Genomic DNA, 115343 nt, shown 5'->3' on the forward strand with positions numbered 1-115343 from the left:
TGGTGCCCACGGAGGGACTCGAACCCCCACACCTCGCGGCACATGGACCTGAACCATGCGCGTCTACCAATTCCGCCACGTGGGCACTGATTACTGCTAACTCTACGCTTACTTCCGCGTGGACGGAAATCCGTCCACCCTACAACCAGAAAACGTTGGTGCCCACGGAGGGACTCGAACCCCCACACCTCGCGGCACATGGACCTGAACCATGCGCGTCTACCAATTCCGCCACGTGGGCGTTTTCTGTACTACAAACAACCTGTCAATCTGTTGGTGCCCACGGAGGGACTCGAACCCCCACACCTCGCGGCACATGGACCTGAACCATGCGCGTCTACCAATTCCGCCACGTGGGCACTGCAAACCAACTCTGCTACAATAGCAGGCTTTGTCATTTTCCGCTAGATCAACATTTCTAGATCATCACGCAAAACACACCGCTTACCACTGCTGCTTTCTTCGCTTCGTCGTTGCCGCCGTTGCTGAAGAGAGCGAGATTATAGCGGATGATTTTCAATAGTCAAAGACCCACGATGAAGTTCTGATCGGGGCAATGAATATATTCCAGGAACATCCCGCAGCACGCCACGTTAGGCGAATCGGATGGACCTCCGTTACACTACGCCTGTCAAGGTGTCAATCAAGCTGGCTGCCGCCTATTTATTCATGAGCGGCGCTATTACTGGCCAAGAGAAAAAAGAACCGATTTGAAGCAACCTACTCATACCATTCCAAGCCGCGAGGAAATCCTCGCAGTCTTCCGTGACGCCACCGACCCGCTCGATGCGGCCGGCCTGGCACGTGTCCTCAAGGTCAAGCCCGCCGCCCAGGAAGTCCTGGGCCGCCGCCTGAACGCCATGGAGCGTGACGGCCAGATCCGCTCCGACCGCAGTGGCACTTATATGCTGGCCGACCATTCCGCCTTCGTGGCCGGCAAGGTCGCCGCGCATCGGGACGGATTTGGATTCGTGATCCCGGACGAGCCAGGCCCCGACCTGTTCCTGTCCGACCGCGAGATGCAGAAAGTGCTGCACGGCGACCGCGTGATGGCGCGCGTGACCGGCACCGATCGCCGCGGCCGTCCCGAAGGCTCGATCGTTGAAGTCGTCGAACGCGCCAACACCCACATCATCGGGCGCCTGCTCAATGAAGGCGGCGTGTGGATCGTCTCGCCCGAAGACCAGCGCATCGCCCAGGACGTCCTGGTATCCGGTTCGCCGGGCAAGGCGCGCGCCGGGCAGGTGGTCAGCGTCGAGCTGCTCGAGCAGCCTGGGCGCTTCCAGAAGCCGACCGGCCGCATCGTCGAAGTGCTCGGCGAACTGGACGATCCGGGCATGGAAATCGAAATCGCCGTGCGCAAGTTCGGCGTGCCCCACGTGTTCTCGCCGCCTGCACTGAAGCAGGCCGCGCGCCTGCCGAACGAAGTGATCAGTGCCGACCTCGCCGACCGCGTCGACCTGCGCGACGTGCCGCTGGTGACCATCGACGGCGAAGACGCGCGCGACTTCGACGACGCGGTCTACTGCGAGCCGGTCAAGATCGGCCGTACCAAGGGCTATCGCCTGCTGGTCGCGATCGCCGACGTCAGCCATTACGTGAAGCCGAACGACGCGCTGGATGCCGACGCGATCGAGCGCAGCACCTCGGTGTACTTCCCGCGTCGCGTGATTCCGATGCTGCCCGAGAAGCTGTCCAACGGACTCTGTTCGCTGAACCCGCATGTGGACCGCTGCACCCTGGTGTGCGATATGGTCGTCACCGAGGACGGCGAAGTCACCGCTTACCAGTTCTACCCGGCCGTGATGCACTCGGCGGCGCGCCTGACCTATAACCAGGTGGCCGACATCCTCGCCAATACCGACGGCGAGGAAGCGCAACAGCGTCCAGGCATCGTGCCGCACCTGCTGAACCTGAACGGCGCCTTCCGCGCGCTGCTCAAGGCGCGCCAGGAGCGCGGCGCGATCGATTTCGAAACCACCGAAACCTATATCGTTTGCAATCCGCTGGGCAAGATCGAGAAGATCATCCCGCGTACCCGCAACGATGCGCACCGTCTGATCGAAGAGTGCATGCTGGCCGCCAACGTGTGCGCCGCCGACTTCCTGCTGCGCCACAAGCACCCGGGCACCTTCCGCGTGCACGCCGTGCCGACCGAAGAGAAGCTGAACCAGCTGCGCACCTTCCTCAAGCAGGTGGGCCTGAACCTCGGCGGCGGCAACAAGCCGACCGCGCGCGACTACGCCGCGGTGATGCAGCAAATCCGCGAGCGCCCCGACGCGACGCTGCTGCAGACCATGCTGCTGCGCTCGATGCAGCAGGCGGTCTACAGCCCGGACAACGTCGGCCACTTCGGCCTGGCGTACGAGGCCTACGCCCACTTCACCAGCCCGATCCGCCGCTATCCCGACCTGCTGACCCACCGCGCGATCAAGGCGATCCTGCTGGGCAAGCGCTACGAGCCGAAGGGTATCGAGCTGGGCAAGCTGAATTCGACCCAGTCGAATTCGGCGCGCAAGCAGGCGGCCAAGGACAAGGCCGACGGCAAGCCGCAGAAGAGCGAAAGAGACCTGACGATCTGGGACGCCCTCGGCGTGCACTGCTCGGCCAACGAGCGCCGCGCCGATGAAGCGTCGCGCGACGTCGAAAACTGGCTCAAGTGCTTCTTCATGCAGGACAAGATCGGTGAAGAGTTCACCGGCACGGTCGCCGGCGTCACCACCTTCGGCATCTTCGTGCAGCTCGACGAGCTGTTCGTCGAAGGCCTGGTGCACATCACCGAGCTGGGCGCCGATTACTTCCAGTACGACGAAGCGCGCCATGAACTGCGCGGCGAACGCACCGGCCAGCGCTACCAGCTGACCGACCGCGTCACCGTGCGCGTGGCGCGGGTCGACCTCGAATCGCGCAAGATCGACCTGACGCTGGCGTCGGCGCCGGTCGCGCTTGAGGCGGGCGAGGGGTCTGGTCGCAACAAGCCAGGCCGCAACGAGGGCCGCAATGAGGGCCGTGGCAACGGCGGCGGCAAGAAATCGCGCGGCGGCCGTTCGCGTGGACCAAAGCGCGACGTGCCTGCCGTGGTGGAGACGCCGACCCCGCTCGAGCGTGCCCGCCAGGTAGCGCAGGACGCCATGGTAGTGCCGTCGAAGCCACCAAAATCGCGCAAGGCCCGGGCCAAGGCGAAGGCGGAAGAGCGCGCGAATGCGGCTGCACCCGCTCCAGCACCGACGCCAGCACCAACGCCGGCACCAACGCCGGCACCGACGCCAGCACCGACGCCGGCGCCCGTGATCGAGCAACAGAGCGCACCGGCTGCACGCAAACCGCGTGCGACCAAGGCCAGCGCCAAGGCTGTCGTCGAGGCTGCACCAGCGCCAGCACCAGCGCCGGTTGTCGCCCCTGCAGCAAAGCCGAAGGCACGGAAGGCGCCGGCCAAGGCCGCAAGCAAGGCCGAGCCGGTCGCGGAGCCAGTCGTCGCGGCGCCAGTCAAGGCTGTCGCGGCCAAGAAGCCGGCAGCCAAGAAACCGGCAGCCAAAAAAGCTGTCGCCACTCCGCGCAAGGCGGCTGCTACCAAAGCCGTCGCGCCTGCGCCGAAGGCACCAAAGGCCGCAGCCAAGACCGCGACCAAGACCGCATCCAAAACCAGCAAGAAAAAAGCACCTGAAAGCGATTGAGAAGTAGCAAATGAAAAATAAAATGATTTTCGGCTTCCACGCCGTGACCTCGCGCCTGCGTCATGAGGCGCAGTCGGTGGAAGAGATCTTTGTCGATGCCGAGCGCAATGACGGCCGCATGAAGGACCTGATCGCCAATGCCAAGGCGGCTGGCGTACGCGTGATGCCGGTCGATGCCGCGCGCCTCGACAAGATCACCGGCACCCGCCGCCACCAGGGCGTGATCGCCTTCGCCAGCCAGCTGGCGCTGGCGCGCAACCTGGACGAGCTGCTTGACGCGATCGAGGGTCCGCCGCTGCTGCTGATCCTGGACGGCATCACCGACCCGCACAACCTGGGCGCCTGCCTGCGCGTGGCCGACGGCGTCGGCGCACACGCGGTGATCGTGCCGAAGGACCGCGCGGTCGGCCTGAACGCCACCGCCGCCAAGGTCGCCAGCGGCGCGGCCGAGACGGTCCCTTACATCACCGTCACCAACCTGGCGCGCACCATGCGCGAGCTGAAGGAACGCGACATCCTGCTCATCGGCACCTCGGACGACGCCGACCGCGGCCTGTACCAGGCCGACTTCACCGGCCCGGCCGCCCTGGTCATGGGTTCGGAAGGCGAGGGCATGCGCCGCCTGACGCGCGAGACCTGCGACGTGCTGGTCAACATCCCGATGTTCGGCTCGGTCGAGAGCCTGAACGTGTCGGTCGCCTCGGGCGTCTGCCTGTACGAGGCCCGTCGCCAGCGCATCGCGCGCGAAGGCTGACCTCAGCACTAGCGCAACAACGGCCTGGCAGCGCGTCCAGGCCGGCTCCCGCCGCATTATCATCTCCACAAGCATTTCATCCCCGGATCGGCTACCATGAAAGCCGTTCCCTCCGAAGCACCACCATGTTTTTCTCACGACTGCGCGAAGACATTCGCAACATCATCGAGCGCGATCCCGCGGCCCGCAACGGCTGGGAAGTGCTGACCTGCTATCCGGGCCTGCACGCCATCGTCGCCCACCGCTGGGCCCACGCCTGCTGGCGCACGGGCCTGAAATGGCTCGGCCGCTTCATCGCCCACCTGGCCCGCATCGTCACCGGCATCGAGATCCACCCCGGCGCCGCGATCGGCCGCCGGGTCTTCATCGATCACGGCTTCGGCGTGGTGATCGGCGAGACCGCCGTGATCGGCGACGACTGCACCATTTACCAGGGCGTCACGCTGGGCGGCACCACGCTGGTGGCCGGCACCAAGCGCCATCCGACGCTCGAACGCGGCGTGATCGTCGGCGCCGGCGCCCAGGTGCTGGGGGCCTTCACGGTCGGCGAGTACGCCAAGATCGGTTCCAACGCGGTGGTGGTCAAGCCGGTACCGGCCGGCGCCACGGCGGTCGGCAATCCGGCCCACATCATCCAGAAAGAAGACCAGTCGCGCAGCGCGCGCATGTTCGCCGCCTATGGCGTCACGCCCAATGGCGACGACCCGCTGTCGAAAGCCCTGCGCGGCCTGATCGACCACGCCGCGCGCCAGGATGAGCAGATCGAACGCCTCACCGATACCCTGCGCGCCGCCGGGCTGTGCTGCCCGCGGGTGGAGGAGGGTGATAAACTCGACTCGGAACAACTGAACCGACTGGTAGATTAAGGAATCGCATGACAAACGAAGCGACTGGCGGCATCGACGCCGCAGCCGTGCTGGACCCGGTAGAGCTGCGCGTGCTGGCCGTGCTGGCCGAGAAGGAAGCGCTGACCCCCGATAACTATCCGATGTCGCTCAACGCGATCGTCAACGGATGCAACCAATTGTCGAGCCGCGATCCGGTGATGCAGCTGTCCGACGACATCGTCCTCGACACCCTGCAGCGCCTCACCGAGCGCAAGCTCGTCAACGCGATCTCGCAGGCCGGCGCCCGCGTCGTGAAGTACGAGCACCGCATGCGCATCAAGTGGACCCTGGAGCAGGACAAGCTGGCCGTGCTCACCATCCTGATGCTGCGCGGCCTGCAGACCGCCGGCGAGATCCGCACCCGCAGCGGCCGCCTGCACGAGTTCAAGAGCGTGCAGGACGTCGAGACGGCGCTGCAGTTCCTGATCGATAAATACCCGCCGCTGGTGGTCAAGCTCGAACGCGCGCCAGGCACCAAGGAATCGCGCTACGGCCAGCTGCTGGGCGGCGAGATCACCATCGTGGCCGGCAGCGAGCAGACCTCGTCGGCATCCAGCGGCCAGACCCAGGGTGGCCGCATCGCCCAGCTCGAAGAAGAAGTCGCGTCGCTGCGCGCCGTGATGGAAGAGCTCAAGGCTCAGTTCGAGGCGTTTCGCCAGCAGTTCCAGTAATCTCCGCCGCGGGTTCGAGCTCGAGCTCGACCAGGGTATCGTCGCTCCAGCTGGTGTCGCCAAGTGGAACGCGAAACCCGTTGCCCTCGGTCTCGAGCAGGGCGCTGCGGTTGCCATCGACCAGCACTGCGGCGCGCAGCGCGTGCGTGTGCCGGAAGGTGAAGCCGGATTTGCCCTCGAACGTGAAGCCGCACCAGTCGCGGGTGCGCAATAGCGTGTTCGCGGCCAGCACCACCCAGAGCGGAATCTCTTCCTTGATGATCGCGACCTGCACCCGGCACTCCAGGCGCAGGTCGCCAAGGCGCCGCACCTGATCGGGTAAGCCGGGCGAGCGCACCACCGGAGTCACCCGGTAGCGACGACGTTTCTGGTTCAGCACCAGTTCGCTGTTCGCATCGAGTGCGGGCTGGCTGCGTGGTACGGTGAACATCCCGTCCGCGTCGACCGCCAGCGCCAGGCTGAAGCCATCGTCGCCGCCAAGGCGCGCCGCCGGCAGCACGGGCTTGTCGGCGCCGCCGCGTGGCTCGATACGGAACCGCAGCACCGATACCGCCGGGGCCATCCGATGGTAGTCGTCGAAGGCATCCAGGCCGGCCACGATCGCCTCATACTTGCGCACCTCCGGATCGCGCATCGCATTGACCTTGATTTCCTCTGGACTGTCGGGCTTGCTGGTCTGGGCGGCGGCGGCGCCAGCGCCCAGCAGCATCGCGCACGTGATGGGAAGCAGGGCGCGCACGGGACTCAACCCTCGTCGCGCCAGCGGCGCAGGCGAATCGCGCCGTAGATCATCGCGCAGCCGGCGGCGGCGGCGATCCATACCGCGGGCGAGGCCAGCGTGCCGTAGGACAGGCCAATCAGCATCGGCCCATCGAGGCCGGCATTCTGTTCGGCCAGCGCCCGGCCATTGACTTCGCCGAACCAGATGCCGGGCATCAGGCCGCCCAGGAGGCGCGCCACCACTTCTTCGCCGAACCATTTGACGTTCAGGCTCAGTCCAGAAAAGCGGCCGACCAGGAAATCGAACCAGGCCAAGAGGGCCAGCGCGATGACCGGCACGCCCACCGCCCACAGGAAGACCTTGGAGCGGGCCCAGCTCGACACCAGCAGCAGCCAGCCAACGGTCGGCAGCGCCCACACGATGTACAGCGGCAGGAAGCTCAGCAGGTAGAGCGGCGACAGGTAGAAGTTGGCATTGGCCAGCACCGGCGCGATCAGGTTGACGCCCTTGACCGCGCTGGCCAAGAGGCCAAGCACCAGCAGCATGAGCGACGTGGCGATGCCGATCGCCACCGTCAGCAGCGGCGCCACCACCAGTGCGACCGCCGCCTTCGACAGCACGGTCTCCCGGTCCGACATCGGCAGCGATTTCCAGAACAGGATGCTGCGGTCGCGCCGTTCATCGTGCAGGGCCGCCAGGCAGTAGAAAAAGACCACTACCGGCAGCACCAGGAACAGCGGCGCCGTGATCGCCAGGTAGCTCGAGGCCGCGATCGCCGCCGCCTTGGCGTACATTTCCGGCGGCACGCCCTCGATCGTGATCATCTGATGTCCATTGTGCTGGATATGGAAGGCAGATGACGTCAATGCGTACAGGAAGCCGCCGCCGAGCAGCAGCACCAGCGCCGCCGCCACCGCCAGCGGCGCGTAGACGAAGGCGCCCTTGTGTTCCCACAGTTCGCGCCGGATCAGCCATTTCATCGTGCTCATGTGCGTATTCATGCGTAGCTTCCTTTCATGGTGGCGACGAACAGGTCGGCCACGCTTGGGTGGCGCACTTCGCCGAGGGCTTCGAGCTGGCTGCGCGACAGGCCGCCCGCGCGCTGGGTATCGAACAGCATCACCGACTTGCCGAACATGGCGCGCTGGTCGAGCGGCTGCAGGGCCCGGGCCGCGGCGGCCTTTTCGTTCGGCACCATCACCTCGACGTAGCGCTGGCCGATCTCTTCCATCGACGCCGCGAGCGCGATCTTGCCGTCGCGGATGAACAGCAGGTCGGTGAGGATGTGCTCGACCTCTTCCACCTGATGGGTGGTGATGACGATGGTTTTTTGTTCGTCAAAGTAGTCTTCCAGCAGGTGCTGGTAAAACTGCTTGCGGTAGAGGATGTCGAGCCCGAGCGTCGGCTCGTCGAGCACCAGCAGGCGGGCGTCGATCGCCATCACCAGCGCCAGGTGCAGCTGCACGACCATGCCCTTCGACATTTCCTTGACCTTCATGCCCGGCTTGAGCTTGGTGTTGGCGATGTAGCGCTCGGCCTTGCTGCGGTCGAAGCGCGGATGCACGCCCTCGACGAAGTCGACCGCATCCTTCACCCGCAACCAGCGCGGCAGGATGGCGACGTCGGCGATGAAGCACACGTCCTTCATCAAGGCGTCGCGCTGGGTGCGCGGATCGAGGCCCAGCACCGACAGCTCGCCCTCGAACGGGATCAGGCCCAGGGCCGCCTTGAGGGTGGTGGTCTTGCCCGAGCCATTGGGGCCGATCAGGCCGACGATGCGGCCGGCCGGGATCTCGAAGTCGATGCCGTCGACTGCCACCTGCTTGCCATAGCGCTTGGTCAGGCCGCGCGCGGACAGGACTGCGCTCGAAGCCGATTGTGGGCCTGGTTTCTGGACCGCGTCTTGAACGGTGTTCATGCCGCACCTCCCACCGCATTGCCGCTGTCGCGCAGCAGCTGTTCGACATCCAGCCCCAGGCGGCGGATGCGCTCGACCATGGCCGGCCACTCTTCGCGGATGAAGCGTTCGCGTTCGCTTGCCAGCAGTTTTTCGCTTGCTCCTTCGGTGACGTACATGCCAATTCCCCTTCGCTTTTCCACCAGGCTCTCGTCGACGAGTTCCTGGTATGCCTTCGATACCGTGATCGGGTTGAGTTGATACTCGGCGGCGATCGAGCGCACCGAGGGCAGGGCGTCGCCGGCTTTCAATACGCCGTCGAGCATCATGCCGACCACCCGCTCCTTGAGCTGGCGGTAGATCGGGGTGCTATCGTTCCAGTCGGCGCTCATCGTCGGTCTCCCTTGCGGTGCCTTGCAGTATGTTGCCCATATAGCCTCCATGGTGAGGTATTGCGGTGGTGATGTAGTTCACTATAACACCTTCCGCGCAAATGTAAACATGCATACCCGTGCGCCAAGTTGCTTACAGGACTGCGATCGTGTCGCGCTTCTCCACCAGGAAGTCGAGCAGGGCGCGTAGCGCGGGCGGCATGTGCTCGCGCGCCGGCGTGTACAGGTGAAAGCCAGCCTGGGTGTGGTTCCAGTCGGTGAGCACCCGGACCAGGCGGCCGTCGAGCAGATGCTGCCGGATCGAGAGGTCGCCGATCTGGATCAGTCCGAGTCCCTGGAGGGCCATATTCGTCATGCTCGCGCAGTCGTTGGTGGTGAGATTGCCGCTGACGCACTGGGTGAAGTGGCGGCCTTCGGCGGGGTCCTGGAAATCCCAGTCGTGCACGGCGCCGCTGCTCGGATAGCGGTAATTGATACAGTTATGCCCAGCCAGTTCGGCGGGCGTCGACGGCACGCCGTGGCGTTCAAAATAGCCCGGCGCGCCGGCTACCGCCATCGACAGGACGGGGCTGACCGGCACCGCCACCATGTGTTCCGCCAGGCTGCGTCCCAGGCGGATGCCGGCGTCGCAGCCGTCGGCGATGATGTTCGACATGCCGTCGGCCATGACCAGCTCGAGCCTGACGCCGGGATGGCGCGCCTGGAACTCGTGCAGGTGCGGCTCGATCAGCGCCCGGGCCGCCAGGCGCGAGGTATTGATCCGCACCAGGCCGCTCGCCGCGCCGCCGCCAGCGTCCAGGCCGTGGAGCGCATGCGCGATCTGGCGCAAGGCCGGCTGCAGGCTGTCCAGCAGTTGCTGGCCAGCCTCGGTCAGCGACATATCGCGCGTGGTGCGGTACAAAAGGCGCGTGCCGAGCTCCTTTTCCAGGGCCTTGAGATTCTGCGACAGGGCGGCGCGCGACACGCCCATCTCGTCGGCCGCGCGCGTAAAACTGCGGTGGTGGGCGATGCGGGCGAACCAGGCGAGCGAAGGGAGCAGGGAGGGATTCATTCCATCAGTGTAAATCACAACTTGACAGTCATGTGTTGATTGTAGTCTTCCGTGTTTGCAATCGGACTCTTACCATGGCCGCTCCCATCATAGACTGGAGCGACAATATGACGAACAAACCTCTGCGGGTCGGCATCATCGGGGCCGACACAAAGGCGAGCTGGGCCGGCGCCTCCCACATTCCCGCCATCGCCTCGCAGCCTGGCCTGGTGCTGGCGGCGGTGGCCACGCGGCATGAGGACAGCGCGCGCGCCGCGGCAGAAACCTTCGGCGCCGGGCGCTGGTACGCCGATCCCTACCGGCTCATCGCGGACGACACGATCGACATTGTGACCGTCGCCGTCAAGGTGCCGGCGCACCGCGAACTGGTGCTGGCCGCCCTGCGCGCCGGCAAGGCGGTCTATTGCGAGGCGCCGCTCGGCGCCAGCCTGGCCGAGACCGAAGAGATGGCGGCGGCGGCCGGCGAGCTGCATACGGCGATCGGCCTGCAGGGGCGCCTGAACCCGTCGGTGCGCCGTGCGGCCGAACTGGTTGTATCGGGCAAGCTCGGGCGCTTGCTGTCGGCGAACGTGCGGGCGACAACCTTCGGCTTCGGTCCGCAATCGATAGCCGCCTACGATTACTTCAACAAATCGGCCTCCGGTGCGAGTTTCCTGACGATTACGACGGCCCACGTGCTGGACGTGGTCGAGGCGGTGCTGGGCGATATCGTCGAGGTCGATGCGCGCACCGCCTTGCTGTGGCCGGAGATCGAGCTGGTGGACGCCGGCACGGTCTCGGTGCGCGAGATCCAGGATCACGTCGACCTGATCGCCCGCACCGCGCGCGGCGCCTCGGTGTCGGTACAAGTCCTGGCGGGCGTGGCGCCGCCGGATGCAGGGTTCATCCTCGAGCTGCGGGGCACGCAAGGCACGCTCACCTTGTCGGGCAACCACCTGGCCGGCGTCCAGGTCGGCGACCTGGCGCTGTCGGCCAGTGTGGAGTTCGCGGCGCCGGATGCGCCGGTCGCGTCCGGCATCGGCCCGACCGCCGCCGACTTCTGGGTCGGCGCGGCGATCAATGTCGGCGAAGTCTATGCCAGCCTGGCGCGCGATATTGCCGGCGGCAGCTACGCCACCCCGGGCTTCGCGCATGCGCTGCATAACAGCCGGCTGGTCGCGGCGGTCGAGCGCGCGGCGCGCAGCGGCGAACGGCAGCGGGCACTCGCCTGAGCCGGTGGCTTGCTACAATCGGCAATTCTATCATCCATGCGACAGCGCCGATCCATGCGAACCCTCCCCATACGCCTGCATCCACTGGAAGACTTGCGTGAAGCACTTGCCGCGGTGTTGAAGGAATACGGCGTCGAGGCCGCCTTTGTGCTGTCGGGCATCGGCAGCCTGAGCGAGGCGGGCATGTAGCGCCTGGCTGCACGATCCGCACCACGGCCGAGATCCTGCTGGCGCTGCTGCCCGATGTTCGCTTCAGCCGCGAACCGGACCCGCAATCCGGCTGGGACGAACTGGTGGTGCGCGGGCTCACGCCCGCTTAGGAAAGCGTGAGTTCCGTCAAGTCGTGACGCACGATGCTGCCGTCGGCATGCAGCGCGAACCAGCCGCCGCGCACCGGCTCGGCGTCGAGCTCCCAATCGGGCAGCACGTAGCGCAAATGGTCGCCGTGTTCGTGCACGGCGGGGCGATGGGTATGGCCATGGATGATGACGTCGGCGCCGGTATCAAGGAAGACGGCGTCGATCGCCTCGGGCGTGACGTCCACGGTCTCGTACGACTTCTCGGTATGCGCGTCGCGCGAACCCTGGCGCAGACCGGCGATGATGGCCTTGCGCTGGGCCAGCGGCATGCCGAGGAAGTTGGCCTGCCAGGCAGGTTGGCGCACCTGGGCGCGAAACGCCATGTAGGCGGTGTCGAGCGTGCACTGGGCGTCGCCGTGCAGCAGGGCCACGGTGCGTGGGCCGGCCTCGATCACATGCGGGTCTTGCAGCAGTTGCAGGTCGGCGGCCTGGGCGAAGCCGTCGCCCACCAGGAAGTCGCGGTTGCCGGCCATCCAGTAGACGGCGGTGCCGGCGTCACTGACTGCGCGGATCGCGGCAACGACCTGCGCATTGAACGGGTCGGCGAGGTCGTCGTCGCCGGCCCAGTATTCGAAGATGTCGCCGAGCAGGTAAAGCCGCTCGGCATGCACCGCGCGCTCTTTCATGAAGACCAGGAAGGCCTCCAGCGTGCGCGGGTGCGAGACCTGCAGGTGCAGGTCGGAGATGAACAGCGCGAACGGGCGCGCAGGCAGCGTCATCGGGTTGACCCGTGCTGGTGCGCGCCGCGCATTACAGCACTTCGATCTTTTCGATGATGACCGCGTCGACCGGCACGTCCGAGTGCATGCCGCTGCGGCTGGTCTTGACGCCGTTGATCGCGTCGACCACTTCCTTGCCTTCGGTCACGGTGCCGAACACGGCGTAGCCCCAGCCGTCCTGGCCCGGGTAGTCGAGGAAGGCGTTGTTCTTGGTGTTGATGAAGAACTGGGCCGATGCCGAGTGCGGCGCCGAGGTGCGGGCCATGGCCAGCGTGTACTTGTCATTCTTGAGGCCGTTCTTGGCTTCGTTCTCGACAGTCGCGTCGGCCGGCTTCTGCTTCATGCCTGGTTCGAAACCGCCACCCTGGATCATGAAGTCCTTGATCACGCGGTGGAAGATGGTGTTGGCGAAGTGGCCTTTACCCACGTAGTCGAGGAAGTTGGCAACGGTCTTCGGTGCTTTTTCGGCGTCCAGCTCGGCGGTGATATTGCCCTGGTTGGTGGTGATGAGGATAGTCGTCATGGTTTGTCCTGTTCTATGGGTTGTTGTTTGCTCAGTATTGCAGCTGCGGCAAAACCGTTATTTTACTAGCTTGTCGCCCTTGAGCAGGGTGACGTTGGTAATCTTGATCGGCACGACCGGCACGTTCTGCATGCCGCGCACGTCGTCGACGACCACGCCCTTGATCTTGTCGACCACCTCCTGGCCCTTCACGACCTTGCCGAACACGGTATAGCCCGAGCCCTTGACGAAGGGATGGTCGATGCCGGAATTGTCGGCGACGTTGATGAACCACTGCGAGGTCGCGCTGTCGGGATTGTCCTCGCGCGCCATCGAGATGGTGTAGGGCTGGTTTGACAGGCCGTTATCCGACTCGTTCTTCACCGGCTTGAGGGTCTTGCGGCCCTCGAACTTCTCGTTCATGCCGCCGCCCTGGATCATGAAGCCGTCGATCACGCGGTGGAAGATCGTGCCTTTATAAAAGCCCGACTTGGCGTAGGCGGCGAAGTTGGCGACGGTTTTTGGGGCTTTTTCCTGGTCCAGCTGGACGACGATTTCGCCCATGGTGGTCTTGATCGCATATTGCGGGCCGACCATGGCTGGCGCCGCGGCGGCCTCTGGCGTTGTCGCCTGTTCGGCGGCTTCCTGGGCCAGCACGGGAGCCGAGAACAGCAGGCCGCAGGCCAGCGCGGCGGTAGCGCCCGTCATGCGGGCGAGCAGGGAACGGCGGGTGATCGATGACGACATCTGGCTTCCTCTGATGGACCTCGCGCAAGGCGCTGTCAAGGGTTTTCCCCAAAAATAAAGCTGGACCGTAGGCGGCCAGCCGGGATTTTATCAATGCTATACTTTACGAAAAGGCGTTCGCAGAGCAACGTCCCATTCTATCAAATAAGAACAACACCGAGGAGCCAGGCGAACCCGACGCCGCACCCGTCCAGGGCGCACCAGCATTGCTGTTGCTGCGCCGGAGGTTGCGGCCTGTACCGCGCCCGGCGCTCCTCTTCCGTTACGGAATTCAATGAGCCAACTCAAGATTTACAACACGCTAGCGCGTGACAAGCAGGTATTCGTTCCCAAGGTCACCGGCAAGGTCGGCATGTATGTGTGCGGCATGACCATCTACGATTACTGCCACGTCGGCCACGCGCGGATGATGATGGCTTTCGACGTCGTGTACCGCTGGCTGATGGTGTCCGGCTACGACGTCAACTACGTGCGCAACATCACCGATATCGACGACAAGATCATCAAGCGCGCGGTCGAGAATGGCGAGACCATCGGTGCGCTGACCTCGCGCTTCGAAAAATACATGGACGAAGACACGGCCGCGCTTGGCATCCTGCCGCCGACCGTCGTGCCGCGCGCGACCGAATACGTGCCGCACATGCTGTCGATCATCGAGAAGCTCGAACAAAAAGGGCTGGCGTATAAAACCGAAGAGGGCGACGTCAACTACGCCGTGCGCGGCTTCGAAGGCTATGGCAAGCTGTCCGGCAAGTCGCTGGACGACCTGCGCGCCGGCGAGCGTGTCGACGTCAATACCGGCAAGCGCGATCCGCTCGACTTTGTGCTGTGGAAGGCGGCCAAGGAATCCGAACCGGCCGAGGCCAAATGGGATTCACAGTGGGGCCAAGGCCGTCCGGGCTGGCACATCGAGTGCTCGGCCATGTCGTGCGCCACGCTCAGCGAACACTTCGACATCCACGGCGGCGGCGCCGACCTGCAGTTCCCGCACCACGAGAACGAGATCGCGCAATCCGAAGGCGCCTTCGGCGGCCCGATGGTCAACTACTGGATCCATAACGGCTTCGTGCGCGTCGATAACGAGAAGATGTCCAAATCGCTGGGCAACTTCTTCACCATCCGTGAAGTCCTCGCCAAGTACGACGCCGAAGTGGTGCGCTTCTTCATCCTGCGCGCCCACTATCGCAGTCCGTTGAATTACTCGGATGTGCACATCGACGACGCCAAGGGCGCGCTGACGCGCCTGTACACGGCGCTGAACGATATCGACCTGGGCGATGGCGAACTCGCCGTCAACTGGGACGAAGCGCACGCCAAGCGCTTCCGCGACGCGATGGACGACGATTTCAACACCCCGCTGGCGGTGGCCGAACTGTTCGACCTGGCGAGCGAAGTCAACCGCAGCAAGTCGGTGGAGACTGCACGCCAGCTGAAGGCGCTGGCCGCCGTGCTGGGTCTGCTCGAACGTGCGCCGCAAGCTTTCCTGCAGGCCGGCACGCCGGGCGAAGGCGGGCTCGACGAAGCGGCAATCCTTGACGCGATCGCGCGCCGCGCGGCCGCCAAGGCCGCCCGCGACTTCGCCCAGGCCGACGCGATCCGCAAGGAACTCACGGCAGCCGGCATCGTCCTGGAAGACAAGGCCGACGGAACGACCTGGCGCCGCGCATAATGGCAGCCAACAAGGACAAGGCCGGCGGCGCCGCCGCAGGCGCCAGCGTGGAGTCGTCGGCATTGCCGGCGCAGGATGCGCTGGCGGTGCCGATCTACTGGGCCGAGGCCAAGCGCGAACTGATGCAGCGCGACCGCATCATGAACAAGCTGATCCCCCAGTTCGGCGACCTGCACCTGCGCGGCCAGCCCGACCCGTTCATCACGTTGGCCCGTTCGATCGTCGGCCAGCAGGTGACCCCAAAGGCGGCCGACCTGGCCTGGGGCAAATTGCTCGCCGTCTGCCCAAAACTGGCGCCGAGCCAGGTGATCAAGCTGGGCGCGGTGGAACTGTCGGGCTGCGGCCTGTCCAAGCGCAAGACCGAATACATCCTCGACCTGGCTGACCATTTCAAGGCCAAGCGGGTGCATGCCGACCTGTGGTCGGAAATGGATGACGAAGCCGTCATCGCCGAGCTGGTCCAGATCCGCGGCATCACGCGCTGGACAGCCGAGATGTTTTTGATATTTAATCTGCTGCGGCCGAACGTCCTGCCACTGGACGACCCCGGCCTGATCCAGGGCATTAGCCAAAACTATTTCTCGGGCGAACCGGTCTCGCGCAGCGATGCGCGCGAGGTCTCCGCCAACTGGGAACCCTGGCGCACGGTTGCTACTTGGTATTTGTGGCGCAGCCTGGACCCGGTTTTGCCCGCCAACTGAGCAATTCGGGCGTTCGATACGCTGTCGGCTTACGGTAGAATAGCGCCCTGATCGGCCGCGCATAACGGAGCGCGGCCAAGACATTACCCCGGAGGTACAATGACTAAAACAACTTTCCTCAATTTTGAGCAGCCGATTGCCGAGCTCGATTCCAAGATTGAAGAGCTGCGTTTCGTACAAGACGATTCCGCTGTCGACATCTCCGAAGAGATCGATCGCCTGGACAAGAAGAGCCAGCAGCTCACCAAGGACATCTATGCCAAGCTGACTCCGTGGCAAGTGTCGCAGATCGCGCGTCACCCGCAGCGTCCTTACACGATGGACTACGTGAACGCGATCTTCACCGATTTCCATGAGCTGCACGGCGACCGCACCTTCGCCGACGACCAGTCGATCATCGGCGGCCTGGCCCGTTTCAATGGCCAGCCATGCATGGTGATCGGTCACCAGAAGGGTCGCGACACCAAAGAGCGCGCGATGCGCAACTTCGGCATGCCGAAACCCGAAGGCTACCGCAAGGCGATGCGCCTGATGAAGCTGGCCGAGAAGTTCGGCCTGCCGATCTTCACCTTCGTCGACACCCCGGGTGCTTTCCCCGGCATTGACGCCGAAGAGCGCGGCCAGTCGGAAGCCATCGGCCACAACCTGTATGTCATGGCCGAACTAAAGGTGCCGCTGATCGCCACCATCATCGGCGAAGGCGGTTCGGGCGGCGCGCTGGCGATCGCCGTCGGCGACGCCGTGCTGATGCTGCAGTACTCCACCTATTCCGTGATCTCGCCGGAAGGCTGCGCCTCGATCCTGTGGAAGACTTCGGAACGCGCGTCCGACGCCGCCGAAGCCCTGGGCCTGACCGCGCACCGCCTGAAGGCGATGGGCCTGGTCGACAAGATCGTCAGCGAACCGCTGGGCGGCGCCCATCGCGATCCGGCCCAGATGGCGCAGCTGCTCAAGCGCGCACTGGCCGATTCGCTGCGCCAGTTCCAGGGCATGAAGACCAAGGACTTGCAGGAAGCCCGTCACGCGAAGCTGATGAGCTATGGCAAGTTCAAGGAAACGCTGCCGCGCGAGGAGTGATCCTCTGAGCCGTTCCAAACGCGGGGCCAACCCGGCCGGGCTGGTCCCGGCAACGTTTGCGCAGGCCATGCTCGGCCTGCGCGACAAATACTCTCCCCAATCCATAGCAGTTGCCTGTAGCGGCGGCCTCGATTCGATGGTCTTGCTGCGGCTGGCGCACGACTGGTGCGCACAGCAGGGCGTGCGGCTGCATGCCTTCCACGTGCATCATGGACTGAGCCAGCATGCCGACGATTGGGTGGCGCATTGCGAGCGCAGTGCGGCGGCGCTGGGCATCGGCTTCGACCATCGCCGCGTGACGATCCCGCACGACGGTTCCGGCGTCGAGGCCGCGGCGCGCAAACTGCGCTACGCCGCGCTGGGCGAGATGTGCCGCGCGCACGACGTCAAACTGCTGCTCACCGCCCATCACCTGGACGACCAGGCCGAGACCGTGCTGCTGCAATTGCTGCGCGGTTCGGGCGCCGCCGGGCTGTCGGGCATGGATACGGACAATCTCGCGCCGGGCCTCTTGGGCGTGCCCGACCTGGCGCTGGCGCGTCCGCTGTTGTCGCAGCCGCGCGCGGCGCTGGAGGCGTTCGCGGGCGAGCACGCGCTGGCCTGGGTCGAGGATGAATCGAATCAGGATCCACGCTATACCCGCAATGCGCTGCGCCACCAGGTGATGCCGGCGCTGGCGACGAACTTCCCCGGCTTTCAGGCGCGGTTGGCGCGCGGCGCAGCCCACGTGGCCTCGGCCCAGCGCCTGCTCGACGAGCTGGCGGCCCAGGACCTGGCGGCTTGCCAGGATGGCGACGCCATCGACCTGGCCTATCTTGGCGGACTGAGCGCGGACCGCATCGACAACTTCATGCGGCATCTGTTCTCGGTGCGCGGATTGGCGATGCCGTCGACGGCATGGCTGAACGAGATGGTGTCGCAGCTGTTCTCGGCGCGCGAGGATGCGCAATTGAAGGTCACGCATCCGGACTGCCATATTCGCCGCCATCGCGGCAAGCTCTACTTGACTCCGCACCTGCCGGACCTGGCGGGTATGCGCGATCCGGACGATATCGGCGTGCTCTACAGGGAAGGGCAAACCTTCCGCTGGCAGGGCGAGGCGTCGATCGCCTTCCCGGACTACGGTGGGGTGCTGCACTTCGAGCGGGCGGAGCAGGGCTTCGATCCTGCCTGGCTGCGCGCGCAGACGCTGACGCTCGATTTTCGCAAGGGCGGGGAAAAGCTCAAGCTCGCGGGCAACCGGCCATCGCGCGGCCTGAAGGCGCATTACCAGGCGCTGGGCGTGCCGGCGTGGGAGCGCGAGCGCTTGCCGACCGTCAGCCGCAACCTCGACCTGCTGTTCGCGGCAGGCATCGGCATGGACTGCCGGCACTGGTCGGCAAGCGGCCAGGAGCTGATCGGACTGCGTTGGGAAGTGAGCTGACGCGGGATTGTATAGGCAAGTGTATTCCGAAAACGCATTAAGTTATTTTCTTTCCATATAGCTTTTTCGTTCTCCAAGCCTTGTGATGCCGCGTTGCAGCATGCTACATTTAGGGTCCTCTTTTCTCTTTACACAAGCTGGAACCCTTCCTGATATGGCTTTAATTGTCCACAAATATGGCGGGACGTCGATGGGCTCGACGGACCGTATCAAGAATGTCGCGGCCCGGGTGGCCAAGTGGCATGACGCAGGTCACCAAATCGTCGTTGTGCCGTCCGCAATGTCGGGCGAGACCAACCGACTGATTGGTCTGGCCAAGGAAATCATGCCGCAACCGGACCCGCGCGAACTGGACATGATCGCCTCGACCGGCGAGCAGGTGTCGGTTGGCCTCCTGGCCATGGCGCTGCTGGCCATCGGCAAGGATGCGGTGTCCTACACCGGCTGGCAGGCGGGCATCCGCACCGACTCCTCGTTCACCAAGGCGCGCATCCAGTCGATCGACGACAGCCGCGTGCTGCGCGATGTCGCGGCTGGCAAGATCGTCATCATCACCGGCTTCCAGGGCGTGGATGAAGAAGGCAATATCTCGACGCTGGGCCGCGGCGGCTCGGATACTTCTGCAGTGGCGATTGCGGCCGCGCTGAAGGCCGAGGAATGCCTGATCTACACTGACGTCGACGGCGTCTACACGACCGACCCGCGCGTGGTGGACGAGGCGCGCCGCCTGTCGAAGATCACGTTCGAGGAAATGCTCGAACTGGCCTCGCTGGGCTCGAAGGTGCTGCAGACTCGCTCGGTCGAGTTCGCCGGTAACTACCAGGTGCCGACGCGCGTGCTGTCGTCGCTGACCGATCCCCTGATGCCGCTGGAAGAAGAAGCCCAGTCCGGCACCCTGATTTCGTTTGAGGAAGAAAGCAATATGGAACAAGCCGTCATCTCCGGCATCGCGTTCAATCGCGACGAAGCAAAGATCACCGTCCTGGGCGTGCCGGACAAGCCGGGCGTGGCGTATCACATCCTGGGACCGATCGCCGATGCCAATATCGAAGTCGACATGATCATCCAGAACCAGTCGGTGGACGGCAAGACCGACTTCACCTTCACCGTGCCGCGCGGCGACTACGTGCGCGCGATGGGCGTGCTGGAGAACCAGCAGCAGGCGCTTGGCGCGACCAAAGTCCTGGGCGACGCCAAGGTGTCGAAGGTGTCGGCGGTGGGCGTGGGCATGCGCAGCCACGTCGGCGTGGCGTCGCAGATGTTCCGTACCTTGTCGGAAGAGGGCATCAATATCCAGATGATCTCGACCTCGGAGATCAAGATCTCGGTGCTGATCGACGAGAAATACATGGAACTGGCCGTCCGTGCGCTGCACAAGGCTTTTAACCTCGAGCAAGGTTAACAAATTTCAAAATTTTTGGGCGTGCGTTCTTGACGCGATGAGGTCCAGCCCTTAAGATGCTTGCACTCAGCGCTGACCGAAACCGGTTGGTTCTGATTGGAGACGTGGCCGAGTGGCCGAAGGCACATCCCTGCTAAGGATGCATATGGCTTATACCCGTATCGTGGGTTCGAATCCCACCGTCTCCGCCAAGACAATAGTTTTAGGGAAACCTTCAACTTTCAGAGAACCCGCAAGCACGATGAGGCTTGCGGGTTTTTTGTTTCCTGAGCCATGGATGCCAATTTGAAACCGAGCGATACGTCGGTTTCTTCCCAAAAAATCGTGCAAGCACGCTCAGTGCTAATCCAGCCGGAAAACCACGGCGGCCCGTTTGGAGCAACGGCACGCGTCGCGCTCCGCGATCTGGGGCATTCTTGATCCTGTTCCCAGCGGCAATACTGTGGCATGCTGTCAGGCTCTCCAACTGCGTCCGGTAATACCCCATTTCCCGATGAAAGAAGCCCTCAGTGCGCTGATCCGCGATCAGCTCAAGACCTATCGCGAAACACGTGCACGGATGATCAGCGACTACTATCGCGAGCGCCAGCTGATGGGCGAATACAACGGACGTCAGATCCTGGAAATGCTGCAGAATGCGGACGACGAGGAGTCGGAGACCGTCCTGATCCGGCTGGACGAGCATCAATCGCGTTTGACGATCGCCAATCACGGCGTTCCGTTCTCACTTGCGGGCATTCAGTCCTTGATGCTCGCGAATATGAGCTCGAAGACCAAGGTCAAGTACATCGGCAACAAGGGGCTGGGGTTTCGCTCACTGGTCAATTGGGCGCATCGGGTCACCATCGACAGCGGCCCCGTGAGCGTCACGTTTTCTGAAGCGATCGCGCGTCGCACCTTCGAGCAGCTGTTCGACGAGGAGACGCGCCGGCAGATCCGCCAGGAGCGCAACTTCGGTGCCGAGGCAGTGCCATTGGCGTTCCTCGCCGTGCCCGAATTCGCCGACCGGGCCGCCAGTGAGTGGACCACGGAAATCGCCATTGACTACCGCCCCGCGTTTCTCGACGGGATCAAGGCCCAGCTCGCGAGCCTGCAGCCCGAATGCCTGCTATTCTTGAATCACATCCATACCGTCATCATCGAGCACGACGGCGAGAGCAGGACCTTGCACAGAAAACTGGACGGCGCCACCGTCGTTCTCGGCGCCGACCGGTGGCAGCTGCACGAGGACGAAGCGCCTCTGCCCGACGACTACCAGAACGCCGACAAGGCCGAGGAAGAGTGGTACAGCCTGAAGCTGGCCACGACGGACGGGCTCAGCAAGGGTGCTCGGGTGCTCTACACCTTCTTCCCCACCCAGGTCAGCCTGGACCTGCCGATGGTCGTACATGGCACCTTCGATCTCGACAGTTCGCGCAACCAGCTGATCCAGTCGCCACGCAATGAGTTCCTGCTGACCCGACTCGTCAATCTGATCGTCAGCACGGCCCGCGCGCTAAAGGATGGCGCGACCGACCCGTGGATCCAGGTGCGGCTGCTGCACTATCGAAACGCGAACGAGGTGCTCGGCGCCCTCGGTTTCTATCGCCAGCTCGACCAGGCCCTGAGCGATCTGGCTGTGTTCCCCTGCGTCGACGGCCAATACCGCAAGGCCTGCGACGTGTACTACCTGGGCGACGCCTTTTCCGAGCTAGTGCTCATGGCCGGCTGCGGCGCGCTGTTCCCGGCACTGGCCTACCCCGGGGTGGAGAATGCGGACTACACGGCCAGGTATCAGACCTTTTCCACTTCTCCCACCTTCGTGGATGCGGTCAATGAGCTGAGCGCACGCCTGCTAGGGCACGAGCTCGCGCACCGCGTGGACTTGATCAGCATCCTCTGCGCCGAGCCCGCGCTGGCAGGCAAATATGCGCTGCTGGTCAATGAACAGGGAATGCTAATCGACGCCGACACCGACGCCTATACCCCGCGTACGGGCGGCGACACTGAAGTCTCGCTGCCGCCCTTCGTCAACATCGATTTCATGAGCCAGCCACTGTTTGCGGGCTTGGCGGCGCGCCTGGGTGTCCTGTCCAGTGACAAGGCACGCGAAGTCCAGCGCGCCCTGAAGTCGGTCACGACGGTGCACAGTTATGAACCGGCGCAGATCATCCGCTCGATCATACGGGCGGCGACGGTTGAATTACGCCAACCGCGCGTGGAGGCGCCCGAGATCATCGGGGTCATGGTCGCGGCCATGCTGGAGAACTTCACCAGCGGTGACCCGGCGTCCCTCCCGCCGGATACCAGCGTTCCGCTGCTCAATACCGATCTCGACGTGGTCGATGCACGCGAGCTGTTCCTGTCCGGCGTCTACCCCACCGGCGCGCATACCGAGCGCCTCTTCGCCAAAGTCCACCGCCCCGACCGCTTTCTGGCGCCACCGTCGGAGTTCGGCGGCAAGGTCGCCGCTGCCGACCCGGTGCTGCTCGAACGCGTATTCGCATGGCTTGGCGTGAATCGCTTCGTCCGTTACATGCCGGTGCGCGACGCCGCCGGCTTGCAGCGCTACGGTCGCCATGTTCTGGACCTCATGGGGCGTCCGCCTTCGTATCGCGAGCACAAAGTAGAGTGCATGAGCATCCCGGATGCCGACTTGGTGAAGATGCTGGCCATGATGCCGCGCGAGGACCTGGTCGAGTGGCTGATCCGGGACGGCGTCGCGCGGGCGCGCCTGAGCCTCGACAATCCCGACAGGTTCGATTACGCGCAGGTGAACGAGCGCGGCGGCACATACCAGCACGCGCTGTCGCGCAAGCCGTCGTATCTGTACTTCCAACTGAAGGCCGCAGGCCTGTTCGACCACTTTGTCCTCAACCGCGACCTGCCTGCCGCCGAACTGATCAATCCTTTCGTGTTCGATTTCGCAGCGCCCGGCCTGGCCGAGGCGGACATCACACGGCGCGACATCGAAGCGGTACTGGCAAGCCTCGGCGCGAAGGAGCAATTCGAGGACCTGCCGCCCGAGGCCGTGGCCGCCGTGTTGCGCAAGCTGCCGGACGCCGATCCGAAGGGTAGGCGGACCCAGCGTATTTACCGACTGGTCCGACAGCATTATGCCGTGCACAAGCTTGCGCTGCCAGCGGACGTACCACTGTTCGCCTACCGCGGCGAGCATGGCGCGTACTTCCCGCAGGATCAGGTCTACTATTCAGACAACATCCGGCTGCCGCGCAAGGTCGTCAGCAGCTACGCGATGCTCGACTACCCGCGCCGCGGCGGCGCCGCCGTGATCCCTGCATGCTTCGGCGTCAACAGCCTGAACGACTTGGCGTTGGAGGTCGACAGCTACGCCGCCCTGACGGCGCTTACGCAGGCGCTGACGGCGACACTGCGCGAAAAACTGCCCTTCATCCTGGCCTACAGGATCCAGCCGCTCAAGAACGGCCAGGCCAATGAGGCGGCCCGCCTGAATAGGCTGAAGTTGATCCTGTGTGCGGAACTACACTGCCGGGTCGACGGCGCCTCGCTGTCCCTGGGTTTGAACGATTACGTGCGTGATGGCACAACTTACCTGATCAAGGTCGATCCGACGGCCTCTCTCGCCGACCTCGAACGCGATCCCCACTTTTGCGACACCTTCGCTGATATCGTCGCCGCCGTTTTCACCGTGGGCGAGCACTGGGCCGAGTTCCGCGGCGTGTTCAAGGATCCACTTTCCGAGGTCCAGCACCTAGCGCGCAATGCGCTGGGCGATGACACGCTGCACGACGCCCGCCAGCTCCTCGGCATGGCCAGCCCGACGGACGTATTCTGGTCCGCCGTGTGGGCAGCGCGCAGCGGTGGCGCCGTCGGCAGCTTTACACGCGAAGCCTGCGCGGCCCTGTGGTGCGAACTCGGCGAGTACGGTATCGAGGCGGCGGACCTGGATGTCGAGCGTCTCGTGGCCGCACCCGACACCGCGCTCCTGAAGCGGATCTTCGACGCCCTGCAGGTGCAGCCGTCCGCATTCAACCAGGTCGCGCTGGATAAGGTGGACTTCGCCGACTACCACCGCCGCGGTCTGACCGATATGCTGCATGGCGCGTTCGGGACCTTCGCCTACAGTGCGTGGCGGCGGCTGGACGGCCGGGATTGGCCGGAGCGCGCCCGGTTCCTGGACACGCTCGCCGCGTTCGAGGACACCCGCTGGATCGCTGTAGCGGCGGGGCGCCACCGGGAGGATCTGGCGCCCGACTACGAGGCGCTGCTGGCCGACCACGTCAAGTCTTTCGGGCTGGACGCACTGGCGCTCGTCCCGGCACAGGATTATGAGCAGCACTACCGCGCGCAGCGCGGCGCGTACACGGCCGACGAGCTGGCATCGTTGCCGGCGACGGCCAGAAGCATGCTGTTCTTTGAAGGTGGCCTGGCGCATCTGCGCGCGCAGGGCGCCGAGCGCGCCGCCGGTCCTGAGCGGACATCCCCAACGCCTGCGGTAACTGAGAAACCATTGCCGGCCACAAACGCGATCCCGATGGCCCCGTCCGGTTCCCGCGGCGGCGGCACGCGGCCACCGGATTCGTCTCGCTTCAATCCCGACCATGATGCGCGCAACCGCGCCACCGGCGCGCATGCGGAACGAATCGTCTTCGCGAGCCTAGTGAAGAAGTACGGCAAGCGGTTTGTCGAGCACGTCGCCGAGCTGCGCGACGGTGACGGCTATGACATCCGCTATTCACCCGACCAGGGAAGAAGCTGGCGCTATGCGGAAGTGAAGCGTTACACGCACAACCGGATCCATCTGAGCAGTAACGAGTACGCTTTCGCGCGCGCGAACCGTGGCACCTATGAGCTGTTCCTGGTCAACGCGAGCGACGAGATCTCGACGCTCGCGGACATCGACTTCAGCGATGCGACCAAGTTCGACATCGTGGCCAGCGAGTTCGTGGTCTCGTTTTCCTTGCACGGCGCCGCCGCCGAGGCGTCGTCCACGCCCGACGAGACCGACGAGGTGCTGGTAGCGTAAATGCCGCGCTCCCGTGCTGCGGTCCGATCGGCCGCGCTGGAGTACATAGAACCCTGGCGTGGTGCGCATCGCACCGGGGTATCGTGGCAGGCGCGGGCCGTCCGCGCGAGCGCGGTGGAACTGGTCCTGCTGGCGCCCACGGTAGTAGTGCGCGTAATGCAGCGCTCTCTAGTCCGGAGTAGACCTCATCCGACTGGGGATCGCCGGGCTCGGCGAACACCAGCACCAGTTCGACGTCAGTCAATGCTCCATGGCGCCAGGAAATCTGCATGGAATGTGTTGCTTGGGAGGATCCCAGCGCATGTCACATGATGACTATCGACGCCTGCGCGATAGTTACTTTCTACGTGATGGGACCGGGCAACGGAGGCAAGGTCCTTAAGCTGATGCCTGATCGCCATTAACGTATTGTACATGTCCGGTACCTTTGCGGCCCACACTTTCATCCGCCTGATCGTGACCGAGGTAGCCGGAGAGTCCCACGTTGTAGTTCCACTGGCACTTGCGATGGTACGGCTCGACATATGAATCGCCACAGCTCTGCTAGACACTCGAGAGCCGCTTTAAATACTGCTTTCTGTACTCGACCGGCGACAAGTCATTGCTGAAGCTGTGCCGGCGCTTCGGATTGTAGAACATCTCGATATAGTCAAATATGTCCTGCTTGGCCTCGTCTCGGGAAACGTAGATTCGACGACGAACACGCTCCCGTTTCAGTAGCTGGAAGAAGCTCTCCGACCTCAGTGGCCGGATGACCGCGCTCCGTCACCTGCTTGACTGCTTCGATCTTGAATTCTTCGGTGTACCGCTTGCCGCTCATAACTTCTCCTTGAACCTACAATTATAGGCTCAGGAGTATCTAGTGGACCCGTGGCGATTCAGCAGGCGGGATTGGGAGGTCTGCATGAGGCCGATCATATTTCCCCTAAAGATTTGTTGCGACAGCAATTGTCGCTGTGCATCTTACGATGTCCACCCCATAGTTGCGGGAATCGGCCTCTCCGGACAGCCGACGTCAAGCTTCGAATTTCAGTTTCACAACAGTTCCCCAAAAAAATAGTTAGTTCGTCAGTCTCCCTGTTTTAATGAACAGCAAATGGTAGATAATGCTTCCTCATAATCGGTTTTTCCTTCAGTTAAGTTTGGTGTTGTAGCCCGCATGGCCAAAGTACTATCTTGCCTCAATTGCATCTTCCGGTTCTGCTCAGACGGACGGCGGCCATGCTAGCTGGAGCGACTACTGAGAAGAAGCTCGGCGCTCTTTTCCGGCTCGCGATCCGGTCCGGCGCCACGGACTCCATCCCTTTGCACATCCAGCGCGGCGAGCCGGTCAACGGCCGGGACGGTGCAGGACTGACGCCCCTGATGCTGGCAGCAATGCATGACCAGCTCGAGGTCTGCGTCAAACTTCTTGACGCCGGTGCGGATCCCGAACTCAACGCTCCGAATGGTCTGACGGCCCGGCAGATCGCCGCAAGTCAAGGGCATTCGGCGGTTGCAGACTTCCTCTCACGCTTCGTAAATGCGAACGGTGAGGTTGTCGAGGTTTCGAAAGCAACTGCACCGGCAGCCAACGATTCGGGCGGCCAGTCTGGCTGCTTTACTGGGGACGAGCCCGCCGCCACCGCGGAAAACTCGCCGCGGGCAGCATCTATGGCGACAGGAGTGGGGTCTGACATTCCATGCGGCGAGGCGCACGCTCCCTTGCACGACGAGACCGTGGAGGACACCGATAACGGGCACTCGGCCGGCATGGGCGCCGTGTCTTGTCTTGCGGACGTGGATGTCGACGCCGCAATTGCACAGGAAGCGGCAGTTGCGCCGGCAACCGACGAGACGGCAAGTCAGTTGACTTCTGCCGCGGAAATCGAAGCCGCCTTCGTCGCCATCACCGATGTCCCGGAACCTGCACCGGGAAAGGCAGACGTGGTACCTGTCCTTTCTCCGGATGACACGAGCTCTCCGGTACGGGACGGCAGCGCGGATGACACCGACGGATGGGTGCCTGACGAGGCCGTCATACCTCCCAGGCACGACGCCGAGTGCGCATCCGCAGCCAGTCGAGCACAGCAACTGCTTGCGGCACACCGCCGTGTAAGCACGGAGACGGACTGGTCGGACGTCGAGTTCGATCTGCCCGAAGTCGAACTTCAGCGGCCGGCCGTCGTGCGTGGCGACATGCCCGCGATCGAGCACTTGATCGCAAACGGGCTGAGTACCGGCTTGGTGAGCGGAGAGGACTTCTGGCAGGCGCTTGAGGCAGACTGCGGACCGCAGCAGATCGAGCGTGCCCGCGACGTGCTGCAATCCGTTCTGGACGATCTGGGAGTTCTGGTGGATCAGGGCAGTCCCGCATTCGGCTCCGGGCTAGCGCCGGATTCCGACGACGTGCTCGACGCGGTCGACGCCTTTCAGGAACGCCTCCCGGAGCCTGCTGACGCAAGCATCTTCCACGTCGCGGGAGCGCGGAAGTCGGAACTCATCAAGCGCGAGGACGAGGAACGGCTCGGACGCCGCATGGATTCGGCGCTCGGGTCGCTCGTCAGGGCCCTCATGTCGCTCCCCGAAGACCAATGGACGCTGGCCTTTCCCTCTGGCGAACCGCCCGCTCAGGAAGCCCCGGTTGACGACGACGACGGCGAATTTTCCACGGCCGCCGGCGACGAAGCTGGCGAAGTGGAGGAAGGCGACGACGGCGAAGGGCAGATCGATTTTCGTACCTATGCCGCACGCGTCCGGGGCGGCATGGAGGAGTACGGTCGCGAAGCGGCAGTGCCAAGGCCTCGACCGAAGGAATTGACCAGGCTGCTGGCGGTTGCCCGAGGAATGGCATCGGACGTGGCGGACACCATTGCCGATGCGGCTACTTCCTACGAAAGAGCTCGTGACCAGCTGGTCTGCGCCAACCTGCGCTTGGCCGTGCATGTCGCCAACCAATATCGGGGCCGTGGACTGCCGCTGGAGGATCTCATCCAGGACGGCAATCTCGGTCTCATGCGCGCTGCGGAAAAATTCGATTTCCGGCGCGGTTTCAAGTTCTCGACCTATGCAACGAACTGGGTACGCCAGAGCATCACGCGCGGCATCGCAGACACGGCCCGCATGATTCGTGTGCCGGTGCACATGCTCGAGAAGGTCAATCTGTTCAACCGGACCCGCCGTGAGCTGAGCAGGGGACGCGACGGCGACGCTTCCGTGGACGAAGTCGCGGAGCAACTTGAACTGACGCCTGAAGCGGCTCGACGGATCATGCGTTCGGATGCTCGAGTATTTCCCCTGGAAGAATGCGGCACGGCAGACGCTCCCAGCACGCCGCACCAGTTGTCGATCGTCGATCCTGCAATTGACCTCGAGCAGAAGGCAGTCGACCAGAGCCTGTCGATTGCAATCGAAAGGATGCTCGCCGACTTCGAGCCTCGTGCCCGAAAGGTGATGAACCTGCGATTCGGTCTTGGCGGAGCCGACGGCATGACACTCGAAGAAGTAGGCCAGGCATTCAATGTCACCCGCGAGCGCATTCGCCAGATCGAGGCAAAGACACTCGGCAAGCTGAGACATTCGTCGCGCACGGAAATTCTGGCAGTTTACGCCGACGTCAAACCATCACGCAACAAGGGAGAGCAGGGGCAATGATGAACAAATCAGGTTTTCGCCACGCTCCTCCGCGCGCAGTGGCAATGATCGAAGCCCTCCGCGGACTCGGCTACAGCACCGCGACGGCACTGGCCGACATCATCGACAACAGCATCGCGGCCAACGCCACCAGCGTCGACCTGACCTTCGTCTGGAACGGCCGGCAGAGCAGCGTGCGCATCCAGGACGACGGTCACGGCATGACCGCCGCCGAACTCGACTCGGCAATGCGGCTGGGCGAGAAGAATCCGCTCGACCGGCGCGCCGAAAGCGACTTGGGCCGCTTCGGTCTTGGCCTGAAGACTGCCTCGTTCTCGCAGTGCCGGCGCCTGACCGTGGCGACTGTCGGAGCGGATGGCCTGCAATGCCTGCGCTGGGATCTCGACGTGCTTGCTGCAAGCCGGGATGACGGCTGGCGTCTGCTGGAAGGACCGGACGACAGCGCGGCAGCGCTGGTGTCGGACTTCGGCACGCACGGGAAGGGCACGCTGGTCCTCTGGGAAGTTCTGGACCGCATTGTGACCGACGGGTTCAAGGAGCAGGATTTTCTGAACCTGATCGACCAAGTTGAACGGCATCTTGCCATGGTGTTCCACCGCTATCTGGAAGGTCCTCGCCCGCTGCTGCGACTGCGCATCGGCGGCAAGGCGATTGCTCCGTGGGATCCTTTTCTGAACGGACATCCGGCCAAGCCGTGGCATTCGCCGCCGGCGTCGCCGCCCGGCATGCGGGGCGTCGAAGTCGAGTGCCATGTGCTGCCGCACAAGGACCGGCTGAGCGCGAAGGAATACGAATCGGCCCAGGGACCGGATGGCTGGACCGCGCAGCAGGGCTTCTACGTCTATCGCAACCGGCGCCTGCTGGTTGCTGGCAGCTGGCTCGGGCTTGGCCAGGGCCGGGGCTGGACGAAGGACGAGGCGCACCGCCTTGCCCGCATCCGGCTGGACATCCCGAATTCCGCCGACGAGGCCTGGAAGATCGACATCCGCAAGTCGACCGCGAGGCCGCCAGTCGAAATCCGCGCTTGGCTGGCGAAGCTGGCCGACGACACCCGTGCGCGGGCACGTCGCGCGTTCGCCATGCGCGGCCAGACCCCCCGTACCCGAAATGGCGAGGAAGTCAGCCAGGTATGGCATTCGCAGCAGTTTTCCGGTGGGATGCGCTACCGGATTGACCAGACCCACCCGGCGGTGCGCGCCGTGCTCGATGACGCGAAGGGGCTTGCGCCGCAGGTGCTGGCCATGCTGAGAGTGATCGAGGAAACCGTGCCGGTGCAGCGCATCTGGATCGACACCGCCGAGCAGCGCGAGACGCCGCGAACCGGATTCGCCGGCGAGCCTCCCGCAGCCGTCATGGATGTGCTGAAGGTCATGTACCGGAACATGGTGCGGTTCAAGGGAATGTCCCCGGCCGTGGCGCGCAGCAAGCTTCTGCTGGCCGAACCGTTTCAGAACTATCCCGAGCTGGTGGCGACGCTGCCGGACGACTTTACCGAACAGGAAGCGAAGCAATGACATCACAGGCAGAAGCCAACAAGACCAGCGTCATCAAGATCGTGCAGGAACTGCTCGCCAGCGAAGCCGACAAGAGTGCGATCACGCCGGCCCTGATCGGCCAGAAGATCGACCTGGCGCTGATGATCAATTCCGGCTGGGGGGAGGGGCTCGACCGCAATGCCGTGGCGGACGAACTGATTCGCCGATTCAGCGTGTGGTGCGGCCAGGACACGTGGCTGAAAAGCGACGAGGGGCACGTTCCGTGGCTGACGCCCGAGCGGAAGAAGGACTGGCGCTACTGGCAGCGCTACCGCGAAATGCAGGAGGCAAAGCTTCCATGGAAGGCCGTGGACGCACTCGACAAGTCGACCGATCGAATACTCGGGATGCTGGAAGATCCGCTGCGAGAAGGCCCATGGGATCGCCGCGGTCTCGTGGTGGGGCACGTTCAGTCTGGCAAGACCAGCAGTTACACGGGGCTGATTTGCAAGGCAGCGGATGCCAAGTACAGGATCATCATCGTTCTCGCGGGACTGCACAACAATTTGCGCACGCAGACCCAGATCCGCCTGGATGAAGGCTTTCTCGGCTTCGAGACCAACCCGAACGCGGAATCAATGCGTCTGGTGGGTGTTGGCAAGATCGACCAAGACCCATCCATCCGGCCAAACTACGCGACCAATCGCACTGAAAAGGGCGACTTCATTGCGAGCAATATTCGCAACCTCGGCGTGTCGCCCGAAAAACTGCCGTGGCTGTTCGTGGTGAAGAAAAACAAGACCGTGCTCAACCGCCTGCTGAAGTGGATCCGGACCCACGTTGCCGATGCGACGGATCCGGAAACCGGGCGCAAGATCGTGACGCACCTGCCGCTCCTGATCATCGACGACGAGGCCGACCATGCTTCCGTCGACACGGGCGAACAGTTCCACGACGAGAACGGAAAGCCCGAAGAGGATTACGAGCCGAAGGCCATCAACGGGCTGATCCGCAGGATTCTGCATTCGTTCCACCGGAAGGCGTACGTGGGCTACACGGCCACGCCGTTCGCAAACATTTTCATCCACGAGCGCAACGACACGAAGGAAGAGGGGCCGGATCTATTCCCGGCAGCGTTCATCCACAGCCTGGGTGCGCCATCGAACTACATTGGGCCTGCCAGGGTCTTCGGACTCAACAACGGCGAGCAGCGCGAAGGTGCGCTGCCATTGGTGTGCGAGGTGAAGGACCACTGCAGCGACGACGGCACGGGCGGGTGGATGCCGCTTGGTCACAAGAAAACACATGTGCCGCCCCATCCGGATGAGACGGGTCTGCCGGCATCCCTGCAGGAAGCGGTCGATGCCTTTATCCTCGCCTGCGCGGCACGTCAGATGCGGGGCCAGAAGGGCGAGCACAGTTCGATGCTTGTGCACGTCACGCGTTTCAACGACGTCCAGCGCGAAGTGCACGCCCGCGTTGAAGCCCTGGTTCGCGGCATGGACCAGCGCCTGTCGCGCAAGATCGGTCATGAGCCCGTGCTGACGAGGCTGAAGGCCCTGTGGGACCGGGACTTCGTGTCGACGACGGCGGAGATGGCAGAGTGTCTGCCGGAGGCGGGACCGTATCCGGCTGCTTCCTGGGAAGCCATCGCCGAAGTTCTTCCGCAAGTCGTCAGCGAGATCAGCGTCCGGGTGATCAACGGTACGGCAGGCGACGTGCTGGACTATGCTGACGCTGCAGTCGGGCTGAAGGTTATCGCCGTCGGCGGCGACAAGTTGGCCCGGGGTCTGACGCTGGAAGGACTGTGCACCAGCTACTTCCTGCGTGCCTCGCAGATGTACGACACGCTGATGCAGATGGGCCGATGGTTCGGCTATCGTCCGGGCTACCTGGATCTCTGCCGGTTGTACACCACGTCAGAGCTGGTCGAATGGTTCGAACACATCGCGGACGCGTCGGAAGAGCTGCGGGAGGAATTCGACATGATGGTCGAGAGCGGGGGGACGCCGCGCGACTATGGCCTCAAGGTGAGGTCGCATCCCGTGCTGATGGTGACTTCGCGATTGAAGATGAGGGCGGCGAAGAGCCTGTTCCTGTCCTTCAGCGGACACGTGATCGAAACCGTGTCAATGCATCGGCAGCAGAAGCGGATCGACAGCAATTACGGGGCATTCCTGGACCTGGTTTCTGCGATGGGACGGGGAAAGCCGATCCCCGAACAGGAGCGGCCCAATGGCAGGGACCGCTGGAACGGCATCGTCTGGACGGACGTCCCGCACGAGCACGTCACTGACTTCCTCGGGGCCTACAGTACGCATCCTGGCGCTCCAAAGGCCAATGGACAGCTGCTGCGTGAATTCATCGTCTCCATGGTCGGCGACAAGGAGCTGACGAAGTGGACAGTCGCGCTGGTTGGCGGCAGCGTCGAGGAAAACCCGTTCATTCTCGATGGCGTCAAGGTCCAGCGCGCCGAGCGTGCGGTCAAGTCTTCCAGTTCCGACCGTTACTCGATCGGCCGTCTGCTCTCGCCGAAGGACGAGGGAGTCGACATGGATCTCGCGGCGTGGGAAGCAGCTCTGGCGGAGACCAGGAAGGTCTGGAAGGAGGAGCCCGGACGGCTGAAGAACAGGACGGAACCGGCAGTGCCGAACGGCCCCGCGCTGCGCAAGATGCGAGGCTATGGTGCGCCTGGTGTCCCCGCACATCCCGAGCGAGGCGTGCTGCTGATCTACCTGCTTGAGCCGCCAGAATTCGATGCCGGTGACAAGCCGCTCGAATCGACCCCGTTCGTCGCCTTCGGCATCAGCTTCCCCGGCAGCAAATCGGGCAAGAAAGTCGAGTACAAGGTCAACAACGTCCTCTGGGAGCAGGAATATGCTGACGCTGCTTGACGAGGAACTCGTCACTGCTTGGCGCGCGCTCGCCGGTGGTTCGGACAGGGATGGCGGCTGGAGGAGCATCGCGGTCACGGGGCTGGAAGGCGTGCGGCTGCAGGCTGCCCGCAGATTTCCCGAAAACCGCGAGGCACTTCTGATCGGCTTCGACTCGGTCGCGCTGCCGCCCGCTTCGACGCTGCCCGCAGCCACCGGGTTCCGGGTCGAACGCATCTCGTCCGGCCTTCCCGGCGACTGGCTGGCGCTGGTGCGTCAGGAAGAGGGCGGCATCGAGCTTTTCTCGCGGATGGCGACGGACGTGGTGGCCACGATCGCCGCAAGCCGCAATGCTGCCCCTCAGCGGCAGCTGCAGCTCTTCCTTGGACGCGTGCGCGCATGGCAGCAGTTCATGAGCCGGAGCAGGGGCGCCCTGAATCCGGAGGCCGAGCTTGGGCTGACGGGGGAGCTGGTCTGCCTCGACATGCTGCTTGATGCCGGAATGGATGCCCACGCTGTGGTCGAGGGCTGGCAGGGGCCGCTCGACGGCCTGCAGGACTTCGAGATCGGCAGTGGCGCCGTCGAGGTCAAGAGCACGCTGTCCCATGACGGCTTCCCTGCCACTATCCTGTCGCTGGAGCAGCTGGACGACGCGACGCGCCAGCCGCTATTCATTTTCGGCTGCCGGTTCGCCGTCGCGGACGAAGGCGTCACGCTGGGCGAAAGAGTGCTTGCTCTGCGCTTCGCGCTGGAGAGCGACCCCTCAGCGGCGTCGCGCTTCGAGAACGCGCTGCTGCATGCCGGCTATGTCGACGCGCACGCCGAACACTACACGCGACGCTTGGTCGTGTCCGAGTCCCGCTTCATCCGCGTCGACGAAACGTTCCCGCGTCTTGTCGCCGCCAACGTGCCCGCCGCGATACGGCGCGTGCGCTACGAACTTGATCTCGACGCAACCGGCGCGCGCGCATTCTCGCTGGGGAATGTACTGGAACTTACTGGAGCAGTCTGAATGGAATTGATCGAATTTTTGCAGCAAACCCAGCAGGAAGTGCGGGACGAGCTGGCAGCGCGTACCGCTGAAGCGGGAGAGGAGACGCCGTTCCCGGAACTGGTGTTTACCGAAGTGGTGACGCGGCACATGGCCGACGCCGGCATGACGTTCGAACCCGAGATTTGCCGCTACATGGCCCGGGTCGGAAACAGCACCTTGCGGCTCAGCGGCTTTGCCGTCTCGGAAGAGCTTGATCAACTCGACCTGTATGTCAGCCTTTACGAAGGCTGCAACGAGGTGATGTCCATTCCAGACGCGGAAACGACCCGCGCGGCCGGACAGTGTGCGAAGTTCCTCGAGGAGTGCGTATCGGGTGCGCTGCTGCGGAAGATGGACCAGTCGCACGACGCCTACCGCTTGGTGCAGACCATCGAAACGGCCTACCCGGGTCTGGAACAGATCCGGGTCTACGTGCTGACCGATCGGAAGGCGAAGACCGGCTTTTTCAAGGCCCGCGAAATCCAGGGGAAGACGATCAAGCTCGAGGTGATGGACATTCAGCGCCTGTTCAACCACCTTCAGAGTGGCAAGCCGCGCGACGAACTGGTCGTGAACTTCGCCGACGACTGCGGCGGGCCGCTCCCATGCGTCTGGGTGCCGAACGAAGGCGCGGAATATGCCTATGCGCTGACGGCAATCCCGGGCGAAGCGCTGCGCTTCCTGTACGAGAAGTACGGGTCGAGGATTCTCGAAGCGAACGTGAGGTCGTTCCTCAGCCAGACGAACAAGGTCAACAAGGGTATCCGGGACACGCTGCGCGATCAGCCGGAGCGCTTCATGGCCTACAACAACGGCGTGGTCATCGTTGCGGACGAAGCCAGCCTGGCGCGGGCGGCGGACGGCAGCCCCGGCATCGCATGGCTGAAGGGCATGCAGGTCGTGAACGGCGGCCAGACCATGGCGTCGATCTTCTTCACGCGCAAGAAGCTTGCCGTCGACTTGAGCAAGGTGCGCGTTCCCGCCAAGATCATCGTGCTTCGCCAGACCGACGAGGTCACCGAGGATGCCCTGATCGCCGACATTTCCCGCTTCGCCAATTCGCAGAGTGCCGTGAAGGCGTCCGATCTGTTCGCGAACAAGCCGTTTCAGGTAGAGATGGAAAAGCTGGCGATGACGACCTACTGTCCGGATGGCACCAGCCGCTGGTACTACGAACGTGCGGCCGGCAGCTACAAGGTCATGCTTGACCGCGAAGCGAAGACCCCGACCGACCGCCGTCGCCTCCAGGATTCGATGCCGCCGGCCCGCAAGCTGACCAAGACCGATTTCGCCAAGTATCTATGCGCGTGGATGCAGAGGCCCGACTTGGTCAGCCTCGGCGGACAGAAGGCCTTCCCGGCCTTCATGAAGACTATGACGCCGGATGGTGCGGAAGCCGCCACGCTTCCGGACGTGACGCAGTACAAGCGCATGATCGCGCAGGTCATCATCTTCAAGTCTGCGGATCGGCTCATCAAACCGCGCTTCCCGGCCTTCAAGGCAAACGTCACCGCCTATACGGTGGCGCTGGTTTCCCGCCTGCTCGGCGACAGGATCAGCCTGGACGCCATCTGGGAGAAGCAGGGCATTTCGCCGCAGCTTGAAAACCAGATCCGGGTGTGGTCCGACGAGGTCAACGCGTTGCTGCAGGAGAGCGCCAGGGGCCGGATGATTTCCGAATGGGCCAAGAAAAACGAGTGCTGGGACATCATGCTCGATCACGTCTGGTCCGTACCCGACATGAAGATTCCCGAGTTGATGACCCTGCGGAAGGCAGCCTGATGAACAACGCCGAAACCAGCCTGCTGCTGAAGGATTTCCTCGCCGTCGTGCACGCGGAAGTGCGCGAGCGGCTCGACCTCCAAAATATTGCAAGCGCAGGGGCGACGCAGTTCGACGAACTTGCGTTTGTCGAAATCTTCGCGGGCTACATGGCGGAGCGCGGCATCACGTTTGCGCCGCAGCCCTGCCGCTTCGTGGCCACGGTGGACGGGCAGCCCGTGCGGCTGAGCGGATTTGCGCTTTCCGACGAGCTCGATCGCCTGGACCTCCTCGTCACCGTCTACGCAGGCGAGACTGAGCCGCGAACGATGCCTGAAGAGATGGCGCACGAAGCCGCCGAGCATTGCGGACGCTTCCTTGCGCTGTCCGCCAGCGGCACGCTCGGCGAACGGGTCGACCGGAGTCACGATGCCTTCCCGCTGATTTCGACGATCGCGGCGGCATGGAGCGAGATGCAGCACGTCCGCATCCACGTGCTGACCGACCTCTGCGCCGGAGCGCTGCACGTGCCCGAACTCGCGGTCCTCGGCCGGTCGGTACCGGTCGAAGTCTTCGACATCGAACGCGTTTTCGATCAGCGACAGGATGCCGAGCTCCAGCACCAGTTCCGTGCGCTGAATTTCTTCAGGGATGACTGGATTGCCTCGATTAGCGAGGCTGCGACCGACGAGGGCGAGATCGAAGCCACGGCCTTTGTCGACGACACCGGCCGGCGCCTCGTCGATGCAGAAGAGTTTTCCGACTTTCAACGCTGCGGCTTCGCGCGGTCGGTGCCGGGATACGGCGCGATGCAAGTCGACGGGTATGCCTTCGACGATGCCGATGGTTCGCTTGCCCTCCTGATCGCGGATTTCTGCGGCGCTCCGGACATGCCACCCATCGCAGCCGAGAAGGCGAGGCGGCTGTTCGACCTGGCGGAACGCTACGCCGCGGCAGCGCTCGCGGGCGAGCTGTCCCGGGACGGCAACCCGTCGGGCGATCCCGGCATCGGTCTTGCTGCCGACATCGTCCGTCAGCAGACAGGCATATCGAGGTTGCGCCTCTATCTCGTTACCGATCGTCTGGCGGACTTCGCCGGCTATGCAATCGACAGCCGTGTGCTGGCCGGCATACCGGTCGAGCGGCATGTCTGGGATGTCGCCCGCTTTCACCGTGCATGGGTTTCGGACAGCGGCAGGGACGACCTGGAGGTCGACTTCAAGAACGGCAGCGGCAACGGCATCGCGGCGCTGCATGCAGGTTCCTCCGACGAGTACGAGGGCTACCTGTGCACCGTCTCCGGCGCCATGCTGGCGTCGATCTACGAGCGCCATGGAAGCCGCCTGCTGGAGGGCAACGTGCGGTCCTTCCTCAGCACCAAGGGCAAGATCAACTCGGGCATCCAGCAGACCATTGCGGAACGACCCGCGATGTTCTTCGCCTATAACAACGGCGTTGCCGCGACTGCAGAGTCTGTGGAGTTCGACGAAGACTCGTCAAGAATCATCAGGGTGGTCAATCTGCAGATCGTCAACGGCGGCCAGACGACGGCATCGCTTGCTGCAGCATCCCGCCAGGGCCACGACCTGTCGAAGGTATGGGTACAGATGAAGCTGTCGGTGCTGCCGTCTGCGCGTACCGCGGAGCTGATTCCGCTGATCGCGCGATTTGCCAACAGCCAGAACAAGGTCAACGAGTCCGACTTCTTCGCAAACCATCCGTATCACCTGCGACTGGAGCAGCTGTCGAAGCAGGTCTTGGCACCGGCTTTCGCCGGTGGCGTGCCGACCCGGTGGTACTACGAACGCTCTCGCGGGCAGTACGTCAACGACCAGAAGAACCTTAGCAGGGAAGCGGGCAAGGAATTCCTGCTCAGGAATCCGAAATCGCAGCTGCTCACGAAGCTCGATGTCGCCAAGCTCGAGAATACATGGAAGGGGCTGCCACACCAGGTCAGCAAGGGAGCACAGAAGAACTTCGTCATCTTTGCAGGCTGGCTCGCGAAGCGCTGGACGGAGAACGACAGCGCCTTCGACGAGCAGTACTTCAGGGATCTGGTAGCGATGGCGATCATGTTCAGGCAGACCGAACTGATCGTCAAGGCTCAGCCCTGGTTCGAAGGTGCGTACCGTGCGAACATCGTCACGTACACGCTGGCCGTGCTTCAGTTTTCGGTCCTGAAGAACGGCAAGGGGAGACAGCTGGATCTTGGCGAGATATGGGAGCACCAGCGCATATCACAGCCCCTTTGTGACCAGATAGCGAAGTGTGCACGTGCCGTGTTCGGCGTGCTAACCGATCCTCATCGTCCGAGGGCCAACGTGACCGAGTGGGCGAAGCAGGAGGCCTGTTGGGAACGAGTCCGCGACGCGGCCGCGCCGCTGAGCCAGGAGGTCGTCGACGGCCTCTTCGATCCGGTGTCGAGGAAGTACGCGAGCGGGGCAGGCGTGCAGCAGGTCGGGTATGGCGTGTTCGCAAGGACTGCGGTGCTGGGGATACGGCCGGGGCAGTGGCAGGCGATGCTCGACTGGGGCACTGCGCAGGGGCTGCTGGATGCGCGCGAGGTAAGATTACTCAGGACAGCATGCAGGATTCCGAAGTTTGTTCCCTCCGTGAAGGAATGCGAGCAGATCTGGTCGATACGGTCGAGGCTTGTTAGAGAAGGTTTTGCAGAGATCCAACTTGGCTGACGGGATTCCGGCATGTTGCATGAGAATACCGCTCTGCAACATCTGGACAATTGTCTAAATTCATTCGATTTGAAGCAGGACGATAACGGTTCAACGATATTCGACACTAGACTCGGATTGTGCACAAATATGGCCAAGACAGAGTGTTTGTAACGGTCAATATGAAAAGTTTGATCGATTAAGTGCGTCCCCGCCTGCACTTGGGATACCGCATCCTCGCTTTGAGAAAATATTGCTTTAATTCATGAGATAAGGCGGATATATTATATTCTTCGTACTTCAGTCGATGCTGTCCAGTAAAAATTATAAGGTTGCTTATGGTGGATACGTTAAGATTTTCGATGGGGCAAGAGGTAAGTAATGAGCAACTATTGCGCGAATTTGGTGGTAGTCCTTTTCGGGCGCTGCGAGTGTCAGAGGAAAAAAGGACTATCGTCCTTCTAGTAAACTATAACAATGAATATTATGTAAAGAAATGGCGGGGAAATCTATTTTATTTTTCTGCGTTTACTCATCAGGGACGCGGGCAGCACGGCCTGCACTATTACCCTAACAGTAGGCTGTACAATGCCAAATCCGAAGGCTTTAGGGTTCTGTTGTTTGAACGTTACCCGTTTAGGAGAAATTACATATTTAGTGGTGAAGTCGAAGTGCGCGGTTTGGTGGATCACTCACTCATGCCTAATTTGCTAGGTGAGCAATGCCGGGAATTTTTCTTCTTGCTCAGTCCGATCAGGCATAGAATCCAGGAAGAGAATCCAAAGATCATCGATCTCAAAGTGGAAATTCGGAACGATGAAAAATACTGGCAGCAATTTCTTCTCGCCCAATCGTTGCCCTTGAATCTAGACCGAACCAATGTCGGAAAATATCAAATTGTTGTCGATTCGTTATGGCGGTTATATGCTTCGCTGATGGTTGAGGCATTCCTCTTGAAAGTCGAGTCGGATGCGCCAAATCTTCGCATTCCAGAGTATGACTTGGAGCGAAACTCAATAAAGAGCTTGCTTCCGATACTTGCAGCCGTCGCTGGGATCGCTGGAGGGACAATGAGCGCAACAGCTAATTACCCTAAAGCGAAGGAGGCTTTGCCGGTTATCCGTGCAGACGCGGAAAGAGCCATTAAGAAAGCGATTGAGGCCTTGGAAAATCGGTTTCCCGGTTTAATGGTTTATCTTGTATCCAAAGAGCCCAAGGCGCCACATCGTAAAGTGGACGAGTCGGGATTTGGGCCACCGTTGACGCGACGCAAAGAGGAAGTTGATTTGAAGGTTATCTCGTCGAAGGATCAATAATGTAATCGCGCCAATGACTTGGTGGTTGGGTATCTAAGGTGTCGCGAAATTATTTCCGCGCGACTTTTTGATGCAATCCGTTTATGGCATGCGGCCGGGGTGGCATCGTATATAGCATTATTGATTTTAAGGTAAGCAAGAGATTTGGGTGCTCTAAATTGGTCTGTTTCAAGACAGCCAATGTGGCGATTCAGATTGCGGGCCATATAGCAATTGACCTTAACAGTACGTCTGAATCTGATATTCGCTAATTTGTAGTGAGTTGCCGCCATTTCGACTTACTATCTCGCATACGAGACGGCCAAGTCTTTCTTCGGGATCACGCTTCAGCTCGCACTCCCAGACCACGATGATCCGCCAACCCGCTGCAGTCAACATGCTCGCGTTTCGCGCATCACGCGCCGTGTTCGAGTCGAACTTCAGCTTCCAGCGGTCGGCATTGCTGGCCGGAGTTGTCGCGTAGCGGCAACCCTCATGCCGGTGCCAGAAGCATCCATGAACGAAGACCGCAACCTTGTACTTCGGCAGCACCAGGTCGGGCGAGCCGGGTAGAGCTCGGACGTGCAGTCGATAGCGAAAGCCCCGGGCATGCAGGTACCTTCTGACGATCATTTCCGGCTTTGTATTCGCCGACCGGATGCCTGACATCATCCGCGAACGGGTTGCTGCATCGACTACGTCCATATTTCTTGCTATCCTACGGCAACAGCCATTTTTGATGTAAAGCAAAGTTGTCGAGCAAATCACAGTCCGCCAGTTCCGGACATATCCAGGTAGTTGATCTTTTCGCAGGCCCTGGTGGGCTCGGTGAAGGCTTTTCTTCCGTTGAGGGAGATCCATTCAGGATCATTGTATCGGCCGAAATGAATGAGGCCGCGCACCGGACGCTTCGACTGCGGGCGTTCTATCGTCTTCTCAAGCGACGTGGCGGCAACGCACTCGATTCTTACTATCGGTTCTGTAACCGGCATGCGCCTCATCCCTATGACGAGTCCAACATGGATGTGTGGGCCGAAGCATGCGAAGAAGCTCGTCAGATCGAACTTGGAACGCCGGAAGGCAACGAGGAGCTAGATCGGAGGATCAGCGCGCACGGCATCGGACCTGATGTTCAGTGGGTACTGATCGGCGGCCCTCCGTGTCAGGCGTATTCGATCGTGGGGCGCTCGCGCAATCGCGGAAACGTCGAGTACAAGGCGGAAGACGATCATCGTCATTTCCTCTACAAGGAATACCTCAGGATCATCCGGAAGTACCGTCCCTCGGTCTTCGTGATGGAAAACGTTAAGGGAATACTTACGGCCTCCGTTGGAGGCAACAAGATTTTCGAGACGATCCTGCAGGACTTGTCCGATCCCGACAAGGATGCCGGTGGATCGAACCGGATGCACAGATACCGAATCTATTCGATGAGCAGCCCGACCCGTTTTCGCCCAAGTGACGATGCGCATCAGATTGACGTGCACGATTTCGTCATCAAGGCTGAAAATCACGGGATTCCACAAGCACGGCACAGGGTGATTCTTGTAGGCGTGAGGGAAGATGTTGTCGAACTCCGTGGTGCACCCGGGCAGCTTGCGACGGCTGGTAAAGTGAACGCCCGCCAAGTTTTAAGCGGACTTCCCGCCATACGCAGCGTACTCAGCAAAGAACCTGACTCGGACAGCTCATGGGCGGAAATCGTTCGCGGCCATTTCTTGAGCATGGCCCGCGAGGTCGCACATGACAGTGCGCGTTGCGAACTTCATGATGTATTGCTGCAGACGGCAAACGAAGTTCTGGACGGTCTGGGGCCGGGAGATAACCAGCTGAAGATTCAAGATTACAATGCTGACTCGCCAAATCTGCTTGGCGGTTGGTATCACGATCCACGGCTTGAAGTCTGGTTGAATCACAGTGCCCGCGCCCACATGCGGAGTGACTTGCAGCGTTACGCGTTCGCGTCTGCATATGCGAAGGCATACGACCGGTCGCCGAAGGGTCACGCCGATTTCAATCTGGAAGGACTGCGGCCCAACCATGAAAACTGGGAATCCGGAAAATTTAAGGACCGGTTCCGAGTCCAAGTGGGAAAAGATCCGTCGAACACGGTGACTAGCCACATTTCCAAGGACGGACACTACTTCATCCATTACGAACCATCCCAGTGCCGAAGCTTGACGGTGCGTGAAGCTGCCCGACTGCAGACCTTCCCCGACAATTACTTCTTCCAGGGCAACCGAACCGAACAGTTTCATCAGGTAGGCAATGCAGTGCCGCCGCTGCTGGCGAAACAGATTGCAGACCTCGTGTACAACCTGCTTTCTCGTCGCGAGCCTGCGTCTGCAACCCCGCAGTCCGCCAACGAAATGCGCCAAGTGCAAACGCGGCTCAATCTGCCTGAAGCGCCTCCCGAAGCGGAAGTGCTCTGAATGCCGTCATGCCTGCATCCCAAAGCGGGCAGGCATGACGGGACAGTGGTACAGTGATCTGCCGTTCTCGTGCCGCCATGTCGGCTATTTCAAACAGGGTAATGGCATGACCGCAAAATGGAGAAGTGAATCGCCACGAGTCTTCTAGACACTCGAAAGGCATCGACGCCGCTGCTCTCCAATAACGCCCAGTAGCTGCATGGGGTAAGTTGGCGGTAAAATCAAATATAGGAAGTCGGCCAGTGATGAGCCCAGGATTGTCCAACATTGTCCTGCTTCGACCAGATCGCTTAGGGGTATGAGAAAGGGTTGGCGGTATTTTGTATCGGCGGGAAGCCAGTATCCATGCGGGTTTCAAAACGCAATAGGAATCCCACCGTCTCCGCCAAGTTTGACGAGAAAAGCCACCGCAAGGTGGCTTTTTTCATTGTTGGCTGGCGTATTGAATTTCGCTTCAGGGGCGCCGCACCCACTCGTAAACGCCGCCGTCCGCCATCAACGACAGGAATAGCCTGTCACCGACAATCCGGTAGCCGCGTACGAACTCGATGTCGGCGGGCAGGCGGGCGCTCATCGCTTGCTGAGGGCACATCGCGCGCGTCGTGGCGACCGCGCCGAAGCGCAGGCTGCCGCTTCCTTCGGCTGTATCGACGGCCTCAAAGCTACCGGTTCCGCGGTTGCAGTCGAACTGGAAGGCCGCCTTGCCGTCAGTGCCGAACGCCACCTGGAACTGCTCCACCGCCTGCGGCTTGATCACGCCCACCTCGTCGCTCGATGAGGTAAAAGAGATCAGGTTCCAGGCACTCCCCGCGAGCACGGCTTTCTGCCCACTTGCGGTATTAGCCGGGCTGCTCATGCAGGCCGAGAGCAGGGCGCCGGCGAGCCCCATGCCGGCGACGCGCGACACCGGCGCCAGTGCGCCAAGCAGGCGGTCGTTGATGCGATTCGAGCTTGTCATCCGTACTTCCTTTCAAGTGTGAATCAGGTGGCCCATACACCGACCAGTTGCACCAGCAGGATTTTGAGCACTGTCATTGATGGAAAAATCATCGCATAGCCGATGTCGGGCCGGTCGGTCGGCGCGGTTCGGTTGGCGAAGGCGAGGATCGCCGGGTTGCCGGTTGCGCCGGCGACGATGCCTGCCACGCTGTCGAACGGCAGGCGGAACACCAGCAGGGCGATCGCCATCGTGACCGCGACCAGTACGGCGACGATGGCGCTGCCGAGCAGCAGATACAGCAGGCCATTGGCGGCAATCGTCGCCGCGAAGGTCGCACCGGACGACAGCCCGACCACGGCCAGGAACAGGGTCAGGCCAAAATTGCGCAGCACCAGATTGGCCGAGATCGGCATCGCCCATTGGAACGGGCCGCTGCTGCGGCGCCAGCCGAGCAGTAGCGCCACCAGCAACAGTCCGGCAAAGCCCAGCGACACCTGCCCCAGCAGCGGCAGCGGCCAGTGGATCGCGCCGAATCCGAGCCCGAGCGTCACGCCGACACCGATGCCGATATAGCTGACGTCGCCGGTGCTGCGGACCGAGTCACCGAACAGCTGGCGCAGGGCGGGGAAGCTCGCACGCGGCGCCAGCACGCCGATGCGGTCGCCGGCTTCCAGGATGCGCTCGGCCGTGAGCGGCAGGTCGGCGTCGCTGCGCCGCAGATGCAGGATGCGTGCATTGAGCGCTGCCGGAATCGCCAGCGCGGACAGGCGCTGGCCGATCATGGCAGGGCTGGAGATGAAGAAGCGTTCGTAGTCGAGGTCGCTGCGGTCGCGCAGCATCCGGCCCGGATGCGCTCGCCCGAAGCGGGTCGCCACATCGTGCAGCAAGGCCTGGTCGATGCCGGTTACCAGCAGCACGTCGCCGGTTTCGATCCGGGTGGCTTCTTCCGCCACCAGGTTGCGATGGCCGCGGCGGATGGCCGCGATCGTGATCCCGTCTGGCAGCCGGCGCGCGGCTTCGCCCAGCGTCATACCCAGGACGCTGAATTCATCGACATCGATCTCTTCGACGTGCATGGTCGAGGCGGCGCGCGCCGCGATGGCGGGCTTGCGTAGCGCATTGTAGAGGCCCAGCATCAGGATTGGCACCGCGACCCCGAGCGGATAGGCGACCGAATAGCCGGTGGCGGGCCCGGTACCGAAGGCGGCAAGGGCCGCCTGCAGCGCGGCGGTACTGGTGCCGGCGCCGGCAAACGCCCCAAGCGCTTCGCCGAGGCCGAGCGTTGGCATCCAGTGCACCATCGCCAGCGTCAGAGCCAGTGCGCACAAGACCGCCGTGGTGGCGGCGATATTCGCCCTGGCGCCGTCGGCGCTGCTCAGGCCGCGCCAGAACTGGGCGCCGTAGGCGATCCCGACACCGTACAGGAACAGCAGCAGCCCAAGGTTGCCCAGCAAGGGCGGCAGCGACAGCGTGGGCACGGCGGCGCCAAGGCCCAGGCCGACGAACAGCACGGCGCCAGACCCAAGGGCGAAACCCTTGATATTCACAGCGCCAAGCAGGTAGCCGGCGGCGATCGTCAGAAACAGGGCAAGCAGGGGCTGGACGGTGAGAAAGTGGCCGACGTACGCTGGCATTGGCGAGGCTTTCAGTTTGGCTGCATTGCAATTATTGTAATGGGTGTAACTAATTATAGGCAAACCGACTTACCGATCGACCAGGGCAGTGATGAAAACTGCGGTATTGTCCGCTGACCCTCGCGGCAATCGAAGCTCGGGCCGCTTGCCTATGGGCCGCTGGGTGGCTGCGCCTCGACACCAGCTTGCCGTATGTGCAGAGTGAAGGCCGCGCGCTTGCCGCGCCGGGCGTCGTTGCGCATCAGGTAGACACGGACGCGGTACCTGCCGCCTTCGCGCAAGGTTGCCTGGAACCGGCTACCTTCGAGGCTGCCATTGAAGACCAGGGCTTCGGACGGCGCGATCACATTATGGTAGAGCGAAGCCCGGCCAGGGTAGTCGAGCAGCACTGTCACTTCTCTCCCAACCGAACCGTCGAACTCGTAATCCAGGGTCTGGTAGCCTGTCACGCTGCCGCTGATGTTCAGCTCCGCCTGGCCGGGCGCGAATCGCAACAGTGTCGGCGGCGAGGGCGTCGCTTGCGGCTGGGCGTGCACGTGCGAGGTGAGAAGACAGGCGCCCAACAACAGTACCGGCAAGGAGCAGATAAGTGGTGTTCGCATTGTTTGATCCCCTTGAATGTTGCTACACTTGGTTGCAGGATATATCCTAACTACAAGGTAGTCCATGCCCTGGTCAGGACAGTTGGTGATTGCAGGATACGGTGTTCACATCGGAGAGATATGCAATGAAATACATGCCCATTATCTTGATTCTTGTAGCGATGACGGCCGGCGCCCAGCAGTATGAGCGCGAGGACCGCGACCGCAGGGATAGCCGGCACGATGACGGCGACGATTTGCAGCTCGTCTGTTTTGGCGAGGGCGAAAAGACCACGCTCGAGAATCACTCCGGTTATGTGTGGAACGCCACCACCCATAAATATGAAACCAAGTCGGAGGTCGTCACGGGCCGCCAGGACTTCGACACATCCGTGAATGTATCGATCCATGGCGATCAGGGACGCATACGCATGCCGAAGGGCTTGATTCCGCCGATGAATTCGGGCGGCCACGATGGATGGTGGACGCTCGACGACCTGATCGTCGGTCACGACGAGGTCCGCGCCAGATTCCGGCTCAACGCGCTCAATCGGCCGAATGTGGTCATCAATCGACGCAGCGGAACGATCTCGGTCGACGGGATGATCAAGTTCAACGGGCGTTGTGAACTGGACAGTGGGCACCGTCGCTTCTGAAGGTGAATCGAGAAGGAGTGTTGCCACGTATGTCTCGCCGTCTTCAATCGATCTCGATGTGGTTTCCTGCTGCTTGCCTGGCCCTGGCGGCATGTTGGCCGGCGGGTGTCGCGACTGCGCAGGGGGCGAGCGCGTCTTCTGCGGTCGAACTGGCCAGGCAGGCCGACCGGCTCAAGCCGGGCCAATGGGTATGGGCGCCTCAGATCGCGCCGCGTGGTCCCTTGCTGGTGTTTGTCGACCTGTCCAGGCAGACGGCGACTGTCTACCGCAACGGCGTACGGATCGGTGTCAGCACCGTGTCGAGCGGGAAGGCAGGCCACGCCACCCCGACCGGCGTGTTTACGATCCTGCAGAAGGACGCGAAACATCACTCCAGCACTTACCATAACGCGCCCATGCCTTATCAGCAGCGCCTGACCTGGGACGGCGTCGCGCTGCATGCCGGCGGCCTGCCAGGTTACCCGGAGAGCCACGGCTGTGTACACCTGCCATACGCCTTCGCGCGCGAGCTGTTCGCTGTCACCCAGTACGGCACCACGGTGATCGTCGCTGGCGATGCCCAGCATCCGGTGACGTCGGCGTCGGGCGAGGTTTTGTCGCCCACGTTGTCGGCAAGTCCGCACCCGGGTGACTTCTGGGCCCCTGAGCGCTCGCCGGACGGCCCCGTGACGATCGTGATGTCGCGCAGCGACCAGAGCATGGTCGTATTGCGCAATGGCGTGGAGATTGGTCGCTCGCGCGCAGTGCTGCCAAACGACAATGACAGCACCCATGTGCTGACCCTTGCCGTCGATGCCGCCGGCGCACCGGTGTGGCTGTATGCGGCGGTGAGTGGCCATGCCGACGAGGCTGGGCAGGGGGTGGATGAAACTGTGCGCAACCGCGTCGACATCCCGCCTGAGTTTTACAAGAAGGCGGTCAGCATTTTGTCCCCTGGGGCCACCTTGCTCGTCACCCAGGCACCCCTGTCGAGCGGCGCAACCGGCACCCCGCTCACTGTCCTGCGCGACGACAAAACTTCGAACGATGACTGATTCTGGACTGGCCACTATCCGGGCCGGCGCTTACCGCACCGTTCCCGGCGCCGGCTGCAGGTGCTCGACGATCCGGCGCACCAGCAGCAGGTAGTCGCCGTCGAAGTGGTGTCCGCCGGGCGCCGCGACTGCCGCGACGCGCCGGCCCCTCAGGCGCGGGCAGGGGGAATCGGCTTCCTCGACCCCGTGGATGCAGAGGATGCTGGCGTCGCCCATGCGCGCCACTTCCGGCATGACCGGCATGGTGCGCGCGGCAGACGCGCCAAGCCAGTTCGCGACGTGGAATTCGAAGCTGGCAGTATTGCCCAGGCCGATCAAGGTGATGCTGCGCACGGTGGCGCGCACGTCGGCCGGCAGGCGCGCGTACAGAAAGGGCAGCACGTCGGCGCCGAGCGAGTAGCCTATCAGGAGCACGCGCGAGCGGCGCCATGCGGCGCCATAGCCGCGCACGACGCGCGCCAGATCGCGGGCGGCTGTTTCCGGCGTGCGGGCGCGCCAGAAATAGCGGAGCGAGTCGAAACCGACCACCGGGATGCCGCGCGCCGCCAGCGCCGCCGCCACGTCCTGGTCGAGTCCGGCCCAGCCGCCATCGCCGCTGAGCAGGATGGCGAACAGCTCGTGCGTCGCGGGCGTGGCGCCGGCGGTGGCAGGCACCGCCGTCAGCGGCAAGTCGTCGAGCGCCGGACCCGCGGCGGCCGGCGGCTTGCCCGGTGCGGTCAGCCTGGCATAGGCGGCACGGAACTGCGGCAGCCAGTTGCGCTCGACCGAGAAGCCGTGGCCGACGTTCGGCAGCCAGACGAGGCCCGCATTGCCGGTGCTGGCGACGAATTGCCGGGTCTTGCCGGCATCGCAGACCTGGTCGATATCGCCCTGGAAGGCGATCCAGGGTGTCGCATTGCGCCGCGCCGCGGCGAGCACGATGTTCGAGACGGGCTTCTGTGCCTGTCCGATAGTGTATTCCAGGGCGCCGATGCGGCACGGAGGCCGAGCGAGCTCCAGGTCCGGGCAGAAGCCCAGGCTCAGGGCGCCGCGGAACGTGCCCTTCGGCGCCTGCGTGGCGGTGGCGTAGGCGAGCGTCGCTCCCGATGAATAGCCTACCAGGACCGGCGCGAGGTAGTCGTCGAGCGCCAGGTGGCGCTGCACCGCGTGCGCCAGGCCCTCGAAATCGGCGGCGAAGTTGCGGCACTGGTCTTGCCCGGCGCTGGCGCCGTGCAGATAGCGGCGGATGTCGATGCCCACCACGATGGCGCGCATATCGGTGAGGTGGCGCGCCATCTCGACCACGCCGAGGTTCCAGCCGCCGTCGCCTGAAATGAATAGCGCGGTGCTGGTGGCCTTGCCGGCCGTTGGATATATCGCCACCTCGCCGAACGGGCCGTAGCGCAGCGTGACCGTGGCCGGCTGCGCCGTGGCAGTCGACCATGCCAACGCCAGCAGCAGCGTGGCGCAGAATGCGCGGACGCTGCCCCACCTGCGCCTGTGCTTGCGATAACTGTTCACAGGAAGATCCTCGCATAGCCGCGTGCCGAGAGCGCGGCGATATCGGCAAGCAGGACCGGAAGCAGCTTGCCGCCGGCGTAGGCGATATAGCGCGGCTCCCAGACCGGATGGAATTTTTCCTTGTAGGCGCGCAGGCCCTGGAATTTGTAGATGGACTCTCCATGCCGGTACACAAAGCCGGCCAGCCGGTTCCACAAGGGCGATCCCGCCGAATCCGGCACGCCGGACAGCGGCGCCATGCCGAGATTGAACCAGCGGTAGCCGTGCTCCTGGCCCCACAGGAAGACATGGGTGAGCAAGCCATCCATCAGCCCGCGCGGCGCCGCGTGCATGAAGCGCATCAGGTCGATCGACAGCTCCTCGCCGGTGGGCCCGCACAGCAGGTTGGCGAAGGCCACGATGCGGCCTTCGCGCTCGAGCACCGCCACCGGTTGCCGCGTCAAATAATCATCTGCAAAGAAGCCTAGCGAGAATCCCTTCTCGCCGCCGGCCTTGCCGGCCAGCCAGTCGTCCGACACGGAGCGCAGTTGCGGCAAGATCGCCGGCACCGATTCCGGCGCCACGATCCGGAAATCCACGTGCTCCCGCTTGAGGCGCTGCATCGCCGCCCGCAACTCCTTGAAGCGGCCTCCCGCCAGCGACAATCCCTCCAGGCGGATACGTGCTTCCTCACCGAACTTGGCGAAGGCCAGCCCCAGGTCAGCGTAGCAGTGCAGCTGCTCCGGATGCACCTGGTAGAACACCGGGGTGGCGCCATAGTCATCCGCGCGCTCGACGAAGTCCCGTATCAGCAGCGCGGCGGCGGCCGGCGGGCCGACCGGATCGCCCAGCGCCACCCAGGTCCGGCCACGCACGCCATACATGATGAAGGCCGTGCGCTCGGGGTTGAACAACAATTCCTTGTCGCGCAGCCAGGCCAGGTAGGGCAAGGTCTCGCCCTGCGTGCGGACGATGCGCTCGGCGTCGGCCAGCGCCGCGCCGGACGGCGGTTCGGTGAAGTATGCCAGGGGCCTGAGCAGGCGCGAGATGCCGAAGACGAACAGGACCATGGCGGCGCCCACGCTCGCCCGTAAAAAGCGCGGCGCATCGTCGTGCAGCGCCACCTGCCACCACAGCTCGTTCGAGTAGTCGACGTGGCGGTAGGCGAAGACGCCGATCCACAGCGAGGCGCCGAAGGCGGCGATAATGGCGACAATCCAGCCGGGCGAGAAGCGGGTATCGAACAGGGCCGCGCGCCGCTCGAACAGGCGGCGGCTCGGCACGAATACCAGCAGCAGCAAGGCCAGCAAGGTCGCTTCTTCCCAGTCGCCGGCCTTCAGCAGAGAAGCTGCGATGCCAGCGGCCAGCGCGCCGGCGGCGAGATACCAGGCCAGCCGGATGCGGCGTGCGATCGCCTGCGCCAGCAGCAGCAGGGCCACGCCCACGATGCTGCCGACAAAGTGCGAGGTTTCGAACAGGCCGGGCGGGAACAGGCTTGACAGCCAATGCAGCCGTCCGTGCGCGGACGGCGTGGCGCCCGAGACCAGCAGCAGCAGGCCGGCCATGAAGGTGAACAGCGACAGGATCCTGGGCGCGAGCCGCACCGAGTGCTGGCCCAGCGACTGGCCGAGTTGCCGCAGGCGTGCGCCACGGTGTCGCGTCTCGTCGCCGACCAGCAGCAGCAAGGCCAGGCTCAGCGGAATCAGGTAGTAGACAATGCGATACAGCAGCAGCGCCGCCACGATCTGGTCGGCGCGCAGCCAGGGCGCCAGCAGCAGCGCCACGATGCCGTCGAAGACGCCGAGCCCGCCCGGCACGTGGCTAAGCAGCGCCACCATCTGGGCCGCGAGGAAGGCGCCCAGCACGACGGGGTAGGGCGGCCCATCCGCTGGCAGCAGGGCGTACAGGACGCTGGCCGCCAGCATCCAGTCGGTCATCGACACCAGCAACTGGGCCAGGGTGAGCGGCAGCGGCGGGATCCGCATGTCGAAGCCGCGCACCCGCAGCGGCGACTTGCGTACCAGCGGCAGCAGCAGATAAGCGCCCACCAGCGCCAGGCAGGCCAGGCCGAGCCACTGCGCGCCGCGCTGGGCCAGTGCGCCCTGCAACCAGGCATGCTGGTGCTCAATGAGGGTCCAGCCGCCAAGCGCCAGCAGGCCGAGCCAGTAGGTGATGCCGTTCAGCGCCACGATCCGCGACAGGTCGGCGCCACCCACGCCCCAGCGCGAATAGAAGCGGTGGCGCACGGCCGTCCCCGACAGCAGCGCAAAGCCGACGCTGTTGCTGATCGCGTAGCCGATGAAGGCGGTCAGGGCGATGCGCGCGCGTGCGATGCGCTTGCCGATATAGACGAAAGCGAGCTGGTCGTAACAGCTCAGGACCAGGTAGTTGGCCGCGCAGCACAGCAGGGCCAGCAGCAGGTGCTCCGGGCCGAGACGGGCCAGCGCGGCCTGGAGGTCGCGATAGCGGATCGCTTGCAGTTCGTTATGCAAGACCCAGAATGCCGCGCACAGCAGCACGGCCGCGATTGTCGGCGCCAGCCAGCTTCGCAGCCTGGCCTGCTTGCTGGACATCGGGGCGGAACTCACTTGTGCGGTCCTCTCGGTGCGGCGGATGGCCGCTGCATGCCGGGCTGGCATGCAGTCGCCTTCGTTCGAGCAGCGATGGGGCGCGGTGGTTCCGTGAAGCCGGCTACAAAGCGGCGAGCGCGCCGCAGTAAAGCATCAGGCCTGGCGGTCGGCGCCGGCCCTCGCGCGATGGCGCTCCTGGAGCCAGGCCACGATGCCCGGCACCAGGGACAGCACGATGATGCCCATGATGACCGCCGTCAGGTTGTCGTTGACCCAGGTGATATTACCGAAAGCGAAGCCGGCCAACGTCAGCGACACGACCCACAAGGTACCGCCGGCCACGTTATACGACAGGAAGGTCCGGTAGCGCATGCTGCCCAGCGCGGCGACGAACGGCGCCAGGGTGCGCACGATCGGCACGTAGCGCGCCAGGACGATGGTCTTGGGACCATGGCGCTCGAAGAAGCGCTCGGTGTGGGCGATGTGTTCGGGCTTGATGAAGCGCAGCCGGTAGCCGTGTTTCACCCGGTCGCGGAACAGCGTGCCGATCGCGAAGTTGACGATGTCGCCGACCACCGCCGCGACGATCAGCAGAGGGATCAGGACGGGCAGCGACAGCATGCCTTTCGCCGCCAGCGCGCCGGTCACGAACAGCAGCGAGTCGCCGGGCAGGAAGGGCATCACGACCACGCCGGTCTCGACGAAGATCACGGCGAACAGCAGGACGTAGACGAGGATCTGGTACTCGGCCGCGAGGACGGCCAGGTGGCGGTCGAGGTGGAGGAACCAATCGAGGAGGGTAGTGAGCATAGGGGTTTTCTGGTCTGGTGGTTACGCACGCCCGTCGTTGCCGCGAAGGACGGGGACGACAGTGTAACGCAGGCGCGGCCTGCGAACGCATCCGGCGGCTGCCGGCATTGACACGGCTGAGTCGCTTAAGTAATCTTCATTGCCTTCAATCACTGTGTGGCGCGACGCTGTCGACCTTCGCGGTGCGCGCACGGTCTTTCTTCGATCCGTCATGACAACCACCCATAACTTCGCTCCAGTCACGGTCGGGGAGCTGCTCGGACAGCAGTTCTTCGTGCCGCGTTATCAACGCGGCTACCGCTGGACGCCGCGCCAGGTCCATGAACTGCTGGACGATGTCCTTGCGTTCATCGACAGGCCGAATGGCAGCTTCTATTGCCTGCAACCCGTCGTCGTCCTCAGGAACGGTGAGCGCTGGGACGTCGTCGATGGCCAGCAGAGACTGACGACCCTGTCGCTGATCATGACTTACTTCAACAGCCGGATGCCGGAAGACGAAGCCTGGGATGTATTCGAACTCGACTATGAGACGCGGCCCGAAAGCAGGGCCTACCTGAAACGTCCGCTTGCCGGGGACGAGGGCAAGTATGTCGATTTCGCTTATATTCACGGCGCCTACCAGGCTGTCCGGGACTGGTTTGCCGCTCACCCTACCCGCCGCGGCGAGATCGAATCGGCCCTGCTGAACAAGGTCAAGGTCATCTGGTACCAGCTGGAGAAGAACGAAGATCCGGTCGCCATGTTCATGCGCCTCAACGTGGGCAAGATTCCCCTTACGGGGGCGGAGCTGGTGAAAGGCCTGTTCCTGCGTTCGGGGAACTTCGAGGGCGAGGACGAGCGTATCCGGCATCTGAAACAGACCCGCATCGCGCGCGAGTGGGACGACATCGAACGGCGTCTGCAGGAAGATTCGTTCTGGTACTTCCTGACCAATGAGACACGCACCTCCAACCGGATCGACTTCCTGTTGCGCCTCCATGCGCAGGAGATCGGCGTCGAGGCCATGCCCGACGATCCCTCCTGGCTGTTTCTCGCGTTTAGCAAGCGGCTCAACGATGAAAAGGCCGACGTGATGGCGGAGTGGGCGAACATTCGCCAGCTGTTCCTGCGCCTGGACGAGTGGTACCGGGATCGCGACTTCTATCATCTGGTCGGCTATCTTGCCGCGACCGGACGGCCGCTTTCCAGTCTGCTGGAGCTGGCGGACTGCAATAAGGGCGAGCTGCGCAGGCGGCTCAAGGCGGAGATGCTTCCCCCTGTCGCGAAGGGAGATGTGACGGCGGAAAATATCGCGCCGGCGCTGCAAACCTGGCTGGAAGACCTGGACTACGAGAAGCGCGGGGACCACCGCGCGATCCGACAAGCCCTGCTGCTGTTCAACATCGCCACCTTGCTCGAGAGCGACCGGGTGACCACCAGGTTCCCGTTCGACCTGTTCAAGACCGAGTCATGGGACCTCGAGCATATCCGCTCGGTGCAATCGGCACTGCCGGAATCGCCGGACCGGGCCGCGAAATGGCTGGATAGTTTCCTGGGATATGTCACCGGAACAGAGGATCCTGCGGGCTGGCGCGCTGCCGTGCACGACGCCCCGGTCGGCCAGATCGACGCGCTTTCCATCGACGCGCTGGACATGCGCAATGCGACGCCGTTCCCGATGAAGGAATTTCCTGCCCTGGCACAGAGGATCATCGAGAAATACGATGCCGAACCCGATCGCGAAGCCGACAACACCATCGGCAACCTGACCCTGCTCGATGCCGCCACCAACCGCAGCTACAAGAATGCCGTGTTTCCGATCAAGCGCAAGACCTTGATCGACCTCGACCGTTCCGGCACCTTCGTGCCGGTCTGTACCAAGAATGTTTTCCTTAAATATTACAGCCCGATGATTGACGACATGCTCGTATGGACGGCGGCCGATGCGGCGGCGCACCAGGCTGCCCTGCACACCGCACTGGTGCGCTTCTTCGCTCCCGCGCAGGTGCAGGCATGAGCCGCCAGAATGTGCACACCCTGGCGTCGCTGTTCGGCGAAGTAGGGCGGGTGGAGATCCCCATCGTCCAGCGCGATTACGCGCAGGGACGACCGGAAGAACGGTATGTGCGCGAAGCCTTCCTGGCGGCGCTGGGCGATGCGTTGCGGCGCCCGGACGGCGATCCGGCCGGTCACCTGAACCTCGACTTCGTGTATGGCAGCTACGACGAAAAGTCGGCCACCTTCGCGGTGCTCGACGGCCAGCAGCGCCTGACCACCCTGTTCCTGCTGCATTGGTATTGCTCGCTCAGGGACGACCGGGTTGCCGATTTTCGCGCGCGGTTCTCCAACGGCGGGCAGGCGCGTTTCACATACGCGACGCGCGAGAGCGCGGCGATGTTCTTCGACGCACTGGTGCGCCATGCGTGCGCGCTCCCTGCCGCCGGCCGTAGCCTCGCCACGACGATCCGCGACAGCCAGTGGTTCTTCCTGAACTGGGAATTCGATCCCACCGTGCAGGCTTGCCTCGGCATGCTCGACGCCATCCACGCCGGTTTCCATGGCGATGTCGGATTGTACGCGCGCCTCACGGATGAGCGGCGGATTACCTTCGAGTTCCTGAACCTGCCCGACTTCGGCTTGTCGGATGACCTGTACATCAAGATGAATGCGCGTGGCAAACCCCTGACGCCATTCGAGAATTTCAAGGCGTGGCTGGTTGGCAGGCATGCCGCCGACGCCGCCGCGGCCGCCGAGTTCGACCGCCGGATGGACCAGGAGTGGCTCGAGGTGTTCTGGCAAATGGGGCGCGTCGAATCCGGCGGACCGGCTGCCGACGAGCTGTTCATGCGCTTCTTCTACCTGATGGCGCTGTACGGCGCCTGCCAGGAACGCGGCACGGGAGACAGCGACTGGCTGACCCGCCTGAACCGGCGACAAACGGTCAGCCACGCCGAGTTCGCCCGCCACGACAGCTTCGGTGAGGCTACCCTGGCGCGTGTCTCGACGATGCTCGACTATCTGGCGGGCACGCCGGATCCCGGCGACATGGCGCTGTGCCGCCAGGCGCTGCTGAGAAACGACCTGATGGACGTGGCACGATTCGGCAGCGTGGTCGAAGCCGTGTGCGCCGCGGCCCTGGCCGGGGCGCCTGCGGCGACGGGCGAGGCGCGCCGGCGCTGGAACCGCGTGACCGCAAACCTGATCGGTAATGCGCGCATCGACGACGTATCGACGCTCCAGATGGCGGTACGCGGTACCGCGGCGCTGGCCGCGCATTTCGCCACGCTGTATGAAGATCTCGCCGAGCAGGACCTGCGCCCGGTCGGTTTCGACGGCGCGCAGCTGCAGGAAGAGAAGACCAAGGTGCAGCTGATCCTGCAAGATGGCGGCTGGGAGCCGGCGCTCGAGGCGGCTGAAGCGCATGAGTATTTCCAGGGGCGGGTCGGCTTCCTGCTGGAGATGAGCCGCGACGAGGCGCAGCAGGCCGATATGGCGGCGTTCAAGGTGTACGCCGCACGCGCCGGAACGCTGTTCGCCCGGCAGCTGCGCGAATCGGAGGGCTTGCTGCTGGAGCGTGCGCTGCTCTCGCAGTACGACTACCTGCCCGGCTGGTCGTTCTCGCGCTATTCGTTCTGCCTTCCGGGAGCCAGGTCGTTCCGCGATCGCGGCGACCATTGGCTGCGCGTGGTGGGCGACGCCAGGTTCAAGGATTTCCTCGACGCGCTGGGAAGCGGCGACGCAGAATCCGCGCTCGAGGACATGATCGCCACATCCGCCTGTACCGACTGGCGCCGGCTCATCATTGCCGAGCCGCGCCTGATCGCCTACTGCGGCCAGCGCTTCATCAAGCGGCGCGACGGTCGCATCTACCTGATTTCGAAGGTCAAGTCATCGTCGCGGCATGTCGAACTCTGCACGTACGCGCTGTACCTGGCGCTTGACAAGGCCCAGCAAGCCTGGCCGTTCCCGGCAGGCGCGGTGGACCTCGATTACACGGCGGTCACGGATGGCGAGCCGTCGCTGTCGCTCACGCTCGAGGATGATCTCCAGCTGCGCGTCGTCCACGACCGCGGCGCCTTGCGTTGCTTCGACGGCGAGCGCGAGGTGGCGCCGCCAGCGGCGCTGGCCGACTGGATCGTGCGCTTCGGTCCCGCGGCGGCCTGACCTTTCCTGCGCGCCCAGGCGCAGCACGGGCAGCAGCTTGTCCACCATCCGGCGCATGATTGACCCGGCCCCGATGCTATCATCGGGGCAATGAAAATCCTGCAACATCGCGACGTCGGCCAGGGGCCGGTCCAGGATGGACTGCGCATGCTGGCCGCTCTGGCGCTGCTGCCGGCGATCGCGCTGTCGATCCTGCTGACGCTTGCATCGTCGCCGCCCGTTGCGGCGGCGACCGCGCACGAACATGCCCCCGACCGCCTCGAACACCGGCGCTGGCTGTCTTCCGACGGCGGGCCAAGCCAGGTCGGCGCGATCGCCAACGCCGCCGATGGCTATCTCTGGCTGGGCACCAACGATTCACTGGTACGCTTCGACGGCCTGCGCTTTCGGCGCCACCCGCCCGGCGCGCGCGGGGCGCCGGCCATCGTGTCGTCCTTGCTGGCGCAGGGCGACGCACTGTGGGTCGGCCTGCGCAGCGGCGGCGTGGCCCTGTCCCGTCCCGGGGCAGTCCTCGCGCGCGAGCGCGGACCCGACGCGCCGGCCGGCGTGGTGTACGGCCTGGCGCAAGACCGTAGCCAGGCCATCTGGGTCGCCGCCGAAGACGGCCTGGCGCGGCGGGCGAACGGCGCATGGCGGCGCATCGGCCGCGACCAGGGTTTCGACGAGGCCGGCGCCCGCGCCGTGTTCGTCGACCGCGGCGGCGTGCTGTGGGCCGCCGGCGAACACACGCTGTATTACCTGCGCGACGGCGACCGGCGTTTCACCGACACCGGCCTGCGGGTCGACGGCGTGAGCCAGATCGCGCAGGCGCCCGATGGCGCGCTCTGGCTGGCCGAGCGCCGGGGCAGCCGGGTCCACCGGGTGGTGCTGGAGGGGGGCGCGCTGTCGTCCGGCACGGCGCGGCTCGATGCGCCGGCAACGAGCCTGGCATTCGACGGCGCCGGCGGCCTGTGGCTCGGCACGACCGGCCGCGGCCTGCTCCACGTGGCGCGTCCCGACGGCCTCGCGGCGCTGGCCGGCGCCAGCCGTTTCACGGCCAGGCAGGGCCTGAGCTCGGACTTCGTGTGGCGGCTGCACCTGGACGCCGCCGGCAACCTGTGGGTCGGCACCAATGCAGGCCTGGACCGCTTTCGGCCGCGTATCCTGGCGCCGTCGGCGTTTCCGCCCGATGCGCTGAACGTGGCGCTGGCCGCCGGCCCCGATGGCAGTATGTGGGGCGGACCGGGCAGCGGCTCGGCGCTGCGGCTGCAGGAGGGCCGCATGCAGGCGCTGCCCATGCCGGCGCCGGTGAACAGCGCCATCCGCGACGCCGAAGGCGGCATCTGGATGGCCGGCCCGGCAGGCATCTGGCGCGCGCCCCATCGTGCGCAGCGGCAGCTGGAATTCGTGGCCGACCTGCCTCCCGGCGCCGCCGGCCAGGCGCCGGTGCGGGCAATGGCGCGCGATGGGCAGGGCGTGCTATGGGTCTCGATCAACAAGGTCGGCCTGTTCCGGCTCGAGGCCGGGGGCTGGGCGAAGGTAGCCGGCACGCCGCCTGGCGCCAGCCAGCGCATGCCGGTCAGCGCGCTGGCCGCGCCCGACGGCTGGCTCTGGTTCGGCTATCGCGATGGCTTGCTGGAGGCGCGCCGTGACGGGCGCACGCTGCGCTGGACGCAAGCCGATGGCCTCGGCCACGTCACCGCGCTGGCCCACCATGCGGGACGCAGCTGGGTCGGCGGGCAGCACGGGCTGGCCTGGGTCGAGGCCGGGCGCCTGCGTCGCCTGGCGCTGCCTGGCGACGGCATGTTCGACAATATCTACGCCATCGTCCCCGTCCCCACGGGGGATGGCCGGCAGGCCGACCTGTGGCTGCATGCCAGGGCGGGCATCTTCCAGCTCCCTGCCGCCGAGCTGGCGCACGCGATGGCCAGGCCCGGCCACCGCATCCGCTACCGCTCCTTCGACGCCCTGGGCGGCCTGGCGAACGATCCGCACCAGGTGCTGCCCTTGCCGACCGCCGTGCGCGCCAGCGACGGGCGGCTGTGGTTCTCGACCGGCGGCGGCGTGGTGTCGCTGGATCCGGCGCGCCTGCCGCCGGCCGAACCGGGACCGCCGGTCGAGATCGAGGCGGTCAGCGTCGACGGCGCCAGGCTCGCGCCCGGTGCGCCGCTCAGCCTCGGGTCGGGAGTCCAACGCATCGCCATCGACTACACGGCGCCGAGCCTGGCCGCGCCGGAGCGCCTGAGCTTTCGCTACCGGCTGGACGGCTTCGATACCGACTGGGTGGACGCCGGCCGCGCGCGCCAGGCCATCTATACCGGCCTGGCGCCGGGCGCCTACGCGTTTCGCGTCGTTGCCCTGAACAAGGATGGCGTGCCGAGCCCGCGCGAGGCGGTGCTGCAGTTGCGTGTCGCGCGCGCCTTCTACCGCCATCCGCTGTTCCTGGCGGGAGCGGGCCTGCTGCTGCTGGCGGCCTTGCGGATGGTCTACCGGACCACCGCGCGGCGCGCCGCCGAGCGCGTGCGCGACCGCCTGCAGGAGCGCCACCGCGAACGCGAGCGCATCGCGCGCGAGCTGCACGACACCTTGCTGCAAGGCGTGCATGGGCTGGTGCTGCGTTTCCAGGCGGCGGCCGACATGCTGCCATCCGGGGCCCCCGCCCGGGCGCAGCTGGAACAGGCGCTGGTGCGCGCCGACCAGGTGCTGGTCGAGGGCCGCGACCGCGTGCGCGCGCTGCGCGGCGGTCCGCTCGATACGCGCGAACTGCACGAAGCGCTGGCGGCGGCGGGCGAGGAGCTGGCCGCGCAGTGGGACTGCGGCTTCGCGTTCGCGCTCGACGGGACGGTGCGGCGCCTGCAGCCGGGCATCCTGGACGAGGTCTACCGGATCGGACACGAGGCGCTGCGCAACGCCTTCGCCCATGCCCGGGCGGCGCAGGTGACGGTGGACGTGGCCTACCGGCGCGCCGCCTTCGTGCTGACGGTGGCGGACGATGGCTGCGGCATCGATCCCTCCTGGCTCGCGGGGCACGGCCGGCCCGATCACTGGGGCCTGCGCGGCATGCGCGAACGCGCAGAGCGCATCGGGGCCAGGCTGGAGATCCACGGCGGCGCGGGCCACGGCGGGCGCGGCACGCGGGTCGTTCTCACATTGTCGGCGCGGATTGCTTACCGGGGGCGTCCGTTCTGGCGTCGGGGCTGGCTACGCGGCGCCTGAGCCGTCGAAGCCCGCTCCGCCGGGAGGGTTAACAGGCAAGCCAGGCGAGGATGAGCGAGCACAGCTCGTCTGCGGCGATCCGTTCGGTCATGCGTTCGCGCACCATGGCGTCCGACAGCGCCTCGGCCGCGCCGATGATGGCGATGCAGCGGCGCCGTACAACGTCGCCGGGCAGGCTCGAGACCGGCGCCAGGGCGGCGTGGAAGAAGTCGGCATAGCCGTCGAGCATCTGCTGCTGGCAAGCCAGCATCTGGGCATCGCCGCGCATTGCGGCGCCGATCGCATGCCATTCCGGCCCGAGCGCCACGTGGCAGGCCATGTAGGCGTCCGACACGACGCGGGCGACGTCGGGCAGGGTGGACGACGTTGCTGCGAGCACCGCCGCGACCGCGGCCAGGCGGCGCTCGTTGATCTCACGATACAGGGCGATCAGCAGGCCCGAACGGGTCTCGAAATGGCTGTAGGCGATCGGCTTGCTCACGCCGGCATGGCGGGCCAGCTCGCCCAGGGTCAGCGCATCGGTGCCGCATTCGCGCACGATGGCGTGCGCATGATCGAGCAGCTGGGCCCTGCGGTTGGCCCTCGGTAACTTGTTCGTCAACTATTGTCCTTCGCTTGACGGCATAAGCAGCGCGCGTATAGTTGCTGCCAACGGTTACTACCGATGGTAACTTACCATTGGTAGCTAACACGCCGGCATGGCGCGCGTTGTTCTCGCGGGTATTGTGACAGAAAGTGCGCGCCCCGCCGACCCTATGAACGGAGGCCAGCCATGTCGTCGATGTCACGCAAACTTGATTCTTCAGCGCCGCAGTCCGGTGCGCCGCCTTCCCGCACCAGAAGATCGGTGCTGCTGGCGTCCTCCGTGGCGGGCCTGGGCCTGGCCGCTCCAGCCCTGGCGGCGCTCCAGCGTCCCGCTGCGCAGCCTCTGCGCCGGCACAGGCTGAGCATCAACGGCGGATCGTTCAACGTACTCGAGCAGGGCGAGGGGCCGGCGGTGCTGTTCTGCCACGGCTTTCCCGATACCGCCGAGACGTGGCGCAGCCAGATGCGCGCCGTGGCCGGGGCGGGCTACCGCGCGCTGGCGCTCGACATGCGTGGCTTCGGCGAGAGCTTTGCGCCGCCGGATGCCAGCCAGTACACCTCGCTGCACATCGTCGGCGACCTGGTCGGCGTGCTGGACGCCCTGAAGATCGACCGCGCGGTCATCGTCGGCCACGACTGGGGCGCCGACCATGCCCAGCGCGCGGCCCTGCTGCGGCCCGACCGTTTCCACGCCCTGGTCAGCATCAGCATCCCGTACGCGCCGCGCGGCGACGTCGATACCTGGAGCGACTTGCGCAACAAGGGGCTGGGCGAACGCTACTATGCGCTGGACTGGATCAAGCCCGGGCGCGAGACCCTGTTCGCGCCCGCATCGCAATCGATCCCCGCGATTCTGTACTGGCCATCGGCCAGCCCGCCGCCCGGACAGCGCTGGGATCCGGTCGATCCGGCGCGCGGCATGCTGCGCCCGGCGCCGGTGGCCGCGCCGCCGTGGGCCGATCCGGCCTATGTGCGGCACACGGTGCGCGCCTTCGAGAAGAGCGGCTTTCGCGGCGGCTTGAATTACTACCGTGCCTTGCCCCTCAGTTTCGACCTGATGCCGGCCTTCAAGCAGGCCGTCATCCGCCAGCCCTCGCTGTATGTCTGGGGCGCGGCCGACGGCCTGTGCCGGTTTTTCCACCCGACGACGCCGTCGCTGGAGGAGCTGAGGCGCTTCCAGCCGCGGTTGGTAAAGCAGGTGCGGCTGGAAGACGTCGGCCACTGGGTCCAGCACGAGGCGGCGCAGCGCCTGAACGAGGAACTCATCGGCTTTCTCAAAGGGCTGGACGCGGGCTGATACCCACGCTGTGCACGGCCGCCGCGGGCGATGAAGAAGCGGTGCCCGGCCATTGGAAGGAGGGCGCCGCCGGTCCCGATCTGCTATCGTCGCCGGCATCGAAGGAAAGGAATCCGGATGCATTCCAGCGCGACGCGCACCTACTCGCCCCTGTTCCTGGTCCTGCCCCTGCTTGGGCTGGCCCTGGCATGGCCCGCCGCGGCGCATGCTGCCCCGGCCGACGCGCAGCCGCTGCACATGATCGTGCCGCTCGCCCCCGGGACCACAGCCGACCTCGCGGCGCGCCTCTTCGGCCGCCATTTTTCACGGGCGCTGGGGCGACCGGTGGTGGTCGAGAACCAGCCCGCCGCCTCCGGTGTGCCGGCCACTGCGCAGATCGTGCGCGGGGCCAGGGATGGATCGGTGCTGGGCATGGTCGCCTCGAACCACGTCATCAACCGCGCGATGGGCAAGGCGCTGCCGTTCGATCCGCTCACCGGCGTGGCGCCGATCACCGTGATCGGCAGCTTTCCGCTGGTGCTGGTGGCGGTTCCCTCCTTGCCGGTGGCAGGCGCGCAGGACCTGATCGCGCTGGCCAGGGCGCGGCCGGGCGTGCTCAACTACGGTTCCGGCGGCACCGGCAGCCTGCTGCACCTGGCCGTCGAACTGCTGCGCGCCGAGGCGGGCGGCTTCGACGTCCAGCACGTGCCCTATAACGGCACAGCGCAGATGACGGCCGACCTGCTGCGCCAGCAGGTGCAGTTCGGCTTCCTGTCGGTGACGGTGGCGACGCCCCTGATCCGCAGCGGCAAGCTGCGCGCGCTGGGCGTGTCGACCCGGGAGCGCTCGGCCCTTCTACCGGGCGTGCCGACGCTGGCCGAGCAGGGCTTGCCGGGCTACAGCTTCGATGCCTGGCTGGCGCTGGTGGCGCCGGCCGGCCTCCCGCCACAGCTGGTGGCGCGCTACCATGCGCTGGCCCAGGAGGCACTGGCGTCGACCGAGGTCCGGGATGCCCTGGCGCGGCAGGGGATGACGTTCATCGGCAACAGCCCGGCGCAGGCGGCCGCCTTCCTGGCGTCCGAACTGGACAAGCACATGGCGCTGGTCAGGCAGTCCGGCGCGGCGCTGGAGTAGCGGGACTATCGTGCATCCGGTCGGGACGGCGCAGCGTAACTATCCGGGAACGCTGCACCCCTCCCACTTCCATGGAAAGCACGATGAACAAGCCATCCCGACACGTCGCTCACGCCAATGAGGCCGCGCACCCGGTCCTGTTGTATTCCTGCCTGAGCGCCCTCACGACCCTGCTGGCGGCGCTGCTGCTGGCTGCCGCCAGCGCCAGCGCGAGCGCACAGACCGACGCCAGCGCGACTACGAGCGTCCGTCCGCCGCGCTACGAAACCCTGCCCGCGGTGCCGCCGCTACCGGCGCTGGCCGAGCAGGGCCACGTGGAGCACGCCGGCGCGCGCATCTGGTATGGCATCGTGGGCCATGGCTCGCCGGTGATCCTGCTGCATGGCGGCCGCGCCAGCAGCCTGACCTGGGGCCACCAGGTGCGCGCGCTGGTGGCGCGCAAGCACCGCGTGATCCTGGTCGACAGCCGCGGCCACGGCCGCAGCACCCTGGGCGAGCAGCCGCTGTCGTATGCCTTGATGGCGCAGGACGTCGCGGCGGTGATGGACCGGCTCAAGCTGCGCCGCGCCGCGGTGGCCGGCTGGAGCGACGGCGCCATCGTCGGCCTGGAGCTGTCGATGCGCCAGCCGCAGCGCGTGAGCCGGCTGTTCGCCTTCGGGCCCAACGTCAACCGGCGCCACATCGAGGCGCCGCTGCCATCGCCGGTGCTGCCGCTGATCGGTCCGCGCCTGCGCGCCGACTACGAGGCGATCGCTCCCGACCCGCAGGGCTTCATGCGCCTGGGGGACGCGGTGGCGGCGATGCAGGCGAAGGAGCCTGACTACACCGACGCCCAGCTGGCGGCGCTGCGCGGGCCGGCGATCGCGATCGCGGCGGCCGACCACGACGAATTCATCACCATGCGCCACTTCAAGTACGCGGCCGCCGCCATTCCCGACGCGCGCCTGCTCGTGCTGCGCAAGGTCAGCCACTTCGCGCCGTGGCAGGATCCGGCCGGCTTCAACGAAACCCTGCTCGACTTCCTCAATCACTGATGCTGGCCGAAGGACCCGATATGGACAAGCCACAGCTCGACCGCACGCTGGATCCCGACCTGCGCAGCTGGGTGGCGTCGGCGAACGCCGCGGACACCGACTTCCCGATCCAGAACCTGCCGTTCGGGCGCTTCCGGCGCAAGGGCGAACCGGCCTGGTGCATCGGCGTCGCCATCGGCGACCAGGTGCTCGACCTGCAACGCGCGGGCCTGGCGGCGGACGCCGACATGAATCGCCTGATGGGGCAGGGAAGGGCGGCGCGCGAAGCCCTGCGTCTGGCCGTCTCGCGCGGCCTGGCCGAAGGCAGCGCCAGGCGCGAAGCGTGGCTGGCGCGCGCCGCCGTGGTGGCACAGGCCGAGGTCGAGCTGGGGCTGCCGTGCGCGATCGGCGACTACACCGATTTCTATACCGGCATCCACCATGCGACCACGGTCGGGCGCATGGTCTTTCCCGACAGTCCGCTGGGCGCCAATTACAAGTGGGTGCCGCTGGCCTATCATGGCCGCGCCTCGTCGATCGGCGTCTCCGGCCAGCGTTTCCACCGTCCGCACGGCCAGGCGCTGACCCCGGGCTCGGCTGCCATCGAGCCAGCGTTGGGTCCCTCGTCCTGCGTCGATTTCGAGCTGGAACTGGGCGCCTTCATCGGCAAGCCGAACGCGCCCGGCGCCAGGGTTGCGATCGGCGACGCCGAGGAACACCTGTTCGGCTTCACCCTGCTCAACGACTGGAGCGCGCGCGATATCCAGGCCTGGGAATACCATCCGCTCGGGCCTTTCCTGTCGAAGAGCTTCGCCACCACCATCTCGCCCTGGATCGTCACGCCGGAGGCGCTGGCGCCGTTTCGCGCGCCATCGTCGCGGCCCGAGGGCGACCCCGCGCCGCTGCCGTATCTCGACTCGGCGCGCAACCGCGAGCGTGGCGCGATCGACATCACGCTCGAAGTATGGCTCCAGAGCGCGGCCATGGCGCGCGCCGGCCTGCCGCCCGAACGCCTCATGCGGTCGAACTACCGCGACGCCTACTGGACCGTGGCGCAGATGATCGCCCACCATGCGGTAGGCGGCTGCAACCTGCGCAGCGGCGACCTGCTCGGCACCGGCACCCTGTCCGGACCGCGGCCGGAGCAGGGCGGTTCGCTGCTCGAGCTGGGCGCCGCCGGGCGGCGCTCGCTGGCGCTGTCGAATGGCGAGACGCGCCGCTGGCTTGCGGATGGCGACACCGTGATCCTGCGCGGCTTTTGCGAGCGGCCGGGCTACCGCCGCATCGGTTTCGGCGAATGCGCCGGGACCGTGCTGGCGGCGATGCCGATGGTGCGCGCCTGTGCCGTAGGCTGACCCGTCTCAGCGGCCCGGCTGGCCGCGGGTGCCGGTCCAGACCCGCGCCACCAGATAGGGCGGCGGCGGGAGCGGCCGGCGCCTACACGTCCTTCTTCGGCGAGCAGGCACCCAGCGTCACCATGGCCATCGCCGCATACAGAGCCTTGTTTCGCATGGAAAACTCCCTTGGGTGGTTGTGGTTGACGTCGATCAGGCTAGCAATTTGGTGCAGTTGATTAAAGTTAAGAGTTGTCTATTCTTGTACTGTGGACGCCGGGGCATCTTTACCAGGATGCACGACATTTGACTGGACTCCCTGGGTGCGACGCGGTCCACTGTCCCGACCTACAACCCACTCTTCGAAATGGAAGGAGCAGCCCATGTCCACGCATCACGCACCGACCGATCTCCCCGACGACCCCGTGCGCCGTTCGCTCGTCATGGCCGCCGGCCTCGGGGCCATCGCCGCAGTGCAGGGTACGGCCGCGGCCCAGGGTACAGCGGCGGCGCGCGCCCGCGGCGCGCTGGGCGCCCGGCTGCAGGGCGTGCAGCACTTCGGCATCACCGTGCAGAATATGGACCGCGCCTACGCCTTCTATACCGAGGTGCTGGGCGGCACCGAGAGCATGCGCGACGGCGATTTCCAGGGAGACGTCATCCATAACACCTTGTTGTTGAACGAGGAAATCGATGCCCGGCAGCGCGGGGTGAACCCGGTGTCGCTCTGCGTGCCGGACCTGCGCGGTGGCGCCCAGCGGCTCGACGTGCGCTTCATCCAGTTCGACAACGTCGTGATCGAATTGCTGCAATACCGCGACCGCAGTCAGCCCCAGGGCAGCGGCAACAGCTTCGCGCCGCCGCAAGCCTTTACCAGCCCGGCCTTCCCGAAGTCGATGCATGTGTGCTTCTACGTGCGCGACGACGTCGACTTCAACGAATTCGTGCGTGACCTCGAAGCCGAGGCGGCGCGCCGCGGCATGCACAATGTGAAGGCGAACCGCATCGTCGCCTCGAACAGCGAACAGGACCGGCGCCAGGCGCCGCTCGACACGCTCACCAACCGCATCACGAGCGGCAAGTCGGACGGCTGGTCGCTGATCTACGCCAAGGGGCCGGAAGGCGAGCAGCTCGAATTCGTCCAGGTGCGCGGGCAGGCCAAGCGGGTGTTCGGCGAGGCGCTGCAAGCGCGCTGGCGCGCCTAGGACCAGCGGGGCGCGCGTGGCTTGCGGGAATTATTGAGAATGAGATATCATTATCGAATTCCCGTGATACTCCGAGTCCCCAATAATGAAAATAAAGCTGCTCCCCCTGGCACTGGGCCTGTCCGGCCTCGCGCCCGCCATCTACGCCGCCGACCCCGCCATCGTGATGGGCGAGGTGCGCGTCAGTGCCCAGCGCGACGCCGGCGCGTTGCGCTCGAGCACCGTGCTGACCTCGGTCGACGTGCTTGGCGCCGACAAGATCGAAGACAAGAACGTGAGCAATAGCTGGGAGCTGGTCGGCCAGTTGCCCGGCATCCAGCTCACCGAAACCCGCATGGGCGCCGAGTCGGGCAAGGTGACTTTCCGCGCCTTCAATGGCGAGGGCTATATCAATGGCATCAAGGTGCTGATCGACGGCATTCCGAGCAATGTCAACAGCGGCAACCAGCGCTTCATCGACATGATCTTCCCGCTGGAAGTCGACTATATCGAGGTGGTGCGCGGCACCAACGACCCACGCTACGGCCTGCACAATATTGGCGGCAACATCAATTTTGGCACGCGCCAGGGCGGCAACTACCTCGACGGCCGCTTCACGGTCGGCAGCTTCCATACCCGCGAGGCCCAGCTCGCCTATGGCAAGGAAGCCGATGGTTTTTCGCAGAACTATTTCTTGGCCAAACAGGATACCGACAGCTACCGCCGGAATCACGGCGATTCCGACAAGTACTCAGTCGGCGGCAAGTGGTTCCTGACCTCGAAGGACAAGTCGCTGACTGGCGGCGTGGTCCTGCGCACCTACCGCCACGATGCCGACGAGCCCGGCTTCCTGACGGCCGCCGAACTGGCCCAGGACCGGCGCCAGTCGCCGGCCAAGAATGCCAATGATTTTACCGAGCGCGACATGCACCATGCGAGCGCGCACCTGGACTGGCAGATCTCGCCAAACGCCTTCCTCAGTAACAAGCTGTACTACAACGAGTACAAGGACGACCGCCGCGTCACCTTCACCAGCAACCCGGCCGGCCATGCCCCGCGCCAGCGCCGCCTGTGGGACGAGCAGCAACTCGGCTTCATGAGCACGCTGACCTGGCGCGCCAGCGAGCGCGTGACGGTCGATGGCGGCGTCAACACCGAGCGCCAGGACAATGGCTACAAGCGCCAGCGCTATCTGTACGCGCTGCCGAGCGACTTCAGCACCCCGGCCGCGATCCAGAACGACGACCGCTACAAGCTCAACAACGTCGGCGCCTATGTGCAGGCGGTCATCAAGGCCAGCGACACCCTGAGGATCGTCCCGGGGTACCGCGTCGACCGCTTCACGGGCAGCAGCTCGCTGCCGGGCGTGGTGGCGGCCGGTCAGACCGCCGGCTTGCAGGACTACGGCTGGATCAAGCAGCCCAAGTTCAGCATGGTGTACAGCCCGGCCAAGGACGTGAGCGTGTATGGCAACTGGGGGCGCACCTTCCAGATCCTCACCGGATCGGTCGGACCCGCCTACCTGGTGCCGGGTCAAGGGCCATTCGATGCCTCGATCAATACCGGCAAGGAAGTCGGCATCAAGCTCAAGCCCGGCGCGCGCAGCGACCTGCGCCTGGCGATCTGGCGCCAGGATGCGACCGGCGAAGTGGCGAATATGCCGGCCACCGGCACCACGGTGGGCCTGGGCGAGACGCAGCGCGAAGGCATCGACCTGCAACTGTCGGGCAAGGTCACGGACAAGCTCGAGCTGTGGGCCTCGCATTCGCTGCAAAAGGCCGAGGTGGTGAGCGCCTTTGCCGCCGACGGCGTATCGCTGGCGGGCAAGGAAGTGTTCTCGACGCCGCGCCATATCAGCAACGTCGGCCTCGACTATCACCCATCCGCGCGCTGGCACTTCGGCCTGCAGGGCCGGGCCCAGGGCAATTACTTCATCGATAGCCCGAACGAGCTGGGCAAGTATGGCGGCTTCGTGCTGTTCGACGCCAATGTGCGCTATGCGATCACGCCGCGGGTCAGCGTCGACGTGCAGGTCAAGAACATCGCCGACCGCCGCTATGAATACGCGTGGTACGACAATTTCTTCTGGCCTGCGAATCAGGCGCAGCCGATGTATTCGTCGGGCAATGGCCGCGCGGCCTACGTGTCGCTGAACGTGAAACTGTAGTTCGAGAACTTGCATTCAGCCGGCGAATCGATTCCTTCGCCAGCGTAAAAACGTCGTCCCCGCGCAGGCGGGGACCCAAGTATTCATACGAACCGCTTAACGAGAATTAAGTGGCTACGCATGTAAGCTTGGGTCCCCGCCTGCGCGGGGACGACGCGCTTGATGCAGTGGTTTTTAGCCGACCTGGCTGCCCAGCGCCGCCTCGTAGCGGCGTTCGACTTCGGCCCAGTTGATGATGTTGAAGAAGGCCGCGATATAGTCGGGACGCTTGTTCTGGTATTGCAGGTAATAGGCGTGCTCCCACACGTCCAGGCCCAGGATCGGCGTGCCGCCCGACATGCCGGCGAACTCGCCCATCAGCGGGCTGTCCTGGTTGGCGCTGCTTTCGACCAGCAGCTTGCCGTCCTTGCCCAGGGTCAGCCAGGCCCAGCCGCTACCGAAGCGGGTTTGCGCGGCCTTGGTGAAGGCGTCCTTGAAACGGTCGAAGCCGCCGAGATCGTCCTCGATGGCTTTGGCCACCTTGCCGGAAGGCTCGCCGCCGTCCGGGCTCAGCACGGTCCAGAACAGCGCGTGGTTGGCGTGGCCGCCGCCGTTGTTGCGCACCACGTTCTGGATGTTCTGCGGCAGCGCGCCGATATTGCCGATCAGTTCTTCGACCGGCACCTCGGCCACGCTGGCTTCGGCCAGGGCGTTGTTGACGTTGGTGATATAGGTCTGGTGGTGCTTGGTGTGATGGATTTCCATCGTGCGCGCATCGAAATGCGGCTCGAGGGCATCGTAGGCGTACGGCAGTGGCGGCAGTGCGTAAGGCATGATCATTCTCCGTTCAGATGGTTGGGAACACTGTTCCGGCATGAAACGTTGCACCGGGACCGGTCGGTCCCGCGGTTTGCATGGTCAGGTCGTATTACACAAGCTCAAGCGTACTTGAGGTCAAGTGGAATGCGCGACCCTCTCGATCGCGCCGTCCTGCGACGTGCCATGCGGGCGAAACCGGCAAGAAAGGCGGGGCGCGCGGCCGCGCACCCCAGGGACGACTTACCGGGCGCCTGATCCTGTCCAGAATACCAGCATCCCGAGGATGCTGGCGCGCCAGGTGAGCGTGAAGGCGATCGTGAGTGTGGCGCCGGCCAGCGCCATGAACCATACCAGCACCGCGATCGATGGCGAATCCACCGTCAGGCAGAGGACCAGCGACAGCAGCAGGCTTGCTGCGCCGCCCAGGCGCAGGGTCTTGACCAGAGCCGGGGAGAGCGGTGCCGCACCCCTAGCCTGGGCCCAGTGCACGTCCATCGACAGGGCAAACCAGCCCATGCCGGCCAGGGAGGCCAGCAGGGCCAAAAGCAGGAGCAGCGCGTCAGGCATGACCGGCCTCCAGGCTCACGTTCTTGACCGCCAGCGGGCGCGCTTCGCGCTGGCGCAGCTTGCGCGCGGCCAGCACCGCCAGCGCGGCGCCGGTGAGCATGAACAGGTCGGCGCCGGCCACCGGCCAGTAGCCGGAAGCGATGGTGCGCAGCAGGTGGTCGCCGGTGGTGATCCAGTTGAGCACCGGCGCCGTCACTGCCAGCACCGCCACCGCCAGGCACTGCTCGCGCCAGGCCGGGGCCAGGCGGCCCTCGGCCACGGCGGCGGTGCGCCAGAACGCGTGCGCGCCGGCCACGACCCAACTGCCCCAGAACAGGTATTTCTCCACGGCGCCGCGCAGCGGCCAGCCGGCCGGCATGACGTCAGGCAGCAGGCGGTTGGCGATCAGCATGCACAGGGTGGCCACCAGCATGCCGGTGACGACCGTGACCGACATCGCGTCGACCACGCGCGCGCCGCTCACGCCCTGCTTGGCGTGCTGGCGCTTGCGCTTCTCGACGAAGAAGAACAGGCCGGTGGCGATGCAGGCCGCGCCCGACAGGCCGCCCAGCACGTACAGCCAGCGCAGCAGCCAGTGCTTGAAGTGTTGCAGGTGCAGGCCGGTCAGGAATTCATTGATGCGCGCCACCACGGTCGGCGGCGGATCTTCGCGCAGCAGCTCGCCGGTGGAGGCCTTGAAGTGGATGCCTTCGCCGGTCAGCTGGACGCGGTCGGTGCCGGCGCGGTAGACGCTGACATAGCCGTTGGCGTCGCCGACATGGGTGATGTTCAGGTAGCCGACGTCGCCGGCCATGCCTTTCGCTGCCCAACGGCGCTGGGCTTCGGCCACCATGGCGTCGACCGAGGCGATCGGGGCCGCCACACCGGCACGGTCGTGCGGCAGGCCGGTTTCCTTCGATTCCATCAGTTCGTGGCGGTCGTGCAGCGGGGTCAGCTGGGTATGCGTGACCGGGAAATAAATGTAGGCAAAGATCACCAGGCCGGTGAAAGCGAAGAAGAAGTGGAAGGGCAGGGCCACGACGCCGGTCAGGTTGTGCAGGTCGAGCATGCTGCGCTGGGTGCTCTTCTTCGGCCGGAAGGTGAACAGTTCGCGGAAGATCTTGCGGTGCATGATGACGCCGGTGACCAGGGCCATCAGCATCATGAGGGCCGAGAAGCCCACGATCCAGTAGCCGACGTTTTTCCAGTCGAAGGTCAGGCTGTAGTGCAGGGGATAGAAGAATTCGCTGCCGATCTTGAGGCGGTCCACCGGCAGGGCCTCGCCCGTGCGCGGATCGACAGTGCGGTTGGCCCAGATCGCCGTTTCATGGTCTTTCGCATTCGGCACTTCATAGCCGGCGAACAGCAGCAGCACCGGGTCGCGGTGGGTGGTGTAGGCGCCCCAGCTGCGCGGCGTGTCGAAGTGGGCCGGCAGCGGGCCGTTGGCCAGCGGCGCCGTCATGGCGCGGGCGGCGGCGTCGGGCTGCATTTCCTTGAAGATCGGCGCCAGCATCTTGTCGAACGACGGCATCGGCTGCGGTTCGTAGCGGGTATCGGGGATGGCCCAGCGGTCGATCTCGCGGTCGAACACGGACAGCGAGCCGAAGAAGAACACGACCATCAGCACCAGGCCCAGCGCCAGGCCGAACCAGGTATGCAGCCAGGCCATCGTATGGCGGAAGTTAGGGAACATATCAGACCCCCGACGCGATGATCAGGCTCTGCAGCCACCAGGCCACCGCGCTCATCAGCGCGCCGCCGCCCACCAGCAACAGCGCCACCTTGCGCAATCCCTGGGTGGCGAAGGCCACCAGGAAGGCGGTCAGGAAGACCAGGAAACCGATGATGTAGGACAGGTGCTCGGCATCGTGGAATTCCATGCCGAGGCTGTACAGCAGCGCGATGCCCAGGGCGACGACGCCCCAGGTGAAGGCGTAGCCGCCGAGGATGGCCACCGCGGTGCGCGAGGCGATGTGGCGGGGCGTGAGAGTGAGTGAGGTCATGGTCGCGCTGGTTGGGCGTGGCAGAATGAAAAGCTGTAAATGCGACAGCAAATGATAATCATTCTCATGATAGATGCATCACGTCGCCTTGACAAGCAGTTGCATGGAAATTGAGCGCGTCCGTGGCCGACAGACATCGGCGCCACGCCCGCAGGTCGGAGCGATCGGGAAAGGGCCGCCGTTTAGTGCTGTGTCCGGAGGTCGCGCTGGATCGCAAGCGGGCGGATTTCGGTGGTCTGCTGCATGGTGTTGCGCCATCCTTCCGGCCCCAGCACCCACATGCGTACATAACGTCCGCGCAGTTCGCGCGGCCCGTCGGCACCCTGGGCCGCGGCCCGGAACCGGCCCGTGACCAGCGCCGCCTGGCCGTTGTCGAGCATCCGGATCTCGGAATCGTCGATTTCATAGGAGCGGAACTCGTATTCGTCGCGTGTCAGCAGTTGCAGGAATTCAGTCTTGGTGCGGGCGCGGCCGCGGGTCTCGACGTGGTAATAGTCGCGGCTGATCAGGTCGCGCAGGGTGGCTACATCGCGGCTGGACACTGCCTTGGCGCGCCGTTGCTCGGCCGCGCGCAGGGCCGCGACCTCACGCGCGGCGCCGGCCGTACCTGCAGAGGATGCGGGTCTGGACGTGCCGGACAAGGTGATGTCTTCGGCCGTCGCCGCGGCGGCTGGCTGGTACACGGCGAGGCAGAGCAGGGCGTACGACAGGGAAGGCAGGATTCGCATGGTGGGCAAGTGAATGATCGCTCGCGCAAGTATATAAAGTCTCGCGAGCCGGTATGTAACAAAGTTTTGCAATCTTGCACTGTGGATAGTACCGGGTCCCATGTGCGGGGACTCGGGAGCCTGCTCTGCTACAGTAGCATACGGCCATTCGGCGAACGACCCGGAGATGATTTTCTTGACGCCATGACTGCAGCCGCCCTGCCTCCCGACGAAACCGAGCGTCTCGCGCTGCTGCACGAGCTCGAACTGCTGGACACACCGGCCGAGCCGGTATTCGACCGGGTGGTGCGCCTGGCCAGCCGCCTGCTGGAGGTGCCGATGGCGGCGTTTTCGCTGATCGACGCCGAGCGCCAGTGGTTCAAGTCGCGGGTGGGCGTCGAGGCTGCCGAGACGCCGCGCGCGGATGCGTTCTGCGCCCACACGATCCTGCAGGACGAGCCGCTGGTGGTGCCGGATGCGCGCTGCGACCCGCGCTTTGCCCATAATCCACTCGTCACCGGCGCCCCCGACATCCGCTTTTACGCCGGCGTGCCGGTGCGCTCGAGCGACGGCCTGGCGCTGGGCGCCCTGTGCGCGATCGACGTCGTCCCGCGCCAGCTCGACGCCGAGCAGAAGGCGGTGCTGGTCGACCTGGCCGCCATCATCATGCGCGAAGTGCAGTACCGCGAACGGCTGGCGGCGGCGCGCTCGCGGCTGCAGCACAGCGATGCGGTGCTGGACGCGAGCGAAGAGCGCTTTCGCGCCGTGTTCGAGATCGCCAGCGTCGGCATCGCGCTGACGACGCCGGACGGGCGCTGGATCAGCGTCAACCGGGCGCTGAGCGAGTTGCTCGGCTATACGGCCGACGAGCTGCAGGGGCGCGGTTTTGCCGACGTCACCCACCCGGACGACCGCGCCGAGGACGCGGCCCTGATGGACCGGCTGGCGCGGGGCGAGACCGATTTCCTGCGGCGCCAGAAGCGCTACCTGCGCCGCGACGGCTCGCCGGTCTGGGTCGAGGTCGACGTCAAGCGCAAGCGCGACGCCGCCGGGCGCCCCGAATACGATGTGTCGGTGATCAAGGACATCCATGCACAAAAGCTGGCGGAAGAAGAACTGGCGCGCCTGCACGCCGATCTCGAGCGGCGGGTCGAGGCGCGCACGCGCGAGCTGGGCGAGCGCGAGGAAGAACTGCGCAGCGTGATCGACAATGCCAACGACGCCTACATCAGACTGGATCGCAACGGCCGGGTCACCGCCTGGAACCGCCAGGCCGAGCAGACGTTCGGCTGGAGCGCGAAGGAGGCGCTGGGCCGGCCGCTCGACGCGCTGATCATCCCGGCCGAGCTGGCCGGCGCCCACCGCGGCGGCATGCAGCTCTACCTGCGCACCGGCACCTCCCGCATCCTCGACCGCCGGGTCGAACTGCCGGCGCTGCGGCGCGACGGCAGCCGGCTGACGGTCGAGGTGCGCATTCGCCGTCACGAGGTGCGCGGCGAACCGGTCTTCAGCGCTTTCCTGCACGACGTCACACTGCGCAAGCAGCGCGACGCCCAGCGCGAATACGAGACCCGGCACGACCTGCTGACCGGCCTTCCGAACCGGCGCGCGCTGATGGAGGCGCTGCCGCTGGCGCAGGCACGCGCCGACCGCGCCCAGGGCCGGCTCGGCCTGCTGTTCATCGACCTGGACGGCTTCAAGGCGGTCAACGACCAGCTCGGCCACGACGGCGGCGACGCCTTGCTGCGGGCCATCGCGGCGCGCCTGCGCCAGGCGGTGCGGCGCACCGACAGCGTGTTCCGGCTGGCTGGCGACGAGTTCACGGTGCTGCTCGCGGACCTGGCCGATGGCCTGGGCGATGCGCACCGGGTCGGCCGCAAGCTGGTCGAGGCGGTCTCCATGCCCGTCGAACTGTGCGGCGCGACGGTCCGGGTCGGGGCCAGCATCGGCATCGCCGTCCAGGCGCCCGGGCAGGCGCCCACGCCGGAAGAATTGATCAAGGAAGCCGACCACTGGATGTACGAGGCCAAGAAATCCGGGCGTGGTTGTGTTCTGCCGCTTCCTTCCTCGCCGTAACAGGATTAGGATGGTGAACACGGTATTTGGCCTTTTCCGCCTGCCGGCCACCCAACATCCAGGAGAACACCATGCATACCGCGGATTCACGCGACGCCATCGCGCACAAGGGCACGCTGCGCATCGATCTGTTGCGGGTCGGCCTGGCGACCGCGGTAATCCTGCTGGCGCCGCTGGTCGCCATGCAGTTTACGCACCAGGTGGCGTGGACCGGCTTCGATTTCGCCATCGCCGCACTGCTGGTGTCCGGCGCCGGGCTGGCCTGCCTGCGCACAGCGCGCCGGGTGGCGCACCGGCAGCCGTGGCAGCGGATCGCCGCCGTCGCTGCGGTGGCGCTGGCCGCCGTGTGGCTGTGGCTGGAGCTGGCGGTTGGCGTCTTGTTCAAGCTCGGCAGCTGAGTCCGGCTGCGTGCGACTGCTCAGTGCAGGCGCAGGTCTTCGAGGGGCAAGGGCTGGGCGATGAAGACGGTATTGCAGGCCGTGGTCGGGTAGGCGTAATCGAAGGCCACCTGGCCGGCGCTGTCGACGGCGATCAGCCGCGCCAGCGTGTACTCCTCCAGCGCGGCGTAGGCCACCAGATATTGACCGGCGGCGCCTTCATAGGCGGATGAGCAGACATTCGACAGCAGTTCGCGGTTCGCATCCCAGGTCCAGACTTCACGCGCAGTGCGCGCCGTCTCGTCGATCGCGTAGCGCGACGGCGTGCTGTAGCTGCGGTTTTCGCCCGCTGGGGCGCCCAAGGGCGGGTTGAGACTGGCCATCCCATTGTTGAACATGATGAGTTCGCGGTTGGGTGCAACCGACAGCGTATGCTGGCCGATCGGCGCCTTGCCCTCGGTGACGCGCAGGGCCAGCGCCCGCAGCGACTGGTAGTTGACGTACCAGTGCTTGCTGGTGTCGCCGAGCAGCCAGCGGATCGCGCCCGTCTCGTAGTCGAGCTTGACGACGAAGTTTTCGCGGCTCGAGATCAGCAGCGAATTGTCGTGGGCATCGTAGATGGCCGAGTTCATGTGGAACCAGTCGATGCCGTCGCGCACGAAGTTGTCGGGATCGTCGCCGCCGGCGCGCATCGCCGCGCGGAAGATCTGGCCCAGGTCCCACTCCTTGAGCACCCGCCCCGAGATGTCGATCTCGGCCAGGATCGACTCCACCAGCCGCACGCCGCCGACCAGGGCGTCGAGTTCGGCCAGGAAGCCGGTCTTGCCGCGCGCCAGTTCGTGGTGGAAGTTGGTGTAGCGCGGATCGTCGAGGCGGCTGCTGCGCACGGTGCCGTCGACGTCGACCTGGTGCAGCAGCGGCGCGAGCTGGTCGCCGACATAGAAGGCATCGTCGCCGAACAGCGAGGAGAAGGAGCTGCCGGGCGTGTTGCCGGCCCAGCGCATCTGGCCGTCGCTGTCGAGGATGACCGGCGTCGTGATGCCGTTCTTGATCAGCATGTATTCGACGCCGGGCGAGGCCGCCCCGCGCGCGGTGCGCACCTCGGGCGTGGCATAGACCGTGGCCGGGCCGGTGTAGGGGCCGGTGGCCACCGCCACCTGGGCCACGTGGGTCGATCCGTCGCGAAAGCGCGTCGTGAGCGTGAGTTCGTTGCGGTGGTTGGCGTACAGGCCGAAGACGGGGAGGGCGATGCGCTTGCCGGACGCGTCCCAGGCCGCGCGCCGTCCGAGCCAGGCCTGGTCGTAGGTGACCGCGACCGGCCGCGAATGCGAGCCCGGGCGGCCGGCGATCGTGTAGTGCACGCTGTCGAGGTGGGCGAAATTGTCCAGCGCGTAGCTCAGCTGCGCCACGAAAGGCGTGGCGCCGGCGGACTGGTCGATGGCGCCGATGCCGGCGCGTTCGGCCTGGGACCTGTCGTCGTCGCTGCCGCAGGCGGACAACAGGACGGTCATCAGTATCCATAGCAACAGCGTGGCTGGCGACTTCATGTGTCCTCCCGCGGCTCGGTGCTGAATCCTCGAAGCGAGGCCCGGCTCTAGTTGTATCGCCTTCGGCGGCCCCACGCCTGCGACCGGCGCAAGCCCGTTGTGTGAACTAAATGAAAAACGCTTGACCTTCCCATCGTGGGAAGGACTATCCTCGTGGTATGGATTCGAGGAACAAGCAAATGATCAACACTGTCCTGAACATCGACGGCATGACCTGCGCCTCCTGCGTGGCGCGGGTCGAGGAGGCGCTGCGCGCGGTGCCGGGCGTGAGCGGCGCCAGCGTCAACCTGGCCACCGAAAAGGCCAGCGTGCAGGGCCAGGCCGCGCCGGATGTCCTGGCGGCCGCCGTGCGCGCGGCAGGATACGAGGCGGACATCGCATTGCCAGACGCCACCGGCGCGGCCCCCGTGCGGCGCAGGGAAGCCCGCGGTACGCTGCCGGCCTGGTGGCCGGTGGCCGCCGCCATGCTGCTGAGCCTGCCGCTGGTGCTGCCGATGCTGGCCGCACCGTTCGGTCATGACGTGATGCTGCCGGGCTGGCTGCAGCTGGCCCTGGCCACGCCGGTCCAGTTCTGGCTCGGCGCGCGCTTCTACCGCGCCGGCTGGAAGGCGCTGCGCGCCGGCAGCGGCAATATGGACTTGCTGGTGGCGCTCGGCACCAGCGCCGCCTATGGCCTGTCGGTCTACCTGCTCCTGAGCGCGGGCGCGCACGGCGCCCATGCCGAACCGCATCTGTATTTCGAAACCTCGGCGGTCGTGATCGCCCTGGTCCTGCTCGGCAAGTGGTTGGAAGGCCGCGCCAAGCGCCAGACCCTGGCGGCGCTGGACGCACTGGGGCGCTTGCGGCCCGATGAGGCGCTGGTGCGGCGCGAAGGCAAGGACGTGCGGGTGGCGCTGGCCGAGCTGCGCGTGGGCGAGCTGATGGTGGTCAAGCCCGGTGCGCGGGTGCCGGCCGACGGCGTCGTGGTCGACGGCCGCAGCCACCTGGACGAGTCGCTGCTGACCGGCGAGAGCCTGCCGGTGGCGAAAGAGCCGGGCGAGCGGGTGGCCGGCGGCGCCGTCAATGCCGACGGCCTGCTGCTGGTCGAGGCGACGGCGGTCGGCGCGGCGACCATGCTGTCGCAGATCATCCGCATGGTCGAGGATGCGCAGGCCGTGAAGGCGCCGATCCAGCGCCTGGTGGACCGGGTCAGCGCGGTGTTCGTGCCGGTGGTGCTCGCGATCGCGCTGGCGACCCTGCTGGGCTGGGGTCTGGCCGGCGGCGACTGGCAGGCAGCCCTGCTCAATGCGGTGGCGGTGCTGGTGATCGCCTGCCCCTGCGCGCTGGGACTGGCCACGCCCACCGCGGTCATGGTCGGCACCGGGGCGGCGGCCCGCCACGGCATCCTGATCAAGGACGCCGAGGCGCTCGAGACCGCGCATGCACTGGACGTCGTCGTGTTCGACAAGACCGGCACCCTGACCGAGGGCAAGCCGCAGCTGGTGGCCCACGAGGGCGTCGACCCGGCGCGGCTGCTGGCGCTGGCCGCCAGCGTGCAGGGCGGCAGTTCCCACCCGCTGGCGGGCGCCGTGCTCGAGGAAGCGGCGCGCCAGGGCCTGGCGCCGCCAGCGGCCAGTGCCGCGCGCGCACTGCCGGGCCGCGGCGTCGAGGCCGAGGTCGACGGCGCCACCATCGTGCTCGGCAACCGGCGCCTGATGGAGGAACTCGGCGTGCCGGCGGCGGGTGGCGAGCAACATGAAGCGGCCGGGCGCACCGTGTCGTGGCTGGCCGAGCGCCGGGATGGCCGGCTGCAGGTGCTGGGCCTGTTCGCCTTCGGCGACCGCATCAAGCCGGGCGCACCAAGCGCGATCGCGCGCCTGAAGGAGGCCGGCATCGAGCCGGTCCTGCTCAGCGGCGACAGTCTGGGCGCCGCGCGCACCGTGGCGCAGGCGCTCGGCATCGAGCGCGTGCATGCCGAGGTGCTGCCGGCCGACAAGGCGCTGATCGTCACCGGCTTGCGCCAGGGCGGGCGCAAGGTGGCGATGGTCGGCGACGGCATCAACGACGCGCCGGCCCTGGCCGCGGCCGACGTCGGCATGGCGATGGCGACCGGCACCGACGTCGCCATGCACAGCGCCGGCGTGACCCTGATGCGCGGCGACCCGCGGCTGGTGGCCGACGCCATCGCGGTGTCGCGCCGCACCTACCGCAAGATCCGCCAGAACCTGGGCTGGGCCTTCGTCTATAACGTGATCGGCCTGCCGCTGGCGGCCTTCGGGCTGCTCGATCCGGTGCTGGCCGGCGCCGCGATGGCGCTCAGTTCGGTGAGCGTGGTCGCCAACGCGCTGCTGCTGCGGCGCTGGACGCCGGCCGCGACGGCGCCCGCACGCGCACCCGTATCCGAACCTATTTCAACCGGGGCGGTCCCGCCCCAAACGACAGGAGAAAACACCATGTATGAACTGACCGTGGAAGGCATGAGCTGTAACCACTGCGTGGGCCGCGTCACCAAATCGGTGCAGGCGGTCGACGCCGACGCCAAGGTCGCGATCGACCTCGACAAGGCCAGCGTGCGCATCGACAGCCAGGCCGACCTCGACCGCATCGTGGCGGCCATCGACGGCGCCGGCTATCCGGTCACAGGACGCGCCTCCGCCTAAGGGTTTTTGGTCACGCGGTATCAAATATGGACGATAAGTCATTTAATTCCCTACCTATGCAGGGGGAATTGCGCTATATTTTATTGAAACGACAATAAAACCAGGCACCGCCCGGACAGCCCGAAAACCATGCTGCCCCCGCCGGATCCTCCACGGGGAGATACATGCGACAAGGCGTTCTGGCAGAACCGACGGACCTGGTGAAGCATCATCCGAGCGGCGCCCAGCTGCGCCACGTGGTGTGGGTGCTGGCCGGCCTGGCGCTGGTCTTTGCGCTGCTGGCGCCGGCCGCCGGGATACCGCTGGCGCGGGCGCCGGAATTCATCCCGATGTACGGCTCGGTGCTGATCGGCGCCAACCTGCTGACCGGCATCCTGCTGCTCGGGCACGTCCACACGGGACGCTCGCGCGCGCTCGGCATCCTGGTGCTGGGCTACCTGCTCACGGCGCTGATCGCCAGCGCCCACCTGCTGACCTTTCCCGGCCTGTTCGCCGACCAGGGCGTGCTGGGCGGCAATCACCAGACCACGCCCTGGCTGCACGTCGCCTGGCATGCGCTATTCCCCCTGTTCGTGCTCGGCTATACCCGCAGCACCGATGCGCCGCCACTGCCGCCGCACTTCATGCGCGTCGGCGCCTTGCTGATCGTGCTGGTCGTGGCGCTGCTGGTGCTGGTGTCGACCTCGGGCGCACGCTGGCTGCCGCCGTTGATGGACGGCGACCGCACGCTCCCGCTGTATCACTGGATCGCGGGCGCCATACTTGCGCTGTCGGTGGGGGTGCTGTGGGCCATCGTGCGCAAGCGTCCGCGCACCGTGCTCGATGTCTGGCTGGCGGTGGCGATGGCGGCCTGGGTGTTCGAGATCGCACTGTCCTGCGTGCTCAATGGCGGCATGTTCGACCTCGGTTTCTATGCCGGCCGCCTGTATGGCCTGGCGGCGGCGCTGTTCGTGCTGGGGGCGCTGGCGATCGACAATATCGCCCTGCATGCGCGCCTGCACGCGACCTTCCAGGAAATGATGGAGACCCGCGCCCACGCCCAGTGGCACAGCCTGCTGGGGACGGTGCTGCGGCAGTTGCCGGACGGGGTGCTGATCGTCGACGCGGCGGGGCGCTGCGTGATGGCCAACGACCAGGCCGGCCGGATGGCGGCCAGCTTCGCGCCAGGCGCCGCCGGCGCGCATGCCGGGGCAGACGCAGGGGCGCATACCGGCATCGCCGCGATGCTCGACCTGATCCGCGATCCGGTGGCGCGTGCGGTCGGCGGCGAGACGTTTCACGACGCCCTGCTGGAAAGCGACCATGACGGCGTGCGGCGCACCCATACGGTGAGCGGCGCGCCGCTGCGCGACGGCGCCGCCGAACTGGCGGCGGCAGTGATCGTGGTAGCCGACATCACCGAACGCACCGAGGCCAGTGCGGCCCTGGCGCGCGCGCTGGACCAGACGCGCTACCTGGTCGAGAACACGCCGCTGGCCGTCATCGAATGGAACCGCGACCGTGCCGTCACCCTGTGGAACGGGCGCGCAGAGGAATTGTTCGGCTGGCGCCAGCATGAAGTGGTCGGCTCCCGCATCGATGCGCTGCCGCTGATCCACGACAGCGACGCCGACCAGGTGGGCCAGATGATCCGGCGCCTGCTCGATTCGCCCACCCGCCACGCCAAGTCGCGCAACCGCAACCTCACCCGCGACGGCCGCGTGCTGTGCTGCGAGTGGTACAACTCGGTGCTGGTCGACGAGGCCGGCCAGATCCTGACCGTGTTCTCGCTGGTGCTGGACGTGACCGAGCGCGAGCAGGCGATGGACGGCCTGCGCGAGGCCGACCAGCGCAAGGACGTGTACATCGCCACCCTGGCGCACGAGCTGCGCAACCCGCTGGCGCCGATCGCCAATGCGGCCTCGCTGCTGCGCGCCAAGTCGCTGTCGCCCGAGCGCATCGAGTGGATCGCCGCCATGGTGGGCCGCCAGGTCGGCCAGATGGCGCGCCTGCTGGACGACCTGCTGGACGTCTCGCGCATCGGCCGCGGCAAGATCGAGCTGCGGCGCACGCGGGTCGAACTCGGGCGCCTGATCCGCGACGCCCTGCAGGCCAGCATGTCGCTGATCGAGAGCGGGCGTCACCAGGTGGCGTTGCGGCTGGTCGACGAGCCCCTGTGGGCCGACGCCGACGCGCTGCGCCTGACCCAGGTGTTCGCGAACCTGATCAACAATGCGGCCAAGTACACGCCGCCCGGCGGCGCGCTCGAGATCGGACTGCGCTCGGAGAATGGCGAGGCGGTGGCCTGGGTGGCCGACAATGGCGTGGGCCTGGACGCCGGCATGATCGAGCGCGTGTTCGATCCTTTCGTGCAGGTCGGCAGCGCGCGCCACCTGGCCCAGGGTGGGCTGGGAATCGGGCTGTCGCTGGCCAAGGGCTTCGTCGAGCTGCATGGCGGCAGCGTCCACGCCGACAGCGACGGGGAGGGGAAGGGCGCCACCTTCATCGTGCGCCTGCCGCTGTGCGAGGCGGCCGAGCCGGAGGCCCAGGCCGAGGGCGAGTCGGCCGGCGGCGCCGTCAACGGCAAGCATATCCTGGTCGCCGACGACAACGTCGACGCCGCCGAGTCGCTGGCCTGGCTGCTGCGTTCCGAAGGGGCGAGCGTGACGGTGGCCCACGACGGCGCCCAGGCGCTGCGGCTATACCATGAGCGCTGCGCCGACATCGTGGTGCTCGACCTGGGCATGCCCGAGATGAGCGGACTTGAAGTGGCCGCCATCCTGGCCGACAAGTGTCCGCGCCCCTACCTGGTGGCGGTCACGGGACGCGGCCGGCAGGAAGACCACGCCGCCTCGCTGGCGGCCGGCTTCGATCATCACTTCACCAAGCCGGTGGCGCCGCAGCAGCTGATCGAGCTGCTGCGCGGGGTGGAACAGGCTTAGTGGTGGCCGCCGTGGTCCTTGGCGCCGGGCTTGCGGGCGTTGAGGACCGGGCCGGCCGGCGCCGCCGGGCTGGCGTTCGGCGCGCTGGTGGCGGCCGGCACTTCGCCGGTCCATTCGCGCGCGACGCTGCCGGCCGGATGACGGTACCAGCCTGGGTCGCGGTAGTCGCCGCGCTTCTGGCCTTCGCGCACCTTCAGCACCGTGAACATGCCGCCCATCTCGAGGTTGCCGAAGGGGCCGTCGCCGCTCATCATCGGCAGCGTATTGTGCGGCAGCGCCATCTTCATGTCGCCCATCGAACCGCCCTTGTCGCCCATGACCATATAGCCCGGCACCAGCTTGTTGATCTTCTCGGCCACGCCGCGGTGATCGACCCCGATCAGGGTCGGCACGTCGTGTCCCATCGCATTCATGGTGTGGTGCGATTTATGGCAGTGGAAGGCCCAGTCGCCCGGCGCGTCGGCGACGAACTCGATGGCCCTCATCTGGCCCACGGCGACGTCGGTGGTGACCTCGGGCCAGCGCGCCGACTTGGGCACCCAGCCGCCGTCGGTGCCGGCCACTTCGAAGCGGTGGCCGTGCAGGTGGATCGGGTGGTTGGTCATGGTCAGGTTGCCGACCCGGATGCGCACCTTCTCGTTCAGCCCGGCCACCATCGAATCCAGGCCCGGGAACACCCGGCTGTTGATGGTCCACAGATTGAAGTCGAGCATGGTGTTGGTGCGCGGGGTGTAGCTGCCCGGTTCGATGTCGTAGGACGACAGCAGCATCACGTAATCGCGGTCGACGGCATGCTGGCGCGGATTCTTCGGATGCGTCACCCAGAAGCCCATCATCCCCATCGCCATCTGCTGCATCTCGTCGGCGTGCGGGTGGTACATGAAGGTGCCGGCATGGCGCGCCACGAATTCATAGACGAAGGTTTTGCCGGGCTGGATGCCGGGTTGCGTGAGGCCGGTGACGCCGTCCATCCCGCACGGCAGCAGCTGGCCGTGCCAGTGCACGCTGGTGTGCTCGGGCAGCTTGTTGGTCACGAAAATGCGCACCCGGTCGCCTTCGACGACCTCGATCGTGGGGCCCGGGCTCTGGCCATTGTAGCCCCACAGATTGGCCTGCATGCCGGGCGCCAGTTCGCGCACCACCGGTTCGGCCACCAGGTGGAATTCCTTGACGCCGTCCTTCATGCGCCAGGGCAGGGTCCAGCCATTGAGGGTCACGACCGGGTTGTAGGGACGGCCGCTCGGCGGCGCCAGTGGGGCCGCGGTGGCGGCGGAGGTGTGGACGGGGGCTTCGGGCAGACCGGCGGCGCCGGCCTTGCTCACCAGCGAGGCGCCCAGCATGGTCACGCCGGCGCCAGTCAGGAACGATCTGCGGTTGGTCATTGTGCTTCCTTGTGTTCGTGTGCGGGCGGCAAGCGGCCTCCCAGGGCGGCTTCGAGGTCGGCCTCGGCCAGCCAGAAATCCTTGAGGGCGTCGATGGTGGCGTGCACCGCCGCCGCCTGTTCGCGCGCATCGGCCAGCAGCTCGAAGGGGCTGGCCAGCATGCCGTTGTAGCGCAGCAGGGTCTCGGCCGCGATTTTCTGGCGCAGCGGGATCACCTGCTCGCGGTAGTGGCGCGCGACGTCGTAGCTGGCACGGTAGCCCAGGTAGCCGGCGCGCGCTTCGCTGCGCGCGTTGACGGCCGTCTCGGCGACCCGTCCGATGGCCTGCATATACACGCCTTCAGCACGCGCGACGCGGGCGCCGCCCCAGTCGAACAGCGGCAATTCGAGCGAAATTTCATAGCCTTCGCTGCGCGGTTCGCCCGTCTCGCTCTTGCTGGCGTAGCCCAGGTCGAGCACATTGACCATGCGCGTGGTGCGCGTCAGGCCCAGGTCGGCGGCGGTGCCGGCGGCGGCGGCGCGCGCGGCGCGCACGTCGAGTCGCTGCTCGAGGGCCAGCCGCTCGATGCCGGCCAGTTCGACCGGCTGCGCCGGCAGCTCGGGCAGGCGATCAGGCAAGGCGTAGCCGGCATGAAAGCCCCACAGGCCGAGCTGGCGCGTCAGGTGTTCGCGGGCGGCGTCACGGGCGCGGCCGGCGCGCAGCACGGCGGCGCCGGCTTCGGCATGGAAGGCCGATTCGCGCGCCAGGTCGAGTGCGCTGGCATTGCCGGCCAGCGTCATGCGCTCCATCAGCTCGCTGGAGGCGTCGGCGGCCGCGGCGACCTGGCGCGCATAGTCGAGCGCCTGGCCGGCGGCAACGGCCTCGATCCAGGCGCGCCGGGTGGCGATCGTATGGCGTTCGATGGCGGCGGCGACCTGCAAGGTGGTTTCCTGGTAGCGCCGCTCGGCCATGCGCTGGCGTAGCGGCATGGTCAAGAGGCCCGCCAGGTCGAGCGACACGCCGCGCTCGATCTCGCGGCTGCCGCCGCCATCCATGCGCGAGAAGCCGAACGAGGGATTGCGCAGGCGCGCGGCCTGGGCCAGGTCGGCCTGGGCGATGCCGGCGTCCCAGTAGCTCGCCTGCAGGCCGGGGTGGTTCAGGACGGCGATGCGCACGGCGGCGTCCAGGCCAAGGGGTTCCTTGAGCAGGGCGTCGATCTCCGACGCCAGCGCGCGCCGGTCATCGTCGCTCTGCAGCAGGCGCGCCTCGACGCCGGTGCGGGTACGCGCCTCGTCAGCGCTCAGGCGGAAAGCGGTATCGGGATCGGTGCTGGCGCAGCCGGCCAGCAGCAGCGCGGCAGCCGCGGCCAGCGCGCTGCGCGACATGATCGGAGCGGCCATCAGTGGTGTTCTCCATGTCCGTGGTGGCCATGGTGTTCATGGTCTTCGGCTTTCGGCTTTGCCTGTTGCGCGGGCTTGGCGTGGCCGGCATGCGTGGAATGATCGGCGTGTGCGCCGTGATGAGAGTGTGCCGGCTGGCTGGCCACGGTGCGGTTGCTTTCCTGCCAGTTGCGGTCCGGCGTGGCCGCGGCGGCGGCAGGCGGGCGCTGGACGTGGGCGCTCTGGTAGCGCGTCTCGGGAACCTTCGCGGCGGGGTCGTCGGCGGTGTGCTGGGCGACGGCGGGCATGGCCGCTAGCAATGCACCCAGCAGGGCGGCCGCGCGCCATGGCGCGGCGGTATGGATAAACATGGTGTCCTCGTTCGGATGAAATACGGCGGGCCGCGCACCGTGCGCGGCGGGCGACATCAGGCGAGCGGGAAGCGGGGCGGTCGTTCGGGCAGCGCGAGGTCGACCGCGGCAAGACGGCCAGTGGCGGCCACGAGGAGGGTAGTGGTCAGGGTTGGCGGAGGCGGCGCAACGCCGGTCGCGGGCGCCATGGCGGCGCCCATGCAGCATGCGGCGCAGGCGCTGCAGCTGCCGTCGTGATCGTGGGCATCCTGGGCAAGGTCCGGCGTCCCGTCGTGTATCTGCTGCGTCTCGTGGCAAGGGCTGCTCGCGGCGTCGTGGTGCGCCGTAGCAGCATGCGTGGCCTGCTGCGTCCCTTGCGCCGCGCTATTGCCTGCATCGTGCGCGCATGCGAGCATGGCGGCCGAAGCGATTCCCTGGAACGGGATCGCCAGCAGCATCAGCCATACGAACAGGAGACGGACGGAATATTTCACGCGGCGATTCTAGCACGGCCGGCACCCTTGCCGGCAAGCCCTGGCTTCGACGCGCCGTCGGGTCGCGGCGTTTGATACGATGTGTCACTACTTGCCGATGAAAAGGGCCCCCGTCAATGAGCGTCCGCAACCTGCAATACCTGTTCGCGCCGAAATCGGTGGCCCTGATCGGCGCCTCCGAGCGCCCCGGCAGCATGGGCACGACCCTGCTCGACAACCTGCTGGGCGGCGGCTTCAAGGGCAAGCTGTACGCGGTCAACCCCAAGTACGAGCAGGTCGGCGAGCTGCCCTGCTACGACAGCGTGGCCGACCTGCCCGAGGCGCCCGAGCTGGCCGTGATCTGCACGCCGCCGGCGACCGTGCCGCAGCTGGTGCGCCAGCTGGGCGAACGTGGCACGCGCGCGGCTGTGGTGCTCAGTAGCGGCATGGCGAAGGCGCGCGATGGACGCGGCCGCAGCCTGCGCCAGGCCGCGCTCGATGCGGCCCATCCCTATCTGCTGCGCCTGCTCGGACCGAACAGCGCCGGCCTGCTGGCGCCCGGCCTCGGCCTGAACGCCAGCGTGGCCCACAGCGGCGCGCTGCCGGGGCGGATCGCCTTCGTCTCGCAATCCGGCTCCCTGATGACGGGCGTGCTGGACTGGGCGCGCACGCGCGGCATCGGCTTTTCGCACTTCATCTCGCTGGGCGACTCGAGCGACGTCGACCTGGGCGACGTGCTGGATTACCTGGCCAGCGACGGCCATGCGGGCGCCATCCTGCTGCACGTCGGCCAGCTGCGCTATGCGCGCAAGTTCATGTCGGCGGCGCGCGCCGCGGCGCGCAGCAAGCCGGTGCTGGTGCTCAAGTCGCGCTCCGGCGAGGACGGCGTGCGCGCGGTGGCCAGCGAGAGCGGGGCCCTGGCCAGCGAGGATGACGTGTTCGACGCCGCGGTGCGGCGCGCCGGCATGCTGCGGGTGTATACCACCGAGCAGCTGTTCGCGGCGGTCGAGACCCTGGCCTATGCGCGCCCGCTGCATGGCGAGCGGCTGGCCATCGTCAGCAATGGCGCGGGCCCCGGCGTGCTGGCGCGCGACGCGCTGCGCTACGGCAAAGGCACGGCCGCCACCTTGTCGCCCGAGTCGATCGCCCAACTGGACGCGCTGCTGCCCGGCGGGGCGGGCGTACAGTCGGCCAATCTGCCGGTCAACCTGCTGGGCGGCGCGCCGCCCGAACGCTACGCGGCCGCGCTCGAGATCCTGCTCAAGGACCCGCAGGTCGACGCCGTGCTGGTGGTGCATTCGCCGACCGCCACCGTCGACAGCCGCGAAGTGGCGAACGCCATCGCGCCGCTGGCGCGCGCCGCCTCGCGCCCGATCCTGTCGTGCTGGCTGGGTGGCGCCTCGGTGCTCGAGGCGCGCACCATCGCCGCCAATGCGCGCATGCCCACCTTTCGCACACCCGAGGATGGCGTGGCCGGCTTCCTGCAACTGGTGAACTACCGCCGCAACCAGAACCTCCTGATGGAAGTGCCGCCCTCAATGGTCGGCCACATGGCGCCCGACCGCAGCAGCGCGCGGGCGCTGGTGCGCGAGGCGATCGCCAATAAACGCCTGCTGCTGTCCGATCCCGAGACCAAGGCCATCCTGCGCGCCTACGGCCTGGCCCTGGTCGAAACCCGCGCCGCGCCCGACGTCGAGGCCGCGGTGGTGGCGGCACGCGCCATCGGCTACCCCGTCGCGGTGAAGATCCTGACTCCCGACGTGATGCACAAGTCGGACTTCGGCGGCGTGACGCTCGACCTCGATTCCGACGATGCGGTGCGCGCCAGCGCCCAGCGCATGAAGAAGCGCCTGGACGAGCTGTTCCCCCAGGCGCGCTTCGACGGTTTTTCGGTGCAGGCCATGTGCCGCCGGGCCAACGGCCATGAACTGATCGTCGGCGCCGCCACCGATCCGGTGTTCGGGCCAGTGCTGGTGTTCGGCCAGGGTGGGATAGCGGTGGAAGTCACCGACGACTATTCGGTGGCCCTGCCGCCGCTGAACCTGGTGCTGGCGCGCGACCTGGTCGACCGCACGCGGGTGGCGCGCCTGCTGGCCGGCTACCGCAACCGTCCGCCGGCCAACCTGGACGCGATCCTGGCGGTGCTGATCCAGGTCTCGCGGCTTGTGTCCGACATTCCCGAGATCGTCGAACTGGACATCAATCCGCTGCTGGCCGACAGCAAGGGAGCGACCGTGCTCGATGCGCGGGTGCGCCTGGCGCTGGCCGACCGCTCGGGCAGCACGCTCGACCGGCTGGCGATCCGCCCCTATCCGCGCGAGCTCGAAGAGACGATGGCCTGGAATGGCGCGCCGCTGCTGCTGCGCCCGATCCGTCCAGAGGATGGCCCGGCCCACCTGGCCTTCTTCGATGCGCTGACCCCGGACGACATCCGCTACCGCATGTTCGTGCGCATCCGCGAGCTGCAGCCCTCGCAGCTGGCGCGCTTCACCCAGATCGACTACGACCGCGAGATGGCCTTCATCGCCACCCGCAAGAATGCCGAAGGTGTGAATGAGACGCTGGCGGTGGGCAGGGTGGTGGCCGATCCCGACAACACCAGCGCCGAATTCGCCGTCACCGTGCGCTCCGACCTGAAGGGCATGGGGCTCGGTCGCATCATGATGACCAAGCTGATCGAGTATTGCCGGGCGCGCGGCACCGGCGAGATCGTGGGCGAGGCGCTGCCGCAGAATTCGCGCATCGTCGCCATGGTGAAAAAACTGGGTTTCGAGGTGACGATCGACGGCGAGGAAGGCATCCGGAAAATGCGCCTTGCATTACGTTAGGGTTTTGCGACCTTTTGTGACAAAAGGTGAACTTTGCACGCGGCCACGATGGTATCTTAGCGCCCATTCTTGCCGTACTTGTCGCCCTGTCACGTCGTGACGATCCGCTGCAACCTTTGCAACTCGAACCTCGTATCGATCACGATGTCCCGACTCGGTCTCTTTTTTTGCGCTCCCTACGCCCTGTTCATCGCGGCCTGTCTCGGCATCGTCTCGCTGGGCAACGTCGACTACCAGTCACAGTTCACCTACCTGGAGCTGCCGATCGCGGCCCAGCTGGCGCTGGCGCACTGGCTGGGCCTGGACCGCGCGCTGGAAATCATCTCCTGGCCCGATGCCTATGGCCTGTTCATGACGCCGGCCTTTATCCTGCTATACGCGGCCGGCGCATCGATCGAGCGTGGCCTGGATCGGCGCTAGCAGCGTGATGAAGGAAGTACACGCGATCAGGTGGTTCAAGTACCGCGAAGCCGGCATGGCATCGTGGATCGTCAAGCGGGGACTGCTCGCCTACGGCATCCCGATGTACCTGTTCTTCGTGGTCTCCGGATGGTTCAGCAAGCCCGAACAGTTCCTGCCTTCCCTCGTCTACAACATCCCGTCCTGGCTGATCGCGGGCACCGTGTTCGGCGTCCTGACCTGGTATGTCTTCGAGTGGCAGTACCGGCGCTACGTCGCCAGGAACGGGGAGCCGCCGGCATCCGTCAAATGACGCGGCGTGGGGCGGCGGTCAGCGGGTCGCCGCTGTTCGGGGTCCCGGTCGGTTCGATCAGCAGGATATGCGCCTCTTCGCTGGCCCGCGGCCGGTGACGAACGCCGGCAGGGACGATATACACCTGGCCGGCGGTCAGGCTGACGGTTTCCCCATCGTCGAGGTCGATGTCCAGCCGGCCGTGCAGGACCAGGAAGAAGTCGTCGGTGTCGTCGTGGACATGCCAGTGGTAGTCGCCGCGCAGCTTCGCCACCATCACGTCATGGCCATTGAACAGCGCGACGGTGCGCGGCTGCCAGGCTTCGCTGAAGGTAGCCAGTTTGGTGGCCAGGTCGATCGGAGTGTGCATAGGGCGCCCCTTGAATGGAAAGCGCCATTCTTGCCGGTCCGCCCAGTGCGGTCTTGTACAATTGTTGCATGAGTCAAAACGCCCGCCGTCCAGTCAACCAGGCCACATTCGGGGCGCTGCCCCATGGCGTGACGCTGATGCAGGCCGACTTTGCCGATCACGCTTTCGAACGGCATAGTCACGAAGGCTTCGTGATCGGCGCCACGACGTTTGGCATTCAGCGTTTCGGCTGCAAGGGGAGGCACTACGACAGCCAGGCCGGGGATTTCGTGCTGTTCAATCCGGACGACGACCATGATGGCCGGCCAGGAACGGAAGACGGTTTTCGCTACATGCTCTGGTACGTTCCCGAGGACTTCGTCGCCAGCTGCACGGACGCGGACGTCGAACCGGGGCGCAAGCGCTACTTCGCCAACCCGCATGTCACCGACCGCCATATGGTCGAGCGGTTCAGGGCCTTGTCGGGCGGCCTGGCCGAAGCGCACACCGGCTTGGGCGCAGAATCGCTGCGCACCGAATCCCTGATGCGCGCATTCATCGGCACAATGCTGGGTCGGCACGGAGAGCGGCCGCAGGCGGATGCGATTCACGCCCGCGGTGCGGACAATGCCGCGCTGTCACGGGTCAGGGATTACATCCGGACGTATTACGCGCACGATCTGACGGTCGCGGACCTGGCCGTCGTGGCAGGTTTGTCGCGCGCGCACCTGACACGCGCTTTCGGCGCGGCGTATCACATGCCGCCGCACGTCTACCTGAACGCCATGCGCATCAGGCAGGCCCAAGCGCTGATCCGTCGTGGCATGCCGCTCACGGCGGTGGCGCTCGAATGCGGATTCGCCGACCAGAGTCACTTCATCCGCCGCTTCAAGGGCGGCGTCGGCGTCACGCCGTCGGCATGGCGCAGCATGTATTGCGCGCCCCGGCGCTTATCTTAATCTCTTTCATTTGCACGCCAGCCATGCCAGACCATCCCATTGACCTCTCAATTGCGGTTGAACCGCAACCGGACTACCGCGACGCGAACGTCGTCATCCAGGGCCTGATCGATTTCAACGCGGCGCATGCCGGCGGGACCGCGCCGCAAGAGCTCCTGGTAACCTTGCGCGACAATGAGGGGAAGGTGGTTGGCGGCCTGTCCGGCGACACCTGGGTGGGCTGGCTGCAGGTGCATGCGCTGTGGCTGGCCGACGATGTGCGCGCGCGCGGCTTGGGACGCGCCCTGATGCTTGAAGCCGAGCGCGAAGCCGTGCGCCGTGGCTGCACGCAGGCCTTCCTCGAGACGCTCAGCTTCCAGGCGCTCGGTTTCTACGAGAAGCTCGGCTACACGGTATTCAGCCGCCTCGACGGCTTCCCGCCGGGCGGCGCGCGCTATGCCATGCGCAAGCCACTGGAACCGGCTCGGGCAGACTGAGTTCGCGCCCTAGCGCCGGAACCGCACGTCCTCGCTGACCACTGCCGCATCGCCCTTCGGCTTCTTGGGCTTTTTCGGCTTCTTGACGATCTGCCCCTTCGCATCCGTCAGCGGCACCCGGTGGTCGGGCACGAAGCCCGGTTCTTCGACGCGCTCGAGCGTTTGCCGGGTCAGTACCTCGATCGCCGCGAGCTGCTCGACCTCGTCGGCGCACACCAGCGACACCGCCTCGCCGGTGGCGCCGGCGCGGCCTGTGCGGCCGGTGCGGTGCACGTAGTCTTCGGCCACGATCGGCAGGTCGACGTTGATCACGGCCGGCAGGTCGTCGATGTCGATCCCGCGCGCGGCGACGTCGGTCGCGACCAGCACCCGCACCTCGCCCGCCTTGAAGCGTTCGAGCGCGCGCAGGCGCGCCGGCTGCGGCTTGTCGCCGTGGATCGAGTCGGCCGTGATGCGCTTGGCTTCGAGCAGGGACACCAGTTCATCCACGCCCTTGCGGGTGCGCGCGAAAGCCAGCACCTGGGTCCAGTCATGGCGTTTCAGCAGATGCACGAACAGCTCTGGCTTGCGCTTCTTGTCGACGGTGATGATCCACTGCTTCACTGCGGCGACGGTGGTGTTGCGCGGCGTGGCCTCGATGCGGACCGGCTCGCGCAGCATCTGGTTCGACAGCGCGCGGATCTGGTCCGAGAAGGTGGCCGAGAACAGCAGGGTCTGGCGCTTCTTGGGCAGCAGTTTCATGATGCCGTCGAGCTCGCGCGCGAAGCCCAGGTCGAGCATGCGGTCGGCTTCGTCGAGCACCAGGGTCTTGACTTCGTTGAAGCGCACCGCGTTCTGGCGCTGCAGGTCGAGCAGGCGGCCGGGCGTGGCGACCATCACGTCCACTCCGCGGCGCAATGCCATCATCTGCGGATTGATGCTCACCCCGCCGTAGGCAACCATGGTGCGCAGCGGCAGGCCTTCGGCATAGGTGCGTACGCTTTCGTGCACCTGCTCGGCCAGTTCGCGGGTTGGCACCAGGATCAGCGCGCGCACCGCGTTACTGCCCACCTCGCCGCTCTTGGCGAGGCGCTGGAGGATCGGCAGGGTGAAGCCGGCGGTCTTGCCGGTGCCGGTCTGGGCCGCGGCCATCACGTCGCGGCCGGCCAGCACGGCGGGAATCGCCTGTTCCTGGACGGCAGTGGGGGTGTGGTAGGCGAGGGCGTCGAGGGTGCGGACGATCTGGTCGATCAGGCCGAGGGATGCGAACGACATGGGTGGGTGAACCTTGGGATGGAAAATGAACAGGCCACAGTTTACCCTGCCTGGGTCGGCATGGCGATAACGGCGGCTGGCGACTGCTGCGCCGGATGTTTGCGCTTGGCCCTAAGGCACCAGGACGGCGGCAGTGACCACGCTCACCGACAGGTCGGCGATCGGCTTGACCGGCTCGTTGTGTTCACGGCAGCCGCCGAGCAGCAGGCAGCTCGCGCTCAGTGCAGCGGCGAGGATTCGGCGTGACGACATGATGGACTCCCTCCCGATGGTGGAAGTCCATCATACGCCGGCCGCGTCAGGCCTGGCGCGCGTTCGGCATGGCCGCCTGGAAAGCCGCCGCTCAGAAGTTGTACGACACGCTGGCGCGCAGCACCGGGAAGAACTTGTGCTTCGCCAGCTCGTCGCTCAGGCGCTGCTCTTCGAGGCCGAGGTCGCGCACCAGCAGGCGGCATACTGCGGTCGAGGTCGTGCAGCCGCGGCTGACCAGGTTGACGTGGGCCTTGCCCTGGTAGAAGGCGCCGATGTCGCCGGCGAAGTTCCAGCGCTTGTCCTGCGTCAGCGCATTGCCCCAGCCGATGCCGAAGTAGGGCGCGGCCCGCTGGAAGTCGACGTCGGCGCTCAGCGTGCCGACGTCGGCGGCCGTATAAGTCACCTTATTGATGATGTAATTGCCCTGGCTGTTGGCGTAGCCCTTTGCTTCGGCCTTGTTGCCGTTGTACATCACGCCGCCGGTCAGGCGGAAATTGCTGTTCGGGATGATATACCAGTCGAACAGCACGTCGAAAGTCTGCAGCTTGGCGTCGCCCTTGTAATCGATGTCGCCCGAGCGGCTGTCGAAGTCGTGCTTGTAGTAGTTGATGCCGAAGCGACCATTCAGATTGCTTTCCATCGGCACCACCAGGTGGACGCCAGCGCCCGTGGTGCCGAGGTCGGCAGTGACGGCGGCGCCGATCTGGGCGTGAGCGGTGGCGGCAGCAAGGGTGGCAGCCAGGCCGATGGCCATGCGTTTCAGATACATCTCCAGAACCTTTCAACTCAGAAAGGCGAAATTGTAGCGGTTATCGAAGCCAAAGGGCATGTCTGAAAATTGTAATGAGAGGTAGAAAGCAACACTCATCGCGTGCATGTCAGCCGGCTTCCGGGCCGATTCCATGCCGCCCGGCCCCGGTTTCGTCGGCCCAGTCCCGACTCCGTCGCATAATGCTGTCTTGCAAGGAATGGATAGCCTATGGTGGCCCCATTCTCACCATCCGAAAGCACATCATGTTTGCAAGCCTGTTCCACGTGTTCCGCCTGCTGCTGGCCTGGCTGGCGGTATATCTCGCCCTGGTCATCACCCTGAACGAGACCTGGCTGGGTCGGGTCGACTTCGATTTCGGTCCCCTCGGTCCGCTGCTCGGCTTCGCCCTGTGCGGCTGGGTGCTGCTGGAAGTGTTTTCGCACATGCGCCGGGTGCGCCTGGTGACTGGCCACCTGGACGCCAGCACCCTGTCGAACCGCCAGCGGCGCCAGATCGAGATTCCGCTCGAAGCGGGCGAGGCCTTCGACATGATCGACGCCGCCATCCGCGAACTGCCCGGCGCCACCGTCGTCGACAGCGCGCGCGACAGCCTGCAGGTGCGGGCCAAGGTCGCGCGCATCGACCCCTACGGCAAGGAGGCATCCCAGCTGTGGGGCCTGGAGGCCTTTGGAAACCGGCGCAACCAGATCCTGGCGACGGTGACGCCCAATGGCGACGTGACGGGCAGCGTGACCCTGATCTGCGAGCCGGAGGCGCCGGCCTGGACCGACTGGTTCCTGGTCGACCACGGCACCAACCTCGAGAACGCCGAGGCCGTGGTGCGGGCGATTGCGCGCCGGATCGCCGAGCGGCGCCGCGCCGAAGCGAATCAGGTGCGCGAGAGCGTGACCGAGAAGGAACTCACGGTGGCGCGCCTGAACCTGCTGCATGCCCAGGTCGAACCGCACTTTTTGTATAACACCCTGGCCAGCGCCCAGGTGCTCACCCGCAGCGACCCGGCGCGCGCCGACGCCATGCTGGGCAACCTGATCCAGTACCTGCGCCACTCGCTGCCTCGCACCGAGGATGCGCCGTCGACGCTGGGCGAAGAGCTCGAACGGGCGCGCGCCTACCTCGACATCCTGGCCATCCGCATGGGGCCGCGCCTGGCGCTGCAGGTCGACGTGCCGGACGAATTGCGCCGGCTGGTGTTCCCGCCGATGATGCTGCAGACCCTGGTCGAGAATGCGATCAAGCACGGGCTGGAGCCGAAACCGGGCGGGGGCACGGTCTGGATCCTGGCGCGGGCGGTGGGCGGCGAACATGCGCAGGCGGTGGCCGTGACTGTCGCCGACGACGGCCGCGGCTTCTCGAGCGAAGGCGCCGGCACCGGCATCGGCCTGCGCAATGTGCGCGAGCGCCTGCGCCTGGCCTATGGCACTGGCGCCAGCTTCGCCATCGTCGCCAACTTCCCGAGCGGGGTGGCGGCGACCATCACGGTGCCGCTGGCGCTGCAGGGGACGGGAGGCCGCCATGCCGCCTGATTCCGTCACCTGCGTGGTCGCCGAAGACGAGGCGCTGCTGCGCGACGAACTGGTCAAACTGCTGCTCGAGGCCTGGCCCGGGCTGGAGATCGTCGCCGTCTGCGAGGACGGCGGCAGCGCGCTGGAAGCCATCGAGACCCACCGGCCCGCGGTCGCCTTCCTCGACATCCGCATGCCGGGGCTGTCCGGCCTGGAAGTGGCGTCCAACATGCTGGCGGCAGGCCTGCGCACCGAGATCGTGTTCGTCACCGCCTACGACCAGTACGCGCTCGACGCTTTCGATCGCGGCGCGGTCGACTACCTGCTCAAGCCGGTGGCGCGCGAGCGCCTGAACGCCACCGTGGCGCGGGTGCGCGAGCGGCTGGCGCGCGGCGGCGTTGACGCCGCCCAACTGGCCGAGCTGCTGGCGCGGCTGCAGGTGGTGGCGCCGCCGGCGCCGCGCGCGCAGCCGCTGGTGTGGCTGACGGCCAGCCGCGGCAACGAGACGCGCCTGATCCTGGTCGACGACGTGGCGTATTTTCAGGCCGATTCCAAGTACACGGTGGTGATGACGGCCGAGGGCGAGTCGCTGCTGCGCAAACCCATCCGCGACCTGCTCGAGGTGCTCGACCCGACCATGTTCAAGCAGGTGCACCGCTCCACCATCGTCAACCTGCGCGCGGTGGCCGGCGTGGCGCGCGACGAGAGCGGGCGCGGCACGATCCGGCTCAGGAACCGGCCCGAGACGCTGACTGTCAGTCAAACGTTCATGAACCTGTTCCGTAATATGTAGTCAAGAATATTGACACGCGCAACGTTATTCACGCCGCCATAGTAAAATCGACATTGTCCGAGGACCCGGCGCCGTTGCCGGGCAGGGCATTGTGAAGGAGGCAACTTGCGTAGCGATATCGTGATCGTGGGTGGCGGCGCCGGCGGACTCGAGCTGGCCTGCAAACTGGGCCGCAAACTGGGCCCATCCAAGGTGACGCTGGTCGACAGCCGCCTTTATCATATCTGGAAGCCGTCGCTGCACGAAGTGGCGGCCGGCACCCTGGACATCCACCAGGAAGGACTCTCGTACGCCATGCTGGCCCACGACAATGGATTCAATTTCGTGCTGGGCCCGATGACGGGGCTCGATGCCGCCGGCCAGGCGATCGAGATCGGCGCCGTGCGCGCCGCCAGCGACAATGAAGAAGTGCTGCCCGTGCGGCGCCTGGGCTATGGCTCGCTGGTGATGGCGATCGGCAGCACCTCGAATTATTTCGGCGTCCCGGGCGCCGAAGAGCACTCGATCTCGCTGAACGCGACCGAGGACGCCGAGCGCTTCCGCCTGCGCATGCTGCGCCTGATGCTGGCGGTCGAACAGCAGCGCGAAGAAGGCAAGGAAACCGGCCTGGACGTGGTCATCATCGGCGGCGGCGCCACCGGCGTCGAGCTGGCCGCCGAGCTGCGCGAAGCCTCCGGGGCGTACGCGCGCTATGGCTTCGCCCGCATGGACGTCAAGCGCGACGTGCGCATCACCATCCTCGAAGGCGCGCCGCGCATCCTGGCGCCGCTGCCGGAACGGGTGTCGAAGGCGGCGCACGACCTGCTCGGCAAGCGCGGCATCAATGTGGTGGCCGACTGCCGCGTCACCGCGATCGAGGCCGACAAGGTCATCGACGGCAAGGGCAATGTGTATCCGGCCGACCTGTGCGTGTGGGCCGCCGGCATCCGCGCGCCCGAACTGCTGGCCACCCTGGGCTTGCCGACCGCGCGTGGCGGCGGGCTCGACGTCGACGCCAATCTGCGTGTCAAGGGCGTGCCGAATATCTGGGCGCTGGGCGACTGCGCCGTCTGCATCGACGGCAATGGCGCACCGGTGCCGCCGCGCGCCCAGGCCGCGCACCAGCAGGCCGATTACCTGGTGACCGCCTTCCTGCGCATGGACAAGGGCCAGGCGCCGCAGGACACGCCGTATGAGTACCGCGACTATGGTTCGCTGGTCTCGGTGGGGCAAAGCACCAGCGTCGGCAGCCTGATGGGTTCGCTGCGCGGGGCCAGCTGGTTCGTGCAGGGCGCGGTGGCGCGCACGATGTACGCCAGCCTGCACCTGATGCACCATAGGGCGGTGATGGGGATTACCCGCACCGCGCTGCTGGCGGTGGCGCGCTTCCTGATCCGGCGTAGTACGCCGCTGGTCAAGCTGCACTGACGGGGAAGGGTGGCCGACGATGCGTTACCGGCCGCCTTCCTTCGTTGGTCCCAACACGTCGTTCCCGCGGAGGCGGGAACCTAAGTCTCTTAATGCACCGCCTAGAAAAAATTAAGTGGTGACATATACGACTTAGGTTCCCGCCTTCGCGGGAACGACGTTTTTAACGTTAGCGGTTGGTATTGGGCCGCTGGCCCGAATAAGGTCTAGGCCGCCAGCTGGCGCGGCAAGGTCATCTGCAATATCGCGCCGCCGGTGTCGCTGCGCGCCAGGGTCAGGTTGCCGCCCAGGTAGCGCGCGCGTTCGCGCAGCAGGCGCAGGCCGTGGCAGCCCCTGGACGCCGTCTCCAGCGCATTCTCGCCCGGCCCCACGCCATCGTCGCGCACGGTGAGCATGGTCATCTCGCCGTCGTCGTCGAGGATCACGTCCACCCGCGTGGCCTGGGCGTGGGCGGCGGCGTTGCGCAGTCCTTCCTCCGCGCAGCGCAGCAGCAGCACGCCTTGTTCGCGCGACCAGGCGCCGTCGTCGTCGGGCAGGCTGGCGCGCGCCTTCAGGCCGCGTTCGGCGCCGAAGGCGGGCACCAGCTCGGCCAGCGCGGCGCGCAGGCCAAGGAACTCGAGCTTGTCGTTCCACAGCTCGAGCTGCATTGTGCGGTTGGTTTCGATGATGCCGGCCAGCAGGGTCTTCATCTGGGCCGCGCGTTCGCGCGCCTTGCTGTCGGCCGGCAGGTTCTGGGTCAGCAGGGCCAGGTGCATGGTCAGGGCCGTCATCGACGAGCCCAGGCTGTCATGCAGCTGGCGCGCCAGCTGGCGACGCTCCTGGTCCCAGCAGTTGGCCAGCCAGGCCAGCATTTCGGTGAGTTCTGCGGTGCGCGCCGCGACCTGGCGTTCGAGCTCCGGGTCGGGGGGCGATGGGGCCGGTTCGGTCATCGTAGGCTCTGTTAAATGTTTCCCAAATCATACAACAGTTGGCAATTCGGCGGCGCGCGCCCGGCGCTGCCAGCCATCCAGGCCTTGTATCTGCACAGCGTGCGCTCCCGTACAGTCTGCGTGGAAGTGGCGGCGCATGCTGCCTATGTGGCCAGCGAGCCATCAATATCAAACAGATTCGGGGGTATTACCATGACGAAAAAAGACAAGCAACAGGACGCTATCGAGCTCCTCACCAGCCAGCACGACGAAGTCAAGGCGCTGTTCAAGCAATTCGACGAACTGGGCGAGCGCGCCACCACCAGCAAGAAGAAGCTGGCGGACGAGATCTGCGAGCAGCTGATCATGCACACGCAGATCGAAGAAGAAATCTTCTATCCGGCGCTGCGCTCGGTGTCGAAAGAGATGGAAGACATGCTCGACGAAGCCGTGGTCGAACACGCGTCGGCCAAGGACCTGATCTCGCAGATCCAGGAAATGGAGCCGGGCGACGACCTGTACGATGCCAAGGTCACGGTGCTGGGCGAATACATCGAGCACCACGTCGACGAGGAAGAAGAGGAGATGTTCCCGAAAGTGCGCAAGCTCAAGCTCGACCTGGACGCCCTGGGCGCCGAGATGGCGGCGCGCCGCGACGAGCTGCTCGCCACGGCTTGATGGCGCGGCCGCTGCTGTAACTGCTTCAGGCGGCGGCGGCGCCGGCCGAAGCCGGGGCTGGAGTACTGAGCGGCGCCAGCGCTTCCAGCAGGCGATCGATCTGCACCGGCTTGACCAGGTGCTGGTCGAAGCCGGCTTCCATCACGCGCCGCTGGTCCTCCGGCAGCCCGTAGCCGGTCACGGCGATCAGGCGGATCGCTTGCGTGGCCGGATCGGCGCGCAGGCGCCGCGCCACCTCGTAGCCGTCGATGCCCGGCAGGCCGATGTCGACCAGCGCGGCGTCCGGCCGGCAGGCATGCGCCTGGCTCACGCCCTGCAGGCCGTCAGCGGCCTGGTATACCGGGTAGCCGTAGGCGGCCAGCATGGTTGCCATCATCTCGCGCCCGTCTTCATTGTCTTCGATCAGCAGCACCGACGGCTTGCCGGTATCGCCAGGCGGCGCTATCTCCGGCGTGCATGGTTCACCCGCGCCGGTCGATTGCGCCAGCTCGGCGCATGGAAGACGGATCGTGAAGCTGGAGCCAAGTCCGGCGCCGGGGCTGTCGGCGCCCACGCTGCCGCCGTGCAGCTCGACCAGGCGCCGCACCAGCGACAGGCCGATCCCCAGGCCGCCCTGCGAGCGGTCGATCGAGATCGCGCCCTGCACGAACACGTCGAACACCTGTGGCAGCAGCTCGGGCGGAATGCCGACGCCCGAGTCGCGCACGCTGAGCACGACGTCGTCGCCGGCGCGCGCCAGGGCGATGTCGATGGCGCCGCCGCTCGGCGTATATTTCAGCGCATTGTCCAGCAGGTTCGAGACGATCTGTTCCAGCCGGGTCGGGTCGCCGTCGACCCAGCCTGTGGCCAGGTCGACCGCGATGCGGTAGCCGTCGGTGCGGCCGGTGGCGCGGAAGGTTTCCAGGCAGCTGGCCACCAGCCGGGACAGGTCGGTGGCCTGGCGCGCCAGCAGGATCTTGCCCGACATCGCGCGCGACAGGTCGAGCAGATCATCGACGATGCGCGACAGGTGCTGGCTCTGGCGCTGGATGATGGCGCGGGCGCGCGCCACCGTGTCGGGCGCGGCGCCGGCCAGGCCGATCAGGCTCGAGGCGCTGGTGATCGCCGACAGCGGATTGCGCAGTTCATGGCCGAGCATGGCCAGGAACTCGTCCTTGGCGTGGCTCTTGCGCTCGGCCGCGCGCCGCTCTTCCATCTCGCGCACCAGGCGCCGGTTGGTGGCGGTCAGCTCCGAGGCGTGCTGCGACAGCTTCTCGGCCTGGCGCTTGAGTTCCTCGTTCTTCATGGACAGGGTGACGAATACCGACACCTTGGCGTGCAGGATCTGCGGAATGACCGGAGTAAACAGGAAGTCGGCGGCGCCGCGCTGGTAAGCCTTGAGGCGATCGATCTCGTCGGCCAGGAAGGCGGTGACGAAGATGATTGGGATGTCGGCCGAGCGGGTGCGCTGGTGGATTGCCTCGGCGGTCTCGAAGCCGTCCATGCCGGGCATGTTCACGTCGAGCAGGATCACGGCGAAATCGTGCAGCAGCACCTGGCGCAAGGCTTCCTGGCCGGAGCGGGCCGACAGCACGGTGTAGTTGCCCTCGTCGGCGCGGCCGTCGAGCAGGCTGGTGAGCGCGAGCAGGCTGGCGGGGTCGTCGTTGACCACCAGGATCTTGGGTTTATCGCTGTTCGCCACGATGGATTCCGTCAACATTGCTGTGCTCGCCCGACTAAGGATTCTAAACTTATCGTTATATTCGAGTAAATACCTTGCAAAACGCGCCATCATAGCATGTGACATAAGTGCCACTCGGCAAATAAATCAATCGTGCGGCGGTCGACGATGTTCGGTGCCGCACATACGTCGGTACAGTGCTATGCCATAGTGGAATCGAACCGGTTCGCTGGCGGACGGGGCGCCTACAAGAAAGGACATAACATGAATATCGACACCATTGTAAATGAACAATTCCACGGTAAAACCTTCCGCGAGCTGAGCGAGGCGCCGCTATCGGCGCTGCGCGGCATCGGCGAGCAGCAGGCAGCGGCGCTGGCCGACACGCTGGGCGTGAAGACGATCGGCGACCTGGCGAACCTGGAGGTCATCCGCTACGCCATCGCCATCAAGGCGCTGTCTGGCTGCGAAGGCCTGTCCAACAAGGAAAAGGCCGAGGAAACGCTGCTCGACGACGCGGTCGAAATGACGTTCCCGGCCAGCGATCCGATCTCGGTCGACGCCGGCATCACCCGCATCGAGGTGGCGCCGGACATGGTCGACGCGGGCCATGATCACCAGCACGCGCAGTCGATCGAAGAGAAGAGCAAGATTCGCGAGTGCCCGGTGGACGAGAAGCGCTGAGATCGATTTAACCGGCAGTACCTGGCGGGCCACGCGGCGAAAGTCGCGTGGCCCGTTACTTTATGGAGCGATCGGGAAGTATAGCCAGCTGTGATTGCCGGCCTCGCCTGAAGAGAGAGCCCGACGTCCCAATCAGGTGGGAAGCCGGGCTCGCTTTGACAATGCGGAGGTGGAGCTGGCTTTTAGCGATGCTGCGCCGCCAGCTCCGCCGGGGGATTCGGCGCTGCGGCCTGGCTCGGCGCCGCCGAGGTCTTGGCCGCCGCCTGGCGGTTCGCCGCCGGCGAGCAGAAGCGGTTCTTGCCGGCGCGCTTTGCTTCGTACAGCGCGTAGTCGGCGATATTGATCAGCGCATCGACCGACTCGGCATCGTCCGGGTAGATGCTGATGCCGATCGAGGTCGACAGCCGCAAGGTGAGGTCGTTGATGAAGAAGGGCTCGGACAGCGCCTCGACCAGTTTCGAGGCAGGCCCCTGGGCGTCGGCCAGGCTGTGGATGTCGCCCAGCACCACCATGAATTCGTCGCCGCCAAGGCGCGCCACGGTGTCTTCCTTGCGCGAGCTCGACAGCAGGCGCTGGGACACCATCTTGAGGATGTCGTCGCCGTAGGCGTGGCCGTAGGTGTCGTTGATCGCCTTGAAGCCATCCAGGTCGAGGTACATGACGGCCGCCTTGGCATGACCGCGGTTGGCGTGCTGCAGGGCCGATTCGATGCGGTCTTCGAGCAGGCGCCGGTTGGGCAGGCCGGTGAGCGCGTCGTGCAGCGCCAGTTCCTGCTGCGCCTTGGAGTACTGCGCCAGTTCCTTGTACAGCAGCCGCACCTCGAGCATATTATGGATTCGCTTGTGCACTTCGAGCAGGTCGAAGGGCTTGCTGATGAAGTCGCGGGCGCCGGCTTCGAGGGCGGCGATCTTGAAGCTCGGCTGGGCGGTCAGGGCCAGCACCGGCAGATAGCCGCCTTGCTCGATCTCCTTGAGCCCTTTCATCACCTGGAAGCCATTCAGGCCCGGCATCTGCAGGTCGAGCAGGATCAGATCGTAGTTATGCTCGCGGTGGAGCGGGCAGACCTGTTCCGGCAGCATGGTCGAGCTGACGCAGGTGTAGCCTTCCTCACGCAATATCTCTTCCATCAATTCGATATTGTCGGGCGAATCGTCCACTACCAGGATTTTCGCGTTCAAAATGTCTTGTCTGCTCGGCATGCTTTTTCTCGTCTATTCGTATGGAGCGGATTCCCTTCTGGGTGGAATCGGGCTTGAACCCATCACTACTTAGTCTAGCAAACAGCTCAAAATTTCTTGTAGGACAGCGCCGCGTGCGTGGGTAGGAACATGAACGACCGGCCGACAACGGCTATTTTGCACTGGTCATCCAGCATTGGCTACCACTCAACGGTTGACCAGACGTGCCCCGCCGTTCACCAGCTGCGAGGTGGCGGGCATGGCCACCATGCCGATCGCCTCCATCAGCTCGGTCTGTTCGACCGGCTTCGAGACATGGGCCGAAAAGCCCGCTTCCAGCGCCTTGAGCCGGTCTTCGGAACGGGCGAAGGCGGTCAGGGCAATGGCGGCGACTTGCCCGCCCGCCTCGCGCGGCAGTGCGCGCACCCAGGACAGCAGTTCGAGGCCATCGACCTCGGGCATGCCGAGGTCGCTGATCAGGAGGTCGGGCGGCTCAGCCTGCAGCATCTCGAAGGCCTCGCGCGCGCTGGCGGCCAGGCGCACGCTCGCCTGGCAATCGGCCAGGATGCGGGCGATCAGCTCGCGCGCGTCGCGGTCGTCGTCGACCACCAGCACCGAGGTGCCGCGCAGATCGCGAATCGCGCCCTCGGCCGCCTGGGCGGCAAGGCCGGCGTCGGCGGACTGCGCCGGCGATTCGCGGATCATCCGGGCCCGCGCCGAGTCGATGGAGCGCGGCGGCGTCTTGGCCACCGGCAGCTCGATGGTGAAGCTGGCTCCCTGGCCGACCCCGGCGCTTTCGGCGCGCACCGTGCCGCCGTGCTGCTCGACCAGGTGCTTGACGATTGACAGGCCGAGGCCGAGGCCGCCATGGGTGCGCGTCATCGAGGCATCGGCCTGGCGGAAGCGCTCGAACACATGGGTGATGAATTCGGGACCGATGCCGGCGCCGTTGTCGCGGATCGTGATCGCGACCTGCTCCTCGTGCTGGCGGACCTCGATCGTCACCAGGCCGTCGCGCGGGGTGAACTTGATGGCATTCGACAGCAGGTTCCAGATCACCTGCTGCAAGCGGCCCGGGTCGCCCGCCACCGCCGGTACCTGTTCCCCGTAGTGGCGCTCGATGCGGATGCCTTTGGCGTCGGCCGCCGGGCGCACGGTCTCGATGGCGGCGTCGATGAAGCTGGCCGGCGCCACCGTCTGCATGTCGAGCAGCACCTTGCCCGAGGTGATGCGGCTCATGTCGAGCAGGTCTTCGATCAGCTGGGCCTGGGCGCGCGCATTGCGCTCGATGGTCGACAGGCCGCGCTGCAGGTCGGCGCCGTCGCGGCTGGCGCGGCGCAGCACCTGCGACCAGCCGAGAATGGCCGACAAGGGCGTGCGCAGCTCGTGCGACAGAGTGGCGAGGAATTCGTCCTTCATCTGGCTGGTGCGCTCGGCCTCGGCACGCGCCTCGCGCTCGTTCTCGAGCAGCACCTTGCGCTCCTCGGCGGCGCGGCTGGCGGCCTCCACCAGGCGGATATTGTCGACCGCGATCGCGGCCTGGGCCGCGATGCCGCTGACGATGCGCTCGCTGCGTTCGGTGAACACGCCGGGTTCCGGGTGGCCGAAGAACATCGTGCCGAGCAGCTCGCCCGAGCGCGCCGTCACCGGCACCGACAGGTAGCTGCGCACCCGCGGATGGCCGGCCGGCAGGCCGAATTGCGGCGCCTTGGCGGCGTGTTGCGGATCGTGGCCGAGGTCGCCGATCCGCACCAGGCCGTCGGCGCGCAGGCCGGGGCCGAACAGGGCGCTGGCGCCGGGCGCCGCGAAATCCTGGAACTCGGCCGAGGTGGCGCCCGACAGCGTGTACAGCGAGAACAGCGTGCCCGCGCCTTGCTCGCCGTAGTGGAAGAAGGCGCCGAAACGGGCCCCGCAGACGCCGGCGGCGGCGTCGGTGGCGGCCTGCATCAGCGAGCGCAGGTCGCGGGTCGAGGCCAGGATGCTGCCGGTGCTGTTGAGCAGTTCGAGCACATGCGATTCTTCGCGCAGCGCCTGCTCGGCGCGTTTGACCTGGTCGACGTCGGTATTGGTGCCGAACCAGCGCACCACGCGGCCGTCGCGGTCGTGCACCGCCTCGACCCGGGTGAGGAACCAGCGGAAGTTGCCGTCGGCGCCGCGGATCGGGAATTCCATCTCGAACGGCGAGCCGGTGCGCACCGATTCGTCCCAGTGCTCGAGCACGGCCGGCAGCACCTCCGGGTCGTACACCGCTTTCCAGCCCCAGCCGGTCGATTCGCTCTGGGTGATGCCGGTGTATTCGTACCAGCGCTGGTTGAACCAGACGATGGCGCCGCTGGGGTCGGCCATCCAGGCCAGCTGCGGGATGGTGTTGGCCAGCGCGCGCAATTCTTCCTCGCTCTGGCGCAGGTGGTCGTCGGCTTCGCGCCGGGCGCTGATGTCCTGGGCCATGCCGGTCATGCCCAGCACGCCGCCGCCCTGGGCCGGGCTGGCATAGTCGGGGCGGCCGACCAGGGCCACGCAGCGCGCGGCGGGCTGGCCGCTTGGCGCGCCGCCGGCATGGCCGTCGCGCGGCAGCAGGCGGCATTCGAGGTCGAGGTCTTTTCCCTGCGAGAAGGCTTCGAGCACGGCGCGCCGCACCCGCGGCCGGTCGTCTTGGGCCAGGCGGGCGCGCAGCAGCGGCCATTCGAGCGCCACGCCTTCGGGCAGGCCGAGGATCTCGGCCGCGCGCGCGCCGAAGGTGACGCGGTCGCTGGCCGCGTCCCAGCGCCAGTCGCCCAGGCGACCGGCCGCGATCGCGAGCTGCAGGCGGTTGTTGTTGTCGATCAGCGCTTGCTGGTCGAGCTTGCGCGCCGTGATGTCCTGGAAATACAGGGTCAGGCCGTCGGGCGACGGGTAGACCCGCATGTCGAGCCAGCATTGCAGGCGGCGGTAGAAGAATTCCTTGTTGACGGTGATGCGCTGTTCCATCGCGCGCAGGCAGTCGGCGGCGACCGAGGTGCCGTGCAGGTCTTCGAATTCATCCCACAGCCGGTGCCCGACCAGGCTGTCGCGGCTTTTATTGAGCGGCGCCACCATCTGCAGCGCGCGGCCGTTGATATACGTGATGTTCCAGTCGCGATCGACCGCGCAAAAGCCGTCGGTGAGGCTTTCGAGCATGTTTTCCATGCGTTCGGTGGCGCGCTGCAGCTCTTGCCGCGCGGCGGCCAGGTCTTGCTCGGACACGTGGCACGGGGTGCTGCTGGAATGGTCGGAGGGATTGTTCATGCCGGGGTTGCGGAACGCCCGAAACCGGGCAGGATGCGTTTCATTGTAGACCAGACAAGCCGGTCTGACACACACGCTTGGAAGCTGCCGGGCAGGTTCCCGATGCGCGCGCGAATCGGCCTGCTTCAGCCGCCCGTTTCAGCCGCCCTTGGCGGGCCGGCGCGCCACTTTCGACAGCGCATCCTGCAACTGGTCGATTTCGTAGGGCTTCTGCAGCGACTGGTAAGGGAAGGACAGGTGGCGCAGCAAGGTGTCGCCATAGCCGGAGGCAAAGATCACGCGCAGCGACGGATCGTCCGCGATCGCGCGGGTGGCCAGGTCGACGCCCGACATGCCGGGCAGGCTGACGTCGGAGAACAGCACGTCGTAGCGCTGGCGCGCGAGCAGGGCCAGGGCGTCGTCCGGATGGGCCACGCCGTCGGCTTCGTGGCCGAAGGCCTTGAGCATTTCGCACACCAGGTACTGGGAGTCGACGTTGTCCTCGACCACCAGGATGCGCATCGCGCCGTCGCCGGCGTCTTCTTCCTGCGGCGCGGCGGTGGCCGGGGCCAGCGCCACCTGCACGCCGCGCACCGCGCCGGTCTCGTCGCGTACGGGAGTCAGGCGCAGGTCGAAGCGCGATTCCTGGCTGCCGTCGAGACGGCGGAAGGTGAGGGCAGTGTCCTGCATCACGCCGGCCTCGCCGCGCCAGGCGGCGTCGAGGATCTTGCCGGCCGCCGCCAGCGGGGGCGGCAGCACCGGCGGCACCGAACCGCCGGGCACACGGCCGTAGCCGGGGCCGGCCAGCAGCGCATATGCCTCGTTGAACACCGTGATCGTCTCCGTGCCCCAGACCAGCAGGGTGGGCACAGGAGAATTGAGGAGCAGGTCGCTGGCGAGCCGCAGCGGCAGCGGCCAGCGGGCGGTGTCGCCCAGCGCGGTCGCCGACCAGTCGTAGGATGCGGTGCTCCGGGCGGAGGTGTCGAGGTCGGGCATGGGCTGGCTTGTTGTAAAAACGAAAATATGGCGGGCATCCTACACCAAAAGTCCGCCGGCCGCTTTGACAAGCGTGCGCGGCCACATAGATTAATTTTGTAACTAACCAACATTAATGCAATTGGCATGCGACCGAGGCCGCTGTTGCGGCCAGTGGCAAGCAGGGGAGGCGTTCGAGTAAAAAAGGCGCTGTCATCGTTAAATATGGATGAGGATTGAACTGCTGAGCTGACCCGCGGTCCAATCCCGGTCGCCATCGATCGGGAGCGCGCCATGAAAGCGCCGAAGTTTGAGGAGTTATTCGCCCAGCTGGCGCTGCTGAACCAGCCTCAGCGTCAGCAGGTGCTCGCCGCGCTGCATCCTGCAGCCGGGCTCGACCGGGTGGTTGCCCTTATCGGCCAGATCCGGTCAAACGGGCGGTGTTGCCCGGATTGCGGCTGCAAGCGTTGCCACCGGCATGGTCACGCTAACGACCTGCAACGCTTTCGCTGTTGCGCATGCGGACGCACTTTCAACGACCTGACCGGCACGCCATTGGCGCGGCTCAGGCACAAGGGCAAGTGGCTCAATTATCTGGACACGGTGCTCGATTCCCGCACAGTCCGCTCTGCGGCCAAGCGGCTCGGCGTGCACCCGAACACGACCTTTCGCTGGCGCCATCGCTTTCTCGACCGGGTCAAGGACGACCGGCCCGAGCGCCTGGTCGGCATTGTCGAGGCCGACGAGATGTTCCTGCTCGAATCGCAAAAAGGTTCGCGCAAGCTCAATCGCCGGCCGCGCAAGCGCGGCGGCAGGGCGGCCTTACGCGGCATTTCGCACGACCTCGACTGCATCCTGGTGGTGCGCGACCGCAGCGGGCAAACCATCGACGCCGTGACCGGACGCGGTGCCTTGAAGGTGGCCCAACTGGTCAAGCACCTGCTGCCGAAACTCGATCCCCAGGCGCTGCTGGTCACCGATGCCAGCGCCGCCTATCCCGCCTTCGCCCGTGCCTATGGCGTCGCCCACCAGACCGTCAATCTCAGTGCCGGCGAACGCGTCCGCAACGGCGCCGAGGGCGCCATCCATGTACAGAACGTCAACGCCTACCACCGGCGCTTGAAGGAATGGCTGGCGCGCTTCCATGGCGTGGCCTCACGCTGGTTACCCAACTATCTGGGCTGGCATTGGGCGCTAGATGGCGGGCGTGTCACTTCCGTCGAGCAATTGCTGCGTCTTGCATTCGGGGTCATCAACAGATAACGATGACAGCGCCCAAAAAAAAGCCCGCATCGTGAGAGGCGGGCTGAATCTATTTCCTAGGAGGAGAATAGAGGAGACAGGTGAATGATGCTGCATTGCGTCAAATCAGTCCAATTTATATTTCCAATACCAGTCATAGCCTTAATAAATATCCCTCAGGGAATGTCAAGTGCGCACTGTAGCGTGTGCGCACTTGGTGCATGCGTGAAAATGTTCTAGGATGGCAACTATGTCATCCTCTACGTTGCTTGTCCGCGCCGGTATCGCGCTGTTGTCCTGCGCCTGCGCCGTGCAGGCACAGGCGCGGCCGCTCGACGCGCCGCCGGGCCAGGCCGTGCCGCTCGCCGACTATTCCCTCGAACAGCTATCCGACATCGTGGTGACCTCGGTGTCGCGCCAGGACGAAGCCCTGGGGCGCGCGCCAGCCTCCGTCTACGTGATCCAGGGCGCCGAGATCGCCCGTTCCGGCGCCACCACCCTGCCCGAGGCGTTGCGCCTGGCGCCGAACCTGCAAGTGGCGCGCATCGGCGCCGGCTCGTATGCGATCAGCGCGCGCGGCTTCCTGTCGCCTCTGGCCAACAAGCTATTGGTGATGGTCGATGGCCGTAGCGTCTATTCGCCGCTGTTTTCCGGCGTGTTCTGGGAAATGCAGGACGTGGCGCTGGAAGACGTGGAGCGCATCGAAGTGATCAGCGGTCCCGGCGGCACGGCCTGGGGCACGAATGCCGTCAACGGCGTCATCAACGTCATTACCCGCAGCGCCGCTCAGACCCATGGCGGCCTGGCGACGGCGCATGCCGGCGCCGGCGAAAAGGGGGCGAGCGTGCGCTATGGCGGGCAGCTCGAGGGCGGGCCGCACTGGCGCGCCTATGCGCGCGGCATGGACGTCGATGGGTTCGCGCTCGATGCGGGCGGGCCGGATGCCGGCGGCATGCGGCGCCAGCAGGCGGGTTTCCGCCTCGATTGGGAGGCCGAGGCCCTTGATGCCACGTTCAGCGGCGACGTCCACGACGGCCGCCTGCGCGCCGGCGGCGATCAATCGCGCACCGAGACGTCGGGCGCCAACCTGCTGGGACGGGTCGAGCATCGAGTGGACGAGAACCAGAGCGTGCGCCTGCAGGCCTGGATCGACCATGCGCGGCGCGACCAGCAGGGCGTCGGCGCCCAGCGCCTGGACACGTTCGACGTCGAGGCCCAGCACATGCTGCGCCTGGATGGCCACAACCTGGCCTGGGGCGGCGGCTATCGCTACAGCCGCGACCGGATCGATAACGGCCCCTTGCTGCGCTTCACGCCGGCGCGCCGCAGCCTGCGCTGGTCGCACCTGTTCGTGCAGGATGAAGTCACGGTGGCGCAGGACGTGCGCGCCAGCGCCGGTGTGCGCATCGAACACAATGTATATACGGGCAGCGAGGTGCTGCCCAGCCTGCGCCTGGCATGGGACGTCGATGCGCGCTCGATGCTGTGGGCGGCGCTGTCGCGCACGGTACGCGCGCCGTCGCGCATCGACCGCGATTTCTACGTCATCGACCCGCTCGATCCGAATGCCTTCCTGGTCGGGGGCGGCGCGGACGTGGTGTCGGAGACGGCGCGCGTGGCCGAGCTGGGCTACCGCTCCCAGCCGCTGCCTTCGCTGTCGTGGTCGGCCACCGCCTTCTATACGGATTTCGAGCGTCTGCGGACGCTTGAGCGGAACGCTGCGGGCGCCAATCCGCCAGCTGCTTATGTCCTGCAAAGCCTGGGCAAGGGCGCGCTGCGCGGCGTCGAGCTGTGGGCCAGCTGGCAGGCCGCGCGCGGCTGGCGCCTGCATGCGGGAGCGGTGCTGCAGGACGTGGACGTCGGGCGCGAGCCGACCAGCCGCGACAGTACCGGCCTGAGTTTTCTTGCCGGCAATGATCCGCGCGTAACCTGGACCGTGCGCAGCGCGCACGAGCTGAACGCCCGCCTGCGGGCCGATCTGGCGCTCCGTTACGTCGCGGATATGCCACAGGCGGCCCTGCCAAGCTATCATGAGCTTGATGCGCGGTTGGCATGGCAGGTACGCCCCGATCTCGAGATCGCCCTCGTCGGGCGTAACCTGCTGCACCGACGCCACGCCGAATTCGGCGCGGCGGGCAGCCGCCAGCTGATCGAGCGGACTGTGTTCGCCAGCGCGGCGCTGCGTTTTTGACTGGCCAATGGATTCCATGACTATCACTCAACCTGAACGCCCGCAGCGCCGCCTGGCATGCCGGGCCTTGGCGCTGCCCCTGCTGCTGGCCGGCGTCGGCGCGCCCCTGCTGCCGGTGGCCGCCCAGTCTGCGGCGCCGGCGCTCGAGCGGCGCGTGAAGGCGGCTTTCCTGTATAAATTCCTCGGTTACGCCGATTTTCCGCCGCAGGCCTTCGCCGACGCCGCCACGCCCTTCACCCTGGGCGTGTTCGGCGCCGACGACATGGCGGCCGAGCTGACGCGGATCGCCACCGGGCGCATGGTGGCGGGGCGCACGATCGTCGTGCGCGCGCTGCGCGAGCAAGACCTGGCCCAGCCGGTGCACCTGCTGTTCGTGGCCGGCCAGGACGAGGCGCGCACGGCGCGCCTGCTGCGCGGCTCGCCGGCCTGGCTGACCGTGAGCGAATGCGAAGGCTGCCTGCAGCACGGCAGCGTGATCAATTTTACGATCGTCGATGAGCGCGTCCGTTTCGACGTTTCGCTCGATGCGGCGGAAAAGAAGAATGTGAAGCTCAGTTCGCGCCTGCTGACGGTCGCGAACCGCGTGCAGAAAGGAGCCTCATGATGCCAATGCACGATACCGGTTCCGTCCGGAGCAAATTGATCTTGATGGCGGTGGCCACCACCGTGGTGGCCCTGCTCACCGCGGGCGTGGCGATGCTGCTGCTCGACCTGCGTACCTTCCAGCGCTACTGGATCGACGATCTCACCACCCAGGCCGACATCGTCGCCAGCGTGACCGCGCCCGCGGTCTCGTTCAACGATACGGCCGACGTCACCCAGAGCCTGACCCTGCTGCGCGTGCGTCCGCAGATCGTGGCGGCCGCGGTCTACACCGCCAACGGCACCCGCTTCGCCACCTATGTGCGGCCCGACGTGCGCGCCCAGTTGCCCGAGCGCCCCGAGCCGGCCGGCTATCGCATCGAGCGCGGCGAAGTCGTGCTGTACCGCGACATCGTCGAGAACGGCGAGCGGATCGGCACCGTCTACCTGCGTTCGCGCTACGGCGTGCTGGACCGGGCCCTGAGCTATGGCGCCATCCTCGGCGGCGTGCTGCTGGGCGCCCTGGTGATCGCGGCCCTGGTGGCGTCGCGCCTGCAGGCCTCGATCACGCGGCCGCTGGAGGCCGTCACCGACGTCGCGCGCCAGGTGATGCTGCGGCGCGATTTTTCACTCCGGGTGCCGGGCAAGGAGAAGGGCGAGATCGGCGTGCTGGTCGAAGCCTTCAACGACATGCTGGCCGAGATCGGCCGCCGTTCGGACGCGCTGCAGGCGGCCAACCGCACGCTCGAACACGAGATGGAAGTGCGCCAGCGCGCCGAAGGCGCCCTGATCGTGGCCGACCGCCGCAAGGACGAATTCCTGGCCACCCTGGCGCACGAGCTGCGCAACCCGCTGGCGCCGATCCGCACCGGCCTGGACATCCTGCGCATCCGCAGCGGCGACGCCCAGGCCACCCAGCGCGCGACCGACATCATGGAACGCCAGCTGCGCCAGATGGTGCGCCTGGTGGACGATTTGCTGGACGTCTCGCGCATCAATACCGGGAAGTTCACCATCAAGATGGGACGGGTCGAACTGAAGGCCGTCGTCAACGACGCGCTGGAAGTGGTGCGCTCATATATTGAGCTGCACGGGCACGAGCTGGTGCTGGAGCTGCCGGACCGTCCGGTATTCCTGCATGGCGACGCCACGCGCCTGGCGCAAATCCTGTCGAACCTGCTGAACAACGCCGCCAAGTACACCAACCGCGGCGGCAAGGTGATGCTCAGGGGCGGGGTGGAGGACAAGACCCTGGTGCTCGAAGTGGCCGACACCGGCATCGGCCTGGCGCCGGACATGCTCGATTCGGTGTTCGAGATGTTCGTGCAGGTCGATTCGACCCTGGAACGCAGCAATGCGGGCCTCGGCGTGGGCCTGTCGCTGGCGCGCAAGCTGGTCGAGCTGCACGGCGGCACCATCACCGCCCACAGCGAAGGCCCGGGCCTGGGCAGCCGCTTCCTGGTGCGCCTGCCGATCGTGGTCGAACCCGAGCCGCCGACCAAGCCGACGCCGGCCGCCTTCATCAGCACCGAGAGCTACCGCATCCTGCTGGCCGACGACAACGTCGACTTCGTCAACAGCATCGGCGCCTTGCTCACCGCGATGGGCCACAGCGTGGTGATCACCCATAACGGCCCGGATGCGCTGGCCGCGGCGGCGCGCTTCTGCCCCGACTATGCCTTCCTCGACATCGGTCTGCCGCATATGTCGGGCTACGACCTGGCGCGCGGCATCCGCAAACTGCCGAGCGGCGCGCTGACGGTGCTGATCGCCGTGACCGGCTGGGGCCAGGAAAAAGACCGCCAGCTGGCCTTCGAGGCCGGTTTCGACCACCACATGGTCAAGCCGGTGCGCTTCGAGCAGATCGAGGAAATCCTGGGCACGCGCAGCGTCGTCAAGAAGCTGCGCACATAACAGGGTGGGGCACATAAAAAACGGAAGCGCTGAATGCGCTTCCTTTTTTTTTGCGTGCGGCAGGCTGGCGGGGTGTCAGTCCTGCTTCGCGCGGCGGCGGTGCGCCAGGAAACCCAGCACGCCCAGGCCGCCCAGCATCATTCCGTACGTGCCGGGCTCGGGCACTGGCGCCAGCGCCACTGCGCCGCCAAAGCTGGCGCCGTCGGCCGACAGCAGCTCGCCGCTCACCTGCAGGTAATAGTCGCCGGCTCCCAGATTGTCGCTGGCGAGCGACCACAGGTCGATGGCGCCGGCTTGCACTTCCTCGCCCGCGGTGATGAGTACGTCGTCGGCGCCGTACAGGGCCAGGCCGGTGATGTCCAGGCCGACGTCGCCGCTGCGGCTGCTCGACGCGACCACGGCATCCAGGTTGTGGCCGATCGTGCTCGCGATCGTGAAGGTGAACTGGTCGGCGAAGGTGTTGCCCTGGTTATCGGCGGCGAAAGAGTCGCCGAAGTAGGCGGTCAGATCGACCAGGTCCAGTGCTTGCGGCGAATCACCGATGACGTCCTGCGCCATTACGGCGGAAGAACCGAACGACGACGCGCCAGCCAGCACCATTGCAGCAATGAGAGATCGTTTCATGTCTTTCCTCGCTAAGAATCAGCCGCGACCTGCAGGCTGGGTTGAGAGACCGGAACTTCATGCTAACAAAAGGGCAAATAAATACATCCCCCGGCGATAGTGTGCTTATGGAACAAGAAATTTGTTCTCATGAGTAACTATTTGCTCGCGCGATAGCTATCGAATGCGTCTTCATAGGAGAGCGCCGCTATCTGGTGTTGTAGAGCAGAAAACGCCCGCCGTTTGCTCGACATATGTAAGCGAAGTCCTACGAAAACTACTGGTGCTCTCCGGCGCAGAGGCCGTTGCCGGGGTGGGAATGGGGCTGAACAGCGCGAAAGGGATGAGCGCCAATGGCTCTGACGCATTGCTGCGAGTGGAAAAGAAAAATGGCTCAGAATTTCTTCTGAGCCATTCTCTTTGAAACAGTTGGTGCGGCTGGCAGGAATCGAACCCACGACCCCTTGGTTCGTAGCCAAGTACTCTATCCAGCTGAGCTACAGCCGCCCGAGGCACGCATTATAGCGGCATGTGACGAGTTGGCAAAGTGCGTGGCAGGCGGTCTTGCTTGCTCGGCAGTTCTGTCCGCTCTACACTGGACTTTTTGGCGCTTGTAGCGAGACGCCAGATCCATACCTCAGGCCCCGACATTCGCAGGAACTTCAAATGAATATCGTCTTCATAAAAGGCGCCGGAAAATTCGACCAGATGCAGACCATCCGTCCCGGGCATGCGCCCGAGGTGATCGATTGTCCGAAGCAGGGCATCATCCCGCACGATATGGTGCATTACGCCGTCGAGCACACGCTGGATGTGCGCGGCTTCCTGACGCGGGTGAGCGAAGGCGAGGCCGCCGATTTTCAGATGCAGGGCGAACCATTGAGCGATGCGGTCGAGCGGCTTGTCGAGGTCGTCCAGGGCGACCAGTGGTCCGGCGGCCAGTCGCCCGCAGCGGATCTGATCGAGATGTATCGCGTCACCTGCGACGCGCGATCGTGCCCCATGCTGAAGATCGATGAGGCAGACATCGCCGCGGTGCGCGCCACGATCGCCGACCTGAGCGCGAGATGGGAGGCGCTACCGGTTGGTGGTCGGCTCGAGCTCGGTTTCTCGCACGAGCCCGGATAGCCGAAAAGAAAAATGGCTCAGAATTTCTTCTGAGCCATTCTCTTTGAAACAGTTGGTGCGGCTGGCAGGAATCGAACCCACGACCCCTTGGTTCGTAGCCAAGTACTCTATCCAGCTGAGCTACAGCCGCCCGAGGCACGCATTATAGCGATGCTTGCTCGTCTTGGCAAAGGATTATCGGGGAAATTATTTCGCCAGTGATTGCATCAGTGCGTCGATGACCGTCCGGTCGTTAGGATTGCACAACATCGCAGGCAAATTCGCTTGCGGAACCAGGTGAACGGCCTGGCTCTCCCATCCCATCAGCGCCGGATTGCCGCCGACCCGGCGCGCCAGATAGTAGCGGGTATAGGTCAGCGTGCGTGTGCTGTCGACCAGGTGCGCCAGGATCTCGACCCGCAGGCCGGATTCCTCGAACGCTTCACGGATGGCCGTGGCTTGCAGGTTGACGCCAGGATCGACCCGGCCTTTCGGGAAGGTCGCATCGTAGCCGCCGAAGCGGTTCGACGGCGACACCGCCCACACGCGGCCATCGGCTTCCACGATCACCACGCCTGCCGCCGGGGATTTCGACGGCGGCAGGTCGAAGGCCGGCTCGGCGATATCGGCCTGGCCCGCGACTTCGCTCCATGCAGCACTGGTGGCGGGCGCGTCGATCCACGGCGCGAACGGCACGCCGTTCAGCATCGGGGGCAGGGCGCCGAGCGGGATGACGGTCGCGATCCGTGCGGGGTCGAGCCAGGTGTCGGGTGCGCTCGGCAGCGACGGCCGGGTAATGAGCACGGGCTTGCCGTGCTCGTTGGGCTGGGGATGATGGACGGCGGCGTCGTTCATGAGGATGGCTGAAGCAAAAGTGCGGGCGCAAAGCAATAAGGGCACTTCTTGCGAAGTGCCCTTATCTGAAGAAGGTTGGTGCGGCTGGCAGGAATCGAACCCACGACCCCTTGGTTCGTAGCCAAGTACTCTATCCAGCTGAGCTACAGCCGCCCAATGCAGGCATTATAGCGGGAGGCGGGCGTCTTGGCAAAGGTTCATTGCCGAAGAGCGTAGCAGGCCAGGAAACCGGTCCCGACAAATCCCCGGCGGATAAAGAAAAAGGGCCAGATCTTGCGATCTGGCCCTTCGTATTTTCTGGTGCGGCTGGCAGGAATCGAACCCACGACCCCTTGGTTCGTAGCCAAGTACTCTATCCAGCTGAGCTACAGCCGCCCGAAGCACGCATTATAGCAGCGGGCTATCATTTCTGGAAGACTCAAAATATTTCACCTAAGCAAACTCCTCTGGTAGATTGGATGCCAGGATCATTAATTGGATTGCCATGCCGGATTTCTCCACTGTCCGCGCCACGTCGTGTCGCTGCGTGCTCCTGTTCTTGCTGGGCGTTCTAGGCATGCTCGCTGCGACGCTGTCCAAGGACGCGGGCGCCGCCCAGCGCAGCCTGCGCTTCGAGCGGCTGTCGGTCGACGACGGCCTGTCCCAGCATTCGGTGATCAATATCTTGCAGGACCGCCAGGGCTTCATCTGGTTCGGCACCCAGGCCGGGCTGCACCGTTTCGACGGCTACCGGATGACCGTGTACCGCAACGACACCAACGATCCGGGCAGCATCCCCGACAACTATGTGTCCGCCTCCTACGAGGATCCCCAGGGTAATCTGTGGTTCGGCACCAAGGGCGGACTCGCGCGCCACGACCCTGCCACCGGCCGCTTCCAGCGCCATGCGCTGACCGATGAAGGGCGCAGCGTGCTGCGTTCGGTGGTGGCGATCGTGCCGGGGCCGGATGGCGCGCTGTGGCTGGCGACCACCGACGGCGTGGTGCGCTTCGACCCGGCCACCGGCCGGCATCGAAGCTATGTGCACGACCAGGAGAACCGCGCCAGCCTGCGCGACGATCGCGTCAATGCGCTCGCCTTCGACAATGCGGGCGCCCTGTGGGTGGGCACGGCGACCGGCCTGGACCGGATGGAGCCGGGCGGCGGCCGATTCACCCACTTCGCGCTCGCGCCCCCGTCCGACGTCAAGGGCAACACGGTGCTGGCGCTGTCAATGGGGCCGCGCGACACGCTGTGGATCGGCAGCGCATCCGGGCTCGAAGCCTGGCGGCTGGACGAGGCAGCGCCGCAGCGCCGGCGCATGGGCGCGGCCG

At 65.7% G+C, this 115343-nt stretch carries 86 protein-coding genes, 8 tRNA genes and 3 pseudogenes (1 of these 97 running past the window's edge); 52 read left to right on the plus strand and 45 right to left on the minus strand.

Annotated features, from left to right (window positions below; genetic code table 11):
* The 3 genes from SOM28_RS17485 to SOM28_RS17495 all read right to left on the minus strand — a co-directional run bounded on the left by SOM28_RS17485 (position 1) and on the right by SOM28_RS17495 (position 359).
* A tRNA-Leu gene (locus SOM28_RS17485) sits at positions 1–85 on the minus strand.
* A gap of 71 nt (positions 86–156) precedes the next feature.
* Positions 157–241, minus strand: a tRNA-Leu gene (locus SOM28_RS17490).
* A 33-nt stretch (positions 242–274) separates the two neighbouring features.
* Positions 275–359, minus strand: a tRNA-Leu gene (locus tag SOM28_RS17495).
* A 351-nt stretch (positions 360–710) separates the two neighbouring features.
* Between SOM28_RS17495 and rnr the strand changes: the two are divergent.
* The 4 genes and pseudogenes from rnr to SOM28_RS17515 all read left to right on the plus strand — a co-directional run.
* A pseudogene (rnr, locus tag SOM28_RS17500) lies at positions 711–2933 on the plus strand (ribonuclease R); the annotation flags it as partial.
* Positions 2934–3684: 751 nt separating this feature from the next.
* Positions 3685–4428: a 23S rRNA (guanosine(2251)-2'-O)-methyltransferase RlmB gene (gene rlmB / locus SOM28_RS17505; protein WP_123071447.1), complete on the plus strand. Its 744-nt coding sequence runs from the start codon at positions 3685–3687 to the stop codon at positions 4426–4428.
* A gap of 125 nt (positions 4429–4553) precedes the next feature.
* A complete protein-coding gene (gene cysE, locus SOM28_RS17510) occupies positions 4554–5294 on the plus strand; it encodes a serine O-acetyltransferase (protein WP_320468876.1) in 741 nt (246 codons plus the stop codon).
* 8 nt (positions 5295–5302) lie between these two features.
* A complete protein-coding gene (locus SOM28_RS17515; protein WP_320468877.1) occupies positions 5303–5986 on the plus strand; it encodes a YceH family protein in 684 nt (227 codons plus the stop codon).
* Here the strand turns inward: SOM28_RS17515 and SOM28_RS17520 are convergent.
* From SOM28_RS17520 to SOM28_RS17540, 5 genes are all read right to left on the minus strand, one after another.
* Positions 5946–6725, minus strand: a complete 780-nt coding sequence (locus tag SOM28_RS17520) for a hypothetical protein (protein ID WP_320468878.1) — start codon at positions 6723–6725, stop codon at positions 5946–5948. The two genes, SOM28_RS17515 and SOM28_RS17520, sit on opposite strands and share 41 nt — an antisense overlap.
* 5 nt (positions 6726–6730) lie before the next feature.
* Positions 6731–7696: a hypothetical protein gene (locus SOM28_RS17525; protein ID WP_320468879.1), complete on the minus strand. Its 966-nt coding sequence runs from the start codon at positions 7694–7696 to the stop codon at positions 6731–6733.
* A gap of 8 nt (positions 7697–7704) precedes the next feature.
* Positions 7705–8625 carry an ABC transporter ATP-binding protein gene (locus SOM28_RS17530; RefSeq protein ID WP_320468880.1) on the minus strand — a complete coding sequence of 307 codons (921 nt, stop codon included), beginning with the start codon at positions 8623–8625 and terminating at the stop codon, positions 7705–7707.
* A complete protein-coding gene (locus SOM28_RS17535; protein ID WP_320468881.1) occupies positions 8622–8996 on the minus strand; it encodes a GntR family transcriptional regulator in 375 nt (124 codons plus the stop codon). The genes SOM28_RS17530 and SOM28_RS17535 overlap by 4 nt, the downstream gene beginning before the upstream one ends.
* 133 nt (positions 8997–9129) lie before the next feature.
* Positions 9130–10047: a LysR family transcriptional regulator gene (locus tag SOM28_RS17540; RefSeq protein ID WP_123072250.1), complete on the minus strand. Its 918-nt coding sequence runs from the start codon at positions 10045–10047 to the stop codon at positions 9130–9132.
* A gap of 107 nt (positions 10048–10154) precedes the next feature.
* Between SOM28_RS17540 and SOM28_RS17545 the strand changes: the two genes are divergently transcribed.
* The gene (locus tag SOM28_RS17545; protein WP_320468882.1) at positions 10155–11258 is read left to right on the plus strand and encodes a Gfo/Idh/MocA family protein; all 1104 of its coding nucleotides are present in this window, start codon (positions 10155–10157) and stop codon (positions 11256–11258) included.
* Positions 11259–11312: 54 nt separating this feature from the next.
* Positions 11313–11578 (plus strand): annotated as a pseudogene (locus SOM28_RS17550) (PCC domain-containing protein).
* Here SOM28_RS17550 and SOM28_RS17555 read toward each other — a convergent pair.
* The 3 genes from SOM28_RS17555 to SOM28_RS17565 are packed head-to-tail and all read right to left on the minus strand — an operon-like array spanning position 11575 to position 13585.
* Positions 11575–12336 carry a UDP-2,3-diacylglucosamine diphosphatase gene (locus SOM28_RS17555; RefSeq protein WP_320468883.1) on the minus strand — a complete coding sequence of 254 codons (762 nt, stop codon included), beginning with the start codon at positions 12334–12336 and terminating at the stop codon, positions 11575–11577. The pseudogene SOM28_RS17550 and the gene SOM28_RS17555 overlap by 4 nt on opposite strands.
* Positions 12337–12367: 31 nt before the next feature.
* A complete protein-coding gene (locus SOM28_RS17560) occupies positions 12368–12859 on the minus strand; it encodes a peptidylprolyl isomerase (RefSeq protein WP_123072246.1) in 492 nt (163 codons plus the stop codon).
* A 57-nt stretch (positions 12860–12916) separates the two neighbouring features.
* Entirely contained in the window at positions 12917–13585 is a 669-nt protein-coding gene (locus tag SOM28_RS17565; RefSeq protein WP_320468884.1) for a peptidylprolyl isomerase, read from the minus strand.
* Positions 13586–13859: 274 nt separating this feature from the next.
* On the opposite strand from SOM28_RS17565, the gene cysS reads away from it, so the two are divergent.
* The 7 genes from cysS (at position 13860) to SOM28_RS17600 (ending at position 24844) form a co-directional block, all read left to right on the plus strand.
* A complete protein-coding gene (cysS, locus tag SOM28_RS17570) occupies positions 13860–15254 on the plus strand; it encodes a cysteine--tRNA ligase (RefSeq protein ID WP_320468885.1) in 1395 nt (464 codons plus the stop codon).
* Positions 15254–15955: a DNA-3-methyladenine glycosylase family protein gene (locus SOM28_RS17575; RefSeq protein WP_123072244.1), complete on the plus strand. Its 702-nt coding sequence runs from the start codon at positions 15254–15256 to the stop codon at positions 15953–15955. The genes cysS and SOM28_RS17575 overlap by 1 nt, the downstream gene beginning before the upstream one ends.
* Positions 15956–16054: 99 nt before the next feature.
* Positions 16055–17032, plus strand: a complete 978-nt coding sequence (locus SOM28_RS17580; RefSeq protein ID WP_123072243.1) for an acetyl-CoA carboxylase carboxyltransferase subunit alpha — start codon at positions 16055–16057, stop codon at positions 17030–17032.
* A gap of 67 nt (positions 17033–17099) precedes the next feature.
* Complete coding sequence (tilS, locus tag SOM28_RS17585; RefSeq protein WP_320468886.1) at positions 17100–18455, plus strand: tRNA lysidine(34) synthetase TilS; 1356 nt, start codon at positions 17100–17102, stop codon at positions 18453–18455.
* 154 nt (positions 18456–18609) lie between these two features.
* Complete coding sequence (locus SOM28_RS17590) at positions 18610–19857, plus strand: aspartate kinase (protein ID WP_320468887.1); 1248 nt, start codon at positions 18610–18612, stop codon at positions 19855–19857.
* A gap of 98 nt (positions 19858–19955) precedes the next feature.
* Positions 19956–20048: transfer RNA gene (locus SOM28_RS17595), tRNA-Ser, on the plus strand.
* A gap of 302 nt (positions 20049–20350) precedes the next feature.
* Entirely contained in the window at positions 20351–24844 is a 4494-nt protein-coding gene (locus tag SOM28_RS17600) for a protein NO VEIN domain-containing protein (protein WP_320468888.1), read from the plus strand.
* 543 nt (positions 24845–25387) lie between these two features.
* Here the strand turns inward: SOM28_RS17600 and SOM28_RS17605 are convergent.
* A pseudogene (locus SOM28_RS17605) lies at positions 25388–25582 on the minus strand (IS3 family transposase); the annotation flags it as partial.
* Positions 25583–26065: 483 nt separating this feature from the next.
* Here SOM28_RS17605 and mzaA point away from each other — a divergent pair.
* The 7 genes from mzaA to SOM28_RS17640 all read left to right on the plus strand — a co-directional run bounded on the left by mzaA (position 26066) and on the right by SOM28_RS17640 (position 39604).
* Entirely contained in the window at positions 26066–28477 is a 2412-nt protein-coding gene (gene mzaA, locus SOM28_RS17610) for an MZA anti-phage system associated sigma-70 family RNA polymerase sigma factor MzaA (RefSeq protein WP_320468889.1), read from the plus strand.
* Between the two features lie 44 nt (positions 28478–28521).
* Positions 28522–29991, plus strand: a complete 1470-nt coding sequence (mzaB, locus tag SOM28_RS17615) for an MZA anti-phage system associated ATPase MzaB (RefSeq protein ID WP_320468890.1) — start codon at positions 28522–28524, stop codon at positions 29989–29991.
* Complete coding sequence (gene mzaC, locus SOM28_RS17620) at positions 29988–32846, plus strand: MZA anti-phage system associated Z1 domain-containing protein MzaC (RefSeq protein ID WP_320468891.1); 2859 nt, start codon at positions 29988–29990, stop codon at positions 32844–32846. The genes mzaB and mzaC overlap by 4 nt, the downstream gene beginning before the upstream one ends.
* Entirely contained in the window at positions 32830–33837 is a 1008-nt protein-coding gene (gene mzaD / locus SOM28_RS17625) for an MZA anti-phage system associated PD-(D/E)XK motif protein MzaD (RefSeq protein ID WP_320468892.1), read from the plus strand. Before mzaC ends, mzaD begins: the two co-directional genes overlap by 17 nt.
* Positions 33838–35640: an MZA anti-phage system associated AIPR family protein MzaE gene (gene mzaE, locus SOM28_RS17630; RefSeq protein ID WP_147935067.1), complete on the plus strand. Its 1803-nt coding sequence runs from the start codon at positions 33838–33840 to the stop codon at positions 35638–35640. It begins immediately after the preceding gene.
* A complete protein-coding gene (locus SOM28_RS17635; protein ID WP_320468893.1) occupies positions 35640–38309 on the plus strand; it encodes an AIPR family protein in 2670 nt (889 codons plus the stop codon). Before mzaE ends, SOM28_RS17635 begins: the two co-directional genes overlap by 1 nt.
* Before the next feature lie 341 nt (positions 38310–38650).
* On the plus strand, positions 38651–39604 hold the full coding sequence (locus SOM28_RS17640) for a hypothetical protein (protein ID WP_320468894.1): 954 nt from the start codon (positions 38651–38653) through the stop codon (positions 39602–39604).
* 219 nt (positions 39605–39823) lie between these two features.
* On the opposite strand, the gene SOM28_RS17645 is transcribed toward SOM28_RS17640, so the two are convergent.
* Positions 39824–40288: a very short patch repair endonuclease gene (locus SOM28_RS17645; protein WP_320468895.1), complete on the minus strand. Its 465-nt coding sequence runs from the start codon at positions 40286–40288 to the stop codon at positions 39824–39826.
* A 47-nt stretch (positions 40289–40335) separates the two neighbouring features.
* On the opposite strand from SOM28_RS17645, the gene SOM28_RS17650 reads away from it, so the two are divergent.
* On the plus strand, positions 40336–42015 hold the full coding sequence (locus SOM28_RS17650) for a DNA cytosine methyltransferase (RefSeq protein WP_320468896.1): 1680 nt from the start codon (positions 40336–40338) through the stop codon (positions 42013–42015).
* 454 nt (positions 42016–42469) lie between these two features.
* Here SOM28_RS17650 and SOM28_RS17655 read toward each other — a convergent pair whose 3' ends face one another.
* The 3 genes from SOM28_RS17655 to SOM28_RS17665 all read right to left on the minus strand — a co-directional run bounded on the left by SOM28_RS17655 (position 42470) and on the right by SOM28_RS17665 (position 45191).
* Entirely contained in the window at positions 42470–42973 is a 504-nt protein-coding gene (locus SOM28_RS17655; protein WP_320468897.1) for an META domain-containing protein, read from the minus strand.
* Positions 42974–42996: 23 nt separating this feature from the next.
* On the minus strand, positions 42997–44589 hold the full coding sequence (locus tag SOM28_RS17660; protein WP_320468898.1) for an aspartate-alanine antiporter-like transporter: 1593 nt from the start codon (positions 44587–44589) through the stop codon (positions 42997–42999).
* A 149-nt stretch (positions 44590–44738) separates the two neighbouring features.
* Positions 44739–45191, minus strand: a complete 453-nt coding sequence (locus SOM28_RS17665; RefSeq protein WP_320468899.1) for a hypothetical protein — start codon at positions 45189–45191, stop codon at positions 44739–44741.
* A 125-nt stretch (positions 45192–45316) separates the two neighbouring features.
* Here SOM28_RS17665 and SOM28_RS17670 point away from each other — a divergent pair, with 125 nt between their 5' ends.
* Together SOM28_RS17670 and SOM28_RS17675 are read left to right on the plus strand one after the other, a co-directional pair.
* Positions 45317–45826 carry a hypothetical protein gene (locus SOM28_RS17670; RefSeq protein ID WP_123071305.1) on the plus strand — a complete coding sequence of 170 codons (510 nt, stop codon included), beginning with the start codon at positions 45317–45319 and terminating at the stop codon, positions 45824–45826.
* A 29-nt stretch (positions 45827–45855) separates the two neighbouring features.
* Positions 45856–46860, plus strand: coding sequence for a L,D-transpeptidase (locus SOM28_RS17675; RefSeq protein ID WP_221176208.1), 1005 nt, complete (start codon positions 45856–45858; stop codon positions 46858–46860).
* Positions 46861–46890: 30 nt separating this feature from the next.
* Here SOM28_RS17675 and SOM28_RS17680 read toward each other — a convergent pair whose 3' ends face one another.
* From SOM28_RS17680 to SOM28_RS17690, 3 genes are all read right to left on the minus strand, one after another.
* Complete coding sequence (locus tag SOM28_RS17680) at positions 46891–48360, minus strand: AcvB/VirJ family lysyl-phosphatidylglycerol hydrolase (RefSeq protein WP_320468900.1); 1470 nt, start codon at positions 48358–48360, stop codon at positions 46891–46893.
* On the minus strand, positions 48357–50978 hold the full coding sequence (mprF, locus tag SOM28_RS17685) for a bifunctional lysylphosphatidylglycerol flippase/synthetase MprF (protein WP_320468901.1): 2622 nt from the start codon (positions 50976–50978) through the stop codon (positions 48357–48359). Before mprF ends, SOM28_RS17680 begins: the two co-directional genes overlap by 4 nt.
* Positions 50979–51062: 84 nt before the next feature.
* Entirely contained in the window at positions 51063–51719 is a 657-nt protein-coding gene (locus SOM28_RS17690; protein ID WP_320468902.1) for a VTT domain-containing protein, read from the minus strand.
* A 211-nt stretch (positions 51720–51930) separates the two neighbouring features.
* On the opposite strand from SOM28_RS17690, the gene SOM28_RS17695 reads away from it, so the two are divergent.
* The 3 genes from SOM28_RS17695 (at position 51931) to SOM28_RS17705 (ending at position 59057) form a co-directional block, all read left to right on the plus strand.
* Complete coding sequence (locus SOM28_RS17695; protein ID WP_320468903.1) at positions 51931–53715, plus strand: DUF262 domain-containing protein; 1785 nt, start codon at positions 51931–51933, stop codon at positions 53713–53715.
* Positions 53712–55862, plus strand: coding sequence for a DUF262 domain-containing protein (locus SOM28_RS17700; protein ID WP_320468904.1), 2151 nt, complete (start codon positions 53712–53714; stop codon positions 55860–55862). The genes SOM28_RS17695 and SOM28_RS17700 overlap by 4 nt, the downstream gene beginning before the upstream one ends.
* 90 nt (positions 55863–55952) lie before the next feature.
* Positions 55953–59057 carry a sensor histidine kinase gene (locus tag SOM28_RS17705; protein WP_320468905.1) on the plus strand — a complete coding sequence of 1035 codons (3105 nt, stop codon included), beginning with the start codon at positions 55953–55955 and terminating at the stop codon, positions 59055–59057.
* A gap of 28 nt (positions 59058–59085) precedes the next feature.
* On the opposite strand, the gene SOM28_RS17710 is transcribed toward SOM28_RS17705, so the two are convergent.
* Positions 59086–59658, minus strand: coding sequence for a TetR/AcrR family transcriptional regulator (locus tag SOM28_RS17710; RefSeq protein ID WP_320468906.1), 573 nt, complete (start codon positions 59656–59658; stop codon positions 59086–59088).
* Positions 59659–59904: 246 nt separating this feature from the next.
* Between SOM28_RS17710 and SOM28_RS17715 the strand changes: the two genes are divergently transcribed.
* The 6 genes from SOM28_RS17715 to SOM28_RS17740 all read left to right on the plus strand — a co-directional run bounded on the left by SOM28_RS17715 (position 59905) and on the right by SOM28_RS17740 (position 67750).
* Positions 59905–60939 (plus strand): alpha/beta fold hydrolase, encoded by a 1035-nt coding sequence (locus SOM28_RS17715; RefSeq protein WP_320468907.1) that lies wholly within the window; start codon positions 59905–59907, stop codon positions 60937–60939.
* Between the two features lie 117 nt (positions 60940–61056).
* Entirely contained in the window at positions 61057–62052 is a 996-nt protein-coding gene (locus tag SOM28_RS17720; RefSeq protein WP_320468908.1) for a tripartite tricarboxylate transporter substrate-binding protein, read from the plus strand.
* An 83-nt stretch (positions 62053–62135) separates the two neighbouring features.
* Entirely contained in the window at positions 62136–63086 is a 951-nt protein-coding gene (locus SOM28_RS17725) for an alpha/beta fold hydrolase (RefSeq protein WP_320468909.1), read from the plus strand.
* Between the two features lie 20 nt (positions 63087–63106).
* The gene (gene fahA, locus SOM28_RS17730; RefSeq protein ID WP_320468910.1) at positions 63107–64420 is read left to right on the plus strand and encodes a fumarylacetoacetase; all 1314 of its coding nucleotides are present in this window, start codon (positions 63107–63109) and stop codon (positions 64418–64420) included.
* A gap of 362 nt (positions 64421–64782) precedes the next feature.
* On the plus strand, positions 64783–65604 hold the full coding sequence (locus tag SOM28_RS17735) for a VOC family protein (protein ID WP_320468911.1): 822 nt from the start codon (positions 64783–64785) through the stop codon (positions 65602–65604).
* Between the two features lie 85 nt (positions 65605–65689).
* Complete coding sequence (locus tag SOM28_RS17740; protein WP_320468912.1) at positions 65690–67750, plus strand: TonB-dependent receptor; 2061 nt, start codon at positions 65690–65692, stop codon at positions 67748–67750.
* Between the two features lie 174 nt (positions 67751–67924).
* Here the strand turns inward: SOM28_RS17740 and SOM28_RS17745 are convergent, their stop codons facing one another.
* The 5 genes from SOM28_RS17745 to SOM28_RS17765 all read right to left on the minus strand — a co-directional run bounded on the left by SOM28_RS17745 (position 67925) and on the right by SOM28_RS17765 (position 71825).
* Positions 67925–68563 (minus strand): superoxide dismutase, encoded by a 639-nt coding sequence (locus SOM28_RS17745; RefSeq protein WP_123072219.1) that lies wholly within the window; start codon positions 68561–68563, stop codon positions 67925–67927.
* A gap of 225 nt (positions 68564–68788) precedes the next feature.
* The gene (locus tag SOM28_RS17750; protein WP_320468913.1) at positions 68789–69115 is read right to left on the minus strand and encodes a DUF3325 family protein; all 327 of its coding nucleotides are present in this window, start codon (positions 69113–69115) and stop codon (positions 68789–68791) included.
* Positions 69108–70787, minus strand: a complete 1680-nt coding sequence (locus SOM28_RS17755; RefSeq protein ID WP_320468914.1) for a PepSY-associated TM helix domain-containing protein — start codon at positions 70785–70787, stop codon at positions 69108–69110. Before SOM28_RS17755 ends, SOM28_RS17750 begins: the two co-directional genes overlap by 8 nt.
* A gap of 1 nt (position 70788) precedes the next feature.
* On the minus strand, positions 70789–71097 hold the full coding sequence (locus SOM28_RS17760) for an iron uptake protein (RefSeq protein WP_123071521.1): 309 nt from the start codon (positions 71095–71097) through the stop codon (positions 70789–70791).
* Positions 71098–71279: 182 nt separating this feature from the next.
* Positions 71280–71825, minus strand: coding sequence for a nuclear transport factor 2 family protein (locus SOM28_RS17765; protein ID WP_229415075.1), 546 nt, complete (start codon positions 71823–71825; stop codon positions 71280–71282).
* 183 nt (positions 71826–72008) lie between these two features.
* Between SOM28_RS17765 and SOM28_RS17770 the strand changes: the two genes are divergently transcribed.
* Both SOM28_RS17770 and SOM28_RS17775 read left to right on the plus strand, forming a co-directional pair.
* A complete protein-coding gene (locus SOM28_RS17770; protein ID WP_320468915.1) occupies positions 72009–73880 on the plus strand; it encodes a PAS domain S-box protein in 1872 nt (623 codons plus the stop codon).
* A gap of 71 nt (positions 73881–73951) precedes the next feature.
* Complete coding sequence (locus SOM28_RS17775; protein ID WP_320468916.1) at positions 73952–74278, plus strand: hypothetical protein; 327 nt, start codon at positions 73952–73954, stop codon at positions 74276–74278.
* A gap of 20 nt (positions 74279–74298) precedes the next feature.
* On the opposite strand, the gene SOM28_RS17780 is transcribed toward SOM28_RS17775, so the two are convergent.
* Positions 74299–75804 carry an aryl-sulfate sulfotransferase gene (locus SOM28_RS17780; RefSeq protein ID WP_320468917.1) on the minus strand — a complete coding sequence of 502 codons (1506 nt, stop codon included), beginning with the start codon at positions 75802–75804 and terminating at the stop codon, positions 74299–74301.
* 158 nt (positions 75805–75962) lie between these two features.
* Between SOM28_RS17780 and SOM28_RS17785 the strand changes: the two genes are divergently transcribed.
* On the plus strand, positions 75963–78443 hold the full coding sequence (locus SOM28_RS17785) for a heavy metal translocating P-type ATPase (protein WP_414675180.1): 2481 nt from the start codon (positions 75963–75965) through the stop codon (positions 78441–78443).
* Positions 78444–78607: 164 nt separating this feature from the next.
* Positions 78608–81364: a PAS domain S-box protein gene (locus SOM28_RS17790; protein ID WP_320468919.1), complete on the plus strand. Its 2757-nt coding sequence runs from the start codon at positions 78608–78610 to the stop codon at positions 81362–81364.
* On the opposite strand, the gene SOM28_RS17795 is transcribed toward SOM28_RS17790, so the two are convergent.
* From SOM28_RS17795 to SOM28_RS17810, 4 genes are read right to left on the minus strand one after another with little or no spacing between them, the layout of a single operon-like run.
* A complete protein-coding gene (locus tag SOM28_RS17795; RefSeq protein WP_320468920.1) occupies positions 81361–82746 on the minus strand; it encodes a multicopper oxidase family protein in 1386 nt (461 codons plus the stop codon). The two genes, SOM28_RS17790 and SOM28_RS17795, sit on opposite strands and share 4 nt — an antisense overlap.
* Complete coding sequence (locus SOM28_RS17800) at positions 82743–84125, minus strand: TolC family protein (protein WP_320468921.1); 1383 nt, start codon at positions 84123–84125, stop codon at positions 82743–82745. Before SOM28_RS17800 ends, SOM28_RS17795 begins: the two co-directional genes overlap by 4 nt.
* Positions 84125–84475 carry a hypothetical protein gene (locus tag SOM28_RS17805; protein WP_320468922.1) on the minus strand — a complete coding sequence of 117 codons (351 nt, stop codon included), beginning with the start codon at positions 84473–84475 and terminating at the stop codon, positions 84125–84127. Before SOM28_RS17805 ends, SOM28_RS17800 begins: the two co-directional genes overlap by 1 nt.
* 56 nt (positions 84476–84531) lie before the next feature.
* Positions 84532–84948, minus strand: a complete 417-nt coding sequence (locus SOM28_RS17810; RefSeq protein WP_320468923.1) for a hypothetical protein — start codon at positions 84946–84948, stop codon at positions 84532–84534.
* A gap of 116 nt (positions 84949–85064) precedes the next feature.
* Between SOM28_RS17810 and SOM28_RS17815 the strand changes: the two genes are divergently transcribed.
* From SOM28_RS17815 to SOM28_RS17825, 3 genes are all read left to right on the plus strand, one after another.
* A complete protein-coding gene (locus tag SOM28_RS17815) occupies positions 85065–87755 on the plus strand; it encodes a bifunctional acetate--CoA ligase family protein/GNAT family N-acetyltransferase (protein ID WP_320468924.1) in 2691 nt (896 codons plus the stop codon).
* 144 nt (positions 87756–87899) lie between these two features.
* Entirely contained in the window at positions 87900–88175 is a 276-nt protein-coding gene (locus tag SOM28_RS17820) for a hypothetical protein (protein ID WP_221176219.1), read from the plus strand.
* 7 nt (positions 88176–88182) lie between these two features.
* Positions 88183–88467 carry a hypothetical protein gene (locus tag SOM28_RS17825; protein WP_148044129.1) on the plus strand — a complete coding sequence of 95 codons (285 nt, stop codon included), beginning with the start codon at positions 88183–88185 and terminating at the stop codon, positions 88465–88467.
* On the opposite strand, the gene SOM28_RS17830 is transcribed toward SOM28_RS17825, so the two are convergent.
* Positions 88460–88816, minus strand: coding sequence for a cupin domain-containing protein (locus tag SOM28_RS17830; RefSeq protein ID WP_123071788.1), 357 nt, complete (start codon positions 88814–88816; stop codon positions 88460–88462). The two genes, SOM28_RS17825 and SOM28_RS17830, sit on opposite strands and share 8 nt — an antisense overlap.
* Positions 88817–88884: 68 nt before the next feature.
* Here SOM28_RS17830 and SOM28_RS17835 point away from each other — a divergent pair, with 68 nt between their 5' ends.
* Positions 88885–89754, plus strand: coding sequence for an AraC family transcriptional regulator (locus SOM28_RS17835; protein WP_320468925.1), 870 nt, complete (start codon positions 88885–88887; stop codon positions 89752–89754).
* 23 nt (positions 89755–89777) lie between these two features.
* Positions 89778–90230, plus strand: a complete 453-nt coding sequence (locus tag SOM28_RS17840; protein ID WP_320468926.1) for a GNAT family N-acetyltransferase — start codon at positions 89778–89780, stop codon at positions 90228–90230.
* A 9-nt stretch (positions 90231–90239) separates the two neighbouring features.
* On the opposite strand, the gene SOM28_RS17845 is transcribed toward SOM28_RS17840, so the two are convergent.
* The 3 genes from SOM28_RS17845 to SOM28_RS17855 all read right to left on the minus strand — a co-directional run bounded on the left by SOM28_RS17845 (position 90240) and on the right by SOM28_RS17855 (position 92505).
* Positions 90240–91484 carry a DEAD/DEAH box helicase gene (locus tag SOM28_RS17845; protein ID WP_123071785.1) on the minus strand — a complete coding sequence of 415 codons (1245 nt, stop codon included), beginning with the start codon at positions 91482–91484 and terminating at the stop codon, positions 90240–90242.
* Positions 91485–91595: 111 nt separating this feature from the next.
* Positions 91596–91736 (minus strand): hypothetical protein, encoded by a 141-nt coding sequence (locus SOM28_RS17850; RefSeq protein WP_320468927.1) that lies wholly within the window; start codon positions 91734–91736, stop codon positions 91596–91598.
* 91 nt (positions 91737–91827) lie between these two features.
* Complete coding sequence (locus tag SOM28_RS17855) at positions 91828–92505, minus strand: hypothetical protein (protein ID WP_123071784.1); 678 nt, start codon at positions 92503–92505, stop codon at positions 91828–91830.
* 245 nt (positions 92506–92750) lie between these two features.
* Between SOM28_RS17855 and SOM28_RS17860 the strand changes: the two genes are divergently transcribed.
* The 3 genes from SOM28_RS17860 (at position 92751) to SOM28_RS17870 (ending at position 96210) form a co-directional block, all read left to right on the plus strand.
* Positions 92751–94031, plus strand: a complete 1281-nt coding sequence (locus tag SOM28_RS17860; RefSeq protein WP_320468928.1) for a sensor histidine kinase — start codon at positions 92751–92753, stop codon at positions 94029–94031.
* Entirely contained in the window at positions 94021–94803 is a 783-nt protein-coding gene (locus tag SOM28_RS17865) for a LytR/AlgR family response regulator transcription factor (protein ID WP_320468929.1), read from the plus strand. The genes SOM28_RS17860 and SOM28_RS17865 overlap by 11 nt, the downstream gene beginning before the upstream one ends.
* A 105-nt stretch (positions 94804–94908) precedes the next feature.
* Positions 94909–96210: an NAD(P)/FAD-dependent oxidoreductase gene (locus tag SOM28_RS17870; RefSeq protein WP_123071781.1), complete on the plus strand. Its 1302-nt coding sequence runs from the start codon at positions 94909–94911 to the stop codon at positions 96208–96210.
* Positions 96211–96416: 206 nt separating this feature from the next.
* Here SOM28_RS17870 and SOM28_RS17875 read toward each other — a convergent pair whose 3' ends face one another.
* On the minus strand, positions 96417–97139 hold the full coding sequence (locus tag SOM28_RS17875) for a sensor histidine kinase (protein ID WP_123071770.1): 723 nt from the start codon (positions 97137–97139) through the stop codon (positions 96417–96419).
* Between the two features lie 192 nt (positions 97140–97331).
* Between SOM28_RS17875 and SOM28_RS17880 the strand changes: the two genes are divergently transcribed.
* Positions 97332–97796, plus strand: a complete 465-nt coding sequence (locus tag SOM28_RS17880) for a hemerythrin domain-containing protein (protein ID WP_123071771.1) — start codon at positions 97332–97334, stop codon at positions 97794–97796.
* 25 nt (positions 97797–97821) lie between these two features.
* Here the strand turns inward: SOM28_RS17880 and SOM28_RS17885 are convergent, their stop codons facing one another.
* Positions 97822–99495 carry a response regulator gene (locus tag SOM28_RS17885; protein ID WP_320468930.1) on the minus strand — a complete coding sequence of 558 codons (1674 nt, stop codon included), beginning with the start codon at positions 99493–99495 and terminating at the stop codon, positions 97822–97824.
* Positions 99496–99720: 225 nt separating this feature from the next.
* On the opposite strand from SOM28_RS17885, the gene SOM28_RS17890 reads away from it, so the two are divergent.
* Positions 99721–100140 carry a hypothetical protein gene (locus SOM28_RS17890; protein WP_123071773.1) on the plus strand — a complete coding sequence of 140 codons (420 nt, stop codon included), beginning with the start codon at positions 99721–99723 and terminating at the stop codon, positions 100138–100140.
* Positions 100141–100322: 182 nt separating this feature from the next.
* Here the strand turns inward: SOM28_RS17890 and SOM28_RS17895 are convergent, their stop codons facing one another.
* The 3 genes from SOM28_RS17895 to SOM28_RS17905 all read right to left on the minus strand — a co-directional run bounded on the left by SOM28_RS17895 (position 100323) and on the right by SOM28_RS17905 (position 105557).
* Positions 100323–101339, minus strand: a complete 1017-nt coding sequence (locus tag SOM28_RS17895; protein WP_123071774.1) for a GGDEF domain-containing response regulator — start codon at positions 101337–101339, stop codon at positions 100323–100325.
* Between the two features lie 186 nt (positions 101340–101525).
* Positions 101526–104582, minus strand: coding sequence for an ATP-binding protein (locus SOM28_RS17900; RefSeq protein WP_320468931.1), 3057 nt, complete (start codon positions 104580–104582; stop codon positions 101526–101528).
* A 138-nt stretch (positions 104583–104720) separates the two neighbouring features.
* On the minus strand, positions 104721–105557 hold the full coding sequence (locus SOM28_RS17905; protein WP_320468932.1) for a response regulator: 837 nt from the start codon (positions 105555–105557) through the stop codon (positions 104721–104723).
* Positions 105558–105830: 273 nt separating this feature from the next.
* Here SOM28_RS17905 and SOM28_RS17910 point away from each other — a divergent pair, with 273 nt between their 5' ends.
* The 4 genes from SOM28_RS17910 to SOM28_RS17925 all read left to right on the plus strand — a co-directional run bounded on the left by SOM28_RS17910 (position 105831) and on the right by SOM28_RS17925 (position 111465).
* Positions 105831–106799 (plus strand): IS1595 family transposase, encoded by a 969-nt coding sequence (locus SOM28_RS17910; protein WP_320468933.1) that lies wholly within the window; start codon positions 105831–105833, stop codon positions 106797–106799.
* A gap of 229 nt (positions 106800–107028) precedes the next feature.
* The gene (locus tag SOM28_RS17915) at positions 107029–108969 is read left to right on the plus strand and encodes a TOL_0244 family TonB-dependent receptor (RefSeq protein ID WP_320468934.1); all 1941 of its coding nucleotides are present in this window, start codon (positions 107029–107031) and stop codon (positions 108967–108969) included.
* A 16-nt stretch (positions 108970–108985) separates the two neighbouring features.
* Entirely contained in the window at positions 108986–109573 is a 588-nt protein-coding gene (locus tag SOM28_RS17920) for a TOL_0243 family YfiR-like periplasmic protein (RefSeq protein WP_320468935.1), read from the plus strand.
* Positions 109570–111465, plus strand: a complete 1896-nt coding sequence (locus SOM28_RS17925; protein WP_123071779.1) for a sensor histidine kinase, YfiR-like protein-associated — start codon at positions 109570–109572, stop codon at positions 111463–111465. The genes SOM28_RS17920 and SOM28_RS17925 overlap by 4 nt, the downstream gene beginning before the upstream one ends.
* 75 nt (positions 111466–111540) lie before the next feature.
* Here SOM28_RS17925 and SOM28_RS17930 read toward each other — a convergent pair whose 3' ends face one another.
* A complete protein-coding gene (locus SOM28_RS17930; RefSeq protein WP_123071780.1) occupies positions 111541–112089 on the minus strand; it encodes an FxDxF family PEP-CTERM protein in 549 nt (182 codons plus the stop codon).
* A 409-nt stretch (positions 112090–112498) separates the two neighbouring features.
* Positions 112499–112575: transfer RNA gene (locus tag SOM28_RS17935), tRNA-Arg, on the minus strand.
* A 159-nt stretch (positions 112576–112734) separates the two neighbouring features.
* Here SOM28_RS17935 and SOM28_RS17940 point away from each other — a divergent pair.
* Positions 112735–113196, plus strand: coding sequence for a hypothetical protein (locus tag SOM28_RS17940; protein ID WP_123072075.1), 462 nt, complete (start codon positions 112735–112737; stop codon positions 113194–113196).
* Between the two features lie 53 nt (positions 113197–113249).
* Here the strand turns inward: SOM28_RS17940 and SOM28_RS17945 are convergent.
* The 4 genes from SOM28_RS17945 to SOM28_RS17960 form a co-directional block, all read right to left on the minus strand.
* Positions 113250–113326: transfer RNA gene (locus tag SOM28_RS17945), tRNA-Arg, on the minus strand.
* A gap of 56 nt (positions 113327–113382) precedes the next feature.
* A complete protein-coding gene (locus tag SOM28_RS17950) occupies positions 113383–114030 on the minus strand; it encodes an NUDIX hydrolase (RefSeq protein ID WP_320468936.1) in 648 nt (215 codons plus the stop codon).
* A gap of 76 nt (positions 114031–114106) precedes the next feature.
* Positions 114107–114183 (minus strand) — tRNA-Arg (locus SOM28_RS17955).
* Between the two features lie 145 nt (positions 114184–114328).
* A tRNA-Arg gene (locus SOM28_RS17960) sits at positions 114329–114405 on the minus strand.
* Positions 114406–114586: 181 nt separating this feature from the next.
* Here SOM28_RS17960 and SOM28_RS17965 point away from each other — a divergent pair.
* Positions 114587–115343, plus strand: the 5' end (the start) of a protein-coding gene (locus SOM28_RS17965) for a two-component regulator propeller domain-containing protein (protein ID WP_320468937.1). It continues 3068 nt past the right edge of the window; the window shows 757 of its 3825 coding nt (coding positions 1–757); it begins with the start codon at positions 114587–114589; the stop codon falls past the right edge of the window.

Origin of the sequence: Massilia sp. CFBP9026 (assembly GCF_034045165.1) — a bacterium.
GTDB lineage: Bacteria > Pseudomonadota > Gammaproteobacteria > Burkholderiales > Burkholderiaceae_D > Telluria > Telluria arenae.

Coding starts and splice junctions, on each gene's coding strand:
- rlmB (WP_123071447.1), top strand. CDS start 3,685: ATGAAAAATAAAATGATTTTCGGCTTCCACGCCGTGACCTCGCGCCTG.
- cysE (WP_320468876.1), top strand. CDS start 4,554: ATGTTTTTCTCACGACTGCGCGAAGACATTCGCAACATCATCGAGCGC.
- SOM28_RS17515 (WP_320468877.1), top strand. CDS start 5,303: ATGACAAACGAAGCGACTGGCGGCATCGACGCCGCAGCCGTGCTGGAC.
- SOM28_RS17525 (WP_320468879.1), bottom strand. CDS start 7,696: ATGAGCACGATGAAATGGCTGATCCGGCGCGAACTGTGGGAACACAAG.
- SOM28_RS17530 (WP_320468880.1), bottom strand. CDS start 8,625: ATGAACACCGTTCAAGACGCGGTCCAGAAACCAGGCCCACAATCGGCT.
- SOM28_RS17535 (WP_320468881.1), bottom strand. CDS start 8,996: ATGAGCGCCGACTGGAACGATAGCACCCCGATCTACCGCCAGCTCAAG.
- SOM28_RS17540 (WP_123072250.1), bottom strand. CDS start 10,047: ATGAATCCCTCCCTGCTCCCTTCGCTCGCCTGGTTCGCCCGCATCGCC.
- SOM28_RS17545 (WP_320468882.1), top strand. CDS start 10,155: ATGACGAACAAACCTCTGCGGGTCGGCATCATCGGGGCCGACACAAAG.
- SOM28_RS17555 (WP_320468883.1), bottom strand. CDS start 12,336: ATGACGCTGCCTGCGCGCCCGTTCGCGCTGTTCATCTCCGACCTGCAC.
- SOM28_RS17560 (WP_123072246.1), bottom strand. CDS start 12,859: ATGACGACTATCCTCATCACCACCAACCAGGGCAATATCACCGCCGAG.
- SOM28_RS17565 (WP_320468884.1), bottom strand. CDS start 13,585: ATGTCGTCATCGATCACCCGCCGTTCCCTGCTCGCCCGCATGACGGGC.
- cysS (WP_320468885.1), top strand. CDS start 13,860: ATGAGCCAACTCAAGATTTACAACACGCTAGCGCGTGACAAGCAGGTA.
- SOM28_RS17575 (WP_123072244.1), top strand. CDS start 15,254: ATGGCAGCCAACAAGGACAAGGCCGGCGGCGCCGCCGCAGGCGCCAGC.
- SOM28_RS17580 (WP_123072243.1), top strand. CDS start 16,055: ATGACTAAAACAACTTTCCTCAATTTTGAGCAGCCGATTGCCGAGCTC.
- tilS (WP_320468886.1), top strand. CDS start 17,100: ATGCTCGGCCTGCGCGACAAATACTCTCCCCAATCCATAGCAGTTGCC.
- SOM28_RS17590 (WP_320468887.1), top strand. CDS start 18,610: ATGGCTTTAATTGTCCACAAATATGGCGGGACGTCGATGGGCTCGACG.
- SOM28_RS17600 (WP_320468888.1), top strand. CDS start 20,351: ATGAAAGAAGCCCTCAGTGCGCTGATCCGCGATCAGCTCAAGACCTAT.
- mzaA (WP_320468889.1), top strand. CDS start 26,066: ATGCTAGCTGGAGCGACTACTGAGAAGAAGCTCGGCGCTCTTTTCCGG.
- mzaB (WP_320468890.1), top strand. CDS start 28,522: ATGATCGAAGCCCTCCGCGGACTCGGCTACAGCACCGCGACGGCACTG.
- mzaC (WP_320468891.1), top strand. CDS start 29,988: ATGACATCACAGGCAGAAGCCAACAAGACCAGCGTCATCAAGATCGTG.
- mzaD (WP_320468892.1), top strand. CDS start 32,830: ATGCTGACGCTGCTTGACGAGGAACTCGTCACTGCTTGGCGCGCGCTC.
- mzaE (WP_147935067.1), top strand. CDS start 33,838: ATGGAATTGATCGAATTTTTGCAGCAAACCCAGCAGGAAGTGCGGGAC.
- SOM28_RS17635 (WP_320468893.1), top strand. CDS start 35,640: ATGAACAACGCCGAAACCAGCCTGCTGCTGAAGGATTTCCTCGCCGTC.
- SOM28_RS17640 (WP_320468894.1), top strand. CDS start 38,651: ATGGGGCAAGAGGTAAGTAATGAGCAACTATTGCGCGAATTTGGTGGT.
- SOM28_RS17645 (WP_320468895.1), bottom strand. CDS start 40,288: ATGGACGTAGTCGATGCAGCAACCCGTTCGCGGATGATGTCAGGCATC.
- SOM28_RS17655 (WP_320468897.1), bottom strand. CDS start 42,973: ATGACAAGCTCGAATCGCATCAACGACCGCCTGCTTGGCGCACTGGCG.
- SOM28_RS17660 (WP_320468898.1), bottom strand. CDS start 44,589: ATGCCAGCGTACGTCGGCCACTTTCTCACCGTCCAGCCCCTGCTTGCC.
- SOM28_RS17665 (WP_320468899.1), bottom strand. CDS start 45,191: ATGCGAACACCACTTATCTGCTCCTTGCCGGTACTGTTGTTGGGCGCC.
- SOM28_RS17670 (WP_123071305.1), top strand. CDS start 45,317: ATGAAATACATGCCCATTATCTTGATTCTTGTAGCGATGACGGCCGGC.
- SOM28_RS17675 (WP_221176208.1), top strand. CDS start 45,856: ATGTCTCGCCGTCTTCAATCGATCTCGATGTGGTTTCCTGCTGCTTGC.
- mprF (WP_320468901.1), bottom strand. CDS start 50,978: ATGCCAGCCCGGCATGCAGCGGCCATCCGCCGCACCGAGAGGACCGCA.
- SOM28_RS17690 (WP_320468902.1), bottom strand. CDS start 51,719: ATGCTCACTACCCTCCTCGATTGGTTCCTCCACCTCGACCGCCACCTG.
- SOM28_RS17695 (WP_320468903.1), top strand. CDS start 51,931: ATGACAACCACCCATAACTTCGCTCCAGTCACGGTCGGGGAGCTGCTC.
- SOM28_RS17700 (WP_320468904.1), top strand. CDS start 53,712: ATGAGCCGCCAGAATGTGCACACCCTGGCGTCGCTGTTCGGCGAAGTA.
- SOM28_RS17705 (WP_320468905.1), top strand. CDS start 55,953: ATGAAAATCCTGCAACATCGCGACGTCGGCCAGGGGCCGGTCCAGGAT.
- SOM28_RS17720 (WP_320468908.1), top strand. CDS start 61,057: ATGCATTCCAGCGCGACGCGCACCTACTCGCCCCTGTTCCTGGTCCTG.
- SOM28_RS17725 (WP_320468909.1), top strand. CDS start 62,136: ATGAACAAGCCATCCCGACACGTCGCTCACGCCAATGAGGCCGCGCAC.
- fahA (WP_320468910.1), top strand. CDS start 63,107: ATGGACAAGCCACAGCTCGACCGCACGCTGGATCCCGACCTGCGCAGC.
- SOM28_RS17735 (WP_320468911.1), top strand. CDS start 64,783: ATGTCCACGCATCACGCACCGACCGATCTCCCCGACGACCCCGTGCGC.
- SOM28_RS17740 (WP_320468912.1), top strand. CDS start 65,690: ATGAAAATAAAGCTGCTCCCCCTGGCACTGGGCCTGTCCGGCCTCGCG.
- SOM28_RS17745 (WP_123072219.1), bottom strand. CDS start 68,563: ATGCCTTACGCACTGCCGCCACTGCCGTACGCCTACGATGCCCTCGAG.
- SOM28_RS17750 (WP_320468913.1), bottom strand. CDS start 69,115: ATGCCTGACGCGCTGCTCCTGCTTTTGGCCCTGCTGGCCTCCCTGGCC.
- SOM28_RS17755 (WP_320468914.1), bottom strand. CDS start 70,787: ATGTTCCCTAACTTCCGCCATACGATGGCCTGGCTGCATACCTGGTTC.
- SOM28_RS17760 (WP_123071521.1), bottom strand. CDS start 71,097: ATGACCTCACTCACTCTCACGCCCCGCCACATCGCCTCGCGCACCGCG.
- SOM28_RS17765 (WP_229415075.1), bottom strand. CDS start 71,825: ATGCGAATCCTGCCTTCCCTGTCGTACGCCCTGCTCTGCCTCGCCGTG.
- SOM28_RS17770 (WP_320468915.1), top strand. CDS start 72,009: ATGACTGCAGCCGCCCTGCCTCCCGACGAAACCGAGCGTCTCGCGCTG.
- SOM28_RS17775 (WP_320468916.1), top strand. CDS start 73,952: ATGCATACCGCGGATTCACGCGACGCCATCGCGCACAAGGGCACGCTG.
- SOM28_RS17780 (WP_320468917.1), bottom strand. CDS start 75,804: ATGAAGTCGCCAGCCACGCTGTTGCTATGGATACTGATGACCGTCCTG.
- SOM28_RS17785 (WP_414675180.1), top strand. CDS start 75,963: ATGGATTCGAGGAACAAGCAAATGATCAACACTGTCCTGAACATCGAC.
- SOM28_RS17790 (WP_320468919.1), top strand. CDS start 78,608: ATGCGACAAGGCGTTCTGGCAGAACCGACGGACCTGGTGAAGCATCAT.
- SOM28_RS17795 (WP_320468920.1), bottom strand. CDS start 82,746: ATGACCAACCGCAGATCGTTCCTGACTGGCGCCGGCGTGACCATGCTG.
- SOM28_RS17800 (WP_320468921.1), bottom strand. CDS start 84,125: ATGGCCGCTCCGATCATGTCGCGCAGCGCGCTGGCCGCGGCTGCCGCG.
- SOM28_RS17805 (WP_320468922.1), bottom strand. CDS start 84,475: ATGTTTATCCATACCGCCGCGCCATGGCGCGCGGCCGCCCTGCTGGGT.
- SOM28_RS17815 (WP_320468924.1), top strand. CDS start 85,065: ATGAGCGTCCGCAACCTGCAATACCTGTTCGCGCCGAAATCGGTGGCC.
- SOM28_RS17820 (WP_221176219.1), top strand. CDS start 87,900: ATGTCCCGACTCGGTCTCTTTTTTTGCGCTCCCTACGCCCTGTTCATC.
- SOM28_RS17825 (WP_148044129.1), top strand. CDS start 88,183: ATGAAGGAAGTACACGCGATCAGGTGGTTCAAGTACCGCGAAGCCGGC.
- SOM28_RS17830 (WP_123071788.1), bottom strand. CDS start 88,816: ATGCACACTCCGATCGACCTGGCCACCAAACTGGCTACCTTCAGCGAA.
- SOM28_RS17835 (WP_320468925.1), top strand. CDS start 88,885: ATGAGTCAAAACGCCCGCCGTCCAGTCAACCAGGCCACATTCGGGGCG.
- SOM28_RS17840 (WP_320468926.1), top strand. CDS start 89,778: ATGCCAGACCATCCCATTGACCTCTCAATTGCGGTTGAACCGCAACCG.
- SOM28_RS17845 (WP_123071785.1), bottom strand. CDS start 91,484: ATGTCGTTCGCATCCCTCGGCCTGATCGACCAGATCGTCCGCACCCTC.
- SOM28_RS17850 (WP_320468927.1), bottom strand. CDS start 91,736: ATGTCGTCACGCCGAATCCTCGCCGCTGCACTGAGCGCGAGCTGCCTG.
- SOM28_RS17855 (WP_123071784.1), bottom strand. CDS start 92,505: ATGTATCTGAAACGCATGGCCATCGGCCTGGCTGCCACCCTTGCTGCC.
- SOM28_RS17860 (WP_320468928.1), top strand. CDS start 92,751: ATGTTTGCAAGCCTGTTCCACGTGTTCCGCCTGCTGCTGGCCTGGCTG.
- SOM28_RS17865 (WP_320468929.1), top strand. CDS start 94,021: ATGCCGCCTGATTCCGTCACCTGCGTGGTCGCCGAAGACGAGGCGCTG.
- SOM28_RS17875 (WP_123071770.1), bottom strand. CDS start 97,139: ATGACCGAACCGGCCCCATCGCCCCCCGACCCGGAGCTCGAACGCCAG.
- SOM28_RS17880 (WP_123071771.1), top strand. CDS start 97,332: ATGACGAAAAAAGACAAGCAACAGGACGCTATCGAGCTCCTCACCAGC.
- SOM28_RS17885 (WP_320468930.1), bottom strand. CDS start 99,495: ATGTTGACGGAATCCATCGTGGCGAACAGCGATAAACCCAAGATCCTG.
- SOM28_RS17890 (WP_123071773.1), top strand. CDS start 99,721: ATGAATATCGACACCATTGTAAATGAACAATTCCACGGTAAAACCTTC.
- SOM28_RS17895 (WP_123071774.1), bottom strand. CDS start 101,339: ATGCCGAGCAGACAAGACATTTTGAACGCGAAAATCCTGGTAGTGGAC.
- SOM28_RS17900 (WP_320468931.1), bottom strand. CDS start 104,582: ATGAACAATCCCTCCGACCATTCCAGCAGCACCCCGTGCCACGTGTCC.
- SOM28_RS17905 (WP_320468932.1), bottom strand. CDS start 105,557: ATGCCCGACCTCGACACCTCCGCCCGGAGCACCGCATCCTACGACTGG.
- SOM28_RS17910 (WP_320468933.1), top strand. CDS start 105,831: ATGAAAGCGCCGAAGTTTGAGGAGTTATTCGCCCAGCTGGCGCTGCTG.
- SOM28_RS17915 (WP_320468934.1), top strand. CDS start 107,029: ATGTCATCCTCTACGTTGCTTGTCCGCGCCGGTATCGCGCTGTTGTCC.
- SOM28_RS17920 (WP_320468935.1), top strand. CDS start 108,986: ATGACTATCACTCAACCTGAACGCCCGCAGCGCCGCCTGGCATGCCGG.
- SOM28_RS17925 (WP_123071779.1), top strand. CDS start 109,570: ATGATGCCAATGCACGATACCGGTTCCGTCCGGAGCAAATTGATCTTG.
- SOM28_RS17930 (WP_123071780.1), bottom strand. CDS start 112,089: ATGAAACGATCTCTCATTGCTGCAATGGTGCTGGCTGGCGCGTCGTCG.
- SOM28_RS17940 (WP_123072075.1), top strand. CDS start 112,735: ATGAATATCGTCTTCATAAAAGGCGCCGGAAAATTCGACCAGATGCAG.
- SOM28_RS17950 (WP_320468936.1), bottom strand. CDS start 114,030: ATGAACGACGCCGCCGTCCATCATCCCCAGCCCAACGAGCACGGCAAG.